Source organism: Peribacillus sp. NPDC006672 (genome assembly GCF_050274955.1).
Taxonomy (GTDB): Bacteria; Bacillota; Bacilli; order Bacillales; family DSM-1321; genus Peribacillus.
In genome coordinates, this window is record NZ_JBNNOR010000004.1 from 171512 (window position 1) to 286854 (window position 115343).

Annotated in this window: 119 protein-coding genes, 2 pseudogenes and 2 riboswitches (2 of these 123 running past the window's edge); of the genes and pseudogenes, 30 read left to right on the top strand and 91 right to left on the bottom strand. The window is 39.5% G+C overall.

Annotated features, from left to right (window positions below; genetic code table 11):
* The 7 genes from ACQKKK_RS08660 to ACQKKK_RS08690 all read right to left on the bottom strand — a co-directional run.
* Nucleotides 1-397 carry the 5' portion of an ABC transporter ATP-binding protein gene (locus ACQKKK_RS08660; protein ID WP_427615586.1) on the bottom strand. 365 nt of this gene lie to the left of the window's left edge, so 397 of the gene's 762 nt are visible here — the first part of the coding sequence; it begins with the start codon at nucleotides 395-397; the stop codon falls past the left edge of the window.
* 111 nt (nucleotides 398-508) lie between these two features.
* Complete coding sequence (locus tag ACQKKK_RS08665; RefSeq protein WP_427615588.1) at nucleotides 509-1507, bottom strand: sensor histidine kinase; 999 nt, start codon at nucleotides 1505-1507, stop codon at nucleotides 509-511.
* Nucleotides 1504-2196, bottom strand: coding sequence for a response regulator transcription factor (locus tag ACQKKK_RS08670; RefSeq protein ID WP_427615590.1), 693 nt, complete (start codon nucleotides 2194-2196; stop codon nucleotides 1504-1506). The genes ACQKKK_RS08665 and ACQKKK_RS08670 overlap by 4 nt, the downstream gene beginning before the upstream one ends.
* 621 nt (nucleotides 2197-2817) lie before the next feature.
* Nucleotides 2818-3273, bottom strand: a complete 456-nt coding sequence (locus ACQKKK_RS08675) for an SMI1/KNR4 family protein (protein ID WP_427615592.1) — start codon at nucleotides 3271-3273, stop codon at nucleotides 2818-2820.
* An 80-nt stretch (nucleotides 3274-3353) separates the two neighbouring features.
* Nucleotides 3354-3803: an SMI1/KNR4 family protein gene (locus ACQKKK_RS08680; RefSeq protein WP_427615593.1), complete on the bottom strand. Its 450-nt coding sequence runs from the start codon at nucleotides 3801-3803 to the stop codon at nucleotides 3354-3356.
* Nucleotides 3804-4022: 219 nt separating this feature from the next.
* Nucleotides 4023-4574 carry an SUKH-4 family immunity protein gene (locus tag ACQKKK_RS08685; RefSeq protein WP_427615595.1) on the bottom strand — a complete coding sequence of 184 codons (552 nt, stop codon included), beginning with the start codon at nucleotides 4572-4574 and terminating at the stop codon, nucleotides 4023-4025.
* 354 nt (nucleotides 4575-4928) lie between these two features.
* Complete coding sequence (locus tag ACQKKK_RS08690; RefSeq protein WP_427615596.1) at nucleotides 4929-5204, bottom strand: hypothetical protein; 276 nt, start codon at nucleotides 5202-5204, stop codon at nucleotides 4929-4931.
* A gap of 257 nt (nucleotides 5205-5461) precedes the next feature.
* On the opposite strand from ACQKKK_RS08690, the gene ACQKKK_RS08695 reads away from it, so the two are divergent.
* The 5 genes and pseudogenes from ACQKKK_RS08695 to ACQKKK_RS08715 all read left to right on the top strand — a co-directional run bounded on the left by ACQKKK_RS08695 (nucleotide 5462) and on the right by ACQKKK_RS08715 (nucleotide 9694).
* Nucleotides 5462-6730 carry an ATP-binding protein gene (locus ACQKKK_RS08695; protein WP_427615598.1) on the top strand — a complete coding sequence of 423 codons (1269 nt, stop codon included), beginning with the start codon at nucleotides 5462-5464 and terminating at the stop codon, nucleotides 6728-6730.
* Between the two features lie 39 nt (nucleotides 6731-6769).
* Nucleotides 6770-7509: pseudogene (locus tag ACQKKK_RS08700) on the top strand (NADP-dependent phosphogluconate dehydrogenase); the annotation flags it as partial.
* A gap of 355 nt (nucleotides 7510-7864) precedes the next feature.
* The gene (locus tag ACQKKK_RS08705; protein ID WP_427615600.1) at nucleotides 7865-8524 is read left to right on the top strand and encodes a GntR family transcriptional regulator; all 660 of its coding nucleotides are present in this window, start codon (nucleotides 7865-7867) and stop codon (nucleotides 8522-8524) included.
* A gap of 103 nt (nucleotides 8525-8627) precedes the next feature.
* Nucleotides 8628-9032 (top strand): CidA/LrgA family protein, encoded by a 405-nt coding sequence (locus tag ACQKKK_RS08710; protein ID WP_427615842.1) that lies wholly within the window; start codon nucleotides 8628-8630, stop codon nucleotides 9030-9032.
* Nucleotides 9002-9694 carry an LrgB family protein gene (locus ACQKKK_RS08715; protein ID WP_427615602.1) on the top strand — a complete coding sequence of 231 codons (693 nt, stop codon included), beginning with the start codon at nucleotides 9002-9004 and terminating at the stop codon, nucleotides 9692-9694. Before ACQKKK_RS08710 ends, ACQKKK_RS08715 begins: the two co-directional genes overlap by 31 nt.
* A 369-nt stretch (nucleotides 9695-10063) precedes the next feature.
* On the opposite strand, the gene ACQKKK_RS08720 is transcribed toward ACQKKK_RS08715, so the two are convergent.
* Together ACQKKK_RS08720 and sspL are read right to left on the bottom strand one after the other, a co-directional pair.
* The gene (locus tag ACQKKK_RS08720) at nucleotides 10064-10699 is read right to left on the bottom strand and encodes a YczE/YyaS/YitT family protein (RefSeq protein ID WP_427615603.1); all 636 of its coding nucleotides are present in this window, start codon (nucleotides 10697-10699) and stop codon (nucleotides 10064-10066) included.
* Between the two features lie 660 nt (nucleotides 10700-11359).
* Nucleotides 11360-11494, bottom strand: coding sequence for a small, acid-soluble spore protein L (gene sspL / locus ACQKKK_RS08725; protein ID WP_309558098.1), 135 nt, complete (start codon nucleotides 11492-11494; stop codon nucleotides 11360-11362).
* A gap of 238 nt (nucleotides 11495-11732) precedes the next feature.
* Here sspL and ACQKKK_RS08730 point away from each other — a divergent pair, with 238 nt between their 5' ends.
* Nucleotides 11733-11948 (top strand): DUF3951 domain-containing protein, encoded by a 216-nt coding sequence (locus ACQKKK_RS08730; RefSeq protein WP_427615606.1) that lies wholly within the window; start codon nucleotides 11733-11735, stop codon nucleotides 11946-11948.
* A gap of 350 nt (nucleotides 11949-12298) precedes the next feature.
* Here the strand turns inward: ACQKKK_RS08730 and ACQKKK_RS08735 are convergent, their stop codons facing one another.
* Together ACQKKK_RS08735 and helD are read right to left on the bottom strand one after the other, a co-directional pair.
* On the bottom strand, nucleotides 12299-12535 hold the full coding sequence (locus tag ACQKKK_RS08735) for a hypothetical protein (protein ID WP_427615608.1): 237 nt from the start codon (nucleotides 12533-12535) through the stop codon (nucleotides 12299-12301).
* 81 nt (nucleotides 12536-12616) lie between these two features.
* Entirely contained in the window at nucleotides 12617-14950 is a 2334-nt protein-coding gene (gene helD, locus ACQKKK_RS08740) for an RNA polymerase recycling motor HelD (RefSeq protein ID WP_427615610.1), read from the bottom strand.
* A 666-nt stretch (nucleotides 14951-15616) separates the two neighbouring features.
* Between helD and ACQKKK_RS08745 the strand changes: the two genes are divergently transcribed.
* Complete coding sequence (locus ACQKKK_RS08745; RefSeq protein WP_427615612.1) at nucleotides 15617-15865, top strand: hypothetical protein; 249 nt, start codon at nucleotides 15617-15619, stop codon at nucleotides 15863-15865.
* Between the two features lie 233 nt (nucleotides 15866-16098).
* The gene (locus ACQKKK_RS08750) at nucleotides 16099-16953 is read left to right on the top strand and encodes a DUF1835 domain-containing protein (protein ID WP_427615614.1); all 855 of its coding nucleotides are present in this window, start codon (nucleotides 16099-16101) and stop codon (nucleotides 16951-16953) included.
* 259 nt (nucleotides 16954-17212) lie between these two features.
* On the opposite strand, the gene ACQKKK_RS08755 is transcribed toward ACQKKK_RS08750, so the two are convergent.
* From ACQKKK_RS08755 to ACQKKK_RS08805, 11 genes are all read right to left on the bottom strand, one after another.
* Nucleotides 17213-17473, bottom strand: a complete 261-nt coding sequence (locus ACQKKK_RS08755; protein WP_427615843.1) for an SDR family oxidoreductase — start codon at nucleotides 17471-17473, stop codon at nucleotides 17213-17215.
* Nucleotides 17474-17687: 214 nt separating this feature from the next.
* On the bottom strand, nucleotides 17688-17957 hold the full coding sequence (locus ACQKKK_RS08760; RefSeq protein ID WP_427615616.1) for an excalibur calcium-binding domain-containing protein: 270 nt from the start codon (nucleotides 17955-17957) through the stop codon (nucleotides 17688-17690).
* A gap of 206 nt (nucleotides 17958-18163) precedes the next feature.
* Entirely contained in the window at nucleotides 18164-19615 is a 1452-nt protein-coding gene (locus ACQKKK_RS08765; protein ID WP_427615618.1) for a carbon starvation CstA family protein, read from the bottom strand.
* A 150-nt stretch (nucleotides 19616-19765) separates the two neighbouring features.
* The gene (locus ACQKKK_RS08770; protein ID WP_427615619.1) at nucleotides 19766-20497 is read right to left on the bottom strand and encodes a LytR/AlgR family response regulator transcription factor; all 732 of its coding nucleotides are present in this window, start codon (nucleotides 20495-20497) and stop codon (nucleotides 19766-19768) included.
* A gap of 4 nt (nucleotides 20498-20501) precedes the next feature.
* A complete protein-coding gene (locus tag ACQKKK_RS08775) occupies nucleotides 20502-22250 on the bottom strand; it encodes a LytS/YhcK type 5TM receptor domain-containing protein (RefSeq protein ID WP_427615844.1) in 1749 nt (582 codons plus the stop codon).
* Between the two features lie 616 nt (nucleotides 22251-22866).
* Nucleotides 22867-23184 (bottom strand): competence protein ComK, encoded by a 318-nt coding sequence (locus tag ACQKKK_RS08780; protein ID WP_427615620.1) that lies wholly within the window; start codon nucleotides 23182-23184, stop codon nucleotides 22867-22869.
* Nucleotides 23185-23339: 155 nt separating this feature from the next.
* Complete coding sequence (locus tag ACQKKK_RS08785; protein WP_427615621.1) at nucleotides 23340-24371, bottom strand: DNA sulfur modification protein DndB; 1032 nt, start codon at nucleotides 24369-24371, stop codon at nucleotides 23340-23342.
* Nucleotides 24358-25050 (bottom strand): DNA sulfur modification protein DndB, encoded by a 693-nt coding sequence (locus ACQKKK_RS08790; RefSeq protein WP_427615623.1) that lies wholly within the window; start codon nucleotides 25048-25050, stop codon nucleotides 24358-24360. The genes ACQKKK_RS08785 and ACQKKK_RS08790 overlap by 14 nt, the downstream gene beginning before the upstream one ends.
* Nucleotides 25044-25478: a DNA sulfur modification protein DndB gene (locus tag ACQKKK_RS08795; RefSeq protein WP_427615624.1), complete on the bottom strand. Its 435-nt coding sequence runs from the start codon at nucleotides 25476-25478 to the stop codon at nucleotides 25044-25046. Before ACQKKK_RS08795 ends, ACQKKK_RS08790 begins: the two co-directional genes overlap by 7 nt.
* Before the next feature lie 335 nt (nucleotides 25479-25813).
* On the bottom strand, nucleotides 25814-26131 hold the full coding sequence (locus tag ACQKKK_RS08800; protein WP_427615625.1) for a protealysin inhibitor emfourin: 318 nt from the start codon (nucleotides 26129-26131) through the stop codon (nucleotides 25814-25816).
* A gap of 32 nt (nucleotides 26132-26163) precedes the next feature.
* A complete protein-coding gene (locus tag ACQKKK_RS08805) occupies nucleotides 26164-27222 on the bottom strand; it encodes a M4 family metallopeptidase (RefSeq protein ID WP_427615626.1) in 1059 nt (352 codons plus the stop codon).
* A 275-nt stretch (nucleotides 27223-27497) separates the two neighbouring features.
* Between ACQKKK_RS08805 and ACQKKK_RS08810 the strand changes: the two genes are divergently transcribed.
* Together ACQKKK_RS08810 and ACQKKK_RS08815 are read left to right on the top strand one after the other, a co-directional pair.
* Nucleotides 27498-27968 carry a hypothetical protein gene (locus ACQKKK_RS08810; RefSeq protein ID WP_427615628.1) on the top strand — a complete coding sequence of 157 codons (471 nt, stop codon included), beginning with the start codon at nucleotides 27498-27500 and terminating at the stop codon, nucleotides 27966-27968.
* Between the two features lie 303 nt (nucleotides 27969-28271).
* Complete coding sequence (locus ACQKKK_RS08815; protein WP_427615629.1) at nucleotides 28272-28439, top strand: hypothetical protein; 168 nt, start codon at nucleotides 28272-28274, stop codon at nucleotides 28437-28439.
* A 235-nt stretch (nucleotides 28440-28674) separates the two neighbouring features.
* On the opposite strand, the gene ACQKKK_RS08820 is transcribed toward ACQKKK_RS08815, so the two are convergent.
* The gene (locus ACQKKK_RS08820) at nucleotides 28675-29874 is read right to left on the bottom strand and encodes a phosphoglycerate dehydrogenase (protein ID WP_427615630.1); all 1200 of its coding nucleotides are present in this window, start codon (nucleotides 29872-29874) and stop codon (nucleotides 28675-28677) included.
* A gap of 138 nt (nucleotides 29875-30012) precedes the next feature.
* Nucleotides 30013-30091: riboswitch (ZMP/ZTP riboswitch) on the bottom strand.
* A 227-nt stretch (nucleotides 30092-30318) separates the two neighbouring features.
* Complete coding sequence (locus tag ACQKKK_RS08825) at nucleotides 30319-30765, bottom strand: ATP-dependent metallopeptidase FtsH/Yme1/Tma family protein (RefSeq protein WP_427615632.1); 447 nt, start codon at nucleotides 30763-30765, stop codon at nucleotides 30319-30321.
* A gap of 196 nt (nucleotides 30766-30961) precedes the next feature.
* Here ACQKKK_RS08825 and ACQKKK_RS08830 point away from each other — a divergent pair, with 196 nt between their 5' ends.
* From ACQKKK_RS08830 to ACQKKK_RS08840, 3 genes are all read left to right on the top strand, one after another.
* Complete coding sequence (locus ACQKKK_RS08830; protein ID WP_427615845.1) at nucleotides 30962-31741, top strand: glyoxalase/bleomycin resistance/dioxygenase family protein; 780 nt, start codon at nucleotides 30962-30964, stop codon at nucleotides 31739-31741.
* A 40-nt stretch (nucleotides 31742-31781) separates the two neighbouring features.
* Nucleotides 31782-32297, top strand: coding sequence for an N-acetyltransferase family protein (locus ACQKKK_RS08835; RefSeq protein WP_427615633.1), 516 nt, complete (start codon nucleotides 31782-31784; stop codon nucleotides 32295-32297).
* Between the two features lie 224 nt (nucleotides 32298-32521).
* Nucleotides 32522-33376 (top strand): SMI1/KNR4 family protein, encoded by an 855-nt coding sequence (locus tag ACQKKK_RS08840; protein WP_427615634.1) that lies wholly within the window; start codon nucleotides 32522-32524, stop codon nucleotides 33374-33376.
* A gap of 400 nt (nucleotides 33377-33776) precedes the next feature.
* On the opposite strand, the gene ACQKKK_RS08845 is transcribed toward ACQKKK_RS08840, so the two are convergent.
* The 3 genes from ACQKKK_RS08845 to ACQKKK_RS08855 form a co-directional block, all read right to left on the bottom strand.
* On the bottom strand, nucleotides 33777-34193 hold the full coding sequence (locus ACQKKK_RS08845; protein ID WP_427615636.1) for a VOC family protein: 417 nt from the start codon (nucleotides 34191-34193) through the stop codon (nucleotides 33777-33779).
* Nucleotides 34194-34442: 249 nt separating this feature from the next.
* On the bottom strand, nucleotides 34443-34934 hold the full coding sequence (locus tag ACQKKK_RS08850; RefSeq protein WP_427615638.1) for a PTS sugar transporter subunit IIA: 492 nt from the start codon (nucleotides 34932-34934) through the stop codon (nucleotides 34443-34445).
* 253 nt (nucleotides 34935-35187) lie between these two features.
* Complete coding sequence (locus ACQKKK_RS08855) at nucleotides 35188-35835, bottom strand: alpha/beta hydrolase (RefSeq protein ID WP_427615640.1); 648 nt, start codon at nucleotides 35833-35835, stop codon at nucleotides 35188-35190.
* A 244-nt stretch (nucleotides 35836-36079) separates the two neighbouring features.
* On the opposite strand from ACQKKK_RS08855, the gene ACQKKK_RS08860 reads away from it, so the two are divergent.
* Complete coding sequence (locus ACQKKK_RS08860) at nucleotides 36080-36574, top strand: transposase (RefSeq protein ID WP_427615642.1); 495 nt, start codon at nucleotides 36080-36082, stop codon at nucleotides 36572-36574.
* Nucleotides 36575-37193: 619 nt separating this feature from the next.
* Here the strand turns inward: ACQKKK_RS08860 and ACQKKK_RS08865 are convergent.
* The 3 genes from ACQKKK_RS08865 to ACQKKK_RS08875 form a co-directional block, all read right to left on the bottom strand.
* Nucleotides 37194-37397, bottom strand: coding sequence for a hypothetical protein (locus tag ACQKKK_RS08865; protein ID WP_427615643.1), 204 nt, complete (start codon nucleotides 37395-37397; stop codon nucleotides 37194-37196).
* Nucleotides 37398-37569: 172 nt separating this feature from the next.
* Nucleotides 37570-38136, bottom strand: a complete 567-nt coding sequence (locus ACQKKK_RS08870) for a hypothetical protein (protein WP_427615644.1) — start codon at nucleotides 38134-38136, stop codon at nucleotides 37570-37572.
* A 549-nt stretch (nucleotides 38137-38685) separates the two neighbouring features.
* Nucleotides 38686-39591 (bottom strand): DMT family transporter, encoded by a 906-nt coding sequence (locus ACQKKK_RS08875; protein ID WP_427615645.1) that lies wholly within the window; start codon nucleotides 39589-39591, stop codon nucleotides 38686-38688.
* Between the two features lie 225 nt (nucleotides 39592-39816).
* On the opposite strand from ACQKKK_RS08875, the gene ACQKKK_RS08880 reads away from it, so the two are divergent.
* Nucleotides 39817-41232 carry a PLP-dependent aminotransferase family protein gene (locus ACQKKK_RS08880; protein WP_427615647.1) on the top strand — a complete coding sequence of 472 codons (1416 nt, stop codon included), beginning with the start codon at nucleotides 39817-39819 and terminating at the stop codon, nucleotides 41230-41232.
* Nucleotides 41233-41554: 322 nt separating this feature from the next.
* Here the strand turns inward: ACQKKK_RS08880 and ACQKKK_RS08885 are convergent, their stop codons facing one another.
* The 6 genes from ACQKKK_RS08885 to ACQKKK_RS08910 all read right to left on the bottom strand — a co-directional run bounded on the left by ACQKKK_RS08885 (nucleotide 41555) and on the right by ACQKKK_RS08910 (nucleotide 48279).
* Nucleotides 41555-41737 (bottom strand): hypothetical protein, encoded by a 183-nt coding sequence (locus tag ACQKKK_RS08885; protein WP_427615649.1) that lies wholly within the window; start codon nucleotides 41735-41737, stop codon nucleotides 41555-41557.
* Between the two features lie 156 nt (nucleotides 41738-41893).
* Entirely contained in the window at nucleotides 41894-42124 is a 231-nt protein-coding gene (locus tag ACQKKK_RS08890; RefSeq protein WP_427615650.1) for a DUF3953 domain-containing protein, read from the bottom strand.
* Nucleotides 42125-42485: 361 nt separating this feature from the next.
* Nucleotides 42486-42806, bottom strand: coding sequence for an NUDIX hydrolase (locus ACQKKK_RS08895; RefSeq protein ID WP_427615651.1), 321 nt, complete (start codon nucleotides 42804-42806; stop codon nucleotides 42486-42488).
* 1047 nt (nucleotides 42807-43853) lie between these two features.
* On the bottom strand, nucleotides 43854-47021 hold the full coding sequence (locus ACQKKK_RS08900) for a bifunctional cytochrome P450/NADPH--P450 reductase (protein ID WP_427615652.1): 3168 nt from the start codon (nucleotides 47019-47021) through the stop codon (nucleotides 43854-43856).
* Between the two features lie 71 nt (nucleotides 47022-47092).
* Nucleotides 47093-47662, bottom strand: a complete 570-nt coding sequence (locus ACQKKK_RS08905; RefSeq protein ID WP_427615654.1) for a TetR/AcrR family transcriptional regulator — start codon at nucleotides 47660-47662, stop codon at nucleotides 47093-47095.
* Between the two features lie 296 nt (nucleotides 47663-47958).
* A complete protein-coding gene (locus ACQKKK_RS08910) occupies nucleotides 47959-48279 on the bottom strand; it encodes a MazG nucleotide pyrophosphohydrolase domain-containing protein (RefSeq protein ID WP_427615656.1) in 321 nt (106 codons plus the stop codon).
* A 97-nt stretch (nucleotides 48280-48376) separates the two neighbouring features.
* On the opposite strand from ACQKKK_RS08910, the gene ACQKKK_RS08915 reads away from it, so the two are divergent.
* Nucleotides 48377-48958, top strand: a complete 582-nt coding sequence (locus tag ACQKKK_RS08915; protein WP_427615657.1) for a TIGR00730 family Rossman fold protein — start codon at nucleotides 48377-48379, stop codon at nucleotides 48956-48958.
* A gap of 85 nt (nucleotides 48959-49043) precedes the next feature.
* Here the strand turns inward: ACQKKK_RS08915 and ACQKKK_RS08920 are convergent, their stop codons facing one another.
* The 6 genes from ACQKKK_RS08920 to ACQKKK_RS08945 form a co-directional block, all read right to left on the bottom strand.
* Nucleotides 49044-49463 (bottom strand): NUDIX hydrolase, encoded by a 420-nt coding sequence (locus ACQKKK_RS08920; RefSeq protein ID WP_427615658.1) that lies wholly within the window; start codon nucleotides 49461-49463, stop codon nucleotides 49044-49046.
* Nucleotides 49464-49502: 39 nt separating this feature from the next.
* Nucleotides 49503-49928 (bottom strand): 3-hydroxyacyl-ACP dehydratase FabZ, encoded by a 426-nt coding sequence (gene fabZ / locus ACQKKK_RS08925; protein ID WP_427615659.1) that lies wholly within the window; start codon nucleotides 49926-49928, stop codon nucleotides 49503-49505.
* A 140-nt stretch (nucleotides 49929-50068) separates the two neighbouring features.
* Entirely contained in the window at nucleotides 50069-50683 is a 615-nt protein-coding gene (locus ACQKKK_RS08930) for an undecaprenyl-diphosphatase (protein WP_427615661.1), read from the bottom strand.
* Between the two features lie 766 nt (nucleotides 50684-51449).
* Nucleotides 51450-52724 carry an FtsW/RodA/SpoVE family cell cycle protein gene (locus ACQKKK_RS08935; protein WP_427615662.1) on the bottom strand — a complete coding sequence of 425 codons (1275 nt, stop codon included), beginning with the start codon at nucleotides 52722-52724 and terminating at the stop codon, nucleotides 51450-51452.
* The gene (locus tag ACQKKK_RS08940) at nucleotides 52721-53140 is read right to left on the bottom strand and encodes a PadR family transcriptional regulator (protein ID WP_427615664.1); all 420 of its coding nucleotides are present in this window, start codon (nucleotides 53138-53140) and stop codon (nucleotides 52721-52723) included. The genes ACQKKK_RS08935 and ACQKKK_RS08940 overlap by 4 nt, the downstream gene beginning before the upstream one ends.
* Nucleotides 53130-53672, bottom strand: a complete 543-nt coding sequence (locus ACQKKK_RS08945) for a sigma-70 family RNA polymerase sigma factor (RefSeq protein ID WP_427615666.1) — start codon at nucleotides 53670-53672, stop codon at nucleotides 53130-53132. The genes ACQKKK_RS08940 and ACQKKK_RS08945 overlap by 11 nt, the downstream gene beginning before the upstream one ends.
* Nucleotides 53673-53923: 251 nt before the next feature.
* Between ACQKKK_RS08945 and ACQKKK_RS08950 the strand changes: the two genes are divergently transcribed.
* Nucleotides 53924-54517 (top strand): dienelactone hydrolase family protein, encoded by a 594-nt coding sequence (locus ACQKKK_RS08950; protein ID WP_427615667.1) that lies wholly within the window; start codon nucleotides 53924-53926, stop codon nucleotides 54515-54517.
* A 22-nt stretch (nucleotides 54518-54539) separates the two neighbouring features.
* On the opposite strand, the gene ACQKKK_RS08955 is transcribed toward ACQKKK_RS08950, so the two are convergent.
* The 9 genes from ACQKKK_RS08955 to ACQKKK_RS08995 all read right to left on the bottom strand — a co-directional run bounded on the left by ACQKKK_RS08955 (nucleotide 54540) and on the right by ACQKKK_RS08995 (nucleotide 60858).
* Nucleotides 54540-54734, bottom strand: a complete 195-nt coding sequence (locus tag ACQKKK_RS08955) for a Fur-regulated basic protein FbpA (protein WP_427615668.1) — start codon at nucleotides 54732-54734, stop codon at nucleotides 54540-54542.
* Between the two features lie 68 nt (nucleotides 54735-54802).
* On the bottom strand, nucleotides 54803-55018 hold the full coding sequence (locus ACQKKK_RS08960) for a Fur-regulated basic protein FbpA (protein WP_427615670.1): 216 nt from the start codon (nucleotides 55016-55018) through the stop codon (nucleotides 54803-54805).
* Nucleotides 55019-55291: 273 nt separating this feature from the next.
* On the bottom strand, nucleotides 55292-56500 hold the full coding sequence (locus ACQKKK_RS08965; protein WP_427615672.1) for a M20 family metallopeptidase: 1209 nt from the start codon (nucleotides 56498-56500) through the stop codon (nucleotides 55292-55294).
* A gap of 88 nt (nucleotides 56501-56588) precedes the next feature.
* Nucleotides 56589-57461: a MetQ/NlpA family ABC transporter substrate-binding protein gene (locus ACQKKK_RS08970; RefSeq protein ID WP_427615674.1), complete on the bottom strand. Its 873-nt coding sequence runs from the start codon at nucleotides 57459-57461 to the stop codon at nucleotides 56589-56591.
* 21 nt (nucleotides 57462-57482) lie between these two features.
* A complete protein-coding gene (locus ACQKKK_RS08975; RefSeq protein WP_427615846.1) occupies nucleotides 57483-58133 on the bottom strand; it encodes a methionine ABC transporter permease in 651 nt (216 codons plus the stop codon).
* Nucleotides 58134-58146: 13 nt separating this feature from the next.
* Entirely contained in the window at nucleotides 58147-59169 is a 1023-nt protein-coding gene (locus ACQKKK_RS08980; protein ID WP_427615676.1) for a methionine ABC transporter ATP-binding protein, read from the bottom strand.
* Nucleotides 59170-59231: 62 nt separating this feature from the next.
* Complete coding sequence (locus tag ACQKKK_RS08985; RefSeq protein WP_427615678.1) at nucleotides 59232-59453, bottom strand: hypothetical protein; 222 nt, start codon at nucleotides 59451-59453, stop codon at nucleotides 59232-59234.
* Between the two features lie 221 nt (nucleotides 59454-59674).
* Nucleotides 59675-59786: riboswitch (SAM riboswitch) on the bottom strand.
* Between the two features lie 140 nt (nucleotides 59787-59926).
* Nucleotides 59927-60394, bottom strand: a complete 468-nt coding sequence (locus tag ACQKKK_RS08990) for a GNAT family N-acetyltransferase (protein WP_427615680.1) — start codon at nucleotides 60392-60394, stop codon at nucleotides 59927-59929.
* 95 nt (nucleotides 60395-60489) lie between these two features.
* Nucleotides 60490-60858, bottom strand: coding sequence for a DUF4440 domain-containing protein (locus ACQKKK_RS08995; protein WP_427615682.1), 369 nt, complete (start codon nucleotides 60856-60858; stop codon nucleotides 60490-60492).
* Nucleotides 60859-61409: 551 nt separating this feature from the next.
* Here ACQKKK_RS08995 and ACQKKK_RS09000 point away from each other — a divergent pair.
* Nucleotides 61410-61700: a hypothetical protein gene (locus tag ACQKKK_RS09000; RefSeq protein WP_427615684.1), complete on the top strand. Its 291-nt coding sequence runs from the start codon at nucleotides 61410-61412 to the stop codon at nucleotides 61698-61700.
* Here ACQKKK_RS09000 and ACQKKK_RS09005 read toward each other — a convergent pair.
* The 14 genes from ACQKKK_RS09005 to ACQKKK_RS09070 all read right to left on the bottom strand — a co-directional run bounded on the left by ACQKKK_RS09005 (nucleotide 61692) and on the right by ACQKKK_RS09070 (nucleotide 76765).
* Nucleotides 61692-63002: an amidohydrolase family protein gene (locus ACQKKK_RS09005; RefSeq protein WP_427615685.1), complete on the bottom strand. Its 1311-nt coding sequence runs from the start codon at nucleotides 63000-63002 to the stop codon at nucleotides 61692-61694. The genes ACQKKK_RS09000 and ACQKKK_RS09005 overlap by 9 nt on opposite strands.
* Before the next feature lie 218 nt (nucleotides 63003-63220).
* Nucleotides 63221-64210, bottom strand: a complete 990-nt coding sequence (locus ACQKKK_RS09010) for a zinc-dependent alcohol dehydrogenase family protein (protein WP_427615687.1) — start codon at nucleotides 64208-64210, stop codon at nucleotides 63221-63223.
* 339 nt (nucleotides 64211-64549) lie between these two features.
* Nucleotides 64550-64954, bottom strand: coding sequence for a DUF1259 domain-containing protein (locus ACQKKK_RS09015; protein WP_427615688.1), 405 nt, complete (start codon nucleotides 64952-64954; stop codon nucleotides 64550-64552).
* Between the two features lie 169 nt (nucleotides 64955-65123).
* Nucleotides 65124-66647 carry a sodium:solute symporter family protein gene (locus ACQKKK_RS09020; protein WP_427615690.1) on the bottom strand — a complete coding sequence of 508 codons (1524 nt, stop codon included), beginning with the start codon at nucleotides 66645-66647 and terminating at the stop codon, nucleotides 65124-65126.
* On the bottom strand, nucleotides 66644-66844 hold the full coding sequence (locus ACQKKK_RS09025) for a DUF3311 domain-containing protein (protein ID WP_289319685.1): 201 nt from the start codon (nucleotides 66842-66844) through the stop codon (nucleotides 66644-66646). The genes ACQKKK_RS09020 and ACQKKK_RS09025 overlap by 4 nt, the downstream gene beginning before the upstream one ends.
* Before the next feature lie 12 nt (nucleotides 66845-66856).
* Nucleotides 66857-68029 carry a M20 family metallopeptidase gene (locus tag ACQKKK_RS09030; RefSeq protein WP_427615847.1) on the bottom strand — a complete coding sequence of 391 codons (1173 nt, stop codon included), beginning with the start codon at nucleotides 68027-68029 and terminating at the stop codon, nucleotides 66857-66859.
* 232 nt (nucleotides 68030-68261) lie between these two features.
* Nucleotides 68262-69560, bottom strand: a complete 1299-nt coding sequence (locus ACQKKK_RS09035) for a hypothetical protein (protein ID WP_427615692.1) — start codon at nucleotides 69558-69560, stop codon at nucleotides 68262-68264.
* A gap of 593 nt (nucleotides 69561-70153) precedes the next feature.
* On the bottom strand, nucleotides 70154-70999 hold the full coding sequence (locus tag ACQKKK_RS09040) for an HAD family hydrolase (RefSeq protein WP_427615694.1): 846 nt from the start codon (nucleotides 70997-70999) through the stop codon (nucleotides 70154-70156).
* Nucleotides 71000-71111: 112 nt separating this feature from the next.
* Complete coding sequence (locus ACQKKK_RS09045; RefSeq protein WP_427615695.1) at nucleotides 71112-72380, bottom strand: PTS ascorbate transporter subunit IIC; 1269 nt, start codon at nucleotides 72378-72380, stop codon at nucleotides 71112-71114.
* 30 nt (nucleotides 72381-72410) lie between these two features.
* Entirely contained in the window at nucleotides 72411-72677 is a 267-nt protein-coding gene (locus ACQKKK_RS09050) for a PTS sugar transporter subunit IIB (protein WP_048883161.1), read from the bottom strand.
* Nucleotides 72678-72694: 17 nt separating this feature from the next.
* Entirely contained in the window at nucleotides 72695-72961 is a 267-nt protein-coding gene (locus ACQKKK_RS09055; RefSeq protein ID WP_427615697.1) for a PTS sugar transporter subunit IIB, read from the bottom strand.
* Complete coding sequence (locus ACQKKK_RS09060) at nucleotides 72958-75024, bottom strand: BglG family transcription antiterminator (protein ID WP_427615699.1); 2067 nt, start codon at nucleotides 75022-75024, stop codon at nucleotides 72958-72960. The genes ACQKKK_RS09055 and ACQKKK_RS09060 overlap by 4 nt, the downstream gene beginning before the upstream one ends.
* 394 nt (nucleotides 75025-75418) lie before the next feature.
* Entirely contained in the window at nucleotides 75419-76057 is a 639-nt protein-coding gene (gene ycaC / locus ACQKKK_RS09065; RefSeq protein ID WP_427615701.1) for an isochorismate family cysteine hydrolase YcaC, read from the bottom strand.
* 147 nt (nucleotides 76058-76204) lie between these two features.
* A complete protein-coding gene (locus ACQKKK_RS09070) occupies nucleotides 76205-76765 on the bottom strand; it encodes an NADPH-dependent FMN reductase (protein ID WP_427615703.1) in 561 nt (186 codons plus the stop codon).
* 188 nt (nucleotides 76766-76953) lie between these two features.
* On the opposite strand from ACQKKK_RS09070, the gene ACQKKK_RS09075 reads away from it, so the two are divergent.
* The gene (locus ACQKKK_RS09075) at nucleotides 76954-78045 is read left to right on the top strand and encodes a low temperature requirement protein A (RefSeq protein WP_427615704.1); all 1092 of its coding nucleotides are present in this window, start codon (nucleotides 76954-76956) and stop codon (nucleotides 78043-78045) included.
* Between the two features lie 126 nt (nucleotides 78046-78171).
* Nucleotides 78172-78615: a MarR family winged helix-turn-helix transcriptional regulator gene (locus tag ACQKKK_RS09080; protein WP_427615705.1), complete on the top strand. Its 444-nt coding sequence runs from the start codon at nucleotides 78172-78174 to the stop codon at nucleotides 78613-78615.
* Between the two features lie 480 nt (nucleotides 78616-79095).
* Here the strand turns inward: ACQKKK_RS09080 and ACQKKK_RS09085 are convergent, their stop codons facing one another.
* The 3 genes from ACQKKK_RS09085 to ACQKKK_RS09095 all read right to left on the bottom strand — a co-directional run bounded on the left by ACQKKK_RS09085 (nucleotide 79096) and on the right by ACQKKK_RS09095 (nucleotide 80644).
* Complete coding sequence (locus tag ACQKKK_RS09085) at nucleotides 79096-79251, bottom strand: DUF1540 domain-containing protein (RefSeq protein WP_370016348.1); 156 nt, start codon at nucleotides 79249-79251, stop codon at nucleotides 79096-79098.
* A 27-nt stretch (nucleotides 79252-79278) separates the two neighbouring features.
* Nucleotides 79279-79605 (bottom strand): hypothetical protein, encoded by a 327-nt coding sequence (locus tag ACQKKK_RS09090; RefSeq protein WP_427615707.1) that lies wholly within the window; start codon nucleotides 79603-79605, stop codon nucleotides 79279-79281.
* A gap of 145 nt (nucleotides 79606-79750) precedes the next feature.
* On the bottom strand, nucleotides 79751-80644 hold the full coding sequence (locus tag ACQKKK_RS09095) for a LysR family transcriptional regulator (protein WP_427615708.1): 894 nt from the start codon (nucleotides 80642-80644) through the stop codon (nucleotides 79751-79753).
* Nucleotides 80645-80782: 138 nt separating this feature from the next.
* Between ACQKKK_RS09095 and ACQKKK_RS09100 the strand changes: the two genes are divergently transcribed.
* Together ACQKKK_RS09100 and ACQKKK_RS09105 are read left to right on the top strand one after the other, a co-directional pair.
* Entirely contained in the window at nucleotides 80783-81748 is a 966-nt protein-coding gene (locus ACQKKK_RS09100; RefSeq protein WP_427615710.1) for a DMT family transporter, read from the top strand.
* 33 nt (nucleotides 81749-81781) lie between these two features.
* The gene (locus ACQKKK_RS09105) at nucleotides 81782-81925 is read left to right on the top strand and encodes a YrzO family protein (RefSeq protein ID WP_427615711.1); all 144 of its coding nucleotides are present in this window, start codon (nucleotides 81782-81784) and stop codon (nucleotides 81923-81925) included.
* A 266-nt stretch (nucleotides 81926-82191) separates the two neighbouring features.
* Here ACQKKK_RS09105 and ACQKKK_RS09110 read toward each other — a convergent pair whose 3' ends face one another.
* The 4 genes from ACQKKK_RS09110 to ACQKKK_RS09125 form a co-directional block, all read right to left on the bottom strand.
* Nucleotides 82192-82824: a class I SAM-dependent methyltransferase gene (locus ACQKKK_RS09110; RefSeq protein WP_427615713.1), complete on the bottom strand. Its 633-nt coding sequence runs from the start codon at nucleotides 82822-82824 to the stop codon at nucleotides 82192-82194.
* A gap of 289 nt (nucleotides 82825-83113) precedes the next feature.
* The gene (locus tag ACQKKK_RS09115) at nucleotides 83114-84019 is read right to left on the bottom strand and encodes an NAD(P)/FAD-dependent oxidoreductase (RefSeq protein WP_427615715.1); all 906 of its coding nucleotides are present in this window, start codon (nucleotides 84017-84019) and stop codon (nucleotides 83114-83116) included.
* Between the two features lie 66 nt (nucleotides 84020-84085).
* Entirely contained in the window at nucleotides 84086-84514 is a 429-nt protein-coding gene (locus tag ACQKKK_RS09120; protein WP_260286951.1) for an Rrf2 family transcriptional regulator, read from the bottom strand.
* Nucleotides 84515-84752: 238 nt separating this feature from the next.
* Complete coding sequence (locus tag ACQKKK_RS09125; protein ID WP_427615716.1) at nucleotides 84753-86657, bottom strand: endonuclease MutS2; 1905 nt, start codon at nucleotides 86655-86657, stop codon at nucleotides 84753-84755.
* A gap of 856 nt (nucleotides 86658-87513) precedes the next feature.
* Here ACQKKK_RS09125 and ACQKKK_RS09130 point away from each other — a divergent pair.
* Nucleotides 87514-87912 carry a hypothetical protein gene (locus ACQKKK_RS09130; RefSeq protein WP_427615718.1) on the top strand — a complete coding sequence of 133 codons (399 nt, stop codon included), beginning with the start codon at nucleotides 87514-87516 and terminating at the stop codon, nucleotides 87910-87912.
* A 328-nt stretch (nucleotides 87913-88240) separates the two neighbouring features.
* On the opposite strand, the pseudogene ACQKKK_RS09135 reads toward ACQKKK_RS09130, so the two are convergent.
* The 8 genes and pseudogenes from ACQKKK_RS09135 to ACQKKK_RS09170 form a co-directional block, all read right to left on the bottom strand.
* A pseudogene (locus tag ACQKKK_RS09135) lies at nucleotides 88241-88454 on the bottom strand (adenosine deaminase); the annotation flags it as partial.
* A 16-nt stretch (nucleotides 88455-88470) separates the two neighbouring features.
* Nucleotides 88471-89535, bottom strand: a complete 1065-nt coding sequence (locus tag ACQKKK_RS09140) for an ABC transporter ATP-binding protein (RefSeq protein ID WP_427615720.1) — start codon at nucleotides 89533-89535, stop codon at nucleotides 88471-88473.
* Nucleotides 89536-90026: 491 nt separating this feature from the next.
* Nucleotides 90027-90476, bottom strand: a complete 450-nt coding sequence (locus ACQKKK_RS09145) for a YfmQ family protein (protein WP_427615722.1) — start codon at nucleotides 90474-90476, stop codon at nucleotides 90027-90029.
* A 350-nt stretch (nucleotides 90477-90826) separates the two neighbouring features.
* Entirely contained in the window at nucleotides 90827-91021 is a 195-nt protein-coding gene (locus ACQKKK_RS09150; protein WP_061464872.1) for a hypothetical protein, read from the bottom strand.
* 356 nt (nucleotides 91022-91377) lie between these two features.
* Nucleotides 91378-92808 (bottom strand): PLP-dependent aminotransferase family protein, encoded by a 1431-nt coding sequence (locus ACQKKK_RS09155; RefSeq protein ID WP_427615723.1) that lies wholly within the window; start codon nucleotides 92806-92808, stop codon nucleotides 91378-91380.
* A 246-nt stretch (nucleotides 92809-93054) separates the two neighbouring features.
* Nucleotides 93055-94626 (bottom strand): SagB family peptide dehydrogenase, encoded by a 1572-nt coding sequence (locus tag ACQKKK_RS09160; protein WP_427615724.1) that lies wholly within the window; start codon nucleotides 94624-94626, stop codon nucleotides 93055-93057.
* A 23-nt stretch (nucleotides 94627-94649) separates the two neighbouring features.
* Nucleotides 94650-96593 (bottom strand): TOMM precursor leader peptide-binding protein, encoded by a 1944-nt coding sequence (locus ACQKKK_RS09165; protein WP_427615726.1) that lies wholly within the window; start codon nucleotides 96591-96593, stop codon nucleotides 94650-94652.
* Nucleotides 96590-98536: a putative thiazole-containing bacteriocin maturation protein gene (locus ACQKKK_RS09170; protein ID WP_427615727.1), complete on the bottom strand. Its 1947-nt coding sequence runs from the start codon at nucleotides 98534-98536 to the stop codon at nucleotides 96590-96592. Before ACQKKK_RS09170 ends, ACQKKK_RS09165 begins: the two co-directional genes overlap by 4 nt.
* Nucleotides 98537-98653: 117 nt before the next feature.
* Here ACQKKK_RS09170 and ACQKKK_RS09175 point away from each other — a divergent pair, with 117 nt between their 5' ends.
* Nucleotides 98654-98998, top strand: coding sequence for a hypothetical protein (locus ACQKKK_RS09175; RefSeq protein WP_427615728.1), 345 nt, complete (start codon nucleotides 98654-98656; stop codon nucleotides 98996-98998).
* A 305-nt stretch (nucleotides 98999-99303) separates the two neighbouring features.
* On the opposite strand, the gene ACQKKK_RS09180 is transcribed toward ACQKKK_RS09175, so the two are convergent.
* A complete protein-coding gene (locus tag ACQKKK_RS09180) occupies nucleotides 99304-100599 on the bottom strand; it encodes a uracil/xanthine transporter (RefSeq protein WP_427615729.1) in 1296 nt (431 codons plus the stop codon).
* Between the two features lie 1042 nt (nucleotides 100600-101641).
* Nucleotides 101642-102229, bottom strand: a complete 588-nt coding sequence (locus tag ACQKKK_RS09185) for an NAD(P)H-dependent oxidoreductase (RefSeq protein ID WP_427615730.1) — start codon at nucleotides 102227-102229, stop codon at nucleotides 101642-101644.
* Between the two features lie 120 nt (nucleotides 102230-102349).
* Here ACQKKK_RS09185 and ACQKKK_RS09190 point away from each other — a divergent pair, with 120 nt between their 5' ends.
* Nucleotides 102350-102778 carry a MarR family winged helix-turn-helix transcriptional regulator gene (locus ACQKKK_RS09190; protein WP_427615731.1) on the top strand — a complete coding sequence of 143 codons (429 nt, stop codon included), beginning with the start codon at nucleotides 102350-102352 and terminating at the stop codon, nucleotides 102776-102778.
* Nucleotides 102779-102867: 89 nt separating this feature from the next.
* On the opposite strand, the gene ACQKKK_RS09195 is transcribed toward ACQKKK_RS09190, so the two are convergent.
* From ACQKKK_RS09195 to ACQKKK_RS09210, 4 genes are all read right to left on the bottom strand, one after another.
* The gene (locus ACQKKK_RS09195; RefSeq protein WP_427615732.1) at nucleotides 102868-104325 is read right to left on the bottom strand and encodes a protein adenylyltransferase SelO; all 1458 of its coding nucleotides are present in this window, start codon (nucleotides 104323-104325) and stop codon (nucleotides 102868-102870) included.
* A gap of 345 nt (nucleotides 104326-104670) precedes the next feature.
* Nucleotides 104671-105093, bottom strand: a complete 423-nt coding sequence (locus tag ACQKKK_RS09200; RefSeq protein ID WP_427615734.1) for a hypothetical protein — start codon at nucleotides 105091-105093, stop codon at nucleotides 104671-104673.
* Nucleotides 105094-105178: 85 nt separating this feature from the next.
* Complete coding sequence (locus ACQKKK_RS09205; RefSeq protein ID WP_427615735.1) at nucleotides 105179-105370, bottom strand: hypothetical protein; 192 nt, start codon at nucleotides 105368-105370, stop codon at nucleotides 105179-105181.
* Between the two features lie 398 nt (nucleotides 105371-105768).
* Nucleotides 105769-105921, bottom strand: a complete 153-nt coding sequence (locus tag ACQKKK_RS09210) for a hypothetical protein (protein WP_427615737.1) — start codon at nucleotides 105919-105921, stop codon at nucleotides 105769-105771.
* A gap of 182 nt (nucleotides 105922-106103) precedes the next feature.
* Here ACQKKK_RS09210 and ACQKKK_RS09215 point away from each other — a divergent pair, with 182 nt between their 5' ends.
* Nucleotides 106104-106796 (top strand): FHA domain-containing protein, encoded by a 693-nt coding sequence (locus tag ACQKKK_RS09215; protein ID WP_427615738.1) that lies wholly within the window; start codon nucleotides 106104-106106, stop codon nucleotides 106794-106796.
* 84 nt (nucleotides 106797-106880) lie between these two features.
* Here the strand turns inward: ACQKKK_RS09215 and ACQKKK_RS09220 are convergent, their stop codons facing one another.
* Nucleotides 106881-108683 (bottom strand): hypothetical protein, encoded by a 1803-nt coding sequence (locus tag ACQKKK_RS09220; RefSeq protein ID WP_427615739.1) that lies wholly within the window; start codon nucleotides 108681-108683, stop codon nucleotides 106881-106883.
* 243 nt (nucleotides 108684-108926) lie between these two features.
* Here ACQKKK_RS09220 and ACQKKK_RS09225 point away from each other — a divergent pair, with 243 nt between their 5' ends.
* Together ACQKKK_RS09225 and ACQKKK_RS09230 are read left to right on the top strand one after the other, a co-directional pair.
* The gene (locus ACQKKK_RS09225; protein ID WP_427615740.1) at nucleotides 108927-109226 is read left to right on the top strand and encodes a hypothetical protein; all 300 of its coding nucleotides are present in this window, start codon (nucleotides 108927-108929) and stop codon (nucleotides 109224-109226) included.
* 21 nt (nucleotides 109227-109247) lie between these two features.
* Entirely contained in the window at nucleotides 109248-110642 is a 1395-nt protein-coding gene (locus ACQKKK_RS09230; RefSeq protein WP_427615741.1) for a hypothetical protein, read from the top strand.
* Between the two features lie 425 nt (nucleotides 110643-111067).
* Here ACQKKK_RS09230 and ACQKKK_RS09235 read toward each other — a convergent pair whose 3' ends face one another.
* Nucleotides 111068-112033, bottom strand: coding sequence for a quinone oxidoreductase family protein (locus ACQKKK_RS09235; protein ID WP_427615848.1), 966 nt, complete (start codon nucleotides 112031-112033; stop codon nucleotides 111068-111070).
* A 120-nt stretch (nucleotides 112034-112153) separates the two neighbouring features.
* Nucleotides 112154-112300, bottom strand: coding sequence for a hypothetical protein (locus tag ACQKKK_RS09240; RefSeq protein WP_427615743.1), 147 nt, complete (start codon nucleotides 112298-112300; stop codon nucleotides 112154-112156).
* A gap of 163 nt (nucleotides 112301-112463) precedes the next feature.
* On the opposite strand from ACQKKK_RS09240, the gene ACQKKK_RS09245 reads away from it, so the two are divergent.
* Nucleotides 112464-112988, top strand: coding sequence for a GNAT family N-acetyltransferase (locus ACQKKK_RS09245; protein WP_427615744.1), 525 nt, complete (start codon nucleotides 112464-112466; stop codon nucleotides 112986-112988).
* A gap of 338 nt (nucleotides 112989-113326) precedes the next feature.
* Here the strand turns inward: ACQKKK_RS09245 and ACQKKK_RS09250 are convergent, their stop codons facing one another.
* A complete protein-coding gene (locus ACQKKK_RS09250) occupies nucleotides 113327-114154 on the bottom strand; it encodes an STAS domain-containing protein (protein WP_427615746.1) in 828 nt (275 codons plus the stop codon).
* A gap of 122 nt (nucleotides 114155-114276) precedes the next feature.
* Entirely contained in the window at nucleotides 114277-114708 is a 432-nt protein-coding gene (locus ACQKKK_RS09255) for an Lrp/AsnC family transcriptional regulator (protein WP_427615748.1), read from the bottom strand.
* Nucleotides 114709-114857: 149 nt separating this feature from the next.
* Here ACQKKK_RS09255 and ACQKKK_RS09260 point away from each other — a divergent pair, with 149 nt between their 5' ends.
* Nucleotides 114858-115343 carry the 5' portion of a DJ-1/PfpI family protein gene (locus ACQKKK_RS09260; protein WP_427615749.1) on the top strand. The gene runs 99 nt beyond the window's last position, so 486 of the gene's 585 nt are visible here — the first part of the coding sequence; its start codon is at nucleotides 114858-114860; the stop codon falls past the right edge of the window.

Sequence of the window (115343 nt, forward strand, 5' to 3'; positions counted from 1 at the left end):
CCAAAAAATCGATAATTTTCGTTAAACGCTGTTTCATTTCTTTCTCATCAATGGAATCAAGTGTCAATGGCAATAAAATATTTTCTTCTACTGTTAATGTATGAACCAGGTTAAAATCTTGAAAAACAAAACCAAGTTCTTTTCTTCGAAATTTCGCCAATTCATCGTCATTTAACTCATATGGATTTTTGGAATTGATGGTAATAATCCCATTGGTAGGCCGATCAATTGTGGAAATACAATTAAGGAATGTTGTTTTCCCACTTCCAGATGGTCCCATCACGGCAACAAATTCATTTTCAGCTAAATGAAAATCGATCCCTTTTAATGCCTTATATGTGATTTCTCCTGTGTATTCTTTTTGAAGTTGCTTTACGTCTAAAATCGTGTTTGCCATGTGCAATTCACTCCTTTGTATCTTTCGTTGCTTTTAGTATAACCTCCCCTCCTGCTCCCTAAAATCTTTGAACATGACAGCAAGATGACAAAATTGTCATATTTAAAACGGCTAACCTTTGGCAGCCGTTTCTATATTTTCCGAAAAATCAATGATAAAAGTTGTTTCATGATGGGCGGAAGATAACTTGTATGGATGATTTAATGTTGACAGAATTTTTTTCACTAAATAAAGCCCGATACCAGTCGCTTCAACCTTAGTACGGCCTTTCGTACCTGTGTAAAACAATTCAAAAACACGGTTTATTTCGTTTGCAGTTATCGTTTCCCCTTTGTTTTTGATCAATAGTTGACCATTGTCATAATGAATCACAACGGAAGATTGCTTCTCTCCATATTTGACAGCATTACTCAATAGCTGGTAAATCACAACCTTTGTCCATTTACGATCCGAATAGATCCATACGTCATCTTGTATCGTAATTTTTGGAAAGATTTCTTCCTCAATAAAATAATCCTTTAAATCATTAACCACTTCCTGTATGACACCTTTTAATGGAATCGGCTCTATCTTTAGATCTGCTAATAATTTCGTGGAGCGGCTATAAGTCAGCAGCTGATTTAAAGAGAAATTCAGTTTATCGCATTCTGCTTTAACTTTTAGCCATTCCACAAGCAAACCTGGTTCCTTCGACTGATTGGATTGTACTAGCAATTGAATGACAGAAAGGGGCGTTTTCATTTGATGAACAGCATGAGAAATCAACAATTGCTGTTCATCTAAGACATCTTTATGCTCGGCTTCTTTTGAAAGGAGGAGGGACTGTATAGATTGCATTTGTGCCGCATATTCCTTTTCAATTGGAGCAGCTGGCTGGTAAATCAAAAGGCTGTCTGCCGTCATATTCTTGCCATTTAAATGTAGATACATTTTTTTTCGACGTACATAACGAATGAACAGGAAAATGGCTAGGAATGTAAGGGATAAAAAGACAAAATATCCATAATGATTTTCCAAACCATCCAGCCGCTGAATAACAATTGGCAAGCTAATAAATGAAATAATATATAGGATAATAAAGCTTAAATGATCCCGTAAGAACAGCTTCATATGCTTTTCTCCCTTAACTGATAGCCTATTCCCCGGATTGTTATAATTTCAAGTGAAGAACGAATCGCTTCTAGCTTCTTTCTCAACCTTTTAATATTAACGGTAAGCGTATTTTCCTCTACAAACGCCTCTTCATCCCAAATAGATGTAAGCAACTGTTGCCTTGTGACAACATTAGGGAATGTTTCAAGAAGGATTCTACAAAGCTGAAGTTCCTTTACAGTCAATAGCTCCTCACCGTCAGATGTATATAATCGAACAGTATCCAAGTTTAAAGATGTGTCTCCCTTTTTTAAAATGTGAGTTTGCGATTCTTGTGCATATTCACCGTATACACGACGAATTTGGCCGTTTATTTTTGCCACGACAACATCCATTAAAAAAGGCTTTGTAATGAAATCATCTGCTCCATTTTCAATTCCATACACTTGATCCAGCTCACTCATCCTAGCTGAGAGAATTATGATAGGACAATTCGATACCTTTCTTATTTTGCGAGACCAATAATAGCCGTCAAAGTAAGGGAGGTTTATGTCCATTATGACAAGATGCGGTTGAAAATCTTGAAAAACATCGAGTACCTTCTCAAAATCCACTATAATCTGGCAGTCATAGCCGTATTTCCCAAAATGGTTTTTTAATGCATTGGCAATATGCATTTCATCTTCAACAATTAATACCTTATACATCAAATCCTCCTTCAAAAAGTTAACTAGGGTTTTTATTATTTTTGACTATCACTTTAATATATTTTCTATAAAGGTCTTTGTAAAGAGGAACAGCGTTTTGAAGTAATAAAAGAAGAGTGGAGAGGTTACTTATCTAGGCAGGAAGCTTTACCGAATTATTTTGAAAAAGAATTCCTAAGTTTATTAATTAGATACGCAGTCATTTCAAGATGTCCTTTCTTGACAGCTACATGTAACTACGACCAAATGAAGTCATTGTGCTCAAAATTTCTTTATCATCACCTATTAATTGTTTTACTTCATTAATATCAGTTTAATTGCATTCCTTATTGATTTGTTTACACTTTTTTTATCCAAAACATATCCTCCTTGCATTCAATTATTTCCTACTAGCTAGTTCACATAATTCTTCAAGAACTTCAACAGTCCTTAATCGATTCACAACATTCTCCAAAGCATCAATACTATGTTGTCATATTACGGCATTGGGTGCCCAAATAAATCTAAATGAATAAAAAAATAGATAGTTCCTTTGATTTTCGAAAGGCTCTATCCACTTCTTCTTTTATAAATATTTCTTACTTTATAACAAAGCAAGACAATAACTATTACCCTCAGCATTTACCAATCTTCTTCATCTTCATCCCAGTTTTCTTTTGCCTCTTCAAGACTTTCGATTAAATAGTCCAGGAAATTATCAGCTACCTTTCGTCCATAGCCTTCTTGATTATCCCACATAATAACTGGGCATTCACCATTCTTCATTTTGTTAGTATCGAGGCAATAGGCAAATTCATCAACACTTTCAATTACAACTATCCCGTCACTTAATTGATAATACTTCTGATAATCTTTAGTGGCATCTACTACTGCTGGACCAGCTAATCCATATCCAATTATTTCTACACCAAAAACACCACCATAACCATAGTTCCTTAAAAACCATTTGTAGCTATCCGGAAGCGGGACATGTAGTTTAATTTCAGTTTCTTTAATTTTTTCATCACTTACTCCACCTGTAAAATAAGCATCTCGTCGATTTTCCTTAATAAATTCTTGTAACTCAGAATATTTCACCTAAATCACCTTCTAGTTTTGAGTTTCGTATTGCTTTCCTCTCTCCTTCCAACTTAGAAATCCTTGATTAATAAACTGGATTATTCTTCAACGTCTTCATATAATTTTTCTAAAAATTCATTAATATCATTCGCTAGAAAATACATGTTGCTCATATCATCAGGGTTTTCAGGTTCTTGCTCATGATCCCAAAAATAAATATTATCCATATAAGGAACTTTAGTGCCTAAACATATAGCATTACCAGCAGGATCATCTGCTATTGGAATAAATCCATCTGGAAGTCTATACTCATATATGTCTATAACCTCTTCCAAGTTATCATACATGTCACCTATCCCATTAAATACATTCAAAACACTTTTTCCCTGCTCTTCAGATATATCAAAAATACTTGGCTCAGGAGTTCCCCCATTCCATTTAAGTAAAAATCCCTTATACTTTTCCGTTAATTTCACATTATTTTCTGTTTCAAACTGCTCTATCACTTCTAGAGAAAGTTTATTATGCGAGTTTTCAATTCTTACCATTGTTAAATCCTCCTCCTATCTATTTCCATTAATGGTTTATCCCCACACGAATCAAGCATAAAATCATTTCTCCATGAGGGATAGCCCATCATGAGCCATGAATTTCAGTAAAGCATCATTCATGTCGTCGAAAGAATAACTATCTCATAAAAAAACAAAAACACCTGTTACCTTAAAAGCAATCAAGTGCTTTAAAGTTCTATTTTAAAATGCTATCAGTTATTCATATAAATTCTCAATCTCAGTAAACCAAAAACATTCCTTTTCCATACACTTAGCATCAATTCTTTCTAATTCTTCTTTTAGCCAATTAATCACAGATTTCGGTATATCATTATCAATAAAGGCATCCTCACCATTCACCTCTATTGCCTTATCAATCATTTTTGAATATACTAATAAACATTCTGCAAATTGATTTAAAGAAGAATTAATAAATATCTCTTTATAATCATCACTATTATGAAGAAACACTACATTTTCTTGTTTCTCAATTATACATATCGGATCCCCGGAACCAGTAGATCCCAAAAACCAATATTTTTGAAACTCTTCTGGCATATTAAATACATACGTAATAGGCCTTAATAACGATTGTGACGAAGTAAATTCTAAATATGGTGGAGGAGTTTCAGGTAAGCCTCCTATTGACAAAAACCTCTTCACTTCATCAGAAAAATCTGTACTCATTAAATCTTGGTAATTAAATTTAATTAGCGGGCCATCTTTGTTAACATCCCATTTATCATTAAATTCCTCTGGTAGTATCATCTTCTCACCTTCCTGAATTTTTTATAAAAGTTTCTAATCTAGTCGCAATTTCATTATTTTAGAAGAGTTTCTATATTTATTCAAGAAATGAAGTGGGTTTCACTAAACAACTAACCACAAATACCCATAATTAACCAACCTCTGTATCTCTATTCGAAGCAACTCCCTTTTGCAGTAAGCATCAGCCAAAAACACCTCACACTCCAATATTTTACGACAAATTAAAAAGAATCTACCTTGAAAAAAGTTGGATCATTTTCTATCTGTGTTGTTGTGTCGATTGCGGAAGATTAACTAAATCATTACCTACCCGTTTCTGTTTCAGCTACATTCTTGACACGTGCTAAAATTCAACTACCACTTTATCGGGCGACTGGTGACTGTGTATGTAGAGGAAGTCTTATTATCATTGATTTTATTTAGTTCATAGAAAGCTGTAATTTCAAACATTTTAACAAGTGTAAAGCCTACTTTTAGCTTTTTCTCATTAGCTGCATTTAAATATTCTAATGTTTCTATATCATACTCTTCTGTACGTTTTCCTTCTCTATATTTTTGGAGATACACAACTACTTCTTCCGTTATGTTAATCGGCTTGTGTTCAACTACTTGAGGCATGATTTGTTGCATATCCAAACCTGTTCAATTGGGGCGTTAATTTCTATGTCTCTTGTCCATTTTTTCAATCACCTCTACTTTTATTATATGTAAAACCAAATTTACAACTGATAAATCTTAAATATAAGTAATAACTTTTTTACCCACATGCGCATTAATCAACTCTTTTTTAATTTAAATGTCTTTCTGTTAAAAAATTACTTTATTAAGATTCTCTTTTTTAGTGTTATTCTTGTATAATAGACCAAATTGTTTTTCAGGAGAATCCAATGAATTTTATTTATATTAATCAAAACATATTAGATAATCTTTTTTATATCTTAGTAAGTATTTTAATTTATTACACTTTTATAGATCATGGCAAAAGGTTAAGTCAGTATCGCAAGACCCTTATTACTGCTTCCATGAGCATTCCTATTATATTATGTATGAAGTTTCCTATTTATATAGATGAATACTGTGTCCATGATTTCAGGCAAATTCCTTTTATAATAGGGACACTTTATGGTGGTTGGCCTGTAGGGGCTGCCCTCTTTGTCATAATATTAACTTTTAGGTTTGCTTTTTATGGTTTCAATTTCCTTACGTTAATTGTTTATATTGTTATATTTATTATAACGGCTCTATTTTCTTCAAAATTCAATACTTTTAATAGAAAAAACAAGCTAATTAGCTCAATTCTATTAATTTTGTTTCTAGGAATCCTAACCAGCTTTATTTCACTCGTTATGTCTGATTATTTTCGAATAACGGAGGCGTATATATTTTACTTTATTATCCTCCCTCCTCTCATTATCGTTTTGGCTGTATATATCATGGAAATTTTAAAAGATGCCATTTTAATCCGAACACAAATGATAAGGCTTGAAAAAATGGAGGTAGTCAGTCAGCTTGCTGCCAGTATTTCACATGAAGTTAGAAATCCTTTAACAGTTGTGAAAGGATTTGTTCAACTGCTAAAGGCTCCTGACCTTACTCAAGAAGTAAGAGAACAATATATACAACATGTCGTTAGGGAGCTTAATAGTGCAGAATCCATCATTAGTGAATATTTAGCATTCGCAAAACCTGGAACCGAAAAAGTGGATCCTATTTTAATTAACCGTGAAATAGGATATGTAATTGAAATGATAAAGCCATTGGCTAGCATGAATTTAGTAACTATATCAGAGCAGTTGACTCCAGGCATTACCCGGGGGAATATTCAACATTTCAAGCAATGCTTCCTAAACCTAATTAAAAATGGTATAGAGGCAATGCCAAACGGTGGGGAACTTAGTATTGTTTCCTATGTAAATAATTACGACATCATTATCGAAATAAGTGACAATGGAATAGGAATGAACAAAGAACAAATAAGTCGTTTTGGCGAACCTTATTACAGTTCCAAAGAAAAAGGAACAGGGTTAGGATCAATGGTAGCTGTTAAGACCATCCAAACGATGAATGGAACACTTCATATAAATAGCCTTTTGAATAAGGGCACAACGATTTCAGTAACACTTCCCGTTTATCAAGAAGGTGATTCTGCAAAATAATAAAAAAGTCCGCCATTGAAGTGAACCCAAAAAGTTAGACAAGGCGAACTGAAAAGTTATTTAATCGAAATCACGGCAGAAATTTTACGAAAAAAGGATGAGATAACCGGCTTGCCACTGATCGATGTGATCTTGGATAAAGCTGGACAAAAAGGAACAGGGAAATGGACCAGCATCCAAGCCATTGATAACGGTGTCACAGCATCGATTATTACTGAGTCATTATTTGCCCGTTATACTTCTGCTTTAAAAGAGAAGCAGGTTAATGCAGAACAGATTCTAACAGGCCCTAAGAAAGTTCAACAAAAATTAGATAAAAATGAGTGGATTGACTATATTAGACAAGCATTATATATGGGAAAAGTTTGTGCATATGCACAAGGTTTTACGCAATATAAGATGACTTCTGAACTTTTTGACTGGGATTTACCTTTAAAGGATATTGCTCTGATTTTCCGTGGTGGTTGTATCATTCGTGCAGAATTTTTAAATGTAATAAGCGAAGCATATCAAACACAAATAAATCTAGCTAATTTATTAATCTCCCCATATTTTGCTGAAAAGGTTACTGATTACCAGATAGGATTGCGTAAGGTTGTCTGTGAGGGAATAAATTCTGGTATCTCGTTTCCATGCTTAAGCGCTTCACTTAATTATACGATAGCTATCATACAGGCATCTCAAATGCTAACCTTTTGCAAGCACAACGTGATTATTTTGGTGCTCATACCTATGAACGGCGTGATTTAACAGGTGTCTTTCACACAAAATGGCAGTGATTAAAAGAGACAAAAAATAAGTTAAACCGGTTATGAATTTCAAATTAATTTAAGCTGAAATATATACTGCCCATTCAATGTCTTTGTATATTTCAGCTTATTTTACTGCCTAATAAACCTCATTTACTTATGATGCAGTTCACCGTGATATGTCTAAATGAGGTTTATTAATTAGTTTTTTAGAATTTATGCCCTCTATCAAAGGTTGTAAAGAGACGAAACCAATGATATACTTTTTCATTGGTATCTGGTATACCAGATACCAACTGTTTTTCTTTTCCTTTTTTCGTAGATTATTAACAATACTGATAATCCCTTAAAATTTAACTACTATGCTTATAAAGGATGAAAATTGATGAGTTTCTTAAAGGTAGAACAACCCCAGTCATTTAAAGATCATGCTTATCATGAAATTAAGAAAGGCATTATTGAACATAAAGTCGAATCTGGATCCATGTTATATGAACGTTCACTTAGTGAAAGCCTTGGAATTAGCCGTACCCCATTAAAATTAGCTTTGCAACAGCTAGAACTAGAAGGGTGGATTCAGTCTATACCGAGAAAAGGTATTGTGGTCCAAACCATTAATAGACAAGATGTGGATGAAATTTTCCAACTGCGAAAGGCTAATGAAGTTTTGGCCATCGAGCTACTTATTCCTCTTCTTAATGACGAAACAATTGAAAAAATTGAGAAGATGGATAATCAACTATCCGACATTCAGAAAGACCCTATAAAATTTATGTATGCTGATTCAGCTTTTCACTTGTTCCTGGCTAGGCTAAGTCAAAATCATCGGCTGTATCAATTAATCCAAAACCTTACCGACCATGTTAATTGGTATGGATTCTTTGCATTAAAGGCTGGAAAAACCTTAGATGAGGTTTCATACGAACATCGATTAATTATTGAGGGTCTAAGAGCAAGGAATTTACGTCAAACAACGGAGGCTGTTTTAAACCATCTTGATATCACACATCGCACAATCATAACAAATCTTAAGGAGTGGGAGTGAAGAGGAACATCTACAATTTCACCCTCTAGCCGATGTACTAAATATTCATTTTTAAAAGAAAGAAGGGACGTTGTTTCCTAAAAGAGGAACAACACAACACAACATGAAAATCATCACCATTTCTTTACAAATTATTATTTTATATATCTTTTCCTTTATCGGAACCGCGATTCATAACTTTTTCCATCTCGCTATTCCGGGAAGTATCATAGCACTGTTATTACTTTTTATTTGTCTGTGTTTAAAAATTGTTCCAGTAAAGTTCATTGAAAGTGGAGCAGTTTTTTTGATAAGTATATTAATGTTATTGTTTATTCCAACAACCGTTGGAATCATGAACTATCCTTCGTTACTTTCTATTCATGGTGCGTTACTCGTTATAACGGTTTTATTAAGTACCATCATTTCCATTGCAATTGCAGGAACTGCAAGCCAATTTTTTGAGAAAAAAGCACAAAAAAGAAAGGATGATAAAGAATGCAACAAGTTTTCTTCGCATTCTGCATGATTCTATTAACCGTTGTTGTTTATTTAGCAATGTCTAAATTGTATAAACGATATACCTATCCTTTTTTACTTCCCATTTTAACTACGACGGCGGTCATCATCTTCATCCTTGTAATGCTTCATATTCCGTACAAAAATTATATGGTAGGCGGGCAATGGGTGAATTCCCTTTTAGGACCAGCAGTTGTAGCACTTGCTTATCCTTTGTATAAACAACGTCGTTTTTTAATGAATTATTTATTTACAATAGTAGGTGGAGTTTTAATCGCCGCTATTTCTGGAATGGTCAGTGTCGGCCTTCTAGCTAAGCTACTGGGAATAGATCATACATTAATTCTTTCCATTATCCCTAAGTCTCTTACTACTCCTGTTGCGATAGAAGTTGCTGAAGGGCTGGGGGGAAATGCCTCTATGGCAATTTTCAGTGTTATGATTGCGGGGATATTTGGTGCAATAATCGCTCCTACTATCTTTAAATTTATGAAAGTGCATAGTCCGATTGGAAGAGGGATTGCCCTCGGAAGTAACGCACATGCCATGGGAACTGCAAAAGCTGCCGAATACAGTGAACTCACATTTTCGATGAGTTCCGTTGCCATGACATTATGTGCAATCATCGGTACCTTTTTAGGACCAATTATTGTGTGGCTATTCCACTTTTAAGAAACTCTCTCACGAATAAAATAAAGTTTACTTATACATCTAAGTATTCGATTAACCAACTAAAAAGAAGTCCAATTTCCTTTATCTGCCCTTTGGAAATTGGACTTTTTATCTGGCAAGATTGTACTCACCTAATTGATAACACTGAAAGTCCTTCTTAAACAGAACTAAATTGCTTTATGTAATCACTCAATAATTACCCTTGTAACAAAACCTTGGTAAAAACCTCATTTACTTATGATACGGTTCTCCATAGCATATCTAAATGAGGTTTCTCAAATAAGCGGGGACTAGCAAATACTTTTGACCTGAAAGGGGCTCCCCCCATGAAGGGATACTCATACATCGTGTTTATTCATTTTTGATTTTCTACATATGCGTTAACAGGCGATCCTTTTGTTCAAGAAAATATGCCATCAGTTTCTTACATTGAGGAATAGAAAATCCTAAAATTGGACCCAATCCAAACGCAATAAACACCGTTCCAATTCCAACAGGCCCCCCTAGCATCCAACCAAGAAGAAAAATGAGTACTTCAATTCCATTTCTAACCAACGGGATGCTCCAACCCGTTCTTTCAACAATTAATAACATAAAGCTGTCTCTAGGACCTGCTCCAAAATCAGCAGAAACATATAATCCAATACCATACCCAATTAAAACAACACCTATGATAAAAGCAATTGTTGCTCCTACTAAACTATCAATGCTAGGTAAAATCCAATTAAAAAGATCAATAAATAAGCCTAGAAACAACATATTCAGAAAAGCCCCTATTTTTGGCCATGCCTTATTGAAAATTGAGCTGATCACCAAGAGTAAAAATCCACTTATTATCGACCAAGTTCCAATAGTAAAGCCAAATTTAGTAAATAGACCATAATGAAAAACATCCCATGGTCCAATCCCTAAATGCTTTCCTTCAATTGTTAAAGATATGCCCAATGCTAACACTATTAATCCAAAAATAAAAAAAGACCAGCGTAGAATCCATTCCTTTTTCATAACCGCTCCTCTATCTTATATCTTATTTTTTTATTAATATAACATTAAATTTGGACAGAAATCATAATCTATATTTTCTGAAATATAACAAAAAAAGCGTATCTTTAATTTTCTTATTAAAGGAGAATTATGGGATCTTATTCGTTTTACCAATGGGACAATTGACGAGGGCAATATCATATAGCCACGTCAGCTTTTTCCTTTTGAAGATAAAAAATTCCTCCATTTGTTATGGTTATCTAAAAAATCATCAAGAAGAAGAAGATATCTAAGTTTGGCTCTTGAATAGGTTTTACCTAAAATCAGGAGGAGAACATTAAATCAACTTATTTATCTTTAAGAAAAAACCTCATTTACTTATAATACGGTTCACCTTATCACATTTGAATTACCTTCTCTTTCCTCGTTGCTTTTTTACATGGCGAAGGTCAAGCACAACATGTGTCTGAAAGAGCATGAAACAGAACAACCGGATCCTTAACGTATAGGGAGTCGACTAATTTGTTTTCCACGAGTAAGTACCAAGCCAAATATTTAATACCTTTTGCCAGTAATTAGGAAGTACTTCCCTGACACAGTTAGTCTAGAATTTTACTTTTTAAAAGCCCCTCTCATTTAAGAGAAGGGCATTCTTTATGACCATATTTTTGCCCAATACGCTTATTTTGTATTGGACTTTTTTGCCTTGTTTTCAAGCTCGCTTTTTGGTTCAGTGGCGAATTCGACATCTTTTCCATGTCCTTGCGGGTTAACACTTGGTGCGATTCGGCCTCTTCCTGCTGTCTTTTTACTCATTTCCTTCACCTCCAAGTATATTATGTCCGAACTGTTGTAAATTAAAAACGAGCTCCTTCTTTGTAATCCGTAATTCTACTGCCTCCTTATCTGCTCATGCAATAAATGAAGTAAAAAGAAGCATTCAAGATACAGAGTAAAATTGGCCCTTTATCATATGGTATAATATGGTATATATACTTATCTTAATTACTGCATAGATAAGTTCAATTTTATGGTGATTTTAGGGGAGGCTTGTATGGTTTCGTATCTATTTACTATTATTGTAGTTGGCATTATCGGACTGATTTGCTACAGGATGCTTTTCAAAAAGAAAACGCCTTCTAACATGTATACACCTTACGATGACATGGTTATGGGAAAAAAAGATGATGTTAAAAGAAACTACCATGAACAAGATACAAAACACTTTATCGAATATGAAGAAAAAAGCGATAAAGACAAAACCATTTGAACGGATTATGTCTTTATCCAGCAATTTATTGTTCAGTTACATTTTCGTTGTTTAATGCAGGGAGTATCATTTCACCATCTGCCTCGCTTCCATAAACAACATCTGGATAAACTTTTTCAGTCTGGTTGCTTACTTTTTTTGCTTTTGTCCTATAGCTCAAGCATTTTCTTGCAGTCTAGGGAAGTCCGCGGAAAGCGAGTTCCCTACGTTCCAAGAACGTTCTAATTTTACAAACCCTCAAAAAAACCTGCATAGAACTAAAGTCTACACAGATTTCAAAAAAGCTGTTTCCATATTGTATAACCATAAACCAATGTAATACCTTTAACACCCTACTATATTGGAAGAACCTACTTTAAAATACGAGTGTAATTTATTGTGTCTTTGTTCTGAGGAATATCGCGATTTTCTTTCCCGTCAGGCTGTACTGCTCTTCCAGTATTTCCACTATACCCTTCTTCTATGGGCCCTGGATAATGATAATGCCCATCATTAACTGATTGAGTTGTTGATTCACCAGTCGGATGACTTTCTCCCGTTTCCACCTTATCAAGTCTTACCGATTTGTTTTCTTCCTCGTTAGGCAATTCATCTCCTCCTTTCTAAAGATACTTTTATAGTATTTGATAAAAGAACAATAAAATGAAAGGAGAAAAAAGGAAGCACTATTATGTCAGAAGGAAACTCTTCCTTACATCGTTTTGCAAGAAGGGACTGGGTTCGCCAACCGTATAAATCTGCAAGTCGTGCATAGCCCGGGTACATGCGGTGTAGAACAATCTTCGCAGGCTCTCATCCCCATAAGTTTTTACTGATGCATCATAAATGATGACAGCATCGAATTCGATGCCTTTGGCCAAATAAGCCGGAATAACAACAACACCCTGTTCATATTCATTTGTGCCTTTTTGTACGAGTTTAATTTCACCGATGATACTAAGGGCATCATATGCAGCGGCACTTTCGGCAGCAGATTTACAGATTATTGCGATGGTATTATACTTACGACTTTGAAAGTCTTTGACTTTAGACATGATTTTGCGGTGCAATTCATCACGGCTAGACACTTGAGTCAGTACAGGTTTTTCACCTTCACGGTCGAATGCCTTAATTCGATGGCCTTCAGGAACTAATTCACGTGTAAATTCTATAATCTGCTTTGTGGATCTGTAGCTTTGATCCAAGGTTATACTCTCGGTTTCAGTTACTCCGTATAAGCTGGTAAGAGTCTGGAAATCTATCCGTTCACTGGCATGAGCAAATATTGCCTGGTTAAAGTCACCAAGCACGGTCATCCTTGCAGAAGGAAACAACCGTTTCAAAAACTCGAATTGAAATGGAGAATAATCTTGTGCTTCGTCTACAAGCACGTATTTTATAGAGGTATTCGTCTGAAATCCTACAATTAGCTCCTTCAGCAGCAAAAATGGAGTCGCGTCTTCGTAATGCAGTTTACCTTCGTCCAGCATTTTTTGCGTTGATAAACATATGTCCCTTTCGCCAGGTGTTTCACCCTCATTCCACAGTTCATTCCGTATTTGTTCGTCAAAGAGTTGCTTGTATATTTGCTTAATATTGATAAAATGAAGTGCTTTTACCCGTTTGCGTAATGTCTTCAATTTCTTGCGAACAATCATACGCGCGAGCATTTTATGCTCTTTCTCATAATCGTCAAAGGAATCTTCAGTATGGCCGCGTTTTTTCTCTAAGTAGGTGTATACCTTTTGATAGTCCTCTTTGCTAAGATACTCGATTTCCTCCTGGACCCAGGTTTTTTTCAACTCAGACTTTTCCGTTTCATCAAGTAACTCACATAACCACTCCTTCAACTTTTCAACCCTATTGTGAAAACGTAAGGTGGTGTCTGTATTATAAAATCTTTCTGAGATTTGTTTGGCGGAGACGAGCGTTTCCCCCCGGAACTTTAACCCTCTAAAGATCATTCCAGAACGTTCCAGTGATTGTCTGTATGTTTTGATGATCTCAAAGAAGCGAGTTGAGGCCTTAAATTGAATGCTCGCTGTCCTAGTGCTATAGGAAGGATCATCCGCTGCAGTCAACAAAAATTCTAATTGCTCATAAGGATCCTCAACTTGAAACGAGTCAGTCAAACGATGATCCAAGTATTCTTGGAATGTTACCTGCTGCATATTCTCTTCGCCAAGTTCGGGTAACACACTGGATACGTAGTTATTAAACATTGAGTTAGGAGAGAATAGAATGATTTGATCGGCTTTTAGCCATTCCCGATTCTTGTAGAGCAAATAAGCGATCCGTTGGAGGGCAGCTGATGTCTTGCCGCTACCGGCGGCTCCTTGAACAATGAGCAGACGTCCGCGATCGTTCCGGATAATCCTATTTTGCTCCCGTTGAATGGTGGACACAATACTGTGCATATGCTTATCCGTCCCCTTACCAAGCACCTGCTGCAGTATCTCATCTCCAATGGTGAGACTCGTATCGAACATTGATTCGATAACCCCTCCCTTGATGATATATTGCCACTTTTTCTCCAACATCCCTTGAATTATGCCTCCGGGAGTAGAGTATTCTACAGGGCCGGGAGGATAGTCATAATAGACACTCGAAATCGGAGCCCTCCAATCGTAGACAATGAAGTTTTCTCCTGTTGTATCAGTAAGGGTGGAGGTCCCAATATAAATATGTTCCGTAAGGGAAGACCCTTCTTCAGTGATATCGATCCGGCCGAAATAAGGTGCCTCCTGCATGCGGTGCAGTGTTGACAACCTCTTGAAGGAATATCTATGTGCGCCTTCGCTTTGTGACAAGTCTTGAGCCTGCTGCCTTAAGCCAATGATGGTCTCGAGGTAATCATCGAAAGTATCCATATTAACCTTGAGGTCATCCCAAAAGTGTTTACGGATATTAACAACTTCATTTCTGCGCCGGGAAGTTTCTCCTTCTATTTTGCTGATTTGTTTCGTAATTGTTTCTATCACCTCATCCAAACGTTCTTGCTCATGCCGAATTTCATTATTCATATCAGACACTCCTTCAAAAAATAAAAATAGGGGTTGACTAGAGGTGAGTTTTACCTTATACTTATAGTAAGGGGCAAACTGCTTTTATTTATAATTAAATGTGTTTCTATACTAATTTATCACAATTTCTGAATTATTTCAATGTATATTGCACATCAGTTGCCATAATAAATAAATCGTCATTTTCAACTCTAATTTAACATTTAAAGTCATAACCAGTTGAGCAAATAGCTTAACTGGTTATTTTTATGACTATTTACATTTTGAAGCCTAAATGTTTCGCTAGCCCTGTTTTCATAATAGCTGCAACACTCACATCAACGGTTGATTCGTATTCCACCAATAATGCTCCATGAACGCTAGTATCACTTGGAATGCTAATGATTTACCCAACATCCGGTGTTGCTTGAATGGTTGATTAACATGGAATTAGGGTCGATAATCCCTCTCCCGCTCCTTAATCATATATGCAATAAAAAGATGACCCATGAAATAATTCATAACCAAACATGAAGTAACCGAAAAATGGGTGTATACGGCCATACAGATGAAGTCACCAGATCCCCGGATCATAAGATGTTTTCGTCACTATACGGATAGGGATTAGTATGACGTGCGAATAGATTAATGCCATCAGCAAATAATATAAGCGAAGGAGTGAAATACATGCCACAAGATAATAACAAAGATCCATTTAATAATGCAGGGAACCTTGATACCCGAAGAGACCCAATGCACCCCGGATTTCAAAGAGAAGAACGTCCTAGCCCTAATCGTGATATCCCAACAATAGAGGGATTTGCAAACATTAGAGAACGTTTTCCTTCGGACCATGAAAGACTTATGAGCAGAATCAATCTTGGTGATGCACTTATAAATCGAGAAAATACACATTTTGGACGGTTTGAAAGATAAAAAAGCTGAACTCTTATCGAAGTAAATGGGTATTAGCGGAGGGTAAACCACGAGAAAAAGGCTAAAAACCTGTATGGCTTTAGCTACAGTTTGTAGATAAAAAGGGTTCGGAATGGTTTTATTCCGAAACCTTTTAGACTTTTTATTGGCGCTAATCGTAGCTCCAATAAAGCTTATTAGATTATTTACCGTACATGAGTTAAACTTGTATAAAAAAAGTTGGTGCAAGTGCTGTGATAAATAAGAGTGAAGTTTTACACATTGTTTTTGGACAATCAACTTCCGGATCGCTGAAAATGAGTCTAAGAGAACTAGGTATTGAAAATGAAGAGCACGTGCTATGTTTTTCGGACATCTTTTCAGTCGGACCTATTTGGAAATTACATGATGAAGTTGGAGTGAAACAGAGGATAGATTGGTTTAGAACACGGTTTTTATCAGAAGATGATTACTATGAAATGGACTATGGGAAAGATTTCAATAAAACAAAGGATATGGTTTGCCATGTTCCAGAAGAAACCACCATCTTTCTTTGGGCAGGCGATAGTTCCCATGAACAAACAGGAGTTAGATATGTTTTGTATTTATTGAATAATAAGCGAAATAACATCATTTTAATTAATACGACTAAAGCCTATCATGAACAATTCAAAGATTCAGATAGAGTATACTCCCCTCTAACTACCGGTGGAATTCCTCCAGAAAAACTGAAGTCGATCTACGAGAAAAATAAAACGAATAACCCTATTTCCATCGAGGATAGAAGAAAATTCCATCGAGAATGGGAGCTTTTAGCTGAGGCACAAGATGTATTGCGTATTTGGGATAATGGTGAAGTGCATGGGGTTGATGAAGATTTTTATGACCTATTCATCATCAACAAGGCCCGAAAGGTACATAGCCAACAAAAGAATAGGGATTTTATGAAAAGTGCAGTATTAGTAGGCGAAGTAATTGGTCATCTAGAACAATATTTAGGAGACGAATTTATTCAATACCGAGTTAGGCATCTAATAAATAACGGAACTTTTGACATAGAGGGTGTCCCTACAGCAATGAGATTCTATAGCATAAAACTACGGACTTAACGTTTTTAAATGAATCGTTATTCGACCTATTTTATAAATGAATAATCCAATTAAATATTATGAGGGCATGTTTTGATTAATCTAAAACATGCCCTTTCTATTTATTCATTTAACCTTCTCCATTGAAAAAGACCACTGGTGCCAATACACCAAACGGTCAAGCTATAGAAGGTTCTCCGTTAAGGGCCATCAGTTATACATATTTTTACAGCCTGGCATTACGCATGCCCGTTTATTTATGTGTAACAGAATTACAGGATTATATTCCGCCTGTAACGCCGATTTCTTCACCAGTGATGGCTGCACCTTCTGAAGCTAGGAATACGGCCGTTGCACCAATTTCTGATGGTTCGAATAAACGTTTGATCCATCGTTTGCCCAGGATATGGTGGTTTAGAGCTTCTTCTACTGTTATACCATCTTGTTCTGCCAGGATTGGCAATTGTTTTTCGATTAATTCTGTACGTACTGGTCCGGGCATGATCGTATTGCATGTAATGCCATTCAATGCATTTTCCAGTGCGGTTACCTAAAGCCAACTTGACCAAATTTTGCGGCACAATAGGCGGACTTGTATGCATCCGAGATTCGGCAGACGAAATATTGATGATGCGTCCTTTTTTCTGTTTTTGCATGGCTTGCAGTGCATTTTTGATCAAAGGAAGGTTCCTTTTAGGATTACATCATAACTAAAAAGAGACCTTCTTTTTTTAAAAGGTCTCTTAAAATAATCGTTATTTTTCACAAGCGATCAAGTCTTTGTCACGATCGCTTTTTTTATTGGCATCATATAGCTCCTTTGAAACATGGGGCTTGTATTTCGTTTTTCCTCCTTTATTTTTTACAGAAGATGTACGAGCTACGCCTCCTTTGTAGTCTTTATTCAATGCTGTACAGTTTTTATACGTCTTCGCCTTTGTTTTGGCACCGGCAACATCATTCGCACCAAACGAGAGACCCAAAACTAGTCCTAAAGATAGTAAAATAGTAAATAATTTTTTCAATATATATACTCCCCTTCCTAAAAATTACTTTTTTACTAATCATAATGTATCATTTCATTTTTTACAATAACAATGTTTCCATATTTTTTTATATTTTTATGTATGTACTATTTCACTTCAAATGCTATTCCTCAGCTTTAAAGTTCATTGCTATATCATCCGCCAGACCAAACGAAAAAGCCACCGATCCCCCGGTGGCTTCTCCCTTAAGCTGGTTTCTTATAATGCCCTATATCTACTTCAAGCGGAATATTCGCTGCCCGTTGCTTCTTGGCTGCTACGAAGAAGACGGCGACTAGCGCGACGCTGATGATGGCTCCGATGATATAGGAGATGTCCATCGATAGTCTGAATCCGATTTGTGCGTTTAGGATGTAGACAAGTACTGTGTAGAGCATGAATATCCCTGGCAGTAAGGATACCCAGTAGTTTTTCTTGGCGATATATAGGTACATGGCTCCAACGAATAGGGCTATGACAGCTGTTGATTGGTTGGCCCATGAGAAGTAGCGCCATAGGATGTTGAAGTCGATTTGTGTTAGGGCAATTGAGATGATGAACAGCGGGATGGCGATGATTAGGCGGCTGCTCATTTTCAGTTGCGGGAATTTAACGTAATCGGCAATGATCATTCGCGCACTTCGGAAAGCGGTGTCTCCTGAAGTGATTGGCAGGACTATAACACCAAGTACTGCAATGGTTCCGACTACGGCTCCAAGTGTTACTGTTGCTGCTTCACTTACGATTAGTCCAGTTCCGCCTGTTGCAAGAAGTTCGTTCAGACCAACTGGTCCATCAAATAAGCTCATGGCAGCTGCGGCCCAGATCATGGCGATGATTCCTTCAGCAATCATCATTCCATAGAAAATTTTCCGGCCTTGTTGTTCATTTTGAGTCGTACGTGAGATGATTGGCGATTGCGTCGCATGAAAGCCCGATAGTGCTCCACATGAGATCGTTAGAAATAATAGTGGGAAGATGGGAATATTGTCAGGATGCAAGTTGGATAATGTTAGTTCTGGAATTGGTGCTTGTTGAAAAATTAACGCTGCACCCACTCCAACTGAACTGATTAAAAGTAAGGCACCGAAAATTGGATAAAATCTACCGATGATTTTATCGATCGGCAATAGTGTCGCTAAAATATAATAGAGGAAAATAGCAACCGTGATCAGTGTTAAGCTGACCGTTCCGTTCATTAAGTTATGAAGCAATGCTGCTGGTGACGTGACGAAAACGGTACCCACCAGAACCAATAATAGAATAGCGAATGCATTTACGACGTGCTTCATCACTTTTCCTAAGAACTTTCCTGCAAGTTCTGGTAAATGTGCTCCACGATTCCTGATGGAAATCATCCCTGTAAGATAATCGTGAACCGCTCCAGCAAAGATACAGCCAATAACGATCCAGATAAAGGCGACAGGACCGTATAAGGCACCCATGATCGGACCGAAGATTGGTCCAACGCCTGCGATGTTCAATAATTGAATCAATGAATTTTTACTTGTGCTCATAGGCAAGTAATCGACACCATCCTGATTCGCATAAGCTGGTGTCGGCCTTTCCGATTTGACCCCAAACATTTTTTCGATGAATTTACCATATGTGAAATATCCGAGTATTAATAGAATAACTCCGGCTATAAATGTATACATCTATATAACCTCCTTTGTAATCGCTTACAAGTAGTATAAAGGAGGAATAGACAGAAAAGAGCGAATTCTTTGTATCATGTCGATTTAGCAAGTTAAGATGTTCATTTTACTAATTAAGATGTAAAAAGTTCAAAAATTAGTCACATTTACTTATAGTTCTAATGTAGCTCGGAAAGCTTTCGCATAGTTTCTGCTTACGGGAAGCAACTCATCGCGTCCATTCAGCTCCAGCTGATAAGCACCGTTAAACCATGGAGTAAGACGCTTTACATAGTCTAAATGCACCAAGTGGCTTTTATGAATCCGGAAAAATGGAAATTCTCTCAACCTTTCTTCAAGTTCTTTAACCGTCGTTTTCACTTCATATTCTTGTTCTGTCGTAACGATTTTCGAAACTTTATCTTCGCGTGAAATGTAAATGATGTCATTTGGATGGAGGTATAGAATTTCTCCCTCCACCTCGACTGCCAGCCTCCCTGCTGATTTGACCGGCTTGTTATCCTCTGGCTTAAGACATAATTTCTCAAGACGGCTTATCGTTTCTGCTAGTTGATCTTCATCATAAGGCTTTAATAAATAGTCTACTGCATCCAACCGAAAAGCCTCTACTCCAAACTGAGGATATGCGGTTGTAAAGACTAGTTTCGGGACATTTTTCAGTTCGCGTAAAGCTTTCGCTGCATCCATGCCATTCATGATCGGCATTTCAACATCGAGGAAGATCGCGTCAGGCTGCATTTGCATTGTCTTTAGGATTGCTTGTTCTCCCGATTCCCCCTCACCAATTACGTCAATGGACGGATGTTGCTTCAATAGATGAATCAGTTCCTCCCGGCTATAGCGTTCATCATCGATGACCAGTGTTCGAATGGCTGCATTCATATTCTCACCTGCTTTCTTCCATTATTCCCTTTGGAATCATAAAGGATATTTCCGTTCCCTTTTCATGCTCACTTTTTATATGTAAAGCGGAGTCCTGACCCAACATCATCGTAAGGCGTTTATTAACATTATAAAGCGCTATGCCTGTACCGCTTTTCGATACAATCATTTCATGACCTAGCTTCTGTAATCGTTCAGGATCGATTCCGGTACCATTATCTTTGATGACAATCCGAACATGTGAAGCAGATTCATTTTTTGCTTTAACAGTGATTAAGCAATCCTCCGTTTTGTTCTTAAATCCATGGTGTATGGCATTTTCGATTAATGGCTGCAGCGTAAGTGGGGGAATTTTGGCCGACAACACTTCTTCATCAACACTATACGTAATCTGTAATTTATCGACGAACCGCATTTTTTCAATATTCGCATAAGACTGGACATGCTGAATCTCTTCTGATAATGTAGTCCATTCCTTCGTTGTTCCTGCAAGGTTCTGTCTGAAATACTGAGATAAACTCAGCAGCATTTTCCTGGCTTTGTTTTGATCAATTCTCGTTAATGATATGACAGTATTCAAGGCATTGAAAAGGAAATGCGGATTGATTTGAGCTTGAAGGGCCCTAATTTCGGCCTCCTTCGCCAGTTCATGTGCTTCATCAAGCTGTGAAACTTCCAATTGATAACTAAGCAGCATGCTAAGTCCTGACATTAGCTCTATATCTACATTATTAATTTCTTTTTCATTACGAAAATATAATTTTAATGTACCGACTGTCTTGTTCCCTTGTTTAAGTGGCCCTATAATTACAGCTTGAAGCGGACAATTCGATTCTTGGCAATGAATATCCCGCTTACCTACAACAATTAAGTCTCCACCTTCAATCACTTGGCGTGTAATCTCTGTCTGCAGCGGACGGCCCGGAGAGTGATGGTCGCCCCCTAACCCGATATGGGCGAGGATTTTCGTTTCATTGGTAATGGCAATCGCACTTGCTTTCACTTCTTCGAATAGAATCCTGCACACGGCTATCGCAGACTGTTCATTCATTCCTTGGCGCATATAACCGAGTGTTTTCCTCGCAATTCTCAACGATTTCTGTGCCTGCAATGCGGCTGCCTTTTCCTCTTCGTTTACGACACTTTTTATGATTAATAAAAATAAAGCACTGCCTAAGCCGTTTGCAATGATCATCGGAATGCCAATATGCTCTACAATGGAGAGTGCCTTATCGAATGGCTTGGACATTAGAACGATAATGATCATCTGAATCGCCTCTGCCGCTGCCCCAATCATGAAAGCCGTTAAAAGCTTGACATGCTTATTTACTTTGAAGAAAAGTCCAGCAAGCAGCCCCGCCACGATTGTTGCAAACCCGCATGATAACGCCGTGAATCCACCTAACGTAAATCGGTGGATACCCGCCACCAAACCGGCCCCCAATCCAATGGGCCAGCCGCCGAATAAACCGGCAAGAACAACACCGATGACACGAGAATTGGCAATGGCTTCATCTTCCCCGACCGTATTGACCCATCGACCCGTTTCAAGTGAATCGAAGTTTATTGTTATGCCTGTATAGGTGCCTATAATCCCAAATACACCAAAAAACAGGATCGCCTTAACGCGCTGTTTTCTATTTAAATTATCTTCATTTAACATTTGCCGAAAAAAGCGAAAACGTGTCACGATAAAAGCGATCGTCACGATAATACCGAGCCGCTCTGTCATGATGATCAATAATTCAAAGATGCTTTCACCCCCAATAACTCTATATAATTCTATTGTCTGGTAGCTTGTACTCTGCGCAATGCACTTCTTTATTATACTCCGGATGCATCTGTTCACCACATCTCTTTTCACATGCACGTTGGAAACCAGTGTGATTTTTATCACAATAAATCCAGAGTAGAATGAAGCTAAGATCGTTAAAAGGATGATAACATGTTGATGCCCTTGAAGAAATACTTTATTCTACCAACTGAGAAGCCATTGAAGAATCCGTTCAAAACAAAAAGGAAATGATCCAATATTCGCATTATGCAGACGGAATAATTCCTTCTGTTTGATTACAGTAGACACCTTTAAGAGCATGATTTCAGAAGAAATCATGCTCTTACATTACACTTATTATTCCTTCCCTTTCACTCTGTATTGAACCTCCCCAGGTTCTTTGCAAAAGGTAATTCCGCTTCCCGGCTCGTAGTAAAAGCTTTTTTTGCCCAAAGAGCGTCCATGGAAGGTCGTATGCAGATAGGCTGCTTGGTCCCTTTTGAAGGCAAGCTGATTTTTGCTTAAGGATACAGGAAGGCAATGGCCATAGTTTGTGTGGACCAATGTTTCTTTTTCGTTCATTTCCTCGAAGTCACTAATGTGAATAGGAAAACCAGACCCCTCCTCTTTTCCGGAAAGAGCGGGAGGAGAACCAGACAATTCCCAGCTGTGCGTTTATGCAGACGGGAAGCCTGTATTTACCGCCAAGTACGGATTTGGCTGCTGCAAGCCCGCCATCCAGATCCAAGCCAAAGTGGTTTAGCGTGCTATTCAGGATTTCCTGGCGCGGTTGTGCAACATGGAATGTGTTCTCTCCTTCCACTACCGTGGTCATCTCGACACCATCGGAATCGTAACACTCCATCATTCCCACCGTTTCCATATTCAATAAATAGTTTTTTCGAATGTTCATTCCATTCACTCTCCATTTCACTATTCATTTTTTAGGAGTATACTGGTTATAGAGGCAGGTATACTCCTGCTCGCATGCCCTTAGGTGATTGTCTGTGCGGACGTACTCACCTAGGGGTTTTTTACTGTTTTCAAAATCACATTTCCCTCACCTCCTCAACAGCTATACAGCCAACGTACTAGCTCTTCGATATTGTTTTTATCTTTGCTTAGGTGAAATAATGGCGGCCGTCCTTTGTACGTTCCTTTAAACTCCTTCCAAATGGGATTGGCAGGGCTCCAGTCCACCTCTTTCAATTTTGACATTCTCGTCGAAATGAGCTGTTGTCTTTGTTTGATATGCTGGTTTTCCATTTTGTCATTGGCATAAAGTGCAACAGCAACGAAAAGCGGGTAGCTGGCAAGCATGCATTTTGTGTAATCTCCCATCTGTTCTGCCGGGTATATGTCGAATAGTTCATTAAGATATAAATGAATGAGTGTGATGTATTCACTGTTAGAAAGCGGACTTGATGATACTTTCTCTTCGATGTTTACGTGTGCCTTCCCAGTCATGAAGATGCCGATGACCTGCCTCAATTGCGATAGCGATAGCAGGTTTTTATTGGCTGGACGGTTGATGGAACGCTTTTCAAGTTCGACACCGGCTGTTTTTAACGATTGATGGGTATGAAGCACCTGATTGGTAATGACGTTGAGATTGTTTCGCGAGTCGAATGAAATCCGTTTGGAAAGGGCCACTTTCTTGCCTTTTAGATTAAGATCCAGATAGAGCTGGGATTCTTCCGCTTGTGTAAGCCCTTCAAATACTTGGATGGCAATCGAGCTGTCCTTCATGAGTGAATCCAGTTCGTAAGCTTGTTTTACTTTTTCTTCATCCTTCTTTAACGCTTTAAGGATACTGTCCTCCAATTGTGCGAAGGCCGCAATTCGTTGGGTTCCATCGATGATCGATAGTTCGAACGCTTCTCCATTAAGGATGGTTCCTTCCCTGCTGTTAGCAACGAGTGGCGGGAGATAGATATTTTTCGTTAAAGCATTATCCAACAGATAGTTCTTGATCGACCGGACCCGCAGTTGGTTGATTTCCCTAGTGGCGATTTTTCCATTGCGATACATGTGGACCAGTTCCATGATTGAGCAGGAAACCATTCTCCTTCTTTTCCGGTCCAATTCACCTAGAATCATGGAGCCATCCTCCTTCCTGTTCTATTTTTCGTTTGAACTCTAGAGCCGTTTTCTGGATGGCATTTGTAGTCGAATGGTTTTTGACTCTTTTTTTAAAGGGATCGTAGATGTGTGAAAACAAGGCATCCTCATGCTTCCAAGTGCAGGATTTTTTCAACGGCAGCATGTGATTGATTGCTTCTTCATAGGGGATTTCATGATGTTTGTGGAGTTGGTGGATCGTTTGGGCAAGGGCTATTTGTATGCCGGAATAGCCGGATGTGAATGTTTTCCGGTCTGCCATCTTCTTCGGAAAGATTTCCAGCCATGATTCGAAAAATGCGGTTGCAATGCTGATGATTTCGTCTTTGGTTACATCACCATAATTGGCTTTACCCGTCTTCACAGAGACGTTTCCTTCAAATAAAGCGATAAGACAACGCCGCATGATCGTCAGCGAAGTCAATGCCGTACAGTCCACGGTTATCCTCGAAAGGGTGGCTTCTATCTCCATCTTACTTTCTAGTATCCTGGCAATATCCCGTGTCAGTTCTGCATATTCATCCCGCTGATCGTACTTCATCACCAATCCTATATGCGGTTCCTTTCGCTTCGTATTAATATCATTGAATAGCTGTCTTTCTTCATGTGTTTCCAGATTTAAATAGATTTGAATGGTGACGGGATAGGTCTTTAACAATAGGTCTTTAACTTATCAATTTGATTTTGAAGCTTTTCCGCTTGCTTAAAGTTACCGATTTCTTCTTCCGTTTCCTTCCGCGCCCTTAAGTGACTGATGGCTGAAATGAGGGCAAAAGTCCTATGCTGTCCATCAAGTATGTATATTTTGCTTCCTGGCGGCAGTTCCCCGCCATCAGTCACTTCTTTGATCGCGCCCCTGCTCGAAAAGATGAACGGGGAAAAATAAAAGTCCCCTTCCGATACAGAATCGATGATGAACTCCCTGATTTCAGTCCTTCTATTAAGATCAAGCTTTCTTTGAACCGCCTCATCGACTTCGAATATTGCCTCCAATGTGGAGAATTGGATTTGCGAGATCAATATTCTCTTTCCGAATTGGGTATAGCTGTTTCCGGGTATCGTCACTTTCATTTCTTGATAAATCATTCACTTCACCTCTCTGCGACCATTATCCTATTTTATGCATTTTTTGTAAAACTGCTCTGTTTGTACCTCTTTCAAAATTCGTTCACTATTGTGACTCAATTACCTGTTTGACTGGCTAACTCTTTACAAGTTTTCATAAAAGAGCTATAATTTCCAATTTCCTTTTCAAATCTACAACTCTAGATCGATAATTTCTTATTATTTTGTGTCCATTTTGAGAACTAACAGCCAAAATCCATGTAAAAAGTGAAATGAAATGACATTTTTGTGAAGTTTTAAGACCACGTAAAAAAGTCTATCTGGATGATAGACTTTTTTACGTGATTAAAGTTATTCTATTCTGCCATCTTTATTTCAATGGCTAAGTTACGTAAGTAATCCAATAACGGCCGTACTTCCTCCGGGGCTGTTGTGTCAGTAAATGAGAAGGACTGTTTCTGCTTTTCATCGGCTATATCCAGCTTGTATGAAAACGAGTCCGCTCCTTGGCCTTTGGCTCCAGCCATTTTACTTAGGTGAGCATTAGGAAGGTCAGCTGTCTTCATTAAATTCTGTAATTCCTCATTTTTCCCATCTGGCAATTCATCTGTGTCTATCTGAAAGTTCAAGTCGAGGTTGGCAAATCCCCCTATGCAGCTAAATTGGATATGCATGTTAAATGAAGCCTCCTATTCATTGAATATGACTACTCAGGCAGTCCAACCGCTTTAAAAGCATTTTCAATTGCCTCTACAGCTGATTTCGTAACTTCTCCACTATCAACAAGTTTTTGCGCTGCCTTGATGACAATTTGTACGAATTGATTGAAGTTTGCCGTTGCAAATAAATTCTGCATCGCATTGAACCAGATCAAAGCCGCTTTGTCCGTTCCGATCTCCATCGATACTAGATAAAAGGCCTTGTTTGGTATGCCGCTATTGATATGGACACCATGATTATCTTGATCTCCTTTATAGAAGTTCCTCATGTGATCAGGCTGCAAATCTTTCCCCATTAACTTATTGTCAAATGCAGTACCTGGTGCTTTCATCGAACGGAGGGCCTGTCCTTTCAATGTTGGTCCCATTATATCAGCACCGATTAGCCAATCTGCATCTCCCGCTGTTTGCTTTAAATGAAATTGTTTTATGGCAATTCCAAACACGTCCGAAAGATGTTCATTCAAAGCCCCAGACTGACCATCATACTCCAATCCACTGGTGAACTGCGTAACCCCATGTGTAAGTTCGTGTCCAATAACATCGAGTGAATTGGCAAAATTGCTAAAGATGACCCCATCGCCGTCACCAAATACCATTTCATCCCCGTCCCAATAGGCATTCGTGAATTTATTCCCATAATGAACGTTCAGAATGAGATCAAGTCCTTGGTCATCAATTGAATTACGGTGCAAGACATCCTTGAAGTAGTCACGCACAACTCCGCTATAATCATATGCAGCGTTAACTACTGGGTCTGCACTTGATCGATCCCCTTCTTTCCTGACCTCATTCTCCCGGAGTTTCGTTCCTCCCTTGCAATCATAAACATGGCGGGCAGATTCTCCACGAGGTCCAGCTCCTGCATCAGTTAAAGCGATAACACCGTCAATATCATATTCTTTTAAGATTCTGCGCCTGCGCATATGACGGCTTTTTGCTAAACTGATCCGTGCTTCTTCCACATCATTTTGTGCCAAATTCTCAAGAATATAGTTAGGTACGATGAAACACTGACACTTTTTGGAACAATCCTTATTATGCATATTCGTCACTCCTTTAAAGTTTTTTACGATCTATACCATTTCTTTTAAGAGTGCTGCTTTTCTTCAACACATTTCTATAGATTACTTTCGCCGTATTCACCTCATTTCCCTTCATTCCATTCCTTGCGACCCGTTCAAATCCTTTTTTTCAGGCAGGGATATAATACTTCACCTTTGTTTATTGGATTATTCTGCCCGTGCTGCATATACTGGATTGTATCTTTAAACAAGGAAGCTTCCTCAGAACATAACAACATTTAAAGGAGGGCATAGCATTGGTAACTTCACAGGGTACTGCTTCGGTTAGCTTTCCATTCCCATCAGTATGGGGTATCCACGCTTCAATAGCTGGCAGAACGATCATTTTGGGTACACTTTCCATTAACTCTATTACGGATAACAGGGTAATGGGTACAATTAATTTTCGGGGTACACCTATTCCGATAAATGGATTTTGGAATGAGGGCACTAAACAAATTTCATTTGATTCACCTTATGCCACATTCTCTGGCAATTTAACCATGATTGATGATAACCAGATTAGGATTCGGCATTTTATTCTACAAGGACGTTTTCTCATGAAGCCTCCTTCTCTGCAAGCAGGTGAGTCTGGGTCTTGGATTGCCACTACTGATTTACCTTTGAATCAATTTCCTGCTAGCGGTAGCGCCTATACCGAGCAATTACCTCCTGTTGGAGCTTTTTTAACATCGACTACCCTTCATCAGAATTTGATGGGAAGTTGATATAGGGTAATCATTCTGTGTAGAAATGGTGTTTAACTTAAGGAATCGTCTCTGTATCTCATTGGGACGATTCTTTTACGATAGCAAATTACCCAACGCCTTATTGAACTGACAGGATGGCAGAGCATTTAGGGATTTCGCACCAAGTGACTCCTTATCATTTTCACTTGCAATTCAACTGACCAGATGTTATTAAGGAAAATAATTGTACAAGTTTAGTGAACGCAATAGCAGAAAATGATTTTCAAGTGGCTTAACTGCTTGATGTATTATTATTCGAGGATAGACTTGGGAGGATGACCTATGACTACGCTGAGAATCCTTTTAACCATTCCAATTTTGCTATATGGTATTTACATATTTGTTGTCGTTCAAAACGATAAGAATATTCCACTTTATTTGCATCTTCTATTCGCAATCTACTTGATGTTGTTTGTACATTATGAAGAAAATCCGGATGTGAAACCATAACAGGTTTTTGATTGAAGAATTTCCATGCTTAGCATTCGTGATTTGAGGAAGTTGACCTAACTGAATCTATTGTGCTACCAGGATATGTTCCGTTTTAAACCCTAGATTCTCAACACGCAATAACTTGGCATTTTTATCACAAAAATCATGAACAAGGCCTAAAAAAAAGCCCCAGCTCCGTAAAGGAATTGGGGCTTTCACTTATTATTTGAGCAAGAAAGTCTTCCTGTTCAAATTAGATAATACGGGTTGTAACGATGCCTTCGATTTGTTTGATTTTTTCTTCCAAGCCAGGAATGATATCGCCGTTTACTTCACCATCAATGTCGATGATCGTATATGCATACCCTCCACGGCTTCTATTAACCATGTCAGCGATGTTCAAATTAAAGCTTGATACAGCCAGTGTGATTTGCCCAACCATGTTCGGAACGTTTTCATGGAATGCTGCCACACGACGATTTCCTGTATATGGAATGGAAGTATTCGGGAAATTCACTGAGTTCTTGATGTTCCCCGTTTCTAAAAATCCCTTCACCTGACGAGCTGCCATGATGGCACAGTTTTCCTCTGATTCTTGCGTAGAGGCACCAAGGTGCGGAATTGGAACGACATTTTTCATTTTCAGCACGTTTTCATTCGGGAAGTCTGTAATGAACTTGCCAACTTTCCCGCTTTCAAGTGCAGCTTCCATATCACTTTCATTCACTAGCTCACCACGAGAGAAGTTCAAAATATGAACGCCTGGCTTCATGATGCCAAATGTTTCTTGGTTAAACATTCCTCGTGTGTCATCCGTTAATGGAACGTGTACAGTGATGTAATCAGATTCTGCAAACAATTCTTCAATCGTCATGGCGCGCTGTACATTGCGAGATAAATTCCAGGCTGTATCGACAGAGATGAACGGGTCAAACCCAATTACATCCATGTCTAAATCCAGGGCATCATTCGCCACAAGCGCACCGATCGCACCTAAACCGATTACCCCCAGAGTTTTTCCCTTGATTTCTTTTCCAACAAATTGTTTCTTTCCTGCTTCTACAAGCTTTGGAATTTGTTCTCCTTCGCCTTCTAAAGTTTTTGTCCAGGCCACACCTGCAAAAAGGTTACGGGATGAAGCCATTAATGTTGTCAGTACCATTTCTTTTACAGCGTTAGCGTTAGCACCAGGTGTATTAAAAACAACGATTCCTTGCTCGGTACATTTGTCGACCGGAATATTATTGACTCCTGCCCCTGCCCTTGCGATTGCTTTTAATTGATCGCCGAATTCCATTGTATGCATGTTAAAGCTGCGAACAACGATCGCATCAGGGTTTTCACTGTCATTGTCGACCGTAAAGTCACCTTTATTGAATACATTTAGCCCGCTTTCAGCAATATTATTTAACGTTTTGATCGTTTTCACTTTTTCTAAAAGAATTGTGCTCATCTTGTTTGTCCCCTTTTGGTTATGATAGTTTTTAAATATCGAAATATTGACAATATTTTTCGCCCATGGAAATCTGCATTCTTTAAAACTTCACTATCCTCTGTTAATAAACAGAAAGAGGCAAGGGATAAAATCCCTTACCTCTGCCCAGGCGAACGGCTACGACACTATGTGTTCCCTCACGGTTATCCGTGTTTCGCCAGTTGCACATAGTCTTTTGATTTATTTTATTCTATCAAACTATTCAGCAAACTTCAATATCAATTTAAAGGTTAATCTCTTTTCATTTCTTGAAGTGAATATTTGGCCTTTGTGAATGGCCAACTTAAACCGTTTTAATAGCTTTTGCCAAATTTTGTTCACACCAGTTTTCTTCGATTTCCTTTAATGATTTTCATTTCAATGAACACACAAACCATCCAATTGGAAAAGCGAGTTTTTGCATCATTTAAAATGGTTCATTCTTTTTATAACAAAGACCAATAGTAAAATAGCGGAAAACAGGATGAAAATGATCATGATCGGAATGGCCGTTGTAAAAAGGGTGACCCATCTGCTTGTCTCTGTGTCTTGTGGCATGACCACAATTTTTTCTATATTATGTTCTTCTGCAGCGTTATTCATTCTATTCATCGAAATTTCACTATTTGGGACAGTCGCGATAAAATATTGATCCTTTTCATAACCTTTCAGCTGCCCGCTTATTTCAAAAACTCTTTTTTGGGGCTCCAACTTCAAAAATGTCACTTTGCCATCCTCTAAAATTGTGAAGAATTCATCTTCAGTTAATTCCTCAGTCGGTTCATTGTCATTATTAAAAATAAACACAATCCCCAAGATAACCAAGAAGATTAATAAATAAAATATTTTATTACGGAAAATCCGCTTCATCCTACACCTTCCCTCACGTTAAACGAACTAGGGCAATAGTATCATATAATAGTAATCATTAACAATTATTCCATATTAGGCTCTGTCGAAAGAAGTGTTTATTTTCTTGGACTATCCCGGGCAGATTAGTTGTAAAATGGATAATATTAGTAAAAAATAGAAGGTAGAGCTAACTAGAAGAAAAGGAGTGAAAATACTGATTACTCATTTTGCAGATTTAGAATTACTGACAGTATCTATTGAGGGTGTAAAGCAATGCTACGCTATCCGTCTGCAGCTCCCCATTTTATCAGAATCTAAAGAGTTCATTCAGTTTCAGCTGACGCCCTTTACTACGTTGAGTTTTAAAGAAACGTTTGAACCCATTTCTCCAGCACACTTTGCATTTCAAGTCCCATATTCCCAATTTGATGAAGCGGCATCATTTATCCAACAATCCGGATTATTGGTCCTAAGACAAGAACAGGGTCAGTATATCGACGAAACGAACGGAAGAAAAAATCTATATTTTCGTGATGGAGATGGTCACCTTCTCGAAATCATTGCCCATGATTATGTAAATGAGGATGAACTGAAGGCATCCGGAAAGTTAAGAACACTTTATTTAAGAGAGATTGGCTTCCCTGTGGATTCGGTACCAAACTTACGCGATTGGCTGAAAAGTACCTTTGGTATGAAAACGGAACAAGATCAAGATATATTTAATTTCGTAATTAGCGGCACAGCACATGCAATAGTGGTTTCAAAACAAAGGCCTTGGATCCCTATTGCCATGAAGGCCTTACCGCCAAAAATGGCGGTGACGTTCGGCACACCCGATAAACGGTTTTTTGATGAGCTAACCAAACAAATGGATCACACTTTTTTAAATGACTCTAAGAAACTATTTATACTTAGGGATAGTTATCCTTTTTATATGGAACATACTCCTGAATTCAGTGCGTCAATGTTGGAAAAGTTGAATTTACCTATTTGAACCACGTTTTTTCATTTAACCAATAAAGGGGGAGATTAATTTGTTAGTAAGAAAGGCAACGGTTGCTGATGCTGAAGGTATAGCAATAGTCCATGTGGATTGCTGGCGAACCACATATAAAAATATAATGCCTAGTGATTTTTTAGATAAACTGTCTTATGGGAAAAGGAAAGACTTATGGATAAAGAATATATCTAATGATGGAAACCATGTTTATGTGGCAGAAAATACCGAGGGAAAAATAGTCGGATTTATAAGTGGCGGAAAAAGGGAAACGAATAAAGTTGAAGATTCGGGTGATTTAACTGCGATATATATCCTCGAAAATTTTCAAAGAATGGGGATAGGAAAGAAACTCATCAAAGAATTATTTTTTAAATTTGAAGAACTGGACTTCCAGACAATTTTCGTTGAGGTGCTTGAAGATAATAACTCTCAATTTTTCTATGAGGCTTTTGGTGCTGAATTGCTTAAAACCGAAAAAATCAAAATGGCTGGTGCTGAATTAAATCTATTGGTTTATGAGTGGAAAGATATTAGCCCTGTATTGTTATGAATAAACTTCATTTAAGATGACTGCTACGGAATGCGAAGGGTCCTTTTATTAAAGACAGTTTTCTATGACATCCTTCTGAACTAAACCGATAGAATAATAGTGCAAAGTTTTTTGCCCATAAACTAGCAATCCCTTCTCACATTTTTTGTTAATTGGTTTAATGTTAGGAAGGTAAATATATCCCTTATTGAGGTATAAAAAAAATTTAAAGAAGGAGTGTTGGAATGTTTCAACATATATGGACTCATTATGTGTTAGATGAACATGAATTAGATGAATTGACAGATGAAGAAATAAAAAGAGTTGAGCATTTATTTAAATTTAAATTACCAACATCTTATATTGAGTTGATGAAAATAAAGAACGGGGGAGAATTAGAATATAGAATTTTTCCATGTGACTCAACTATTGAAGATGGAGAGCTTATTGTTGATTTTTTATATGGAATCTCTGAAAAAGATGGGATAGGACAAACATTTTATTTTGTTAAAGAATGGGGATTACCTAATGACTTAATCTTGTTGAGTGGAGATGGTCATTCCTGGTTTGCTTTAGATTACCGTGGTGCAGAAAAAATAGATCCACCTGTTGTATATATTGATACAGAACAAAATTTAGATGTGAAAATCGCACAAAATTTCACAGAGTTTGTTGATAAGTTAAGCAAGCCAGAATTTGAAGAAGTGGATGACGATAAAGAAGATGTATATAGACTTAATGTTGTTTATACAAAGAAAGATGTTGAAAATGCTACAACATCAGTAGATGTTAGTGATGGTTTATCGTTTTTTTCGGATAATCCTTGTGATATAAATTGGTTTTTACAACAAGTTGAACGGGGTGTTAGCTTTATAGAAGAGGATGATGAAATCAATGTTTATGAAATTTTAACTTCCTTGATGAAAAAATTAAATCTTACTATGGTGGAAGATATTCCTTATTTAGAAGTAAAGCGTGTTTTAGATAGGTTTAAGGAGTATCAAGGTTTAGATTTTGATAAAACGGTTCAAAAAGCAGCGTATAAAATTGAAAAGTATTTGGATAAAAAAATAGGTTTACAAGGAAAAGGAGAAAAATAATTCTTAACAATTTATTCAACTTATTAAAAGTTCCTGTTTCTGTTTTGTTAGCACTATTATTAGTCTTTACTGGACTACCCTTACAGGATCTTGTTTCTGCTCAATCTTCTTAAGACGATTCTTTAAGTACAGAAGAATATTATCGTTTATTAGAGGAATATGAAAATGCAGAAGAATACGAAGTAGTTTTTTTAGATGAAGAATTGAATTCAGATGAATTTAAGTGGGAAGGGTTTTAATATTGTTCATCCTTCATCATCAGTACCGATTTTTGTTGGGAACTTTATTTCTTCTCACCTTCCCCTGCTTTGTCTTACTTGGTTCCTACTTCTAGCAGGCAATCATTTTGACTTCAAAAAAAGACACAGCCCAAAGTGAAGGAGTGTGCCTTGCATTTGATTTAATTTTGATTAAATCCGCTTTCGTCCATGTAAAAAACTTCCCAAGAATGCCCATCGATATCCAGAAAACTCCAACCGTACATGAAACCATGATCGATGGCTTCATTAAAAGGCTTTCCGCCAGCATCGAGTGCCCTATTCACGACCTCATCCACATCTTCCTTACTTTTAACCGATAGGGCCACGATGGCTTCCGTACTTGCTGCTGGATCCGGAATTTCCTTCTTGGTAAACGTTTTAAAGTAATCTTTAACCAATAACATGATATATATAGACTCACTGATAACCATGCATGTTGCATTTTCATTGGTCATTTGCTCGTTAAACTCAAAGCCCACCTTTGTGAAAAATTCTATTGAGGCATCCAAATCTTTAACAGGCAAGTTTACAAAGATCTTTTCTGCTTGAACTCCCATCAAATTCACCCTTACTTGATTTATTTTATGTTCATTCACCTACTATTCGCTGCACTTTCCGATAATCCTGCCCGCAACAGAAAAAGGATAGATCACTGCTGGTATCCACAACAAAACCAATTCAAGAACCATCGCCGAACGTAAGCACCCGTGAAGCTAAACTTGTAGAATCAATGAATGAATTGGGTTTAATGCCTTATCATTCTCAATCTACTATACATTTCCATGCTAAATTAGGCACCTATTACCTTACTTCAAATGAACACTCATAATCGCTGTTTCGTTACTATTTGCTTGGGTGATATTTGTTTTTTCCAGTTTTTCAACTAGCTCGCCATTCGTGATAATAATCGGAGTTATGATGCTTGGAACTTTGGATTTTAGAAGTTCGATATCAAATGTAACAAGTTTGTCTCCTGCTTTTACATTTTTCCCTTCTGCGACATGGACTTCAAATCCCTCACCTTTAAGATTAACTGTATCTAAACCAATATGAATTAACAATTCTATGCCATGCTTTGTGCGGAGGCCTAAAGCATGCTTAGTAGGAAAAACCTGGATCACCTCTGCATCAATAGGAGATACAACCACCCCCTCCTCAGGAAGAATCGCTATTCCGTCCCCCATTAACTTCCCGGAAAACACCGGATCGGGAACATTTTCAATATTTATAACTTGTCCATTTATAGGAGCAAGCAGTTGTTCAACCTTTTCTTTTTTACCGAATAATTTTTTGAACATACTATCTCCCTCACTTTCTCTTTCCAGTGATTTTATCTTGAATCCTTGTTACCGCACTGAAAAAGTTTCATTACTTTTTCTGGATCTCCTTCGACAAAAACGGTTAATATTCACTATATTCTAATAATAATCGAAATTATTTTTTCTTTTTCAATTCGCCTGTAGTTTGATTGCGGGCTGAATTATGAATGATCAAAACCATGCATTCAGATTCAACATAACTGGCTATCCGCTCAAGGTTCGTTAGTTCTTTCTATCCTATCTTTAAGAACTCTTCCATTCTTTTCATTACACCTTCTAGCATCGTAATCGACCTTGAAGCATGCAAAGGTTCAATATCCAAAGAATGATTAGCATTAGGGACTTGATCCATGCTTATATTCGTTTTATTCTCTATCATTTGAATTTTACCTGGAATATAATGATGATCTTTTTCTCCTATTACTATATGTGCTGAATGATTGCTGCTCAATAGCTCTTCAAAAATAGAATCGAACTTCAATAGCGGTGTAAGCAAAATCATTTTGGAATTCATGAACTGCTCACTTTTCATAATTCCGTTGATGATGGGTATGGTGCCAAGTGATTTGCCCAGAAACACAGTTTCTTGATATTCATTATTTCGAAGTACTTCAGTAAGGACGGGATTGATATCATTAACGATCACTTTTGTGATATCCACCAAAGGATGCTTGAATATATCCTGGTCGTAAGAGTAATGAATATGCACGACATCAAACTGATTTTGAAGCATGAGCATTGTCGAATAATAAAATAACGGCTTCTCATACGTATAGCCCGCACCTGAAAACATAAAACAAACGGCTCGACTCCCATTTTCAATATGTGTGTATGAAACTTCTTTTTCATTATTATTTATTTTTCTTTGATTAACCTTCATGATAGACTCCTCCCATTGAATCGTTTGCTATATATATTCATTAGCTACCCGCTGCAATCCTCCTTGTGTGTAGTAATAATAAAGTTGTTTAAATCTGCACGGCTACGTCCAAAAATGAACTACTTGAAAAATAAAATTGTTTAAATTTGAATAAAAAACAACCATTATGTAATAAAAAAAGCCTGCTTATTTGAACTGCACCCCAATTGTTAGACAACATCTAACAATTGGAGGTGCAGTTTTTTTGACTAAATATACGAAGGACGAAAAATCACATGCAGTTTTAGAGTACTTGGAAGGGAAAAAAACCTATAAATCCATTGCACAAGAAAGAAATGTAAGTTTATCCCCTCTGAAAGGATGGGTCGCTCGCTATCTTGAACATGGGATGGAAGGACTTGCTTCATCCTATACAAATTACACTCTTCCCTTTAAACTAGAGGTACTTACATATATGAACGAAAATGGGGCATCGATCAGCGCTACCGCTGTACACTATAATCTTCCTTCCGATTCTACACTTTTGAATTGGGCAAATCAGTTGAAGGAAGGAGGTATAGACGCCCTTAAACCAAAGAAAAAGGGGCGTCTATCCATGAAAAAAGAAACCAAGAAAACATCGCCAGCTAAAGGCTCTCAAGAAGCACTTCTTGCAGAATTAGAATACTTACGTGCAGAGAATGCCTATCCAGCTTTCTTCAGATTCCGCGTCACCACGGACACCCTTGCTCTTGGCTAACCTCTACTTCTGTCTTCGGGGTTCGGGACTTGCACCCTATAGTTCATGCGCATGCCGGGCGCACATTAAAAGGCATGAGCCCGGTAGATTACCGGGTTCATGCCCTCAAGGCTGGCTAATTAAATAAAGTGTCTAACTTTTTGGGTTCACTTCAATTCAGCAGACTTTTCGTCGAGTATAGCTTTGTATTTTTTTAGCTTGTTTTAGTGTCCAAATAGGCGTTGAAAGGGTTCGGGTTAAGGGTCTCACTTTCTTCCCATCTCGTTACCGAGAGTACGTTGTGCTTAAACAGTCTTTATCCCCACCAAGTAACTCTGCATATTCTTTTCAACCAACGATAAGGGGAACGACTCCCCCATTACGATTATTTGTTGGTTTGAAATAAAGTTTGATCAGAAATATCTTGTAAACCCGTATTTTATGAGATTAAAAAGGATACGATGATATCCATTTCCTTAATATCCCTATCCAAAAAAGCCTTTTTACTATCCATTTTGAGTTAATATCTATCCAACGTGGCATCTTCTAACAAATAACTATGACTGTAAAACGTGCAACTTTTTTATAAACGATTCGACTTTTTTCAAAACGGTTTAACTTTTTTATAAACGGTACAACTTTATTTCAAACCTACAAATAGGGCGAACATGAAGAATAAAAGACTGGCTAAAAGAAAAGCCGGTACGATCCCTATGCTGGCTCGTATCAAATAGAGTTTGACGGGTTGGTCGGTATAACTGTCCAATTTAATCTTGGTCACATAATGAGCCACAATCAGAATCGTCGACACCACTATAAAAAAGACAACCGTGCTATGAACCATCGTGAATCACGCTCCTTATTTTATTTTGTCTTTAGCATATAGGGATATAATTATTGAAACAAGGGACAGCGCGATAAATAAGCCATTTGTACGGAATCCCGTTTCGTTAAAACAGAGAGTGTTCCTGGACACTCTCTGTCTTTTTTATTCTATTCCGTTACATGCTCATTCATCACTGGCTCCAGACCGACTTCAATCCCCAACTCTTGCTAAATCTAAATACTTTCCCATTTTTGATATTCGCACCCAAATGCGCGGACATGGATCCTAAAACGGCTCCCGCAATAGTCCAACCGATACCCGGTATAAGAGCCACCAATACACCAATGGCAGCGGCTCCGCCGACAGCTAACGTTTGGCAAACTAGTTTGGATAGATACACGTCATACCCGCCAAGACTATTTTTCTTGATTTTCGTTACACCCGCGGCATATAGTTCCAATCCACCCTCATCTTTGACTTGCGTGAGGATGTCGTCCTGCCCGGTTAGACTTAAATAATCGATAAATTGAGCGTCATCCAGAGTCAATTCCATTTCGCCATCTTCTGCGACACCCTCAACCCAATCGAAATCCGGTGAATTCTTAATGCTTTCCATTTGTTCATCTGTGAGACTGACCGATTGATCCATTGATACGGTTATGTCGTCGTTCGCGCTGGCTTTTGAAGCGAATGGGGAAAACCCCGTTACGATTAATGCGGAGGCTAACGTAATGGCTATCATTTTTTTCATCATCATACCCCTTTTCCTGTTTTTTATTCGACTTAGTCGAAACTTTTTGTAAACACATCCAATACAGGCCGATTCAGACAGACCGATTCTTCATTCGAACGGGTTATGCGTATGCCGGAGTTTGTATATTTGTATGTAGATTCTTTTCTTTGCGGGTATCTGTCACTCTTGTTTGAGAAGGAGCGTCGAGTGTTCTCTTCGATGGGGATAATGGGATGCGAGATATAAGTGAAAAGGCTGTGGTTGTTCCTGTGGATTGGTACTCATTATGGGTCCATGGTAAGACCTCCTTTTCCAATAATTATCTATATTATAACTCGAATGTCACAGTTTTTATAGGACTTTGTACTTAATCATCTTTATTATTTGTAGACACCTTGATTGATAGTATCCATTTTGCCTATTTACTGAATCCCCAAATAAGGCTTTGTTTCTAACCGGAAACTTTCATGTCTAAAAGGAGGTAACACATCTCTCATTCTTAGATTCAAAAAAAAAAGCTGCAAGAAGCAACTCTCATGTTCAAAGTCTTATATCCATTGGACCTTATTTCACTTATAAATCAACATAGCCCTTTCTTTTATTTCTCACATTCGTTTTTGATTTTATATTTAGGTTCGATAAACTCACACCAACTAAAGTTAATCCCCCTCCTAATAAAGCTAACAAGGTTGGAATTTCCCCTAACAAAATCCATGAAATAATAAGTGCTACAGCAGGTGTCAAATACAGCGAACTTGTTGCTTCTGATGCCCCAACTTTTGAAGTAACATAAGCAAGAGCGAAATACGGAATCACCGTTGGAAAAAGACCTAAATAAATCACAGCATATGTCGATGAAACCGAAGCATTTGAAATTTCCGCACCGATTCCAGGAATGAAAAACAGCATAAATAAAGCTCCACCTATAATCGTGTAAACGGTAAATGGAAGAACCCCATATTTTTTTAGATAATTAGTCTGAAACACAAAGTAAAAACTTTCACCTAATGCAGCTATTAAAATCAATAATGCTCCCAATGCAAAAGCCGCTACTGAACCTCCCATTCCAAAGGAAATCATCGCCACTCCTAAAAATGCAGTAATTGAACCTATCCATCCTACCATTGAAAAATTTTCCTTCAAAAAAACGGATGCTAAAATTGCTGAAAAAATAGGGGTAGTCGAAACTAGTAAACTGGCAGTTCCTGCATTAACAGATGTTTCTCCAAAACTTAATGCCGTATGATAAACGGCAAATCCTAAAAAACCTAACAATAAAATAATCGGTACATCTTTTAAATCCGGTAATCTTATTTTTTTTATGGCAGCAAAAATAATTAAGCCAAATGCGCCTATAAGTAAACGCAATACTGAAAGATGCTCAGGACTGTATGATTGAAGCCCCACTTTTATTCCAGGAAACGCAGATCCCCATAGAATGATTGTCACACTATAAGCTAAAAATACTTTCCATTTCATAATAAACCTCCATTCTATAATGGACTTCTTTATGCTTTAAACCATTACCATTTGTTTGACATTGGGTTTATCTTTACTTTCATCAACTTCGCCCACTTCTATATTCTCCCTGTATTAGGATTACTTTCAAATGTTATAATAAAACAATTGAGTCTCTAAATCTCCGACCAATTAACTTATAAAAAATCCAACCAATCAGGAACACTAAGATAGGAGGCACAATTGATGCGTAAAACACCTCTATATCTTCAAATAGTAGATTTAATCAGGGGAAAAATCTTAAGAGGGGAATGGCCCGTTGGCAGTAAACTCCCGACTCAACGAGAAATGGCTAAGCAATTTAACGTGAATAGAAGTACTGTGATTACAGCTATTGAAATATTAAAATCCGAGAACTTACTCGAAGGAAAAACTGGAAGTGGAGTGTACATTGTCAATAATCAATGGTCTTTACTGACTGCTAATTCACCACACAACTGGAATGATCTTTCGGAATGGGCGTTATATCCCCCTAGCGATAATATTGTGCAAAAGATTAATGAAATGGAAAATAGAAAGGATATTATCCATTTAAGTAAAGGAGAATTAGGAATAGATTTATTTCCACATTCAGAAATTGCCCAGGCAGCAGAAAAAGTCTCTGGTCAATTACATGAATTTGGTTACGGGGTTGGACTTGGGGATATAAATTTAAGAATAGAAATCAGCAAACATCTACTGAAACACGGTATTCATGCTTCCCCCACATCCATTCTTATTGTTTCTGGAGCTCTACAAGCACTAAAACTAATTTCAGTCGGCACACTGAAAAGAGGGTCAACGGTTTTTATAGAAAACCCCTCTTACCTTTACTCCATTTACTTATTCCGAGCTGCCGGAATGACCCTAAAACCGATTTCTATCAATGAAAATGGTCTAAATATAGAGGAATTATTTCAACAGAAAATTAAAAAAAGTCTTTCTGCTCTTTATGTGAATCCAACCTTTCAAAACCCGACAACGACCATTATGTCATCACAGAATAGGCAACTACTTATAGAAAAATGCCAATACTCCCAGTTGCCTATCATTGAAGATGACATTTACAGGGACTTATGGATTGATGAACCTGCCCCTGCACCATTAAAGACATTTGATAAACAAGGACAAGTTTTGTATATTGGTAGCTTTTCAAAAACAATTGCAGCAGGTCTTCGGATAGGTTGGTTGGTTGGTCCTGAAGATGTTATACACCGCCTTAGTGATTTAAGAATGCAAAATGATTACGGTTCTAGTTATGTATCACAGATGCTGGTTAAAGAACTACTGTCTTCCGGATTATACGAGCAACATTTAAACAGAACCAGAACCGGACTTAAACAAAAAAGAGCCTTTTTACTTCATCTCCTAAATCAACATTTCAGGGATTATGCAACATGGTCAATTCCAACTGGCGGCTTTTTTATATGGGTTACTTTTCATAAAAAAATCAATACGCGGATACTGTTCAAGCAATGTTTAAGCAACGGTGTATTGATAAATCCTGGATTTATATATAACGATAATAAACCTACTATTCGATTTTCCTTTGCTTATCCAAGCTTTGACGAAATGGAAAAAGGAATCTCAAAAATTAAGGAATTACTCATTACTCATGTATAAAAAAATCCCTGCAAAATTCCAGGGATTTTTTTCTTGAATATTATAAGGACTACTAATCCGCATCATTCAAACTTGTACTTAATTTGATTAATTATAATTCAGTTATGTGGATTTAGATGTTCACGTCCAAAGAGGGTGGTTTCAAAGGATATGGAGTCCATTGAATACTACATACAAATACTATCCTTATCTTTTTGCTTAGTGGAGGGTCATCGTTATATATTCGTTAGCAGCCATATTGTCTCCCCAAACATCATGCCCCATCATCCTATATAAAAAAATCCTAAATTATACATAATTACTAACCCTAACAAGATCTGAACTAGTGTAATGACATGAAAGTACATAAATAAATGGATGCAATGATGGCTCTCCCCCACCGATCCACATTCTTACCAGAGGTTTCGGCTAGCTTTTTCTTTCCTACACCAAACCATTTCCTTAAAAATTTATCTATGAAGAGAGAAAAACTAATAAAAATAATGATGATCCACGCGATTCCCACTAAAAAACATCCTTTCACAACCATTTTATCTATATTTCACCATAATATTTAAGCGCATAAGAAAAAGAGCTGCCAGAGCAACTCCCTTGTTAAGTCTAAATCCCCAATGATGAACAAAGACCATATTAAAATCAATTTCATAAAAACAATAGAATTCTATATTAAGAAACCCTGGATGGCCACATAGAAAACAAATAACGATACAGCAAGACACATATACCCCGCAAATCCTTTTCGATCCTTTTGAAGTTCGATAAACCCTATCACCAGCATCATTAACCCCAGGAACAACATGGTATACGGTAATAACTCAGAATTCCCAGTAATTAACTGAGATGTTGATAAAGCAATTACAATGATTCCTAAGATGATTCTAACTATTTTCAAGAATATCCCCCCCTTATCCCAATCTACCAATTATACCATTTTATACAAAGTCAGCTTTTAGACTTTCGTTCGTTACAGGGAATCTTTTAATATGTTCACGCAATTGATCTTAGCTGCGATTTCGGTCAATATTATTCCGCCAAACTATGTCATTACTTCACGTTCGAGTTCGAGTTCGAGTTTTAATTTGATTCAATCAACATTCAATTGTCAGATCAAAAAGGGATACTAGTCATGAATTATACGTTTGACCATTTTTGTAAGTGAATCTGTAGTTTCCTTCTTTTTTCAATAAAACCGGCAAGTACTGTGCAACCATTTCAGCAATTCCAAGGTTATGTGGATGGAGTATCCAATCAATCTATTTCCATTCCAGAATGCCTTCCCGCGTTTTTTTCGGTGTTTCATATATTAAATCTTCATCCGTTTCATACAAATATACATATATTCCATCCAGTTCACCTTCCGGGGTCTCCCATGTTACCGTTCCTTTAGAAAAAAAGGTCTCTACCTCTATGCCCGTTTCCTCCAATACCTCACGCAGTGCACCTATATCAGGGGTTTCACCTTTCTCGATTTTGCCCCCCACTCCGTTCCAAACACCCATAATTGGAGCCTTCTCCCGATTAAGCATGAGTATTTCATTATTTTTCTTAACAAAACAAACTGTATACTTAAACATTTTATAAAGTGACCCCTTTATCGTTAGTTTAACCCCACCACTATTAAAACATTGGCTTGTCTTCTGCCTCAAACAATACATCATTAACACACTCTCAAATTTTAATTATGAATGAACCCGTAAACGTCCTCCGTCAAAGAATGAATGAACTCCCCCATTAGATATAAGTTTCATAGCTTCTATTTTGTGCAAAATAGTTATTTCACTTGTGTATTTTGCTATTTAATCCTATATTTCGCTGTTTACTCGTGAGGTGGCGCTGTTTACTCGTGAATTCGCACTTTACTAGTGAATTTCCTCTGTTTACTCGTGAGTTTTACTGTTTTACTCGTGAATTCCCGCTATTTACTCGTGAGTTTTGCTGTTTTACTCGTGAATTTCTGCTATTTACTCGTGAGTTCGTACTTTACTCGTTAGTTTCCGTTGTTTACTCGTGAATTCGGACTTTACTCATGAAATTTGCTGTTTACTCGTGAGTTTTGCTCTTTACTCGTGAGTTCGTACTTTACTCGTGAAATTTACTGTTTTACTCGTGAATTTCGTTCTTTACTCGTGAGTTTTGCTGTTTTACTCGTGAATTCGTACTTTACTCATGAAATTTGCTCTTTACTCGTGAGTTTTGCTCTTTACTCGTGAGTTCGTACTTTACTAGTGAATTTCCGCTGTTTACTCATGAAATTTGCTCTTTACTAGTGAGATTACGCAGTTTACTCTTGAATTTCCGCTGTTTACTCGTGAAATTTGCTATTTTACTCTTGAATTCGTACTTTACTCGTGAATTTTGCTGTTTTACTCGTGAATTTGCGCTATTTACTCGCGAGTTCGTATTTTACTCGTTAGTTTGCGCCCTTTACTCGTGAATTTCCGCTGTTTACTCGTGAATTATTGCTCTTTACTCGTGAATTTTACTGTTTTACTCGTGAATTATTGCTTTTTACTCGTGAATTCCCGCTATTTACTCGTGAATTAATGCTCTATACTCGTGAATTCGTATTTTTACGTGTACAAAAAAGCAGCGATCCCCTTGGAATCGCTGCTCCCTGCTATTTATGCTCCTGCCCAAACATCCTTGGCATATCTGCCATTTTCCTCTAATGATTGCAGCCATTCTGTGGCTTCTTCTTTAGTTGTTTGATAGAGATGCATATAGCTGTCGATTAATGTTTGTTCAACATCGGGCGCCATTTTGCTTCCGTCTCCGCAGATGTATAGGTGTCCTCCTTCTTTTAATAAAGGAAGAATGTCTCGAGCGTTTTCCGCTAACCGGTTTTGGACATATGTTTTTTCTTGACCGGGACATCTTGAGAAAGCGGTGTGCAGTGTTACAAGCCCCTCTTGTTCGGCTTGCACGAGTTCTTCTTGATAGAGGAAATCGTGTTCAGGATTACGGCATCCAAAGTAAAGGTGGGCCGCTCCTAGGGTTTTACCTTTTTTCTTAAGAGCGCGACGAGCCTGAATGAAGCCTCTGAATGGTGCAATTCCTGTTCCAGGGCCAATCATGATGATTGGTTTCTCTGTTTGTTCTGGAAGCTGGAAATTGGATTGCGGCGTATTGATAAAGCAGGCTACCTTGTCGCCCTCAGAGCGTTTTGCCAAATAATTCGATGCAATTCCTTTGTATTCCCCGTTGCCGCTTAAAGCATTCCCACGGACGACGCTGACCGTGATGCTTGCTTCTCCTTCCTTGTGGAGTGGTGAGCTTGAAATAGAGTAGTATCTTGCTTTTAAAGGTGGCAGTAAAGCCAGGAAACGCTCAAATGGGATTTCACATGCAAGGTACGTTTCTGTCAGATCAAGCATGGTCATGCGCTTGTTCAGGATTTCTCGTTTATAGGTACTGTCCTCGAGAAGATTTTCAAGTTCTTTTACATGGGGAGGACATACCGTGTAAGTGGCAAGCGCCCGAATCTGAGACCGGGTGGCGGGTTCTTGGAACTCCACATGATTGGATAGTAACTCCTCGAGTTTTATAGGTTTTCCTGTAGGAAGATGGGTAGCTTTTCCCGAATCCCCAGTTAGATTGACATAATCCTGGCCATTCAGGTTGAATCGACTGAGCACTCGCTCGACAAGTTCGGATGGATTTTGAGGTAGAACCCCAAGATGGTCGCCTTCCTGATAATGAATGCCCTCTGGCAGAGTTAGCTCTATATGCCGTGTACTTCTTCCGCTTTCTACATGTTGTAATTCGAAATTCCTTTTTACAATCGATGTAAATGCATGATGGGTGCGGGCGAGTGGCGTGCCGCTCACATTACTTACGAAGTTCATTGTAATCGAGCTGCTTTCCCGTTCATTCGTATTCACTTCGATGTTCAGGGTTTCGGCAAGATTTGGCCAAAGGGCTTCTGTCCATTTCTCGTAATCCCCTTCCAAATCATCGCTTGCATCTCCATAGCCTGTTTCTGACAGCCTCACTGCTCCTTTTTGTTCCAGTTGTTCATCAATGAAAACCGGAATACGTTGGTACGTATTGGCCCAATTACGGTCTCCGCAGCCAAAGACCGCATAGTGAACACCATCCAAAGTGTCATCATTACTTTCCTTCAGCCAGGAAACAAAGTCATCCGCATTATCCGTGGGATTTCCATTATAAGATGCCGAAACTATGAGAACGGCCCCTTCTTGAGGAAGTCGATTGGTGTAATCATTCAAAGGGGCAGCCTTGGCATTGAAGCCTTGTCGTTTCCCTGTTTCAGCAAGATCACGAGCAATCCCTTCAGCTGTTCCCATGTTTGATCCAAACAGGACGAGTAATGGTGTGCCATGTGCAGATTCGATAGAAGATGCCGTGGCTCCTTTGTCCGCAGACTTTTGTTCTGAAGAAGCAACGGTAAACGATATCTCCGGCTTTCTAGGTGAAACGCGCATGGTCAATCCGTCCGGTTTGAGAGTCAAGGTTTCTTTAACATCCAATTGATAATCTTTATGATCAATCAAGTCAAAGTGCTGTAAAACCATTCCGAGCACCAATGTCGCTTCATGAAGGGCAAACTGCTGTCCGATACAGGCTCGCTGCCCGTTTCCAAACGGTTTATAAGCATGATAAGGGATAGAATCCAAGTTCTCGAACCGCTCAGGAATGAACGATTCAACGTCATCACCCCATACGGATGGATCACGGTGAAGCTCAGGAATAAGCAGCGTGAACACATCACCTTTCTTCACATTGTATTTTTCATCCAAAATGGTATCTTCTTTCGCATAAACGGAAAACGCCGGAGCTGTCGGCCACAGACGAAGCACTTCATTAAGCACCATACGGACATATTTCAGCTTTTTCACTTGTTTGTAATCAGGAACATCGTCACCCAGCACTTCATCGACTTCCTTCTGTGCTTTTTTTAACTTGTCTCTGTTATTCATGAGGAAATAGATTGCAAACGATAGGAGGCCGCTTGTCGTTTCATGCCCAGCAATTAAAAAGGTAATGATTTGAAAACGGATATTTTCATCATCCAGTGATACGCCTGTTTCAGGATCGACTCCTTTCAACATATGGGAAAGAAGGTCATCTTCTCCCTGATCACCATTTTGTTTTCGTTCAGCAATCAATTCATCCACTAAAGAGAACATATATTGAATGTCTTCCCTGAATTGTTTTTTAGACTTGACCATCAGTTTATCTTGAATGCCAAGTCGCTGCGTTTGGCTCATCGCTTCATCCAACGCACGTACCATACTGTTGACAAAAGGATGGGTGGTCTCCCGATAAAAACTGTTAAAGCGGAAATTGAACCCGCAAAGACCAATCGTATCCAGGGTCAAACGTGTCATATCTTCAGGAACATCAATCTCATCAGCCGGATTCAAGCGAGCCCATTTTTGAATGAGTTGGGTTGCAAGATCCACCATTTTAGCATGATAGCCCTTCATTGCCTGCTGGCTAAAGCTGGGCAGCAGAATGTTATGCGCCTTTTTCCAGTTCGGCTCCGACGTTTCACTGGTGAAGAGACCATCGCCACCAAATGCGCTCACTTTTTGCAGTGCAGGGCCGACTTTCTTATCAAACCTTGTTTCATCACAAATTTCTTTAGCAAGGGCAGCACTGGATACGAACGTAGAAATACGACCCGGAAATTGAAATTGAAAAACCGGTCCAAGTTCTCGTGCCAGCTTCATATAAGACTGAAGCGGTTTATCCTTATCTATAATAGGCAGGCTGCCTAGGGGGCCGTATGTCTTCGGCTGTGGAAACTGTGTTGTATTTTCCATTTTATTAGCACCTCTTTTATTAGATTAAATTACAGAATGAACGTTCATTCCGATTAATTATTGAAAATGTCTCAAATGTGCAATCGGACAGCATCCCAAAAACTTTCTTCCACATCTGTCAAAAGTTTTGATTCAGGTTCTAGCTCCCCAATGCGGACAAGCTCAAGAAATGCTCCGTAAATGATGGCAATCAAAACTGAGGAAGGCAGCTCCTTAATTACATGTTTCTCTTTTCCTGAATCAAAGAAAGTTTTAAATATATTCAATAGCCTTTGAAAGCTCGCATGACTATCTTCATTTAAAAAATGGGCTCTACTATGCATCTTAATAAAATAAAGAGCTTGATCCTGCCCTCTCGTAAAATGAACCATTGATTTGAAAATATGGTGGAACTGAGTGCGAATCGAATCATCATAGGGAAATCCATTCTTGATCGTTTCAGTTAAAATATCCAAGTACTCTTGAAAAATCTTGTTGCCCAGCACTTCCTTATTCTCAAAGTAACGATAGATGGTACCCGCTCCAACCCCTGCCGAAGTAGCAATCATCGGAATCGTCGTCGCATCATATCCCCTTTCGGCAAATAGTACCAAAGCGCTGGCCACTATACTGTCTCGTTTATTTATTGCAGTTATCATCATGGTTCACCCCTTTTTTACAAGATGCGGAATGAATGTTCATTCCTAATAATGTAAGTGTATACTCAATAAAATTCCATCTCAATCACGCATATTACCCATATTTTGTGAATCATTTATTAATGGTGTTAGGTTAAAAGTACTATGTATTTCATTTTATCCTGTTAATTTAAACAAAAACCAATCTTTTGGCCCATAAAAAAAAGAGCTGCTCGTCACAGCTCTTGCACTGGTTAGCCAAAGTAAGGCTGCATACTCTATTAAGTTAAAACTTCATGATATCCCATTAAACGGGAAATTTACGCATGATTATAGCGTTCAGATAGTTTCTTTTTATGTGCATTAAACACTTCTTCCAATGGGATATCGTACTTATTCGCAATCACAATCAAGTTACCTAGCACATCTCCCAATTCTTCTGTTAACTCCTGTTTATTCTCTTCAAACGTACCGCTTACTTCATCAGGTCTATCCCTGCCAATCTCAAGGGAGCGAATGGCGCGTGCAACCTCGCCAGTTTCTTCTGCCAAAAAGCCAATACGAATGAAAATGTCTAATTCAAACCATCCTCTTGCTTCATAATAATCTCTTACCCATTGTTGAAATTCAGTGACGTCCATATTGATCCACCTTTCATTTTATACACTTAAGTTTAACAAATCTCCCTAAATTTTGTATGATATAAAAGGAAGATTACGAAATGGGAGATGTTATATATTGAAAACTCTTGCTGTATTTTGTGGATCAAGTAATGGCGCATCCACTGTCTATTTAGAAGCTGCTAAAAACCTGGGTGCAGAACTGGCTAAACGTAATATTACACTTGTATATGGGGGAGCAAGTGTAGGGGTCATGGGTGCAGTTGCAGACTCCGTTTTAGAAGCTGGAGGAAATGTAATTGGAGTCATGCCAAGTTTTCTAGAAAAAAAAGAAATAGCCCATAAGAGCCTGACCGAACTGATTGTCGTGGAATCCATGCATGAAAGAAAAGCAAAAATGGCAGAGCTTGCAGATGGGTTTATGGCATTGCCAGGTGGACCGGGAACATTAGAAGAATTCTTTGAGATTTTCACTTGGGCTCAGCTTGGACTTCATCAAAAACCTTGCGGGCTCTTAAATATTAATCATTATTATGATCCTTTGGTCGCTTTATTCAATCATATGTCCGATGAACAGTTCCTGCATGAAAAATTTCGTTCTATGGCGCTGGTAGATGTTGAACCAAATGGACTTCTTGATCAATTTGATACATATGAACCCCCAGCCGTAAAAACTTTCATCACTGAAAAACAGACTTGATCATTCAAAAGCAACAGGCCAAGGTCATTAGTGACCTTGGCTTTTCTGACCAGCTTCAAACCTAATATTTACTTTCACTGCTTAATTAGGTAAAAATCAGGTTTAAATAATCACCATGCCCCTTAATAAGTTGAACTTCATGTTCAGAAGAAATCCAGAAGAAATGGAATCTCAGCCCTTCTTCATCCCCCCCACCTGTTGGCTGATAGTCCCATTCATCAGGAACATTCGATGCACAAATCTTATAAAAAAATCTGTTATGTATGGCACCATCAGCGTTCTCCCAAAAATCTTCTGCAATTAAATCCTCCACATTAAAATTCTCAAGGCCTGTTTCTTCTTTCATTTCCCTTACCACTGCTTGATATGTATCTTCATGAGGCTCCACTGTACCTTTGGGTATCTGTATACCCGCTTCACTAATGGGATGTTGAAAAACCAATACCTGTATTCTTCCATTATTGATTCTTGTCACATACCCGTAGGCTTTTCTTATCGGTATCACTTTCATTCCTCCGTTGTTGAAATGAACCCTATTGAGAGATCAATCGCCAAAAGCAAATATGAGCTCTGTCTCGCATACAGTTTCTCCATCAACAGTAGCCCTTCCCGTTCCTTTGCCGATAGGACCTTTTAAGCGAGTAATCTCTACTTCTAAACGTAATTGGTCACCTGGTCTTACTTGCCTTTTAAAGCGACAATTATCGATCCCAGCTAAAAGCCCCATACGCCCTTGATTTTCTTCTTTTGTAAGCATAACAACAGCACTTACTTGTGCTAAAGCCTCAACGATCAATACACCTGGCATCACTGGGTGATTTGGAAAATGCCCATTAAAAAACTCTTCATTTGCTGTTACATTTTTAATGGCCACCGCTCTCTTTCCTTCTTCCAATTCCATAACCCGATCAACTAAAAGAAGTGGATAGCGATGCATGATAATATCTTTGATTTTTTGTATTTCAATCAATAGTAAGTCCCCCATTGCAATGAATTGTTTTCACTTTATTTTACCATCAGTATCATCATATGGATATTTTTGTATTTACCACACTGCACTTCGTTCAACAAAAAAAAGGCTGCCTCAGCAACCCTGTTTGTTGATTTCTCTTACAAATCCTTTGATTTTTTTTCCTTCGATTTAGTTAACGGGGATAGAACCAATTGTTCACACCTCTCATAACCACCTAATAATTTATGAATCAAGCTTATTTTCGGAACAACAAGGTAAACCATCAAGCCTGAAATGGTGCTTATAATAGCTCCTGCCAACACATCCGCCGGAAAGTGGACACCTACCCAAATCCGGGAAATGCCAACAAGGAAAGCCAGCATGATCCATAACAACCACCATCCTCTTTTGAAAAGCCAAAAGGATACACAAAACGAGAAAAACAAAATGGTATGATCGCTTGGAAATGAATTATCGACTGCTTTTTCAATTAACTTATTAACATTTGTCAATTCAGCAAACGGTTGATTATTCGAATGCAATCCCCCTGCCATTTTCCCTATCACTTCAGCAATTACAAACGTAATCATCCCACAAACAACCATCATTCTACTCTGTTCATTTCGAGTGAACCAAATTACGATGACTCCTAAAGCCAAAAAAAATACCATGTACTCGGCAATGAAAATGGCAGAAGGATTTAAATAAGCGTACTGTTTCCCTAAGTCATTTATCATTCTAAATACATGAATATTCAGTTCAAAAAAACTCATTTCATACCCGCCTTTCCTCTTTTTCTTTCATATTAAAAGAGAAAGGGGCTAAATCGCCATCGATTTTCCTAACAGTTTAAGCTGCCGTCTTACATTTTTGTCACCTGGTCTCACTAGCAGATCAAGAAACTCTATCGCACGTTAGTTCCAAATAGCGGTTTTCTATCATTCGATGAAACTTAAAAGTGATTACAACGTAACAATAATAGACGTAAAAGGAGGAATACAGATGGCACATTGTACTAACTGCAACTACAAATGGAAAACTAAAGAAATTTGGTCGCTCGGATTTTCAAAGAAGGGGAAAAACTGTCCTGACTGCGGAAATAAACAATATATTTCATCCAAGACTCAACGATTATTTACTTTAGGTTATTTAAGTCTTGTATTTATTATGATTTTTCCATTTTTCATCAAATTGAGTGATAAAGATGAGCCTTTATGGTAGATTTTAAAAAAGATAAAAGGTATTTCCATAGGAAAGCAAATGCTATCCTATCCTTAATTGTCTCACGTTATGCCCCTTAAAACATTGACGGTTGTTTGGTTAGATTTTTGGGGAAAGCAACAATCTATACGAAAACAGCCTTTCATTTACGCTAATATGGGGGGCAGGAGGAAATTTTGATTTCAAATATAGCGCTTAATTAGTTATATATTTGAAATCTGTTCCCTTGTATTATATTTCCAGGATTATTTTCTACCTGATAATATTCTCCTCAAGATTTATTGCAACTAACAAAGCTTCATCCCTTTACCAGTACTCTCATATTTTCTTCAACCGTATAATATCTTTTTTGTGATACACACTTAAAATCAAACCAAACAAGCAGGCGTTAATCATCGCTGATAAAGCGCCATAACTCATAAATGGCAGGGATACGCTTATAATTGGTAAGAGGCCGATAGACATACCGATGCTAATAGTTACCTGTGCAGTGAATATGGCAAGACTGCCGGAAACAAGCATTTTCCCAAATGGGTCTTTCACAGTTTGGAATATACGGGAAATCCGCCAGATCATCCATAAAAACAGCAGACCAATGAGCAAGGCCCCGGCCCAGCCAAGCGTATAGGTAATCGTTACAAAGATAAAGTCCGTCATCATTTCATTTGAATAATCAAACTCCCCGAGGGAACCAAAATGGCCAAACCATCCGGCATCCTCAATTAGCTTTTCCATTTTCAAATACGTATACCCCAATGTCCCACTGAATTTTTCAGGCGTAACGAACGCAAGAAGTCTTTCAAATTGATAGGCCTTAATATCTTTCAAAGATATTAACAGAAGTGAAACACATGTAGTAAGCAGGACAGCTGCAGTAATAAGGATTTTCCTTTTATTTAGGCTGCTCTTCCAGACCATTACCGCAACCATCAATGAATAAAGTGCAACCGCCTGCAAGTTGGTTGTAAGCATAAACAAAAAGGCAGAACCAACGTATAAAATGACAGCCAAATAAACATTCATCTTTTTTGATTGCAGCATTCCGGCCCAGGCAATCAGAAAAAGTGGCAGAACCACAGTAGAATCGACCGACAATAACCTCATAATATTAATTCGAGGACTGCCATTCACTAATTCAGTGGAATATTGGAACTGAATAAGAATCAGACATCCAACCGTAAAGAAAACCCAGCCCCATCTCTGGAATTGCCGATAATCGAAAAAAAGAAGGCCACAGACCAAAATTACACTTCCTGTTACAGAATATCCCTGTCTCAGCACTGAAAATGAATAACCATCCTTAAATAAGCACCAAAACAAAAACAGGCCGGCAGCTGACATGAACAGAAACATGCTTATTAGCTTCCAATCAATCTTCGGCCTGTGCAGCTTGTCCATCTTCCTCCCAATGTGAGAGGGGCTTCCCATATTCCGGACAGCCAGTTCCTCTGCTTCATCCTCTTTATATCCTTTTTTGACCAGGTCAGTTTTAGCTTGATGCAGATGGGCTTTTAATTCAGCTTCTATATATTTTTTTGCTTCTTTTGATCGGATATAAGACGTAACTTCATCTAAAAAATGATCGCTTCTCAATCGGTTCTTCCTCCTTCAAACGCTGTCCGCCAACTAGCAGAGGCGGAACCACTTTTAGCTTCCTTTTTCTTTAGCCACTTTTTCGCATGTTCATCCAAGGAATAGAGCTTTCTGTCGTCCGTTTCCCAAACAGACTGAAGCCAGCCTTCCTGCTCAAGCTCATGCAGGGTAGCATACAAGGAGCCTTCGTTATCTTCAAACTTCCGGATGCCTTTCTGGTAAAGAGATTCGTTAATTTGATAACCACTTTTCTCCTTATCCAATGATCTGAAAATGGCAATCATGATGTCTTCCTTGCTTGCATCCTGCTTTTCGATAGCAGTATGGATGAAGCTTCTATGGTTTTCCGTGAATTTCAATTCAGGAAATGTGTGCTTTTTCATAGCTGATTTCAAGCGTGTTAATCTATCTTCCATCTGTTGATTCCTCCCAATAGGTTTTTAGCCTTCTTTTTGCCTGGCGCATCCGGGTCTTCACCGTCCCAAGTTTGACCCCGGTAACTTCAGAAATCTCCTTGAGCTTCATTTCCTGAAAATAATGAAGATAAATGACCTCGCGATACTGGACAGGCAGCTCCATGACAGCATCAGCAAGCTGCCTATCTTCATCCTGTTGAATGACCTCTTCTTCCACATTATCGGTAGAAGTCCATTCCTGCTCCTCTTCCGCAGGCGAAACCTTTCGAAAGTACCAGCTTTTCCAATAATCCTTACAATGGTTAATAGCAATTCTCCAAAGCCAAGTCCTTATATTTGATTGTTGGTTATACGCTGGCAGCGCCCTATAGCATTTGATGAAAATCTCCTGTGTAAGATCCTCTGCCACAACTGTGTCTTTTACATAGGAATAGACCAATTGCAGAATATCCTGGCCATAAAGGGACATTATTTCATCAAGTAATGATTCTTCATCTTTCGTTTGAGACCATTTCAACACAAACTCCTCCAAAACAGTTCACACTTCCTTCCTAGATACATAGACGATTGTACTTATAAGAAGGTTTTCTATTTTTTAAATTTCTTCCTTTGTCACTGAAGTGCAGCAAAAAATATGGTACCACAAACCATAATATTATCACCTAAATAATGTTGAATTCATTGAACTAAGAAGTTTTACTAACTAATAAAATAAGAAGAAACGATATATTAACAGGTTATTAATTTGTATAATGGTAGCATTCGTATAAGGGGGGGTTAAAAATGCTGCACAAACAGAACAATTCAGATACAGTAATCATGGTCATTCACGAAATTTATGGACTGAACGAACATATGCAGGGCTTTTGTGAGGCATTATCAAAACAGGATTTTGATGTCATCTGTCCGAACTTGTTAGGTTGCGAAACGCCTTTTGATTATTCCCGAGAGGAAGCTGCTTATCGTCATTTTATGGAGAACGTAGGCTTTGAAGAAGCTGTACAAAAAATAAAGGATATATTATCGGATCTTAAAGATGAATACAAAAAAATATTCATCATTGGATTTAGTGCAGGGGCAACTGTAGCTTGGCTGTGCAGTGAGGAAGAATGCGTCGATGGAATAGTTGGATACTACGGTTCCCGTATTAGGAATTATGTAGAATTAACGCCACAATGCCCTGCACTGCTATTCTTTCCGCAAGACGAGCCATCGTTTGATGTGGACGGGTTAATTTCAGCTTTAGGAATAAAGAATATCGAAGTGCATAAATTCAACGGAAAACATGGATTCAGTGACCCTTACAGTTCAAAATATGATGTAGAATCAGCACAAATAGCATTTAACAAAATGATGAAATTCATTATGGAACATTAAATGAGTGAACTGAACGTTCAACCTAACATCGTTTTGTATTGATCCAATGTATCGAACCCGCATCACTATGGGGATGACAGTCCGTTTGAACCTTTTTGTACTCTATTTCCAATTCTTTTAAAGATAACTTCATGAGCTGTTCCACACTTTTATTTACATGATGGATCATAAGCTTATGGATTAATTCCTTCTGCCTTTCTTCCACACACTTCATCATTTTCGCCCTCTCCTTTTAATTATTTGATGGTATTAGAGGAATAACCGCCTCATCCGCATTTTCTGAAGTTAACTGAAATGATGTATCGTCAGACAGGGGGAATTGTCATCGGAATAGGATTCCTTTTCTTCAATTTTACGTATTTTAATATATTCTTCCTCTAAATCGGTTAAGGTTAATTCAAATAGATGTATGTCATTCTTTTTATAGACACCCCCGTTAATCAACTTGTTGATTAGGAAGTTTCTTTTCTTCTCAATTGCGTTACGTAATAATATCCCCATAATAAATCCTCCTTTATTATATGAACTACTACGGATTGGAACAGCCATGGAATCATTCAATCAATCTGCCGGCTAACTCATTCAAAAAAAACCGGTGACATCTCTTTACATTAAAGAAAGGTCTCCGGTTTTCCGGTCAATTAATCTAATCCCTATTGAATTACTCGGTATTATTGTTTCCTATATAACAAACTCTGTGCTCCGTAGTCAACAAAAAGTTTTGATTTTTATAAAATTTATATTTTTTGATTCTGCTTTTGGGTATGCACTTTTTTATTTTTCCGTTTGTTTCGCTTCATCAAATGCAGTTTTCACCTTATCCAACAGATCCTTATCCGAAATCAATCGATAACCAGTAAGTGCAAGTGCTTTTGCACCGGTAAGGATGGCTTTGTCCCCATCTTCTGATTTAGCACAGTCGCGGAATTCATTCGTATGGGCAATCAACTCATCAGATCCAATTTTTATATAAGGATGGGCTGTCGGCACTACATGGCTTACATTACCCGCATCCGTCGAGCCAAAACCACTCTCTTTTCGAGGAGCCACCGTTTCCCCCAATTGAGCCAGTTCTTCTTTTAACAGTTCATCCAGGACTGGATTAATGACAAGATCAAGTACTTCATTTTGGAAACGCTCGACTTTAACCTTACTTCCTGTGGCAAGTGCTGCCCCTTCAGCAACGGCACGTATTTTACGGGATACTTCTTGACATAGTTTCCATGTTGTTGCTCTAATGTAAAATCTGGCAGATGCATATTCAGGAATGATGTTAGGCGCTTTCCCGCCATTGGTGATTATTCCGTGGATTTTGACCTCGGTTGGAAGCTGCTGACGCAAAGCATTAATGCCATTGAACAGCTGAATCACCCCGTCAAGAGCATTCACGCCTTGTTCAGGAGCAGCAGCTGCATGTGCTGATTTTCCGTAAAAATGAAAATCAAGGGGATCGACAGCCAAAAATGGACTGGTTACACCGGTTTGCCCGGCAGGATGGATGATGATGGCTGCATCCACCCCATCAAATAGACCGTGCTTCACAAAGCTGCCTTTTGCGCTTCCATTCGGTCCTCCCTCTTCAGCCGGTGTACCGAAAACAATCACCTCTCCGCCTGTTTCCTCCAGCACTTGAGCAAGGGATATGCCTGCTGCAACACTCGTCGTGCCGATGATATTGTGGCCGCAAGCATGACCTAAACCCGGCAATGCATCATACTCGGCTAAAAAGGCAATTGTGGGTCCTTCCTTTGAAGAGGTTTTTTTGGCGATGAATCCTGTTTCATGCCCAGCTATATTGCGGGTCACTTCAAATCCTTCATGTTGGAGTATTCCGGTTAACGTGTCGGAAGCGAAGAACTCTTGATTCCCAATTTCGGGTTTGGAATGAATGGCTTGACTAATTCCGATATATAATTCGGCATGAAGGTCGATGTGATCTTCAATGATTTTCTGATGCTGCTTCCGCACTAATTCTCTCGCCATATTCTTATCTCCCTTTTCATTTATTGGTTTAAAGAGCCGGATAGGTATCCTTGAATCCATCCGGCATTCCTTCACTTTGTTCTCATCGTCATTTTTCAACGGCTGGTTTTGTCCAAGCATCCTGGTAATTCAATAATTCATCTACAGAAACATATGCAGGAATGGTGTTTCCTTTAAACGTTTTTTCAATGAATGCCTCCACTTCTTTCGAGTGATAAAGTTCCACTAATTTTTGCAGCTCAGGACGATCGGTATTTCCCTTTTTAACTGCAATGATATTAATATATGGTTTCGCCGTTTTACTTTCATGGAATAATGCATCTTTTAAAGAAAGTCCTGCCTCAACGGCAAAGTTATTATTAATGGTTGAAGCATCGGCATCATCCAATAGACGTGGCGTATTGCCGGCAGCAACAGGTTTGATTTTCAATTTTTTCGGATTATCCTGAATGATTTCCAATGATCCCGAACCATTGAATTCCTCTTTCAATGTAATCAATCCAGCTTCTTGAAGAAGGAGTAAGGAACGGCCAAAGTTTGTTGCTTCATTCGGAACGGCTATAGTCGCGCCATCAGGAAGACTTTTAAGACTTTTATGTTTTTTCGAATAAAGGCCCATTGGTGCAATGACAGTCGACCCGATGGCCTCTAATTTCAAATTTTGATCTTGGATGAATTCATCGAAGTAGGCGACCGTTTGGAATGAATTTGCATCAATTTCACCTTCATTTAACGCAAGGTTCGGTTGGATATAATCATTAAAAGTGACCAGTTCGATATTCAGCCCCTTCTTTTTCGCTAAGCCGACAATGTATTCCCACGTTCTCGTATCCCCGTTGCTGACACCCACTTTCACTGTTTTCACATCATCCGTACCGCCTGCTGCACCCTCTTCGTTCCCACATGCTGCTGACACGATGGCCAATGTCAATACTATGATCGTTAATAAGATTTTCTTCATTTCCCCAACCTCCTGTTATTTTTATCTTCTTCTGATTTTTTTTGAAACGAAATTCCCGGTGGATTGCAATAATTGAACGATGATCACGAGTGCCGCCACTGTGACGACCATCGTCATCGTATCGAACCTTTGATAACCGTAAGCCAAGGCTAAATCTCCTACCCCGCCTGCACCGACGGCACCTGCCATGGCTGTAGAACCAACCAGCCCGATTGTCGCTGTTGTAAATGTAAGGATCAACGAACTAAGCCCCTCGGGAATCAAAAAGCGATAAATGATTTGCCATGTCGTCGCCCCCATTGCCTGAGCTGCCTCGATGATCCCTTTGTCCACTTCCAACAGGGAGTTCTCCACAAGGCGGGCAATATAAGGAGCCGCGTAAAAGATAAGCGGAACAATGGCTGCATTCGTTCCGATCGCACTGCCTACAATCATTCTAGTAAACGGAATCAGTGCTACAAGCAAGATGATGAAAGGAACCGACCGTAATATATTGATGATCGGATTCAATACATTAAAGATCCATTTATTCTCCAGGATGTGACCCTTTCTAGTAATGACAAGCAGGATACCTAGCGGGAGCCCGATTAATCCAGAAAACACCAATGAGATGGCTACCATATAAAGTGTGTCACCGAAAGCGGTCGACAGCTGGTCTGCCGTTATTTCCATTCCCCAAAGCGTATTACCCATTTACTTGCACCTCCTGTACGAGAATCCCCTCATCTTTAATATATTGATAAGCTTTGCCTACCTCTTTTTGGTCACCTGTTACCTCGATGATCAAATTCCCAAAAGGCGTTTCTTGAATTTCAGAAATATTGGCTGATAATACACTTAAATGAACATCATATTTCTTCGAGATGGTTGAAAGTAAAGGAGTACCCGAAGTAGTCCCAATAAAATTAATTTTCCAAATAATCGGGATATGGGACCCTATACTTTTCAGGAAACTTTGTGGAATCTCGTCATGTATGACCGTTCTCACGAAGTTTTTTGCAATATCAGTTTGCGGCTTGGCAAAAACTTCGAAAACTGAGCCTTGTTCAACCACGCATCCGCCCTCCATGACCGCCACTTTATTGCAAATTTCCCTGATCACTGACATTTCATGAGTGATTAGCAGAATGGTAATATTGTATTCTTTATTAATTTTTTTTAAGAGCTGCAGTACTGCACTCGTTGTTTGTGGATCCAATGCCGATGTAGCTTCATCACACAATAGGATTGATGGATTGGTAGCCAATGCCCTTGCGATGCCGATCCGCTGCTTTTGACCGCCGGATAATTGTTCCGGATAACTCTTTGCCTTGCTTGATAAGCCAACGAACTCTAACAGCTCGCCTACCCGCTTTTTGATTTCTTTACCCGGAGTTCCCGATAAAACGAGCGGCATGGCGATATTATCAAAAACGGTCTTTGAGTTAAGCAAGTTGAAATGCTGAAAGATCATCCCGATTTTTTTCTTCTCTGCCCGTAATTCCTTTGGGTTCAATGAAGTTAACTCCTTCCCCCCAACAATCACCTGACCATCTGAAGGGTGTTCCAGCAGATTGACCAGCCTGATCAACGTACTTTTCCCGGCCCCGCTATAACCGACTACACCGAATATATCCCCCTTTTCAACGGTCAAATTAATTCCTTTTAACGCTTCAACCGTCTGTTTCTTTGTTTGATAAACCTTTTTAACATTTTGAAACTCAATCATCCAATCTCCCCCCATGTTGTTTATTTGTACAAATTCTTTATCAGAGAAGAGCTTCCAATGTTTCATAATGATCGGGTTAAATTTTCGAAAGTCACGAGTAAATGCGCGAAATTCACGAGTAAATCTTCGAAACTCACGAGTAAATGCGTGAAACTCACGAGTAAATGCATGAAACTCACGAGTAAATGCGCGAAAGTCACGAGTAAATGTGCGAAACTCTCGAGTAAATGTGCGAAACTCTCGAGTAAGTGTGCGAAACTCTCGAGTAAATGCGCGAAATTCACGAGTAAATGTGCGAAACTCTCGAGTTAATGCTCACAACTCATGATTAATGATCGAAACTCTCGAGTAATGCGTGAAACTCTCGAGTAAATGCACCAATTCTCCAAATAACCATATCCATTCTGAATAAACAAAAGAGGCCCCTTCCGTCATCAGACAGAAGAGGCCTCTTTTAGACATAAAAAAGAGTAAACTCTTAAATTAATTATCTAAGAAAAGCTCCTTCTTATCTTTCAAACTTTCGTCCGTTGGAATTAGCACAGTATTTTTACAAAAGTAAAAACCCGCTGCCGAGGTATCATAGGGCCAAGTCCCTCCACATCTCTTGATAAGAATTAACGTTATATTTAATTATGTCCTTCACTATATATTCAATTTTCTCTAAAGTCAACTATATTTTTTATCGCTCTAAACATTTTCATAGTATAGTGAATTGACAGTTTTTTTATTATATTAATATAATTCCACTTCTACTTTATAATGATTTGCTCATTCTCCAGACAAGGTATTTTTCATTTTCTTCCCTTATCTTCATCATGCCTGAATTCGTATATAAACGAATCGCCCTTTGATTGTCCGGAGACACCCTTAAATGATATTCGGATACATTAAATTGCCTGAAAAAGTTTTCTGCGTAGCGTACCAATTCCTTGCCAAGGCCTTTACTGCGGTATTCGGGAATAAGATAAAATAAATTCACATAGCCAATCTCAGTCCCTTCATACTCCCGAATTTGAAGTTCCATTTGTCCAATCGGTTCTTGATCCTTTTCAATGATCACCTGTCCATCCGGAAATTTGCGGACCCTTTCTTTCATTTGTTTCAGATAAGAATTTTCATCTCCAAAACCATCTTCAGATCCAAAACTTACAACAAAGGAATCTTTCCTGAATTTAATGATAATGTCCTTATCCTTGTCCGTATCAATGGTACGAAAGATCAACTTTATCCACCTCATCATTTTATTGGAATAGTTTCAAAGCAGGCAAAACTCATTTTACTTACGATCTTTTATGATATTTTTTATTATTAAAAGGCTCAAAGGGGCCCTTTCGTTTTTGTGCCTTGATGAAAAAACATTTGCCATCTGCCATTCGCATATTTCCAGATTGAACTTCTTAAGGTATGCTCCTCTCTACCTTCATCAAAAATCCGGAACGTAGTTAATACGGTATCTTCGGACAATTGGTGCATGTCAAAATCGCTTAAGATCATGTTCACCGCTTCTATTCCTTCTTCTCCGATACAATCGCTTTTAGTCCATATTCGACCTGAACTGCCGAACTCAAAGAAATCATCTTTCAATAATCGTGAAAGTTCCTCTGGTGATGTACGGATCTCAGATTTTAATAATTTCTCCTCCAGCTGCTTCACGTGCGCTATTAACGAAGACCATTCGTTTTCCATTCATTCCATCCCCTTTTACACTTATATGTGCATGAACTATGAACTACTTCCCAAGCTAATTGTAAAATCATATATAATACATACTAACAATATATCCCAGATGGTGGTGAAATTAATGATCGATGCTATCAAAGATTTTTTATCCAGTTCATTGTTAATTATTAGCTGGCTTATATTTGCGGTCAGCAGTATTTTTTTCATTTTTTCTTTTTTAACCATCTTTGCCATACCTATATTTCTCTTGTTATTTTTAACAGGCTTACTTTGCTTCTCTATTTCCAAAAAACTGGACTGGAGACAGACCTCAAACTGAAAGAGATTAGGCTACTTTACGTTAAGTTGTTAAGCCTAAAGTCTTTTTACTATGTATTCAGTGGTGTTAGATCATGGTTGGCCGAATTAAACAGGACTAGGTCGAAACTGGAGGTCGAATTAATTTTAATTTGGTCGAAGCGAGCGCCTGTAGCGGAAGGGAACGATCAATGCACAAACCTCCACAAAAACGGCAGGCAATGCGGTTTCCATCCTAGTTTTATGCAGAGTGGAGTGGAGTGGAACGGAAGGCGCGAGACTCCTGCGGGAAATACGTGTCCAAGGGAGACCCCACAGGCGCTAAAGGCGCCGAGGAGGCTCCCGGACCGCCCGCGGAAAGCGAGCGCCTGCAGTGGAAAGGAACGGTCGTAGTACAAACCCTCCAAAACGGTGGGCAAATTCCGTTTTCATGCAAAGTGAATTGGAACCGTCAAAATTTAAAACCTAAAAAAACTGAAGACAAACTCCATTTTATCGAGTTTGTCTTCAGTCTGAAAGAAGCTGCAAGTTTCGTGTCGTATTTATTGTGATAGTGTGCCCTGCAGACGATTCGTTTCGGCAATCACTTTTTCTTCATCGATCGTTAAGCATTCGCCATTTTTCACCATCATCTTGCCATCAATGTATACATCACATACATCATTTCCGCGTGCTGCATAAAGCAAATGCGAATATGCTTCACTCAGCGGCTGCAGATGCTCTTTGTTATAAGGGTAAATGGTGATGAAATCTGCTTTTTTACCTGCTTCCAGTGATCCCGTATGACCCATGCCGATTGCTTCGGCACCCATTCTCGTGGCCATGGCCAGTGCCGTTTGAGCAGGGAATTTAGTGGCATCCTTATAGATGCCTTTTTGCAATAATGCCGCCGTTCGCATTTCCTCGAACATATCGAAGTTGTTGTTGGAAGCAACACCATCTGTTGCAACCCCAACTTTAATGCCTGCATCAAGAAGGCTGACGATATCAGCAATTCCCGATCCCAGCTTCAGATTACTGATTGGATTATGGGCAACCCGAACATCATGCTGTTTTAGTATCGCCCGTTCTTCATCATTGAGTACCACACCGTGGGCCATCACGGTAGGCTGATCGAACAGCCCTAAACGGCGAAGGTGCTCGACAGGACGGAATCCGAAACGCTTTTCGATGTCAACGATTTCAAAGTCCGTTTCCGAAACGTGAATATGCACCATCAAATCATTCTCTTTAGCAATCCGTGCACTTTCCATAATCGCTTCAGGTGTACAAGCATAAGGGCTGTGTGGCGCAACCATGGTAGTCAGACGGCCATCGGCAAACGTCTTATAGTTTTTTGAAAACTGTTCAGCCCCCATGAGGTTCGCTTTTTGTTCTTTTTCCGTACCTAAGCTGAAAATCGTGTAGGAAAAGGCTCCGCGCATTCCGGTTTCGCCTATCGTCTCCATGACAGCACCCGCATCTATTCCATTAGGATTAAACATATCTGAAAATGTCGTTGTTCCTGATTTCAGCATTTCCATAATGCCAAGCTGAGAACTTACAGAGGCTATTTCCGTTGTAAACTGGCTTTCAATCGGCCATATTTTCGTTTCAAGCCATGGCTTTAGCAGCATATCGTCCCCGATTCCGCGTAAAAGGGTCATCACAATATGCGAATGGACATTCACTAGACCTGGCATGATCCATTTTCCGCCAAGGTCGACCACTTGATCGGCATCCGCCAATTGTTCTTCAGAATGTTGGCCGATGTAGGATATGGTTTGATCTTGTACAATCATCATGCCCTTTTCAAAGATTTGATTTTCCTTGTCCATAGTAAAAAAGGTAGCATTCATATATATCGTTTTCATGTAATTATTTCCTCCAAAGTCATTTCGTATCATTGAACAACAAATCATGTTACTATTCCGCATTCTAAACTAGCTTCTTACTGATAATCAAGTAATTCCATATTATCAGGGAGCATTTCCATTTACCTTAGGAACCTATTGGAAGGTCTCCATGATGAATGCTTCCTTCAATATATCCATTTAATCAGTAAACCACCATTGCAATTCAGGATGCAAAATCAGTTGCTTAAAAAAATCTTCCCCCTATTGCTCCTAGGGGTTTCCGTGACACGAATGGCTTCTTGTACATCCTGAAGACCGTAGTAAGAATCCGGCATCATGAAACTCAATCTTTTATCGTTAATGAATCCCATCAAAAGGTTAAACGTTTCTTGCCAAGTCTGAACGGACGCCTGTTGATTCCAGTGCCGTAGATGAAACATTTTAACATTTACTTTTGTCCTTTGTGAAATTTTCGCCCAATTTACAGACTTTCCTGATAAAAGACCAATCGTTAATAAGATGCCTTCAGGCCGAACACAAAAGGCTAACTCGGAACCATCTGTACCTCCGACCGAATCTATGGCCGCATTCGCTCCGCGTCCATTCGTCAACTCCATCACGGTATCATGCAATGGTGATTCAGACGTATCGATTACATATGCAGCACCAAGTTTAAGCAGTTCTTCTGTATAGGTATTGTTTCTGGTTACAGCAATCAGCTTAAACCCAAGAATCTTGGATAACTGGGTAAAGATGCGGCCAATGGACGATCCGCAAGCATTCACGAGTAATACATCATCCGGTTTCAATGCCAATACTTCTGTGATTGTTAACCAAGCGGTTATTGGATTTATATATAATTGCGCTGCGATATGGTCCTCAATGGAATCAGGAATGACAATTGCCAAATCCGCAGATGTTTTAACATAATCCTGCCAGGTACCTTCACCGCGCAAAGGCAGAACACGCTTACCAATCAGCTCTTGCGAAACCGAAGAACCCACCTCTTCCACTATGCCGACGCCTTCATAACCAGGAATGGAAGGCAAGGGAATTCGGTGGGAATATGCGCCCCGAATGGGCAGCAAGTCAGATGGATTGATAGGACGTGCAGTCATCCGTACAAGGACTTCCCCGTCCACAGGCATTTGAATACATTTATTTTCCACTTTTATAACTTTTTGCGGTTGCCCAAACTCATAAAATTTAGCACATTTAGCTTCCAAAATATTCAGTCTCCTTTAATATATAGTTCTATCTATTTTATCATTTATACAGAACCAGCCTATCCTGTATTTTTACAAGATTTGTTATTCACCTTTTAAACAACAAATCTTCAAAACTTAAAGAGCTTTTTCACTTTTCTTCTGTTTCTTTATTATAATCCCTTTTCATCTTCAATTGATCTGCCCCTTTCGTCCCATAAGAAAAAAGGCTGCCGCAGCACCCCCCTGTTTTTGAAAGTAAAACATCCTTTTTGTTAAATAAGAATTTAATAAAAAATACCTTTTTATAACCCCCTCAACGCCTTGTTCTATATTTATTTGATACGAACAAATATCAATTTATCGAACTGGATAGCTGTTTAAAGTTGAAAAAGAATGCGCCAATTTTTTCGCGAAATTTAATGGGGGTTCGACTGATTGAATATGAATATACAAAATCGAAGGTTCCATATATAGCCAATGATTATGCAAGGCACTTACAATAAGCCCCTGTTGGACAACTGATTGCATAAATCCTGGAACTTCTTCTTGAAGAATTGCTATTTCAGCCAAATTTAATGCAAGACCGTTTTGGTCCAATGATTCAAATAAAACACCTACTGGGACAACGGAGCTACTCGGCCGCCCTTGGACAAACACCTCAATATTACGATGCAAGGACACAGAACAAACACCTTTATTCATGTCGCTTTTCCCATTTAGAATTTTGGCAAATTGTTCACAAAGAGAGTTATAGTCATTCATAATTAATCCTCCTTTTAATTGGGATATTATGATGTATAATCCAATTTAATGATGAATCATTAAATAAAGGAGGGAAAAAATACCCTCCAGATCATTTAACTGGAGGGCATTCGAATTAAAATAATCTTATCGGAGTGAATTACTTGGAGCAGCAAATATTCATATTGTGTTAGCTATTTGATTCTTTTTGTATTAAAACCTTGTGCTCTACTGTTGTTGTCTCCAAAACATCATTATCTTTATGAGTATTAGTAATGTTTTTTGTCATCACACTGACAACCACTAAAACTACGATATTCACAAAAAGAGCGATAATTCCTACATTCAAGTCTTTAATTGCTTGAGGAAGATAAGGAAATAGATGACCAATTTTTATGTTCCCTAGTTCCATAATTGAGACTAGCACGCCTCCTGTTATAATCCCGGCAAATGCTCCATGTTTGGTTACAAAATTCTTTCTCATCAAGCTTGCGAAAAAGGCAGGAGCTAGTTGTGTGATAAAATTATAGGCGATTAAAGCAAGACTAAAGAGGGAATTTCCACCTTTAAAGGTCAAGTAAATCCCTACGAGAGAAATAAGGGGAACCAAGTATTTTACCAGTTTTGCAATCTGATTTTCCGTTGCCGATGGAGTGAATACTTTATATACATTTTTTGCAAGCAATGTTGATATTGACATCAACAGCATAGAACTTGGTACTAAAGCGGCTAACACGCCAGTGCCACCAATTAAGCCCACAAACCATGGATCAAAATTCTGTTTAGAAAGCTGTAGCAAGATTTGATCCGCTTCGCCGCCTTTTAATCCAGGCGTCTGTAAGATCGCTGCAAATCCGACAAAAAAGGCAAACAACAAAATCAATTGGTACATTGGCATTAGGATTGCATTTTTTCGTAAAGCTTTTTCGCTAGAGGCAGCATAAATAGGAGAAAATCCGTGCGGCCACATATAAAATCCAATGGAGCTTAATATAACGGTCGATATATACCACGAAACGCTCATTCCTTGATCCGGAAGTATGGTATAGTTCGGCTTTACATTTTCAATTGCCTCATACATAGGTTGAAGACCGCCATAATAATGAAGAGGGAAATAAACTCCTAAAAATATGACAATGCCAAGAATCAGAATATCCTTCAAAATAGCTGTCCTGGCAGATCCGTGAATACCGGACACCATTACGAAAATGGTTACACCAAATGCTCCAACCCAAATGGCAGCTGTAGAAGAAATGGCCCCATAGGATGTTGCAGAAACGATATATCCTAACCCCTTCAATTGCAGGACTAAGTAGCAAGTACAAGCTATAACACCTATTACAGCAACAAGCACACCAAGATAAGGACTTTGATATTTTTTCACAAAAAAATCTGATTGGGAAACTAATTGGTGTTTCTTTGCGTACCTCCAGATAGCAGGAAATGTCCAGTAGGAGATGACTGTTGCCAGACAGCCGTAGGATACGATACTAAAGATGGAGCCGCCTTCCCCATAAGCCGATCCACTTGCACCTAAAAAGGTGAAGGTCGTATACATTTCACCTGCGGACAAGAGGAAAATCAAAAGGGTTCCCATTCCGCGTCCCCCGACTGACCATTGTTCTAAGTTCATTTCTTTCCCTTTTTTAGCCTGGATACCAATCAAAACAGAAATGACGAAAAAAAACAGGATGAATAACACGGCAATATTCATCTTGAATCTCCCTTCTGATTAGCAGGATCCAGTAGATATATTATCCCCATAATACCTGTGGTTAGCACAGACCAGAGTACAATCCAAAAATGAAAAAATGGCATTCCCAGAACATATGGAGTCACTTTATTTGTAAACAAAGCGCCTACAATAATGCCAAGAAACGGGATTATTCCGAGCCAATATATTTTTTTCATCCTCTTAACCCCCTAGTAAGTTAGATTTAACATTTTAAAAGTCGCGTGAACAAATAACTTCACCCCATTTTGTAAAGCCTGTTCATCGATAGTGAATTTCGGATGATGGTGAGGATATATAATCCCTTTTTCTTCATTACGAGCCCCTATTACAATATAAGATCCCGGAACTACTTTTTGAAAAGCAGAGAAGTCCTCACTTCCCATAATCGGCTTTAAAATCTCTCGGCTTTCTTCACCAAATACTTCACAGACGGTTTCGTCCATCAATCGGGTAACTTCTTCATCATTAATGGTCGGAGCATAACCGAACTGATAATCGAATTCGTAAGTAGCTCCATGCGCTTCAGTAATTCCTTTTATAATGCGTTCGATAAAACTTGGTATTTTTTCCCTCAACTCCGGATTAAAGCTTCGAACGGAACCACCAATGCTTACCTTACTTGGAATAACATTAATCGCATTTCCCGCATGGAACTGAGTCACTGAAATCACAAGAGCTTCCTGAGCATCTAAATATCTCGAAACAATGTGTTGGAAATTTGATACAATCTGAGTTCCAATTGCAATGGGATCAACGGTAAGTTCAGGCTGTGAGGCGTGCCCCCCCTTACCCACCACGGTAATTGCAAATGTATCAGCTCCAGCCATCGTTGGACCGTAACTCAAACCAATTTTCCCTAAAGGAAGAGTCGACAAGAGATGGGTGCCAATGACCATATCCACTCCATCAAGCACACCGGCTTTCACCATCTCTTGGGCTCCACCGGGCGGCAGTTCCTCTGCATGTTGAAATAAAAAGCGCACCTCCCCTTTAATATGATCCTTTAACTGTGTAAGAATCTTCGCCGCACCAAGCAGCATCGCCGTATGCCCGTCATGTCCGCATGCATGCATCGCGCCTGAATTCTGTGAAACAAAGTCAAAATCATTCTCTTCTTTAATTGGAAGCGCATCCATATCTGCCCGCAGTGCAATAACCTTCCCAGGCTCCTGACCAATCAAACGAGCCATTATACTCGTTTTTGTCGGACGTGAAATTTCCAAATCACCAAAAGTTTGTAGCGTTTCATAAACAAATTGTGCTGTTTTTTCTTCCTGAAAAGACAGCTCCGGATACTTATGTAAATATCTTCTCCACCCAATCACTTCATCTTTAACAGCCTCGATTAAATCATGAATCATTATCGTTTGAGACACCCAATACATCCCCTTTTCATTCAATTTACATGGTAATTTTTATTTTCGGTTAGTTTAAGGAATAAATTCCTTAAATAGAGTATAATATCCCATGTTCTTTATTTCAATGTTTTTTGAAAATTCTAAACTATTTTATTTGATTACTAGATTTTAATGGTGGAAGTTCTCCTTTTAATGCTTTAACATGCAAAATAAAAAAGCACCCAATTTTGGGTGCTTATGATAATCGATAAATTTTACTCGGCCTTCCACGTGTGGCGTGAGCCTCTTCACCAACGCATTGTGCCAAATCAACTTCGCACATATCCGCAATAATACGCCGTACATTACGTTCTGTCATCTCAAGATGTTTCGCTAATTCCTTTGTTGTAAAATTACCCCAGCCCATTCTTTGTACAAGGGCTGATATCTTCTTATATGTTTTTACACTGATATTCCCCTTTTTCAACTTTTCGATAAGGAGTTCATTGTGGGACCGGGTAGCATATTGTAATTCTTTCTTTTTGCCTGGTGATTCAATAATCTTTCCATCATCTTGAATAATCACAATTTCACGCTTCTTCATCTCTTTTGAATGTTGAATAGCCCGAAAAGCATTGATTTCCGCCGAATAGGCAGTTTCGCCGAAGCCAATTCCAACGGAAACGGTTGTATCTGCTTCAAAAGCCAATTTTTGAATGGTATCTTCGAGCGTAATAATTTCCCGTTCAATTGCGCCGCGAGAACTAAAAATCATGTACCTTCCATTCCCTTTCTCTGAAAAGGAACCATTTATCTTTTCACCAAGTTGAATTAACATTTCTTTTAGCCGAAGCTCCAAATACTGTAAATGATAAGGAGTTTTCATTTCCTCTGCCACTCTGTTGAAATATTCAACTTCAATGATTTCAACTCCAATTTGTGTATCTTTAAAGTAGGAAGTCTTTACTTTTTCAGAAAGAATCCGAAGCGTTTGCCGGACTTCCATCTTACTCATCGACATCCGATAGGTTGGAATTCCATACTCTCTTAAAGCTTCGCAGACGGACGGAAAACAAGATAAAGCGCCTTCTGTCCTTCCCTTATTCCATAAATCCAAGTGAAAATGAAACAATTCATTAGTGTCGACATCTGACTCAAACACTTTCGTATAAATCTTTGGGGTTTTTATATTCAACTGTGACAAAGCTTCTTCACTAATATTATTTGAGATCATGGTATCAATACTTAGCTGCTCAATAATTTTCCCTTGTTCGTAAATCAACTCTAAAAAAGATCTATAAAAACCTGATTCCGTAGCAGGAACATGGACCATTATTTTATCTGTGCCTAGTGTTTTTTTCGCAATTTCATAGGGAAGTGGACCGGAAAAAAGCCATGCATGTACGTGAGAATGATGTTCTTTTACAATATTCTCTACCTCTTCAGTCTTTACATAGGGCAAAGAAATGAATTCCAATTCATGTTTATATTCTTCTGCCAAGTCTAAAATCTGTTCTACAGAAGTCTTTAGACCGACTAGTCCGATTTTATACATCCTGTATTCTACTTCCTTTATCATCAGTAATATAATCAATATCCTTGTTTAACGTAAGTCATGTTATCGTAAATTTAAATTTCCTGCTCAGTTCTATTTACCTTTTGTACTATTTTATCATGTGGCATGTAGGAAAAATACGTTGTATACGTTATTCATGTTAGGTTTTCATGACAGCTTTGTTATACCTCTTAGATAATCATCCATTATCTTTGTGTTTTCCAAAAGTTCTTTTTACTTTTTGACATGACATTACCAATTTTCTAGTTAAGCCAAAAAACCACCTCTTTAGGTGGTTTCAGACTGTACAATTTGGTAGTTGATTTCCGCTCAAGAAACTCGCTCTAATCAACTTTGTTATAAAATTTAGATATAAACCATACCTGAGGAGTGATGGTATTGCTTTGGGTCAGTTGGTTCGGGAACGTCATTTGATCAAAGTTACGTTTTTCGAAGCCCTTTTGTCTACAAACTGAAACCTCCCCTTTAGGTGGTTTTTTCATATTTTCAATAGGTTCTCCTAAACTAGAATTAGCCTGAACTTACATCTCTGATTTCTAACAGAAAGTTATAAATTTCCCTTTTTTTATTGATCATTGAAATATACCCTTCAAAAAGCGATACAGTCCATCTTCTCTATATGAATGCTCCGTCACTTCATCGGCTTGTTCTTTGACCAGGTCTGTGGCGTTTTTCATGGCAACGGAGTGCCCAGCGAGTTTAAATAGTGGGAGGTCATTTTCGCCATCGCCTACTGCCAGGATATTTTCCGGTCCTAGCTGGAAATGCTTTAGTAATAGATGAACGCCTGTTGCTTTTGAGACGCCTTCCACGGTCACTTCTACATTGTGATGAGTGGAGGAGGCTGTTGTGAAGGCATTGTACTGCTTGATTCTCCCCAAATCCGCTTTCCATTTTCGGATGGTATGCATTTCATTGCTGAAAAAGTAGATTTTGGCTACGCTGCTTATATCCAGTTGTTCTGACCATCTTATTTTATCTTCCACTGCATCCTGCCTTGATAGCCATTCATTTTCATCGACTGTCTCTGGCTTTGGCACCAAACCTTGTTTAACCATATAGTCTTTATCTTTAAGTAATGCCATCCGTGTCCCATCATTCGGATGAACTTCGTAAAAAATCTCACCCGCTCCTGCTTTGGCGACCAATTCTTCCACAAGTTCCGGCGGCAGGGCATGTTCGACGATCTGTTTCTTTCCGATGAAGGCGGACATTCCATTGGCAGTCACCATTCCATCGACTTCCATGCCGGACGGCAATACGTCCCTCACTTCTTCCAGTGTTCTTCCTGTTGCAATGAAAATCAGCTTTCCGCTTTCCCTAAGTTCGCCTATGTACTGTTCCAGCGTTTCATTCACCGTATTCATTTCGTTCAATGTCGTGCCATCCAAATCCAGCACAATTGCCTTGTTAGTCATACAAATCACCTCCAAAATCCAAATGATAATGAAAATGCCAACAGCCCATTATCTAAAAGATCTTAGGCTGCTGGTTTCATTCTTTTTTCCATGTACTTATCAGTATAACAGTTTAGGATAATCCTAAAAGCTTCATGACGCTTAGAATTAGGAGACCGACCACACCGAAGTCCGAATCACCAAATGTGGTACCTTCAAACCCTACATCCCCTAAGAAGACCAGGAGTATCGCCGGCAGGAAACTAATGATGAGTCCGTTGGCAAAGGACCCAAGCATCGCTCCGCGTCTGCCGCCTGTGGCATTTCCAAATACACCTGCTGCAGCTCCGGTGAAGAAATGCGGTACCAGTCCTGGAACGATTACTTTCAATCCAAGTACCGGAAGGAGGAACATGGATAATAGTCCAGCCAAGAAACTGAATAGGAACCCGATGATCACTGCATTTGGAGCGAATGGAAAGATGGTCGGACAGTCTAGCGCAGGCTTCGTGTCAGGAGCGACTTTATCGGCAATCCCTTTGAATGCAGGGACGATTTCAGCAATTAACATCCGTACCCCTGCAAGGATGATGTAGACTCCTGCCGCAAATGTTATCGCCTGGATGAAAGAAAATACGATGAAGTTCGAACCGCCGGATAATTCCGTTTCAATATAGTTCTGTCCGGCAAACAATGCGACGATCACGAAGAACATCGTCATCGTAAGCGATACAGCGACTGATGTGTCCCTTAGGAATCCTAAAGATTTAGGAACCTTGATTTGCTCTGTCGTTTTTTCCTTATTTCCAAACCATTTTCCAACAGTCGCGGATACAAAATATCCGATTGTCCCGAAATGGCCGATGGCAAAATCATCGCTTCCGGTAATCTTCCGTACATATGGCTGAAGGAGGGCAGGGAACATCACCATGCATACCCCTAATAGAATGGAACCGACCAAGATGAGCGGAAAACCGTTAAGCCCGCCGACCGATAGGGTGACTGCAAGTAAACAAGCCATGAATAAGGTATGGTGTCCCGTTAAGAATATATATTTAAATGGCGTGAAACGAGCTAGCAAAACATTGACAACCATACCAAAAACCATGATAAGTGCAGTCGACGTCCCAAAATCACTTTGGGCAGCTGCGACAATGGCTTCATTATTCGGTATGACGCCTTGTACATTGAATGCGTGATCGAACATTTTACTGAATATATCAAGGGCGCCAATGAGCACTGCCGCTCCAGCTCCAATGATAATGAAGCCCATGACGGTTTTTAGCGTTCCAGATACAACATCCGCACTGGATTTCCGCTGTAACAGAAGTCCAATGAGAGCAAACAGCCCCACAAGTATGGAAGGTGTACCCAAGATGTCATTCATGATAAGTTCCAGCATTGCCTTTCCCCCTCTTCTATATGTTTCTTATTATAGATGTGACGCTAATTTCGATGTGATTTCGGGAATGCTCATCATGTTTTCCAGCGTGACGATCGTCCGGGTTCCATCATCCAGCTGACCGACAATATCTGCCGCTCCCAGGAAAATATCCGCCTGAACCGTTTTTGCAGATGCAAGATCCGTATGATCCACCTCGGCTGTCTTACCCATTTCCGTCAACGCTTTCTTCACATTCATCTCCATGATGAAGCTGCTTCCCAATCCGTTTCCGCATACTACCATGATTTTCTTCATATCAATCTCTCCTTTTTTTATCCTACATGCATTTCCAATTTAGATTTGATTTCAGGGATGCTCATCATGTTCTCCAGTGTGATGATCGTTCGGGTTCCATCATCCAGCTGACCGACAATATCCGCCGCTCCCAGGAAAATATCCGCCTGAACCGTTTTTGCGGATGCAAGATCCGTATGATCCACCTCGGCTGTCTTACCCATTTCCGTCAATGCTTTCTTCACATTCATCTCCATGATGAAGCTGCTTCCCAATCCGTTCCCGCATACTACCATGATTTTCATTCCGCTTCCTCCTTCGAATATTTATGAACGTACTCCATAAGGACCGATTTATCTGAAGTGCGTAAGATTTCTTCTATATTGGCTGGTTCATTCAATAATTGAATGAGCTGGATCAATGCCCGCAGATGCGAATCGTTATCTACGGCCGCCAAAATGATAATCAGGCGAACCGGTTTATCTGGCGCAAAGTCCACGGCTTCATCCAATTTCAGCAAACTCATGGATAAAGACCTGACCCCCTGCTCTGGACGTGCATGGGGAATCGCCACTCCAGGCGTAATCACTACATATGGTCCATTCGTTTCTATCGCCTCAATCATCGCATCCACATATCGTTCCTCGACGGTTCCTAAGTCCACGAGAGGCTTGGCCGCGACTTTAATGCCTTCTTTCCAATCGGAAACATGTTGCTGTAATTGAATCGTTTGCATATTGAGCAGTTCTTCTAACACAGGCTTCTCTGCCTCCTTTAATGAAAATTGGGTGATTTTTGGTATTTGGGTATACATATTCGACTTCAAAGCCTTTTCAAGCTGATCCAGTTCATGGATGGTTGCATACTTGGATATGACTTTTAATAATGCTGAAACATCTACACTTTCCGTCGTATACCCATACAATTCCTGCATGACCTGCTGTCGCAATTTATGTTTGTCCTGCATTTCCAAAATGGGCGGTACAACGAATAAAGCCGCTTTTGTTCTCATATGCACCGTTGAAAAAACAAGATCGTACGACAGTGGGTATTCAGCAGCATTTCTAACGGACAGAACATCCAGGAACAAAATATCCGGAAATAATTCCCTCAATGTATATATGAGAATATTGCTGATGCCAATACCATTCGGGCATACGACAATCGCCCGTTTTCGATCATCTAATGTGGTCCCTTGCCTGCGCAGCCATCCGCCAAAATAGATCGTGAAGTATGCGACTTCCTCTTCGGATACTGGACAGCCAATCTCTTTCTCCAACACCCACAGGGATTTTTTGGTCAAATGATGCAGTTCAGGATAGACCTTCTGCACCCGTCCCGTCATCGGGTTCATTTGCGGGAGACCATACCGCAGGCGATGATATGCCGGTTTAAAATGAACGTATAATTGTTGGTATAGCTGTTCTTTGTCTTTCAGGTGAACAAATGCCAGCCTCTCGAACTCTTCCACGATTTCCTGCAAAAGGTGTTGAATGACTTCATCATCCTTTAGAGGGGAAATGTCCTTCGTTCGGTTCATGCTCAATAAATGTAATGTTGCGTATAAGTTTTCCATTTCGCTCCATACTGATTGAAAGGCATTCGTTCTGGTCATTTCCTCAACCATTTTATACTCTTCCGTCGCAACAAACGGAGCCCAGCTCTGGTCGGCTTGTAACTCTTCCCCTTTACCTATGAGCTGATCTGTACATAAAAATAAATAGCTCAGTTCATGAAGCCGTTCATCTGTAAAGGTGATGCCTAAATCACGTTCGATCCTTTCAAGCTGTAACCGGATCGAGCTGATTTGCGTTTCATGATTTCCCCATATGCACTCCATGATCAATTCACTATTGGGACTATTCAGAACATCATTCACGAGACGTTCAATAATATATCTCTTTACTCGGCTTTCCCCAATCACCACGTAACCATCTAGTTTGGAATACTGGATTTTGAGCGATATGTCACTGCTTTTCTCCTTAAGCCTTTTCAAATCCTTCAACACCGTATTTCGTGAAAGCCCGGTGACCGTCTGGAAATGATAGACTGACAATTCTTCTTGGCTTAACAAGATCATGAGGTAAAAAACTTTTTCCCTATCTGTCTCTGAAAATATATAATTCCGTTTTGTCAGTTTTACGTTCAATTCTTCATCCTTGATTGTTTCAGAAAAGGAGTAGCCCATTTCACGATTATATTGAATCGGCTGATATCCATGAAATTGGAGCCAGTCATTCGCTTTGCTCAGGCCATATTGTATTTGCCTTCTCGTCAGACCTGTTTGGGCTTCTAGTTCTTTCATTTTTGAAATAGGCGAATGCTGTAATAGTTTTAGTAAATTGGCGCTTCTTTCATCTAAAAACATTCTCAATTCCTCTCCCTGCCTATACGATATCTTACTTCTTATTAGAAATGTAGCGTTTCTAAGTCCGAATGTTGTCGTAAGTACTGCACAATAATATACTCTTTAAACATTTGTGCACAATACTGCATCTTTGCTTAAGACAATATTCGTTCAGTAATCCGTTTTCAATACAGACTATAATTAGAAGAGAATATTATGTACAATCTGAGGTTTTTTCATACATACAAATGCATGATATAGAACTTATGTTTTTTAGTGTGGATGCCAATGAGGTCATGAGATCGAGCTATAAAAGGGGGGCGGGGTGAAGCTGAGGGTGATAAAAATGCAGGTGTTCATAAAAAAAATAAGAGGGGACAAATGTCCCCTCCCTTATTCAATCAGTGTGTTATCTTTATATCTTGCTGAAATCGCGCTGTGCTCCCGTATAGCTTCCGATTATATTTTGATAACCAGGAAGCTGTCTGGAAAGCAGTGCACCAAAACCTTCGACATCGTTGCGCCAATCACGCTGTAATTCGCATGCTACGCTAAACCAGTTCATAAGCTGCACACCTCCATGGGCCATACGCGCTAAAGCAGCATCAGCTACCTGTTTGCTGACTGTTCCAGAAGCATCAGTGACAGCGAATACTTCATAACCAGCGTTCAAAGCGGAAAGTGCCGGGAAAGCAACGCAGACATCTGTAACCACACCCGCGATGATAAGTTGTTTTTTTCCAGTTTCTTCGATTGCTTTAACAAAATCATCATTATCCCATGCGTTGATTTGTCCAGGCCGAGCTATTTTTGGCGCATTAGGAAAAAGTCCTTCCAATTCTTGCATGAGCGGTCCGTTTGGTCCGTTTTCAAAACTTGTTGTTAAAATAACTGGTAAATCAAAAAACTTAGCGGTGTTAGCAAGAGCCATAACATTGTTCTTGAATTCATCAACACCATAATCACGCACTAGACCGGAAATAAGACCGCTTTGATGATCCACTAGAAGAACGGCAGCATCATCTTTGGAAAGACGAGAATAGAGATCAGACATTTTTAAAATCCCCCTTTTATTAAAGCTATCGAAGAAAGTTCATATGTAGGGAAATCCCCCCAACTCCTTCGTTGGTACCAATCAGTTTATAACTATACTGACTGCTGTTATAATTTTATCTATATACTAATATTATGTCTTCTTATATTAATCTAGAACTGGAGTGTGATCGATCCAATGGATGAATTGTTGTAAATAACGCTCAAGATAACGTTTTGTTTGATCGTCAGTAAGCACTTTCCGATCAGAATCAATCTTTTTATGTACTTGCGAAATCAGCATTTTTTGAAATGGAAGAACATGAACTTGCATGGCTTCTAGTATTTGCCTGATTTGCATTTGAGCAAATGCAGTACCCATTCCACCAGGAGTAGCTCCAATCAAGCCAACTGGTTTTCTGGTAAGAACAGCGGACTCCCGAGGTCTTGATGCCCAGTCCAATGCATTCTTTAATACGCCTGGTATTCCAGAATTGTACTCTGGACTTACGATAATGATACCGTCAACGTCCTGAATGGCGGATTTAAATGACGTCACTGTTTCTGGAACCCCGCTTATTTCTAAGTCTTCGTTATACAAAGGAAGGTCATTAATTTCGATCCAGCGAAATTGATAAGAATCAACCATATCTGTCAATGATTGAGCAATGATTCGATTATAAGAATTTTCACGTAAACTGCCACAAATAAGGCCGATGGTTCTGGTCATCTACTTCCCTCCTCGTTTGAAATCATCTCCTATAATACCATAATATACCAACAGTAAAAAAGTGACGTTATTCCTAATTACATGGCTAACATAGCTAGTAAAAGAACTTCCTTATATTGAACCCTCTTCCATTTTCTGAATATTTCCAACATACTATAAACTAAAAGGTAATTGGGAGGCGTGCAGAAATGGATGAAAAGAAAGTTACATGGTTAGAGCTCTTTTATGATTTGTTATTTGTGGCGGCCGTTGCGGGCGCAACTCATGTTTTACTGCATGTTGAAGATGGATATATCCATCCAGAGTTTTTATTAAAGTTCGTGTTGATTTTTATTCCTATCTGGTGGGCTTGGGTAGGGCAAACCATATTTATTAACCGGTTTGGAAAGGATTTATTTCATCAACGGCTATTTTTGATATTGCAAATGTTTTTTGTCCTAATTATGACATCAAGCATATCAGTTGATTTTGATCCTTATTATCTTTCTTTTTTAATTGGATATATTGGCTTAAGAGCCGTGACGGCTATCCAATATCTTGTTGTACAGCGGATAGAAGAGGGATTTCGAAAAAAAGCAGCACTCTATTTGGGAAGGTATTTTTGGATTGGAATCGTCATTTCATTATTCTCCGTCCTTTTTGATTCCTGGCTGCGATATGCTGTATTGTATTTGGGCATCCTGATCGATATCATTGTCCCGATCCTTGGAAGAAAGTGTTTAGAAAAGGTTCCTACAAATACCGGCCACTTGTTAGAGCGCTTCGGTCTATTTACCATCATTCTCTTTGGGGAAGCTCTTGTGAGCACTCTTGCGGTAATCCAACCTAAACAAGGAAATTGGGATTCGATAGCCTTTTCCATCATTTCATTTGTCCTGATAATAGCTATGTGGTGGCAATATTTCGATAACATGGAGAAGAAAGTCGACAAATCTGTACAATCTTCCGGCCAAATCATCATTTACGGTCATCTGTTTATTTTAATGTCTATAAGCATGATTGCAGCCGCGATCAGATTATTGTATTTACACGAAGTCCATTATTCATTTATCCTATATTTTGTTTTTGGTTCCGTATTGCTCTATTTCATTTCAACCACTTTTGTTTTCCACCAATATAGACATAAGCACCAGCGCTTGCAAATATATCATTTAGCGTTATTCCTAGGGATTTTAGCAGTCTTTTTTATTTTTAATTTGATTGTCCCGGCACCAAATATTGTGATAATAGGCGAATTAACACTGTTTTTTATCATTTTTGCCAAACTAACGACTACATAATAAAGGAATAAAAGAAACCAGTATCAAACGATAATACTGGTTTCTTTGTATGGAAGTTTTTCCATTTGACATCAAATTAGTTTATTCATAAACTGATTGTGACAATAAAAGAATGAGGTGACATTCATGAAAGAAAACACAACGAATCCCTCCACATCTAACAATGAGGAACGACTGGGTTTAATGTTATGGTTCAGAATAACACGAATATATAACCAAAGTATCCGGGAATCCAATCAACATTTAAAGAAATGGAATCTATCGGCAGCCCAATTCGATATCTTGGTTCAAGTGGGTTCCCATGAACGATTGTCTCAGCAAGAACTTGCAAACAAGCTCTTTGTGACGAAAGGCAATATCACTCAACTATTGAGGAAAATAGAAGAATTGGGATTGATTAAACGGGAACAGGAATGGAAAACAAAATACCTTTCATTGACTGAGGAAGGAAAAGAGGTTTTTCATGAAGTGGTTCCAAAACAAGAGCTTTTTCAGGCATCACAGTTTGCCAACTTGAGTGAGACGGAAAAACAACAGCTTTTAGATCTACTTAGTAAAGTTCAGAAATAAAAACAGATCACCTGCTTGAATGGTGATCTGTTTTTCTATCTTTGTTACTTCGGTTTTTTCATGAATAAATTTACAAGTGATGATCCTAAGGCAGCAGCTGCCGGTTATTGCAATTTCACGAGTAAAACAACTAAATTCACGAGTATATTGCTCAAACTCACGAGTAAAATGGCTAAATTCACGAGTATATTGCTCAAACTCACGAGTAAAACAGCTAAACTCACGTATATATCGCCCAAACTCTCGTGTAAAGCGCAATTTCACGAGTAAAATAGCCAAATTCACGAGTATATTGCTCAAACTCACGAATAAAACAGCTAGATTCACGAATATATCGCCCAACTCACGAGTAAACGCCTAAATTCACGAAGTCATGAAGAAAAAATAAACTGAATTTCTATAATCTTGAATGAAAATGATTTTTATTATCAATAATAAAATGGAAGAAGGTAACCAAGTTTGATGGTTACCTCCGATGATTTAAATTTCTGGATCAAATGTTTTGCAATCCGTTTCTTTGCTATTCGATGCTTGCTTCCCTTTATGACTGACAACATAAATAGCATCTGCACTGCATTTGTTTCCAGAATCCCAGTATTTACAATTATCCACTTCACATAGAACATCTTTTGCCATCGTATCACACCTCCTCATTTGCTATCATTAACAAAGTTCGGGTTCTTGATACTTTCCTTTTTCAGGTTCAGGTTCCTTGATTTTAATGCAAACGGAATTGATGGCCTTTTCGAAAGATACACGGAACCTAAGGACCCGTACAGCTTCCTTCCTGATTGTTACGATCATGCCGATTTTTCCAATAGTTCTGCTGGGATGTACCAAAGCTCCCGCCATTTTTTCAAGTCCGATATATGAATGACCAAGCCTAGGCATAACATGGTGATCGATAATACTCCGTTCAAGATGCTGAATCCTGCAAAGTACTACGTTTTTCACCATCCAGTACCCAGCTGGCGCCAATCCTCTGTGCACACATTAAACTCCTGCCAGTATTTTTGGATTGGAAAGGCGATCTTAAACAAATCCAAGAGAATCTGTTTGATATTATTCAAACCATGTTCGGGACAGGCCCAAGTTTCAGCGTTCTTCTATGTAAAGATATACGATTCATATTGGCTCAGGAATGTTTCAGGCTTGCTTTAGTCGGATTGACCGTACATTCATGATTGGCTTCGATTGTTTGTAAGAAGCTTTGCATGGAGTTTGTCATATAAGCATCTTTACGGTGAATGAAGACAGTCGAAATATTGCCGTACTCTTCTGGAATTGCATGAACATGCACATTTTCATTGGCTGCAAGGTGATTTACCGCTGATTGTGGTACGAGGGTAATGCCAAGGCCGAGTGTTACGCTGGTTAAGATGGTTTCCAATACATTGAACTCCATAATCCTTTTAGGCATCACTTCTTCCTCTTTCAACCATTGTTCTAGTTTAGATCGATATCCACACCCCTGACTGAATACTAAAATTGGTTCTGTTAAAAATTCTTCAAGGTTTAATGTTTCATTCCTTGTAACTAAAACCAGCTTTTCTGTACACACATCGTATTGCTGAATGAGTGGATGTTTAATCGGTCCTGTAACAAAAGCGCCATCTAGCCTATGTTCAATAACATCTTTAATTAAATCCTCCGTTAACCCAGCCTTTATGGATAAATCGACATTTGGATACTGTTTATGATAAGAGGCTAGAATCTTAGGAAGGCCGATGACCGTTTCAACAGTACCGATGTTCAATATCCCCGTAGGTGTTTCACTATCCAGGAATACTTGTTTGAGTTCTTCCATATCAAGCAAAATTTTGTTTACATACACGAGCATTTTTCGGGCCTCTGCGGTTAAAGACATACCACGTTTATGCCTATTGAATAAAGGCGTCCGTAACTCATGCTCTAAATGCTTAATCCTCGCCGTTACATTGGATTGGACATAATTCAGCTCAACAGCAGCCTTACTTATGCTTCCATATTTAGCGACGCACTGGAATATTTGCAAATCCCGCATTTCCATAAAAGTGACCCCCTTTTCCAAATATCATTAATAATGATGGTTATATTCACTTTAAGTCATTTTACATGATAATGACTTTATCATAAGGTGTGTATAGGAATTTAATCAATCATTATTTTTTTGAGGGGAAGCTTTAAATTGAAAAAAAATCAAGTTTTAATCGGTGCACTTTTATGTTTGACAGCCAGCATTTCTTGGGGAGCTATGTTTCCGGTTGCAGAAAGGGCACTCATGTATATAGATCCTTTTTATTTCTCTTTTCTGCGATATTTAGCAGTTAGCATAATTTTAGGGATATTGCTTTTAATTAAAGAGGGAACGAAGTCTTTTCGCTTGGAAGGGAAAGGAAAGAAATTATTGTTTTTTGGAACGATGGCGTTTACAGTATACAACTTTCTCATTTTCACAGGTCAAGACTTACTGGACCATAACGGGGTAATCGTTGCTTCCATCATGGAATCATTAATGCCTATGATTTCAATTGTGATAATGTGGGTTTTCAAAAATGTCAGACCTATGAAATATACCATCGCCAGTATGTTCCTTGCCTTAATCGGGGCCATTCTTGTGATTACCAATGGCAATTTATCATTCCTATTTTTATTGAAAGATAGCATCATTCCTATACTTTTCATTCTTATTGGGGTTATAGGATGGGTTATATATACGATGGGCGGCAACCAATTTAATGGGTGGTCAACACTCCGCTATTCGACTTTAACGTGTATTTTGGGAACAACAGTATCTGCAATCGTAACATTCCTTGCAACTTTAATGGGCCTGCCTGTCCCCACAGCAGAGGTTATTGAATCCATTTATGGCGAGATGATTTTCATGATTATTTTCCCGGGTGCCATTGCACTTTTAAGCTGGAATTTAGGTATTAAACTTTTAACGCCCATTAATGGCATTCTATTTATCAATTTAGTTCCAATAACCACGTTAGCCATTGTTTTTATCCAAGGGGGATCACTTACATCATTCGAATTACTGGGAACTTTTTTAGTGATATATGCTTTAATTCAAAACAATTATTATCAAAGAAAAAACTTGCCTTCCCATGTTGAAGAATTGAATCCAAGGAAAGAAAAAAAAATCAGTTAATTTATGGTACAAAACATCAATGGGAGGACAATAATGGATTACTTAACACTTATAATAATTTTTGGATTGGCTGTACTATGGGAATTGGCAACGATTAATAAGAATGTGAAAAAAATGAATGAGCAAAATGCAGAATTAATTAATCTATATAATGATAGAAGTAAAAGAAATCAGTAAAATGGACTTTTGGCGTTACAACGCAAAAAAGCCTGTCATTTAGATAGGCTTTTTTGTACTAACCAGAACCACGACATCGTCTATGAATCCTTTTTCTTATAAACGATTGCATGTCCACAGTTCGCCTACCTTCATTTTGTCGGCGGCAGCGAGCAAATAGAAAAGAGCATGCGTTGAAAAATGATTGATCAAACATGCCCTTTTTATGGATAATCCGTAAGCACTTCATAAGCCTTAACAATTAACAATTCACTATTTTTGATTTTTTATGATAGTTCTTTTTGACATTTTACCATTATAAATTTAAATGGAGGTTTATTTTCCATATTCTTATGCGGCTCGACAATTTCCGAAGATTCTATCAATCCATATTTTCCAAATTCTTGTTTTATCGAATCGGAATCATAAAAAAACATTTTTACCCCTTCCATTATCTCGAAATAGTCTTTATCCAGTTGTTTGCCCTTTCCAAACATTGGCGCTTCTTTTGAAATAGTAGTAAAAATCATATATCCGTTTGGCTTTAACTGCTTATAGCAATCTTTAATAAACTTATCTCTCTCACGATTATTCAATAAGTGAATAAGCGCATAACAAAATATACCATCATAACGTTTGTTATCAAAAGGCATATCGGTTACTGAACCATGAAAAATTCTAAAATTAATCCCATTTTGCCTTGCCAAATCAATCGCTGTTTTTGAAATCTCAATACCTGTTATATTTATTCCATTATCAATAAAAACCTTTGCGTTTCTGCCATATCCAATACCAGGAATCAAAATATCCTTAACTTTATTCTCAAGGAAAAAGTCCTTTGTCAAGATTGCTGAGTCTGAAGGTTCAAATCCCCACATCATTTGATTTTCTATAAAACTTGATTCCCAGAATTCTGTCATGCCTCAATCTCCTTTACAAATATTAGCTCTTTTTCTTTGGCTGTTTTCGCATACTTTGTTGCTATTCACCAAGTAATGCGGTGTGGTTGATTTCTCCTCCATCGCTCGCTTTCCGCGGGGCGGGCGGTGAGCCTCCTCAGCGTGAACGTGTGGTCTCACCTGTCCCGCTGCTCCCGCAGGAGTCTCATACTTCCGCTTTAATCAACCTTAAATAGTTTCGTTTTAAAAACAACAATCTTTACGAAAAGATCTTTTTCTTTTGAAAAATACTCTTATGCAATCAAGGATTTTATGCCTCCAAAAGAAATGCAGCTTCAACTAAATCCATGATGAGTCCAGCAGCCGCTTTATTGCCCTCCGCCGCCGCAATCACCAGCTGAGAAGGCGTGCTGAGTGATGTATCTCCGCATGCATATACTCCTTCAACCGTTGTTCGTCCAAATGAATCCACTTTAATCCCGCCGTTTGGAGTGATCTCGCAGCCGAGCTGTTCCGCAAAAGGAGCAGACTGCACCAAGTCTGTCACCACAATCCCTGCCTCCCTTTTGATTTCCTGTCCGTTTTGCAGCCGGATCGATGTCAGCTGCCCTCCTCTAGTTTCAAGACCTTCAATCTTCTCTTCCACGACAGTCACGTTCTGCCTAGCTAAGATATCCTTCTCCTCATCAAGCATCCGATAGCCATTTGTAAACACAATTACATCACCGCTCCAGTTTGACAGCAGTTTTCCCATATGAAAAGCCCGCTCATTTTCTGCAATCACCGCCAATGCTTGGTCCCGCATTTCCCAGCCGTCACAAAACGGACAGCTGAAAACACTCGTTCCGTATACATCCTTTATGCTTGGAATCTCCGGCAAAACATCCCGAAGACCTGTTGCGAGAAGCACTTTTTTCGCCATGTAATCCGTTCCGCCTTTCGTTTGAATCCGGAACACACCACTGGCTTTTTCAATAATCTCCACACGCTCCTCCTTAATGGAGACGGACGGATATTTCTGGACATCCGTTCTTGCCCGCTTCTTGAACTCTGACGGCTTCACCGCATCCTGTGTGATAAATCCGTGCGACTCCTGTGTCACCCGGTTACGGGGTTTATCCTCATCAAACAAAATTGTTTTCCGTCCAGCACGCCCCATGACCAATGCGGCATTCAGTCCTGCAGGTCCTCCGCCAATAATTACACAATCCAACATATGAAACACTCCTTCTTTATAAAATCTATTAAAGACCCTTAATATCCTTAATTTGTGTAAAAAAATTTATTTTTCTTTTTTTGTCTCATGACCATGTTTTTTTTCTATCTGCTCCGCAATGCTTTGAATCGTTCGTCCAGCCAGTTCTTTCTTCATGTTGCCTTCCGCCTCGACCATCACGCGCTCAATTAAACACTCGCTTTCTTCATGGTCAAACGCACAGTTGAACAATACCGACTGACCCTCCACCGCTTCAATAACATCCAGAAACGAAATGTCCTGCGCGCGGCGTGAAATGCTGTAGCCGCCTTTTGCCCCTGGCACTGATTCAATCAATCCAGCCTTCACAAGCTTCGTCAAAATCTTCGACAAGTACGTCGGAGACAAATCCTGCATGTACGCCAGCTGATCCACGCTTACCGCCTGACCTTTTGGTTCCATCGTTAAATGCACCATTGTATGTAGTGCATAATTGGTTGCCTTTGAATACTTCATAGATGCACCTCATAATTAAAACTATTACAGACTTTTAATATCCGTAATTGATTGTAACTCAAGCTACGAAAAACCGCAAACTTTTTTCACCTCACCTAACGATTGATCATCCTGCTAAAATCTTTTCTTCTAATATTTTGACTTGTTACAATCCACACGGGAAAGGAAGGCAAAAAAAGCATGAGCCCTGTAAATATACAGAACTCATACCCTGCCGATGTTGGTTTTTTACATCAGGTTATTCACCAAGTTTCTTCCGGATATCCGCCGCTACATTCTTTAAAGCCTTTTTTGATCCCCTTTCAATGTCACGGTTCAATTTCCTTTCTTTATAACTGACAAATAAAGAACTCAGATCATAGCCTTCCGGATATAAATCAACGGCTTTTATTTCAAGCTCGAGCCTGTTGGCATGAACCTCCTTGAAGGTATCCTCAAAAAGAACGACGACATTATTATATGAATCCTTTTTCTTATAAACGATCGCATAATCATCCAGTTCACTTACCTTCACCTTGTCGCCGACTTCAAATTCATACAATGCTTCCTTTGGAACCGGCGATACCTTCGCTTTTTTGATTTTACCTTCCTGGACACGCTCCAAGTCATAGTCTTTATTGCCGATATAAAGCTTTGCCTTTTGCAAAACCTTTTCACGGACATTCATTTTTTTCGCTATCCACAGGGCATTACTTTCCCCGGATTGACCGATTAACAGCTTATACTTTGGCTCAAGTGTTTCACTATTGAATTGCATGGCCGCATTCATGAAATCACTGTGTATTTCCGAATAGCGCTTGATTTCACCATAATGGGTCGTCGCGACGGTTATGCAGCCCCTCTGATAAAATTCCTCAAGGATGGCAATCGCTAAAGCGGCGCCTTCATTCGGTTCCGTTCCGCTCCCAATTTCATCAAATAGCAGCAATGAGTTATTGGTTAATGCCCCCATGATTTCCGAGATGTTTTTCATATGCGATGAAAACGTGCTCAGCGCATTTTCAATACTTTGATTATCGCCGATATCAACAAACACTTGATCAAAGACTGCCAGTTCCGTCCCCTCCTTTCCGGCAACATGCAGCCCTGACATGACGGCCAACGTTAGGATGCCGATTGTTTTCAGGACGACAGTCTTTCCACCGGCATTAGGGCCTGTAATGATCAAGCTGCGATAATCATTACCGATTTCAAAATCCAAAGGTACACTGTTTTGTGGCAAAAGGGGATGTTTACAGCCTTTTAACTTAATATAACCATGATCATTGATTTTCGGTTCTATCGCATCCATGCTTTTACTGAACTTGGCTTTTGCGAAGATCATGTCATATTGACTGATTAGTTCTATATTTATTTTGATTGGTTTCAGTTCCTCGTAAATCGTGCCGGATAGAGTGGCTAAAAGTTGATACACTTCCATCGATTCTTCAGCTTTTAAACTCGCTAATTCTACATTCAATTTCGTCACCGAGGCAGGTTCGATGAACACGGTAGCCCCTTTTGCAGATACTTCCACGATCGTTCCGGCCACCTGATTTTTATAGGAGGCTTTGATCGGGATGGTGTAGCGGTCATCCTTTTTACTGATGAAGAATTCCTGAATGAACTCTTTATTGGCTCCGCTCTTCAAGAACTTATTCAGACGTTCCTCTATTTTGCTTTCTGTCTGGATGATTTGGTTCCTAATCCGTTTCAGGTTCCTGCTTGCTTCGGAAACAACAGCATTTCCTTTAATGGTGAATTGGATTTCTTCTTCAATGCTCCTGAATTCAGTCATGGAGCGAGCGTAGGAATGCAGTGTTGGTGCAAAGAACTCTTTATCGGTCATGAATTTCTTGATATTCCTGCAGCCTCTTAAGAAGTCTGCTATCGCCACTAACTCTGACGGCTCCAAAATCATTCCTTTTTCCAGTTTGTCGATATGGAGGCCAATATGTGAAATGCCTTTTAAGGGAATATGACTTTCCGCATTCAGTAAGTTCCTTGCCTCCGTGGTCTCGTTCAAACGACTTTTAACGACTTTCAAAGTGCTGCTCGGCTTAAGTTGATCCAATAACGCTTTTCCCAATCCGCTTACGCAATGATTTTTTACCATTTCCTTGAGTTGGATATATTGTAATTTTTCATAAGTCATTGTATTCATCTAATGTTCCTCCTTGAATGAATGAGTGAATAAAATTCCCAAATCCAAAAAATGCCCGCAATGGTCCCCCTACCTTTACAAATGAACAAGCCATTTGAGTAGAAAGCTCCTGCGGGCATCGGCCTTATCTATAAATAAGGACCTAAAATCGTTAACAAATAAGGCAGCTCAAATTGACCTGCGTACACAAAAAAGCATGATAGGACAAATCCCACCATGCTTTTCGTCGTAACACCTACATGTTACACGATTTATGGAAAAGGAAGCAGTCTTAAGGTAGGTATTCACAATGCAGGATTGCACTGTGAAAAAAGGCATACTTAATCCACTGACCAATCAGTGATCAAATACCTTATTCAACTAAATTAGTTGATACCTACTCCCGACATAAAACACCACACCTTTTCTTAGATTGGAATTAACATACCATATAAGTAAGAAAGAGTCAATTCATTTTTTTGCCTTTCTTTTTTAAATAAAAGGGATATTTTGTATAATTAATAAATTATTCTATTCAAGAAAATTGCAGCCAAGCCCATGATTTAACGATTGCCCCTCTATTCCTAAATGCCAAAGTTTTAACTTCCTCAACGAAGCATTTCCAGGGCTGCTTCAGTAACCCCCTTTTCAATGTCATTCTTGTTTTAACAAAAACCGGAAATTACTTTTGCTTTCTAGACCGTATTTTGGGGTTATTTCCCAGACTAAAAATCGCTGAATTCGGCTCATTTTGCCCGAATTCAGCGATTGACACGAAAAACAACTTCCTTATTTTTAAAATAAACTATTATTAAAAATTCAAATTAATCCCATTTAAATACATTTAAGTTTATAATTGAGATTAGAGGTGGAAATATTGAAAAAATTAATAAGCTTATTAATCTTGGTTTTAAGTATATTTTTTATTATGATGGGTTGTTCCTCTAAAAATGCGGTATCCAGCAATATGTATTCATTTACTCTTGAGGAACAAAATCAATTAATAATTTCAGCTTATGAGTCTCTAGAAGATTCCTTACAGAACGACATAATTGATTCTAAAAAAGGAGAAATTACTGGATTTAAAAGTAGTGGTGAGTTTAAAGTTTTTACTGACAAAAATAAAAAAACAAAAGATATTAACAATATCGAAACGATATTAGTAACCTTTGCTGTAAAAAAAGACTCTAAATTAAAGCCTATTCAAGTTTATTTAAATCATAATGGAGAAGTATTAGGATTTATTACAAAGAGCAAAAAAGAATCTTCTTCTTGAAGATCTTTTTTTGCTATTTAAAAAGTGCTTTAAAAAATGATCCTGCAAAAACCGCCACTGGCTCAAACAACACCCTGCAACCACTATGAATCACCATATTAGGATTTGGAATGATTCTATCTCCCTCCATCAAATCAACATTTCCCAGCACCCAAAATGGAATTTCAGAACTGTAAGAATAGGGGATTAGGTGTATAGGTGCATGCATAAATGGCTTTTTCAGGAGTCATCCCCATTTGAATGGCTTTCTTTAAAAGGACATTCAGATGTCCTCTGTTTTGGAAAGAGTCGGTCATGACATCATCGGTGACAAAGCAGAAATACCAAGTGTCACCATCGTACTTTCAATATGGAGATGGATATCGATCAGACCTGGAACCATATACTTCCCCGGCCCATCGACGATTCTATCCGGCTCGAAGGCATCCAATTCCCGTTCTCCGATATAATAGAACCTTCCATTCTTGATGGCAGCATTTAATAAATCTTTTAAAATAGCTGTTAAACACGTTGATATCTCTTACAAGCATATCCATTCGCATAACTTCCCCTCCTAAGCTAGTCAACAAGCACCATCTGGTTTTTTGGAATTTCAAGGATGATTTCCTGACCCGTCCGATAGGATTCCGCCATTTCCTTGTTCACAGTGAAATCCCCTATTGGAGTTTCAACGACATATTGATAGCTCTTTCCCAGATAGGTACTCACCTTGACTCTGCCAGATAAACTATTTTCCAGAACCGCTCCAGCGTTATCTTTTTCCCTGATTAACAGATTGTCGGGCCTGATAGCACCTATTTTTCCAGTTGAATTGGTCATCTGTGCATCCTTGTGCAGGACAAATGAGTAGCCAGACTTGTTCAGTTCAATTGTACCTTCATGATCCGTCCGCTTATCGAAGTCAATGAAGTTCTTAAAGCCGATGAAGTCTGCGACAAATTTGGTTTCAGGATATTTGTAAATGGTCGCAGGATCACTATGCTGCTCGATGATCCCTTTATTCATGATCGCTACCTGGTCGGATATCGAAAAGCATTCTTCCTGGTCATGGGAAACATATACCGTTGTAATCCCCAGCTCTTGTTGGATACGGCGAATCTCGACTTTCATATTCACCCTTAAGTTCGCATCAAGATTACTCAATGGCTCGTCAAATAATAGGATGTCCGGTTCAATCACCAGCGCCCTGGCAATCGCAACCCGTTGCTTTTGGCCTCCTGAAAGCTCTTTGGGGTATCTCTTTTCAAATCCTTTTAAATTGACAATTTCGAGTACATTCATTACTTTCTTTTCGATTTCACTTTTAGAATTCTTTCTCAGCCGTAGACCGAATGCAATATTATCGAATATCGACAAATGCGGAAATAATGCATAGTTTTGGAACACAAAGCCAAAATTCCGCTTGTTGACGGGCACTTTCGTATAGTCCTTTTCCTTGAATAAAAACTTCCCTTCGTTCGCTTTTAAAAGCCCGGCAATTATACGCAGGGTCGTCGTTTTCCCACAGCCGCTCGGTCCAAGAAGGGATACCAGTTTCCCTTTTTCAATCTCAAGGTTGAAATCCTCTAATATATTCTGTTTGTTATAAGCTACAGATATATCTTGTAAAGTGAATAAAGCCATCCATCATTACCTCCTTTATCGTTTTGTGAAATAAGGCAAGCCCATGAGGCGTTCTGGTAGCGCTGAGGTAAGTACGTTTCCGATTCAGATGCTGACACTGCTTCGATCCTCCAAGGCTCTCAGCAGCTTCTTCAATGAAAAAGTCAAAATTTGATCCGCTTGAAAAATCACACGGATGATGAACGGCAGAATGATAATAGTATGTCCTACAAACAGAGCTCATAAATCCGTTTTTACCGATTATCACCATCAGCTGAATGAGCGAACCACAGGGCTAGTGGAGAAATCGTCATCAAATGCATGATGGCTTTTTTTCATTGTTTCAATTTTGAAATATAATAAGCTGTTGAAAATCCTAATTTGATTTTTTTGATGAACGTTTTAGATCAAATGAATACTTTGCCATAAAAAAACTGCACTCCAATTGTTAGATCGTGTCTAACAATTGGGGTGCAGTTCATTTTTAGAAACAGTCTTTTTTTATGTTCCTTTTAAACTATATCCCTTATTACTGGCATAGAACGTTCTTGGAGGCTCTCGGAAAGAAGACTATACGCAACTACTTTATTCTTGTACTGTTTGACTACATCTATATGGTCGTTGTAAATGTACACAAATAACCTAACATCCTTTTTGCCTCTTTTAGTATCAATGACTAATGGAGTCCCACTGTTCTCTGGCTTCAAAAACAAATGCTCGTTCCCTGGGAATATATGATTTTTTTTCAAAAATATCGCTTTGTTGAAATAATTAATAACTTGAATTTTGTCTTCACCTTCCAAGCGTTTTCCGTCAATGGTTATGTTGGCATTCGCGTCACTAAGTTCTGAATGAAGTTTAAATTTACTGATAATCCAATTCACTGTATCGGTTGGAAGACAGGTAACTAATAGTTTTACCAAGCCTAAGAGAATTGTCAAAATCAAAACAGGCAATGTCATATTTCATCATCTCCGCTACGTTATTAAATGAAACGGTCAGTTTTTCTTTGAAGTGACCGTTTCATTTTTTGTACTTGAAGGAACACAAAGCATAATCAGACTCTATTAATATATTTTATTGTTTTAATTTATCCATAAATGTCAAAAGCCTCATTTGATTGTTCACTCAGCTTACAAAGGTGATTTTTTTCAGGTATCTTTCAGATTCTTTTCGTTCACATTTTCGCCAAATATGTGAACAAATTCACAAATAGAGATATGTCTTGTAAATCACTCGTAACAAAACATGACCTTTATACAATTAAGCCTCTATTTCTATACATTTTTATAATAATCATTCACGTGGTATCTTAAGCTAATTTTATTACGAAGTAGATGATGCCTACAGTTAATACTAGGGCAAGACCAATATAAATATAACTAAGGTTCAACAAATTCCCTCTCGTTGCTGCAGAATAATCACTATCACTCTTCCCCGTTAATGAAAGGGTACCAACCAGAGCAACTAAACTAATGGCTACCACTAATATTACACTTATCGTCATGATTCAACGCCTCCCAATATTATTATCCATTTCCTTGAACCATTTCAAATTATTCCGATTTTTATCGTATATCGTAGTATAACTACATAAAAAATCGTTCTTAATTTGCAGATTAAAATTAAATGGTCAGGTAGATCGCTCTTCGTGTTTACTGAGTAAATATATTAGAAAAAGCCTTCTTCTCTATAATAAAAGAACAACCAATTTTAGGACCATCCAATCAAGTGAAATTTCCACCATCCACTTGTTGAATTCTTTCGATAATATATAAAGAAAAGTGCAGTGTCCTAACTTGCAGACAAAAAAAAAGAATCATGACTTTGTCATGATTCATTCAAGAGTAATTGAGCACACAGCTATAAACTCCTTACAGCATCTGCAAATCTTTTGATTCCTTCGTGGATAGACTCCTCGTTTTCTCTCGCAAAGGTAAAGCGAATATATTCCTTGTTTGTTCCCAATGTTGACCCGGGAACGTAAATGACTCCTCTTTTGATAGACTCCTCTAGTAATTGTATTTCGTTTAATCGTACTTTCAACTTACACCACAAATGAATACCACCATTTGGCGAGTAATACTCAACTTTGTTATTTAGAAATTGTTGAAGACTTGATACCATTGCATCCCTTCTTTTTTCTAGCTGCCCTCTTAAGTAGGTAATATGAGTAGGGAAATGCTCTGATTCAAGAAAATCGTTTGCTATCCATTGAGTGAATGAGCCATGACCGAAGTCAACCTGTTGCTTAGCATCAGACAGTCGCTCTATAACTAGTTTCGGTCCTATTATCCAGCCAATTCTTAAGCCAGAAGCAACAATTTTTGATAAAGAGCTTATATATAAAACATTTCCGTTGTTGTCCATCGATTTAAGAGTAGAGATTTTTTCACCAGAAAAAGAAGTTAAACTATAAGGATCGTCTTCTACAACCGGTATTCCATATTCGGATGAAAGTTCTAGAATCCTTTTACGACGGTTGATATGAAGTACAGTTCCTGTTGGGTTTTGAAAAACAGGGTTCAAAAATATCATCCTGATTCGATGTTTTTTATGTAGTGCCAGTAAATCCTCTGGGTTGATGCCATCCTTATCAACTGGTAAAAGAAAAGTTCTTAGTCCTGCGGATTGAAAAATGGGAAGGTTGTAACTGTAGGATGGATCTTCCAATGCAACGGCATCGCCTGGCTTCAACAAGCATTGGACAACGAGGTGTATGGCTTGTTGTGCACCAGAGGTAATTAGTATGGAAGATGGATGAGTATCAATTTTTCTATACTGTTTAACATGATTAGTAATTGTGTCCCTTAGAACTGCATTGCCCTGGGGGTGATCATAACCTAAACTACCAATAAAGGACCTATTCGAAATGATTTCACGTAAGGATTGGACCGGAAATAAGTCTTCTGATACCTCCCCACTAGCTAAGTTTATAAGATTATTCCCTTCCGTTTCTTTCCGTATTCTTTGGGTTACCGGCAAATTAGGTAAAAATGAACCAGCTTCGATATATCTATTCCAACTAGGCATACGTTTTCTGTTGATTCCCCATATATCCTTGCTGATCATCGTTCCGCTTCCTTTTTTTCGTTCAATTAACCCATTTGCTTCCAATTCATCATAAGCTGCTACAACTGTACTTCTGTTAACCCCCAGTTCATGTGCCAAGAAGCGCTCAGAAGGTAACGGCTTATCTAGTAAAAATGTTCCATCAGCAATACCACTCTCAATATAACCAGCTATTTGTTTATATAAAGGCTCCTTGGATTTTCTATCCGTTTTCCATTCCATAAGCTACATCCTTTAAATTGGTTTTGTTAAAAGCGTTTCAAATTATTAGCTTTATTATTTACTTATTCATTCCCTTATATGGTAAAACCTTTAATATCAGTATAATCCTCGGCCGGGATTATTGCACTCTTAGGATGGAAGCTGTACCATTTTTCAAGTTCCAGGTTTTTTATTAATATTCGTTTTTCCTCATTAATAGAAACGGCCTCCATTCTTTAAAAGGAATGAAGGCCATAGTTACATTTTTTAACTATGCAAACTTCCCTTCAGCCAGGGACGATTCCGATAATGGCCGATCGGGATTTGGATCAGGCTCGTTTTTCCTTGAGGACCACCACTGATCTTGTATAGTTCATCACTCATTTTTACATTAAAACCGAGCAGCGGGTGCCCGTTCATTCCAAGGGCTGACGACGCTATTAGTAATCTCTGGACGAGCATCCCCGCCTCCATGTGCTGGATGCGATATCCTCTATATCCAAGTTGCGTTTTTGAATGATCCTGATCGCCAACTACATGTATGCAAATTGGCACTTGCTGAAAATTCATGGTATCCAAGGACATTCCGTACTGCAATCGGAGCCGATGATCTCCTGGTTGTATCTGTCGTAATGAATGTGTCGTGCTGTCATAATGGTAAGCACCATCTTGAATGTCTTCCACATTATACAAACAAGCGTATAGGGAAACGCGATGTTCGTTATTCTCATTTGTTCCATCCAAATCATTTCGATAAGAGAACGAAGCGCTTGCCTCCTGCAGGAGTGCCGCCAGTTGCAGTTGACTGACTTTCCCTAGAACGAAGTCCATTTCAGGGGAAAATCGATTTCGGCAAACTGATGCTAAATCATAGGACAACCGCTTTACGATTGGAAGTGCTATCACTTTTCCTTCGCATTCCGCCCCATCCTTTGGATTGATTTGCTGGAATGATTGGGTGGACTCGATCATGGATGCTTCATTCAGTTTAGTTAACATCGGAAATTCTCTGATCCTCTGCGACCGAACATAGTGTTCAGGCTGAATGCCCGTCAACTCCCTGCATAATTCTGTAGAAGTGACAGGTCCGTTACTATTCCTTTTATCAGCACACCAAAATTTGGTGTCTGCCGATAAGGGGATCACCGCATATGTGCTTTCCTCCTCATCCGAAAGCCCAAGAAGGTGATTGATGGCCCGATCAAGGAATTGGAAGCACACTCCAGTTGCGATTCCAAACCGTTTCGCCACTTCGAGCAACTGTCCAATGAGAACGCCCGCATCAAGCCCTTGCAGACGGTATGAAAAATTATTATATTTGTAGAAGTTTTTCCAAAACATAGTCGATACAAAAACCGTTCCAAAACTTGCAGACATATCAAAGGTTTCACCAAGAGCCTTAGTTAAATATGAATCAAAATTCCCTTCCCGCAACAATACCAACCGGTGGTGTGCCACATCATAATGGTATATGCCAGCAGGCAATTCATCCATCTTCAAGTACACGTACAATTCACTTGGATACAAAGCTCCCCCTGATGGAGGAAAACGCCGGAATGACTGCATGAGGTCCTCAGACCCTAAGGAACTCAGTGACTGACTGACTTGAGTCAGGCCATATGCATACCAGAGAAAATGACCGATTCCTTTGGGGTCCTGCTTGGATGGCCCGTTGCACCCCTCAAGCGTTAGCGGCACCTCCAGCGATAGTGGAAAAACAGGCAAGTCACGATAAAGCTTATACTTTAGCGGTGCATCATCCCAATCCACTTCCCAATCCGGCGGACTTGCCTTTTCGATATCAAAATGCAAATTGTACAGAAACGCTTCTAGACTCATCCTTCTACCTCCTAAGTCACCGCTTATGGAAAAGGATGCGGATGCGGATTGAGCTGTTCGAATTCAAGCGGCCGGTCAGCATATCCAAGTTCCATCGGAACCCTCAGTATTCTTTCAATTCCTGTTATCCGTGTAAGATGATGCCCAAATGTCATCGGCAGCATCCCCGGGATCAGCACTTTCACACAATGTAATCCATTCCGTTCAATTTCCGGTGTCGTCTGATCCACCACGATCACCTCTAGTTTCAATCGCCGAAACTCCTGAAGAATGTCCTGCAGATCATCGGTCAAGTCCGCATGCTTTGGCATTTGCTTGAATTCTTCATCAAACGTCCGCATTGGACGGTCACCATCCAACAGAAACTGCAGTCGCTCTTCCGCTTGCGGCAAACCGTACAGCATGCCATGATCCTCCATTTGCCGTACCAGTGAGGAATCATATAGCATTTTCTCAAACTCCTCCTGGTTCTCTTCCAATTTATCATCAAGGGTCAGCATCATGCCTGCTAACTCGAAGACCGCGCTTTTTACCGCCCGGACCGGGTCCAGATGAGCCCCTGCCGCACATATGATATTCAATCCTTTTCGTTTCCTATTTTTTGCCAATGCCCATATGCTTGGTATACCGTGTTCCATGGTCGAATTAAACAAGTGGATATCATATCCACCTGCCGCCCTTGCCCTCTCAAGCATCAATTCCAGTTCTTTGTCATTTGCAGAATAAGGGTCAAGACGTGTGAGAGGCAACTGCGCATACCAGGTCAGCAAAAACGAATCACGTTCCACCACTTCCATAATGCCGTAGAAAATGGCCTCCTCCAAACTTCCCCCTAAAGCACAGCCATTGGAAGTTTCATAAACAAATCCATCTCCGCAGCCCAAACTGTAATAAGAAAGCAATTCCGGAACCAAGATCGGCCGCTCTTGCAAAAATGAATGGCCCCATACCCAACGAATCGAGCGGTCAGGATCAAACGGTTGAAACGGGAAATCCCGCTGTGCATAATGTTCCTTCGAGTGTACTCCTATCTTGATGGGATCGAGCGCATGCTCTTTCAAGTTGTTATAGCTGTCATGCATGACTGTCCGTTTGCCACGGGGCTCCAATCCGCAGTATCTTTCCAAGCCCTCCAATATGGCAGTCATCTCACTGACGGCGTATGAGAGAGTCCGGCCTGCCGCCCCCTCATCTCCTATGAACAAAGGCAAATTAACACTTACATCGGCAAAAGGCGGCACAAGGTCAATCATTTTATTATTCAAGAATCCTATGCGGTGGTCCAAGTAATCCTTGGCCAGAACTTCATTCAGATCTTCCGTTGAACGGGTTCGGTAACTGTCGGGACTTACTTTCGGACTTGGCTGTAACGTAATCCTCGCACGATCCTCCGAGTCATCAGGTAATTGGCTGCAAACCATACACAATGGATCAGGTAAAAACGAGTGCCACGAACCATTCAGGGTTTTCATGTTGATTATTGAGACACGTCCTTCCGAACGGGCGTGCTCTCCTTTCATCACCTTCTTTACCTCTGCCCCAATCAGGTGTGCCATCTGCAAAAGGCCTGTGCGGGATGCAGCCGCATCACGCTGTATCCCTCCATTCTCTAGCAGTTGCTTGCGGATTCCCCACATTTCATTACGATCACGCCCAGCTATGAGATGCCTTTGGTCTGCACACTGTGAGCATCCCGGAATACCCGGGCGTACCAGCGGACCTACCACTCCCTCTCCAAATGATACGAAACCCCGCAGCCATGGAATGCCCGCTGCCCTTATCACCTCTTCCGCCATTTGATGGACAGCGGGATTCCAAGCATCTTGCAGCACAAGGACTATGGCCGTCGTTTTCGGTATTCCTAATTCGAAATCGGTTTGGCGATTGACTTGATATTGGCCGGACAGGTCCCCATGAACATGGTCGGCCAACACTCCTTCCCCGACAACCAATACGTCAGTTCTCACCCTGATTCCTCCTCTCGCAAAAACACCCCAAACACACCTGCCAGTTCTTCCTTCAAGAAAGGTTCCTGTTCTAATTCGAAAACGAAGATTCGCTTCTTATTCTTCTTCAAGACTTGAAGGGCGGACTTTAATATCTCGGAATTCCCCGTTACCTCGCACGAAGGAATCACAAGATTCAAGGGTATTTCTTCCTTAAGAACAGGCGTTGCCACTAAATCTGGAGCTGTGAGGCAAACGGTCTGATTTTGGACTTTCATAACTGCCTTTTGCAACGCGTTCCGTATTGCGATCGTTACATTCAAACCGACAGCGCCGGACCAGCCGTCGCTCGTTCCTGCCCAAACTACAGGGAAACCGGACACATCCTCACCCAACGCGATGATTGGATCTCCTTGCAGCCGGGTCAATGCTTGTAAATAATACCGGCAGCGTTCATCATCCACCTCTGCCAACTGCACTGCCACAAGATTCTCCTCGTTGAACTCCTTATTTCCAAGCTCTGCATCCAAACTGCTTTGCAACCCGCGGCAGACACATTCAGCAAATGTTTCCCCTGCTCCGACACCGATGGATTCCTTTATTTCCGCTGCTCCTTTAAGCGGAGATAGAGTCGATACGAGCTGGCTGAGTGTTCGGGATACATATGCTTCAACCCCCGCTAGGCCGGTTTCCCTCCTCGCTTCCTCATGCGTCAGATCTGAACGGATAATATCAGGCAGAAGTTCGGCCGGACCGGACGACAACGGATCAACAACCTGAACGCGGCATTGAGCCAAGGGCAGCTGTTTTAAATCTCCCTCCTCCCAACTATGAAAGATTCCGGATTCCGCCGATGTCAACCGGCTGAAATGCATAAACACTTTTCCAGGCTCACCCCTGCCCGATTTCTGTTCGAGCCGCTGATCAAAATCTTCAATCCATTTAGCGGCCCCTTTTCCCATCACCACCGGATGTGGAATGAATGGATGCCATTTTCCCTCCAACGTTTCCATATCCAACAGATAGAATTGATTGGCTTGTTCTGCTGTAGTAACACCTGTAGCCTCTTTAAACCACTCGAACACCATTATATTGGCTAACATCGCTCCGGCTGTGGAGGAAAAAGAAGAAGACGCCTGATTCTTTTCCAGCACAGTTTGATGTAAACGATGCCACGCTGACTCCCAACACCCCTTGGAATCAGGATGGACAAGCGGACCAGCCAGGCCTACTTGATTGATGACCAATGCAGGGAACAGAACCTTTTTCCCTTGCCTGCAAACTGAATGAAGTTCTCTTAATTCCCCTATATCACCCTCCTGTGACACATATAATATCGAGTCAAAAGGCCGGGTGATCTCCTGCCATTCATTCCCCGCTCTCTTCTCCAGCACGACCTCCTCTATGGCCGCCTCTTCGTCCCTTTTACGCGCATGTTCAACGATTTCCTTCAATCTTCGTCTATTGGTCGGTACCGTGTCCGTAATGAGGATATGGAATGTGGGCAATCCGGATTCGACCAGCGAGGACACCAATGAAAGGAACAATGGGCCAGATCCTATAGCCAACGCCTTTCCCTCTCGATAAGTTTGAAAACGGTAAGCCCCGGAATCGCCGCAACTGTCCAGGAACTCGATTTGGGAAGCATATCTATCAAGAACCTGATCACTTAAATGATGAGGAATATCCTGACTCACATCCCGAGCAAACCCATTCGTGTATAAAACCTTGGCAATTTCCATCACACGATTCCGATATGGGTCAGGCAATCCATTCGTTAATTCACTTAATGTATGATGCCCATTGAACATCGGTAATAGCTTTTCAACCCACTGAACAATTGAACTGCCCTCCATACGGAACGAACTTATGTTGTTCCTGAAATATACACCTCTGTTTGGTCCAGGGAGAAAAAACGTGTCCCTTTTCACTTTCAGACGCATAGATGGGGTCATATTTTCCATTCCGGTCCTCCTAACCCGAAGCTTTTCTGGGTTCTCCTTCAGCACTTCACTTTTATCCTATGTATGACAATTTGTCTCTTATGTCTAATACCTCAAAGAACAGTCCCTGCAGCATCAATGCAGGGACATCTCCTTCTCTTTAGAAAACCTGAACTCTTAACGGCAACGACCGCAGCGACCGCAACCACCGCAACGACCACAACCTCCACAACGACCGAACCCACAGCCCCCAATAAAGCAACCAAGGCAACCAAAACAACCAAAACCGAAACCAATGAGTCGGGAATCGTCAGCAGAATACCCTGGCTGGAACTGGCTTTGATCCCAATGAATTGGCTGGCTTACCTGAAAATCGTCTACATTCAACATTTGAAGTTGATTTTGAAACTCATACATTTATATAACCTCCGTATATTCATTGAGGGAATACTTATTACAGAAAAGGAAATAGGATCAAGATAATTTGGGAACCCATACCACATTAAGTACTCCCTTCAACAAAATATGTAAGGGGAGTGGGTATTGCCACTGAAGAAAAAGCCTATTTTCACCAAATACCGGTTCACGACAAATACCTGATTACCATTAAAAGACAAATAAAAAAACAGAAAACCAGAAGGTTACATTCTTCCGGCTTTCATGCACACCTCTTAAATTAAGATTCTTAAAAGTCACTCGGCATTTTCCTTTTCCTTATTTCAATGGAGGATCATTTATGTATAGCCATATCGATCGGTCGTCACGATATGCTTAAATGGAAAGTCACCTTAATTCTGCAGTTGTTCATAGCGCTTCCAGTTTACTGATTTTTCCAGAACTATAGATATCAATACACCCATTATGAGCCCATTAGTCAAAAAGGGCTGTAAAAGCGTCGGAACGCTCGAAAATGCATTAGGCAAGATATTCATCAAACTCACACCGACCAATACTGGTACGGCAAGCCTGAATATCGTGTCTGAAGTAAAATGCTGGCCCTTAACGCTGTTGAAAGCCGTGCCAAACAGTTGAAGGTAAGCGACGAACAATACAGCATTCCCGACTGTTATGGGCATGGTGGCCAGGAAAGAGATAAAAGGAGGAATGAGTCCAATTATGGTCAACAGCATGCCTCCAAATAAGAACGGCCTCCGCTCATAGATTTGAGTACTTTGCAAAAATCCAATGGATGAAGTAAAAGGTGTATATGGAACAAGGCCAAACACCGGAGCGAAAATGGTAAAACCGCCAGTCATGAATAAAGAATTTCGATACTGCTTGTGGTCAGCTTCATCCCCCATTAGCTCGGATGCGGCTTGAATGGAAGCAAACGTATTACACAAATTCAGTAATCCTGCAAAAAAAGAAATCGCTATTATCCCGAATTCAAGGTTTGGAACACCTAATGGGAACAGTGAAAAAGAGGCACTTGTTGACCCTACACCAGTACCAGCATTTGGGAATATCAACGAATAAAAAATCCAACCCACGATAATTCCTATCAAAATAGAGAAATTGCTAATATTTCTGGATCCTTTTAACTTTAAAATACTTACTAAAAGGACAATCCCCAATGACAGGAAACTGACCGGGATGTTAATTTCCCCATCCTCCGTGATCCCCAGCATCCCCTTAAAAAAGACAAAAATGAGCTGGAACGTCAGAAGGAATAAGTAAACGGTCATGACCATAGGAGTGAAAATCTTCTGGACATAAGAAATCAGGTTGAAGGCAGAAATAATGAGGGTCACGACACCAGCTGCAATGAGGCCAGTCGCTATTCCCCCTCCTATTTCAGCATAACCGAGCCCTATGGATGGTGCAGATAACCCTAAATTCAACATCACTCCCCACAGTAGTCCGGAGTGCCCTTCCATAATTGGATACTTATGTCCCTTCCACCCCTGAATCACGCAAGCGATCCCAGTGAAAATGAGCGAGCTTCTCATGGTCATTTCCGTAACATTTGGAGGAAGATCAAAAGCTGCGCCAATCGATATTGGCACTACTACCGTATTGGCAAAAATAAAAAACAACCATTGAAAAGAAGAAAATAGAGTCACAGAAGATCTCCAACTTTTCATAGATTCCATCTCCTTTGAACATGATACTTTTTAAAGATCATGGTAAATACATGGTTCCATTGCCTTTCCCTTGAACAAAGGCGAAAGGACAACACCCATGTTAATGACTGCCGTCCATCATGCCGGAATAAAGGTGCAGATCCCACGCAAAGTAACAGAGCTACCATTAATATAACAAACGCTGCAGATCCCTGCTAATTTGTTGGCTGGACTCGATTACCAGGCAAATGGAAAAAGCGGAAGCCAACCCCTTTGTATAAGGAGCATTGTTAACCAGTCCTTTTTTGAATCGAATTAATTACATTTAAAGTATATAGGGCAAAAACGATAATGACATGGGAGGGAAGTCCTTAAAAGATGATAGCAAAAAAATTACTTCCTCAGCAAATAACACCAGTAAGTAAAAGTATACGGGAGCGGACACGGCTGACAGCCTGTTTTTACTAGCCTTTCAAAACCCAAAGAAAAAGGAAATCCGGTTTCGCGTCAAGTCCACCGTAAACAAGATTTCCATTGACCATGACTGCAGCGCGCGTGGATCTCCTGGCAACTGCCTCGGCAGCTTGATGCATCCACAAATACCATATTTTCATTATGGAATAAATGTATAGGATTATATGGATTATTTTGAAATGTTTTCATCATCATTTGATATTCAGAAGTGACCTCTGCGTGTATTTGGCTCGGCAGGTCTTGAGAGGAGTCCATATCACAACAAATAAAAAAAGCTTAATCTTTATAGATCAAGACAGTTTGTAGAAAAAAGAGGTTTTATCTATACTTCAAAGCAAAGTTAATTGAACGGAAGGTGCGAGACTCCTGCGGGAAAAGCGCGTCCAAGGGAGACCCCTCGGCGCAAGAGCGCCGAGGGGGGACCGCCCGCGGAAAGCGAGTGCCTGGAGTGGAAATCAAAAAGCAAAATCAATTATCATCTAGTTTGTATGGAGTTTTAATCTTGATCAATCAAGACTACTCTTACCCTTTAAATCAAGGTTCATCGTAAAATATCCAAATCAAGTACCTCTATCAATCACGCAATAACTTAGCTTGCCACCTTTCTGAAATACCGATAAACCTTTTCTAGCTTTTGGGTTTGTTTCCCCTTTGGGCTTTCCATATTACCGAATTCGAAAAACTTCACTTTTTTGATTCCAACAAAATTGAATAAGGCTCTTTTCATCAATATTTTATGTGCATCATTCAACCAGAGAAGCGGATACTTTGCAGGTCCCTTCATCGTGGACACACATACGACCGACTTTCCCTCTAGAAGACCCTCTGGGAACAATCCCTTTTTATCCCTGTAGGCAAAATTCGCAGAAAATAATTGATCAATATATCCCATAAGCATTGCGGGAGGTCTTCCCCACCAGATTGGATAGACAAAGACAATCTTGTCAGCCCAAGTAATTTGATTTCTATATTTTTCAAGGTGAGGATCACGGTGCATATCACGCCTTCGTTTATGCTCATTGAACTCCAAGAGCGGATTAAAGCCCTCTTCATATAAATCCAAGACCTGCAGTTCCTTTATGTTGGTGTTCTCCTTACTTCCCTTGATGACTTTTTGCAAAAAGGCATAGCTTAAGCTTTCATGATTTGGATATGTGTAAATGACCAGCATGTTCATGACGCACCCCCTATTTACTTATCATTTGATAACAATAATATACCACTCTCCCTTTTGTTGTCAAATGATAATTGTATTTTGACAACACTTTTGTTATCTTCTCAGTAAGAGGTGAAAGTTATGGACAAAAAAGCTCTTTTTGATAAATGGGTCACATTTACAACTTCCGTTCATCAAGTGACACATGAACTAACACAAAATGCTAAATCCGATTCCATCACACCGGTTCAATATCATATTCTTGAATATATAACAGTCAGTCAGCCTGTCACTCCAAGTGAAATCAGTGACTGTCAGCATATGTCCATGCCTAACACGAGCCGTGAACTGAAAAAATTAAGCGAAAAGAATTTCATTGAAAAAATAAGTGATTCGGAAGATAGACGGAAACAATACATCCGCCTATCCAATGAGGGGGAAATGATGATGAACGAGGCTTTTGCAATCGTGGAATCCCGATTCCAAAGCCGGCTGCAGCATGCATCAAAAGAAGATTTAGCGGATATTGAGCGTGCCCTGGACATTCTTCAAACAAAACTTTTTTACTAAATAAACAAAAATGGCTCCCGGGATGAAGTTGACAAAGAATCAACTTCAATCCCGGGAGCTCCTTCATAATCTCCATGCATGTTTTATCATCACGTACCGCAAAAGGTCCGGTATGGTTTTGTTGACTCAGGCAGTGCGGCGTATTCAGCTTGTTCCTCGCAGTGTGCATAAGGGTTTGCAAGAACAGCCAAAAGCCTTTCCATCACGCTGTAGTCCCCTTGTTCCACTGCCGCTTCCAAAGCCTCTTCCACCCGGTGATTCCGTGGGATCACTGCAGGATTGCTTTTCTGCATCAACTGATTCGAAGCTTCTTTCGATTCCTTCTGCCTGCCCAGTCTCGCCTGCCAAAGCTCTTGCCACTGAGCGAATTCCGGTGTCCCGAAAAGGACCGTATCCTCCACTTTATCAAAGGTCAAAGCACGGAACGTATTGGTATAGTCGGCACCATGCTTCTTCATCATACCGAGGATTCCATTAATAAGGGCTTCATCCTGAGTCTCTTCGTTGAATAACCCCAGTTTTGCTCTCATTCCCGCTAACCAATTAGTGTGATACAGATCATTAAAAGCAGAAATCTTATCTTGGGCCAGTGTAACGGCTTGATCCTGGTCATCATGCAACAGCGGCAATAAGGATTCAGCGAATCGCGCAAGATTCCAACCCCCAATTACCGGCTGGTTACCATAGGCATAGCGGCCTTGAGTATCAATTGAACTGAATACTGTTGCAGGGTCATAGGCATCCATGAAGGCGCAAGGGCCATAATCGATGGTTTCTCCACTAATCGTCATGTTGTCGGTGTTCATCACCCCATGAATGAAACCAACCAGCTGCCATTGGGCAATGAGCTCAGCCTGACGCTTGACCACTTCCTCTAGCAGCGAGAGATAACGGCTTTCATCGGCTTCAATTTTTGGAAAATGACGCTTAATTGCATAGTCGGCAAGAGTCCGAAGTTCCTCGACCGTCCCCCATTTTGCAGCGAATTGAAAGGTTCCGACACGAAGATGACTCGAAGCGACCCGGGTCATGATGGCACCAGGCAGCCCGGTTTCACGGATTACCGTTTCACCGGTCGTCACCACTGCAAGACTTCGGGTGGTAGGAATGCCGAGCCCGTGCATCGCTTCGCTGATGATGTATTCGCGCAGCATCGGTCCAAGTGCAGCCCGGCCATCGCCCCCGCGGGAATACGGCGTTCTTCCTGGACCCTTCAGCTGGATATCGACCCTCTCGCCTTCAGATAAGACCTGCTCGCCAAGCAATATCGCCCGGCCGTCCCCCAACATGTTAAAATGCCCGAATTGATGCCCAGCATATGCTTGTGCAAGAGGCGAAGCACCTTCAGGAACCTCGTTTCCGGCAAACACCGCCACGCCATCTTCGCCTTGTAGCTTTTTCACGTCCAAACCAAGAGTTCCAGCCAAACTCTCATTGAGAATGACCAACTCCGGTGAACGTACAGGAGTCGGGTTTGTGCTCGTGAAAAATTTCTCCGGAAGACGGGCATAACTATTGTCTAAATTCCATCCTGTTTCATTAGTCATGGTTTCTCCTTTTCTTATTTTGACTTTTGTATAAAGGTTCGTTCTCTCAAGATTCAGTTAAAACACGGTATAAAACTCGGTTGCAGTCCATATTAATGTCTACTTCTGCCAATTTATTATACCGTTTCCAATTAAAAATCGCTCTTTTAAAGTCATGTTAAATCCATGAAGTCCCGAGATTTCATAAAACGGATTGCGGTCCCTTAGAATGAATCAAAGCAGGTCCCCTTATAGGTTCCTGCTTCTTTTCTTAATAATATCTTTGTCAATCACAGTTCCGCTTTTGCAAGGGTGATACGGTTTACGCTCCCTGCCGGAATTAGTTCATGGTTTTAAAGTTCTGCTCTATTCATTTTTACGTTCAGCTTCATTTATCCTAATCTTTGCATCATGGTTCCCACTATTTAGTACTATTTTGATGATTCCTTCTCCGGATATTGATTCAAATGAACGAGTTGTATCTCCTATTATTTTTTCAGAGATTACCTTTTCTCCCGTTGAATCAATTACTATATATTCTAATTCACTACCAGTTTGCTCTATGGAAATTGTATTTTTTTCTTTTAAAATAGTTTTCATTTCTAGCGTTTTCTTTTTATGAATATAGCCAGAGATACTCATATCAGCCACTAATTCTTTTGAGTTTTTTAAATATGTTGAATTAATTTGAATCCCATCACGTGCCATTGTTCCTGAATCAGGATAAACATTCATTAAGATTAGTACAAACAGCAAGGACCCTATTAGCACTATTAATTTTTTCATCATTATAATCTCCTACTTATTTTAAATCATGAAGAATACTCACTTTAGTGGCCTCCATCATGGGAATGGAAAGATAAAAAAGCCCCTTTTAACGGAAATATAACGACAGGCTTTGAAAAAGCGTAATGGTTATAACTAATGCAGATAAAGAAACAGCAGACAGTAATGTTAACATTTTCCGCCAGTTTATTTCTTCTGAAGGTTTTACAGCCTCTCTAGACACCGTAACCGATATAGCCATAGACACTATAACTAAAATAAAAATAACTTCTTTAGACACATTTGACACCTCCATAATTTATATCAATCTGTGTAATATGTATGAATTAGGAAAATTGCATCTCGGTCGGAACTCCATCTCCCCCTCAAGCAATATTACTACAATTATGGGTAATATAGGTATGTGTTATCATAAAAAATATTTTCATAAGCTAAGGGACATAATCATTTTGCATCAAAAACAAGCCTGCCATTGATTCGGCAGGCTTGTTTCATCTCTTCTGTTCCGTCCTCCACCCATTCAAGGGTAGTCTTAATTCAGTAAAGTCAGGCTAATAAAGGCAATGCCAAATATACAGTACAGAATGAGGGTAAAGGGCTGGGGAAAAATAATATATACTATCATACTAATGATCATCAGCAGGATGCTGAAGGCATTTATCCTATCTCTCCACATACTCACCTTTGGTCAACTCCTTTTCCACAAGCGTAAGGTACATTTTCATCGCATACTTCTTCCGGTGCTGCCTGGCCGGCTTTGAGGAAACGCCTTAAAAGCACTCCTCCGACAGTCAAAGCAATTATCAGCAAAAATAGAGTTACTTTCTTCATCCGTCATTCCTCTAAGTTATAATGGCTGTGTGCCTAATTTGTATTTTTTTATTTTTCGTTAGTAAGTAAGCGTATGATAATTTATAATTATATGATTGAACTCATTAAACAGCCATGTAACCAAAATGATAAATCTATAAAAACAATCTAAATATTCAGACTTTTAAGGGGATATAAAGTGAATGATCTATAAAACTTTCAAGGTTGTATTGAGAACCTTGCACAAAGGCCAAACCGAGGAATTCGCCTATGTTTTTGAAGGGAAAAGCCTGCTGATTGGCCGTGCAAGCCAGCACTCCAAAGCTGATTTCAAGCTTTACAATGACTTCGTTTCCAGGGAACATTGCCGGATTTATATGGAGGAAGGACAGCTTCTCATTGAGGATTTGGCAAGCAAACACGGTACCTCGGTGAATCAGATGCCGCTCGTTCCAGGCCATCCCTGTCTCATCGAACCGGGGGATTCCATTACTTTGATTAATGGATTGATTGAATTCATGATTTCCATCGACAACGATTTAACGCGGGATTTCACTCCGGTTAACCCTGAGATCCAGCAAACCGTGGTTATCAATGAGCACCTTCAGACCGTAATCATCAATGAAAAAGCACCCATTAAAATGCCTACTAAGGAATTCGTTTGCTTTAAGTTGCTTTATGAGAATTTGGACAACCTTATCTCAAAAGAAGAGATTGTCCAGCATGTATGGCCCGAGAGAATCGGTGATCCCGAGCAAATTGTGACGGCAGAAGAAATCGCTTCATTGCTGTACCGGGTGCGGAAACGGATAAATGGGCACTTCGTAATAAAAGCCGTCATTCAAAAGGGATATTATATGAAGTCCATCCTTTCATTCAAACTATCGGACCTGTAATGTTAATCAATCGAACTCTAAATCCAGGCATGAAAAAAAGCATTGCTGATACCCAATGCTTTTTTTCATGCTTCAATCATGCTTTTATTTCTTTGGTAAGTCCAGATTAGTGAATTGATCGACTGGAACGACGTCTTCTTCCATATCCATCACTTTCAGCACAACCCGGTCTCCTACATTCGTCAATACAACATCGGATAGTTCATTGACTCCGGGGTCCACTGAGAATCTCTTGCCATTGCCTTCTACAATCAAATAGAATAAGTATCCATTTGAAAGATTGGCATCGTTGATCCTTGTCACTTTCCCCTTTATTTCTTTCATCTCAAATCCTTTTTGAGGCGTTACACCGCTGACTTTCCCTAAAGATGCAATCAGCTTTTTATAATTCCGGAAAGCTTCGTCTTTCGTTTTCCCAAAGACCACTTGGGGGTTATCGCTATTGGCATACACGATCGCCACACCTTGAAACTTGCTGCCCTTTGTAACCGGAATCACATAAGTGGGAGCACCGTAAATCGTATAGAAAATTCCATTAGTGGCTTTCCACCCTGGATATTTAGACAAAAACTCACTCGCATTTGCGTTGGATTTTGCCTCCTTACCAGTCAGAACGGACGTGACGCCTTTATAGTACGTCATTTCACCGGTTTTGGCATTGAAAACACCATAACCTACAAGGGTTTTGGAGTTGCCTTTTGATTTAGCCCTGGTGAAGTCCACTACATAAATCAATTCGCCCTTTTCGTTAAACGTAACTTGCATATTATCCTCATTAGGAATCAGGACATCTTTCTTCGGCCCAATCAAGGACTGGTTCTTCCACCCGTGAACATATTTTCCCCAGTAGGTCCAATATTCCAGGGCTGTTTCCAATGTGTATGTCCGATCTACCCATTTAGGTTCTTTTCCTTTAGGATAGTATTTCGTGTCCCCCGTTTCCGGATTTACTACTACCACCCCGTCCACTACGGGACCGCTGCGATATTTCAAATAATGTCCGACTGAAGCTACGAAGAAAGGCTTTCCATCTTCGTTCGGTTCCAAATATGAATCATGGATGACTTTATTCGGATAGGCCTTGCGGATCGTTCTTTCCAAATCATGATCGAGGTACTGTGAGGGAGCATACAGCATCTTCCCTTTGACAGTACTTGCCCCTTTATCCGTCGATACGGCGGAAATCAGATTATAACCTGGTGTGTATTCCGCTTTCCCTGCTTTCAAAAACCCGTCCATTTCAATGGGCGATGTATAAGTCAATTCACCATTGATATTGGTTAGACGGTATTCGCCTTCAGTGAAATATGATGCATTTTCTATTTTATTAATCGCTGCATCGCCTTTTGCGTCAGCCATTTTCACTGTAACAAGCGGCATGGTTTTTATATCTTGAACTTCTTCCAGCTCTTTTTTCTTATCAACTTTCGCCAATCCATGCAGATCAGCGGAAAAAGTGATGGGGTAAAACAGCATGATGACCCATGCTGCTATCAAAACGACACCTAGCAAACTGTTGAAATGTACGTTCCAAGGTGTTTTTGGTTGCTTCGCAGCTTCGTTTCCCTTCCGATTTCGTCGGGTTATTGAAGATTCCCTGGCACTGTACACATACATTCTGGAATCAATAATGAGAATGATCCCAAGAATGATGGCAAAACTCGAAAAGAATGCAGTGGCAGTAAGATCCAGTAGCATAATATCGATAACGAAAAACAATACGGCAGCAGAAACTAAAAGTCTCAGCACCTGTTCAATGAAAAAAGGTATATCCTTTTTGGTGATTGCGTTTGTCCATCTCTGCGGAATCAAGGAAAGTCCCAATATGGCAAATGGTATTTTCAATAAGATTCCTTTTAAGATGAAAACGAGTAGTGAAAGTATCATGGTTTTAAATATCTCTCCTTGTCATGTATGTTTCCATTTAACCATTTTATCACTTTTGTACAACTAATTTACTATTTTCTAAATATATCGAAATAATATTACATCCATATCATAAAACTTCCAAAATTTTTTTTCCCAACGATGCTATTTTTTTCGTTCTAATGTTTATATAGACGGTGAAGATTGGCCTTTTCTATGTAGATATACCAGTGGGTCGATCCAAACCATTCGGAAGGGGCGAAAATGGAATTGGATACGATACTCGATCAAGAATATGAGGATCAACCCCGATTTGGCGAAAACGATTTGCTTGCAAAAAGCCCTGTTGCTGGTACACCTTCACTCCTTGATCGAAGCTTACGGTGTGGAGTGGGACAGGAGAGAGGATTTGCCATACTTATGAACAGTTGCGAAAGCAGATGCCGTTTTGGACAATGGGCACCATTAAACGGACGATCTAAGATGGATACCTCGTTTCATGAAACGATATCAATAAAACGAAATGTGACAGCATCCGTTACGAAAAATCCAGAAAAAGGCTGATGCCAAAGGGGACGAAACCGTATGATTTATGAAGAAACTTACCAATACCTATTAAGAAATGTGTCTTCCACTGAATTCGATACGTGTTTGTACGCCTTGCTCCACAGTGATTGGGATGGGGTCATTCAAAGCCCGCTTCATATGATGGCCTGCGGAGTCGGAACAACAGAAAAGTACTTAAGGCAGATCATCAATAAATTTACCGCACCTCAAGGACCACTACAAAAAGTGTTCGTTCCTGTTTATCAAGGTGAAGATATTTTATATAAGTTTAACCTTGGACCTGCAAGCAATCTTGGTTTTGACTGGAAAACGGACCGTTATTGCAAGAAATACCGTTTCTTTTATAGCGATGCCTTCAAAACCTTATCGATTCATGGAAAACGGCTGCTTCTTATGGGTGCTTTTCGAATGTCCGTTTTGAAGTCTGAGTCAGTACTATTTGATTATAGTGAAATCGTTCCTGATTCCAGCTCACTATTCACAAGGCAGCGCTTATTGGATGCAATCGATGCAGTCCATGACGCATTAGGCCATTTAGTGACGATTTCTTTTGCAAGCAGGGCTTTTTCAAAGAAAGAAGTCCTGGTGTTCACCTTTAACGAAGGCGTATTGGGGCAGTATATGGAAAATAGGGCGGAACGGACATTGTTGCGGAGAACGGTTTTTAACTCTGGATTCCTTGGGCATATCAATGATTCTGTATGCAGGGAATTGGAACGGGTCGGCAAATACATTTTCCGCTCATTTCTACAAGAAGCAGCAAACCCAAGCATTTCCAATGGCGTCCAACAGGAACTGCTGAAGTTAGCCCGTTTCGTCTATAGTCATTCGCTTAAGAAATTTGGCCAGGCCCTTCCTGCCAATAAGCAGTTACTGCTTGCACCAAAACAAGCCTCTGCTTATTTAAGCAAGATTATTTACAATGAAACATTGGAACAGATGGTAAAGTATGCCCACCAGGCAGAATCTATCAAAAGCTTGCTTGATCGCGTTCATTTTCATAGGAACATCTCTGAGAAAGCTCTCGGCCGGGAAGTGAATGATTTGGAATTGGCTGAACATATCGAACCCATTCTCCATAAGTACCATCAAGCGGACTTCATCCGCCATGTGCTGAATGACTGGTGCGAGTCATGGCTCATTTCCCGTGTAAAGACAGTGACCGAAGAATTCAGGGCAGAAGGAAAAAAGAAAAGTGCTCAAGATGGAAGCGCTGCTGAATATATGACACGCATTAGAAACGATACCTATGGCCAGTTGGACAGGCTGTTGACCTTGACACTTAAATTCGGCAATCATGCAGTGGCCCCGGCTATCCGGAACTTTTCTCTTACAAAGAAAAAGGAAACCCTCCAATCCTATTTCGCGATCCAAAAGAAGCGTCTGGATGTTCTCTCAATTGCCTCTTGTTAAAATTCACACGGACTAATTAATTTCAGTTCAGTCTAATTCCCCATGCCTTTTAATATGACTAATCGAATGTTTTCCAAGAGAACGGATCCGTTCTCTTTTTTTTGTCTTCTTTGGGGACGAAGGCCAACTGTGAATTGCAGAATGATGATTGTGGTTTTGGGATCGCCAACTGTGGATTTCTCCTCTGAATTCGTGTGTTGTATATAGGTCTTGTGGATAGGGGAACTTGGTCAGCAGGTTGTTTTAATAACAGGCCTTAACCCCTTTAATGGCAAGGGTTTTAATGCATAAGCTATCAAAGGGTCTAAGAATGGGCCTATATAAAGGAACTGAAAAAGTTACTGATCATCAGTATGAATAAGGTGTTGAGTGCAGCAGGCCATTATAAAAGGCCTACCATATAGAATGGAAAGCCCTTATATCTTTTATGGTATTAATAATATTTTCCCCGTACTTTTCCTGCTTTCAAGAAGTCTATGTGCATCAGCCCCATTTTCCAGCGAAAAAAGAGTCGGTTCTTCGATGAAGATTTTTCCTGCCATGATCCATTCAAACAATTCTGCTGTTCTTCTTTTCCTTTCTTCATGGGAAGTCAAGACGTTCCAGAGGTCTCCACCTATTAAAGCTTTGGAAGTATCCATTAACATTCTTGGATCGATTTTCTCCGGATCGCCGCCTGCCATTCCAAAGAAAACGACAGTTCCTCCAGTCTTTGTCGCCTCGAAACTATTCAGCAAGGTTTTGCCTACAGATTCATAAACGACATCAACGCCCTTCCCGCCGGTTACTTCCTTAATGGAATTCATCCAGTCCGAACCGTAAAGGAAAACATGATCGGCACCCTTTTGTTTGGCAACATCCGCTTTATCCTTTGTTGAGGTCAAGCCAATGACCTGACCGCCCTTCATCCTGATTATCTGTGTCAGTAATTGGCCGACTCCACCTGCAGCGGCATGGACCAGAATGGTTTCTCCGTCTTTAACTGGATAGCTGTCATGTGTTAAATATTGGGCAGTCAATCCTTGTAGTAAAATGGAAGCGGCCGTTTCAAAGGAAATGCCCTCAGGCAACGGTAGCAGTTTATCGGCTGGAACTGAAACCAGCTCCGCATTGGCATGGGGAACATCAGCAAACCCGACACGATCACCTGCTTTCACATGATGAACATCTTCCCCGACATATTCGATGACCCCCGCGCCTTCATAACCTAAAATAAATGGGGGATCACCCACCAAATGATAATTCCCTTTCCTTCTATATACATCAGCAAAATTTAAGCCGATTGCTTTCATTCGAACGATCACTGCTGATTTCGAATGTTCAGGTTCTTCACTTTCCCTTATAGAAAGAACTTCCGGCCCGCCGAAATTATCAAAGACAAGTGCTTTCATCATCCTATCTCCTTTCAATGGTTATTCATTCTTTAAGATATAGGATGAACCCCTTTATGGCAAGAAATACAAGTAACCGCCCTGCCCCTAAAGGCTAAGCGGTCACTAAGATTACTTTCATCAATCGGTATTGGAACCTGGGCCATTCTTACGTTTATTCGCAGAGTTTTCTTTACCATGCGCTTCATGTTCTGCAATAATGTCCGCTTTCGGAATATGGTTATTCTTTTTCGGTGAACCGGTACGGTTGCGATGTTTTTTTCCCATGATGTATCTCCCCTTCATTCAATGCTATTTAGGTTAAACTGTTTATCTAATGTTAGCTTGTCCGATTATTCACGAAAATACCGGCAAAATAGGCACTTCATAATAAAGGAAAAACCATTAAAGAGACCGAATATATATATAACTGATATAAGGAGGGAACAATATGTTTCCTGTATTGAACACGGAAAGGTTACACTTAAGGGAAATTCGAGAAAGTGATGCGGAAGCTCTTTTCCAATGTTTATCAAAAGATGAAGTAACCCGCTTTTACGGTCAGGATTCATTGGAAAATGTCGGACAGGCGAAGGAAATTGTAGCTTCTTTTGCGAAAAACTATCTTGAAAAACGGGCGGTTCGATGGGGAATTGAACGAAAGGATACACGAGAATTAATCGGTACAATCGGTTATCATGCCCACAGTCCCAAATACAGACGGGCGGAAATAGGGTATGAAATCAGTCCAGCACATTGGCGCAAAGGTTATGCGTCAGAGGCCGTTAAAGAAATTATCGCTTACGGTTTCAACACCCTTGATTTAACCCGCATCGGCGCGGTTGTTTTTCTGGAAAACCAGCCATCAAGTGATCTTTTGGTTAAGCTGGGCTTCATCCAGGAAGGAATATTAAGAAGTTATATTTATCAAAACGGCATGCCTCATGATACATATGTCTATTCACTCCTGAAGTGAAACCCTCTTTGGAAGAAATTTGCGACAGTCCTGCCGAATAACTTGCTTGCCAAGACCCCACAGACGCTTCTTTGAGGAGGCTTGGCAGGCAGTCGGCGGAAAGGAAGCGGATTTCTGAAATCAAACTGGAGTTTTTTGCAACTTCTTCTATAGCCGAACCCTCATTCATATTGATATTAATACCAACCTCAATTCGGTTCATCAACCTTCAACTGCATCTGGGCATCCGTTTTTGATTCCATCTACTTATCCGAATCTAAAAAAACAGCAAATAAATTTCCTTATTTCCAAAATTACCCATAAAAAAGTCACCAAAACATGGCGACTTCACTTCACGATTAGGTGACTACAAGATAGTCCTTCAAGGCCTGCTGCAGCGTACCCTTTGTTTCTGCTCTATTCTCGATCTGAACCCCTGAACGGATCATTTTCGTTACCACTTCAGGGCGTAATCCAGTCACTACAGCTTTACACCCCATCATTGCCGTTCCATCGAGGATTTTCAATAAATCATTAATGATTTCAACATCCATTTCTATGATACCGGATAAATCCAAGATCAAGGTCTGTATCCGCAGTTTACCTATCTCCTGCAATACTTTTTCCTCGATTATCAGTATACGTGAATTATCAATAGTCCCAATTAATGGAAGGACACAGGTGCTGGAAGTGACTGGAATGATCGGGACGGATAGATTTTCCACCAAGTTTTGCTGAGCCAGAATCAATTTGTCTTTGTAATCGGAGTAGCTGACGAAAAAGGATTTTAGAAATACATCAACCTTTTCATTCACTTTTTTCTCTAATTCAAAAAAGGTTTTGGATTCACTAAACACTACTTTTGCACTTTCGAACTTATAAAGAAATGTCCAAAGCGTTCTGCGGATCGCCTGAATCCATTCCAGCTTGAATGAAAGCGTCAAGGAGTGGGTCGCCCACGTAACTCCCTCTTTTTCGGCAAAGGTGATCATATCCGTTTCATTCTGTTCTACTATATAACGGATGAGCTTATGTGCATTATTCAAAAGGTCGACATTTCCAATCAGCAGAATTTCTTCGATTTTATCCCTGACATTGACAGCTTCTGATAAAAGATATTCTTCAAACTCACTTTTATTCTGCAAAAGGAATTCCATTATTTTTTCTTCCTCATAAACAAAACTCACTCTTCCCCACTCCCTTTTTGAACTCCAACTGTGATTTTTGTTACTATTTACTTTCTATATGGGTGGAGTTTTTTCCTGCTAATTGCTCCTATATTAAAAAATAGTAAATGGGTAACAACCGGTTACATCTCCTCGCTAGAAAAAACATTTTTCGATGCGGAAGAAAATATCAGGTGGGTGGACGATTTCCCATATTTAATGGCTTCATCAACGAAGTCCTCCAGTGTTTCCATGGAAAATGTACTTATTTTAATAAGATAACTGTATTGACCGGCTAGCCGGTGGCATTCGAGTACTTCCGGATGGTTCAAGCTAAATTGATAAAAGTCTTTACATCTATCCGTTTCGAATAATATGAATGCTGTTATGCTCCTATCAAGTTTTTCAAGGGATATTTCCGTTTTATATCCTTTTATCACTCCGCTTTCCTCTAATTTATTCACACGTTCTTTCGTTGCTGGGGCTGTTAAGGAAACTTCATGTGCCAGTTCTTTCATTGACATGCGCCCATTATTCTCCAGCAAGGAAAGTATCTTTTTATCCGTTCGATCCAATTCAATCACCCTCACTTTTCATTATTAATAAAATTCACCTAAATACATTATAAAATAAATAGAAATGGGATGATTACATAATTTATCGTATGTATTAGGGAACTCGCTTTTTATATAATAAATACAAATATAAATAAGGGGGATGCACGATGAAAAAAGTATTGATGCTGCTTTCCAATGGATTCGAAGCGGTTGAAGCAAGCGTGTTTACAGATGTATTGGGCTGGAATAAATTAGAGGGTGACGGTACGACTGATCTGGTTACAGTGGGACTTCATGAACAATTGAAATGCACATGGAATTTCATCGTGCAGCCGGAATTGACCCTCGATCAAGTGAACCTTGATGACTTCGATGCTTTGGCCATTCCAGGAGGTTTTGAAGAAGCAGGTTTCTATGAGGATGCTTATGATCAGCGGTTTCTTGATGTGATCAAGTATTTTCATGATAAGAACAAAATCATTGCAACCATTTGTGTAGGTTCTCTTCCACTTGGAAAAAGCGGGATATTGCATGGAAGAAAAGCAACTACATACAACCATCCAACCAGTAAGAGACAGGGGCAGCTAAAAGATTTTGGTGCGATTGTCGTTAATGAACCGATTGTCGTCACGGACAATATCATTACTTCCTAC

Bases quoted from the DNA above. Each gene is read 5' to 3' on its own strand.
- ACQKKK_RS09215 (WP_427615738.1), top strand. From the start codon at position 106,104: ATGATCTATAAAACTTTCAAGGTTGTATTGAGAACCTTGCACAAAGGC.
- ACQKKK_RS09070 (WP_427615703.1), bottom strand. From the start codon at position 76,765: ATGACCAGAACCATCGGCCTTATTTGTGGCAGTTTACGTGAAAATTCT.
- ACQKKK_RS08680 (WP_427615593.1), bottom strand. From the start codon at position 3,803: ATGGTAAGAATTGAAAACTCGCATAATAAACTTTCTCTAGAAGTGATA.
- ACQKKK_RS09175 (WP_427615728.1), top strand. From the start codon at position 98,654: ATGCAGGGACATCTCCTTCTCTTTAGAAAACCTGAACTCTTAACGGCA.
- ACQKKK_RS09180 (WP_427615729.1), bottom strand. From the start codon at position 100,599: ATGAAAAGTTGGAGATCTTCTGTGACTCTATTTTCTTCTTTTCAATGG.
- ACQKKK_RS08840 (WP_427615634.1), top strand. From the start codon at position 32,522: ATGTTTCAACATATATGGACTCATTATGTGTTAGATGAACATGAATTA.
- ACQKKK_RS08975 (WP_427615846.1), bottom strand. From the start codon at position 58,133: ATGGAAATAACGGCAGACCAGCTGTCGACCGCTTTCGGTGACACACTT.
- ACQKKK_RS09015 (WP_427615688.1), bottom strand. From the start codon at position 64,954: ATGAATGACTATAACTCTCTTTGTGAACAATTTGCCAAAATTCTAAAT.
- ACQKKK_RS08870 (WP_427615644.1), bottom strand. From the start codon at position 38,136: ATGATGATGAAAAAAATGATAGCCATTACGTTAGCCTCCGCATTAATC.
- ACQKKK_RS08825 (WP_427615632.1), bottom strand. From the start codon at position 30,765: ATGAAGCGGATTTTCCGTAATAAAATATTTTATTTATTAATCTTCTTG.
- ACQKKK_RS09095 (WP_427615708.1), bottom strand. From the start codon at position 80,644: ATGGAAATGCGGGATTTGCAAATATTCCAGTGCGTCGCTAAATATGGA.
- sspL (WP_309558098.1), bottom strand. From the start codon at position 11,494: ATGAGTAAAAAGACAGCAGGAAGAGGCCGAATCGCACCAAGTGTTAAC.
- ACQKKK_RS08845 (WP_427615636.1), bottom strand. From the start codon at position 34,193: ATGGGAGTTCAAGCAGAAAAGATCTTTGTAAACTTGCCTGTTAAAGAT.
- ACQKKK_RS08780 (WP_427615620.1), bottom strand. From the start codon at position 23,184: ATGAACATTCGAAAAAACTATTTATTGAATATGGAAACGGTGGGAATG.
- ACQKKK_RS09230 (WP_427615741.1), top strand. From the start codon at position 109,248: ATGATTTATGAAGAAACTTACCAATACCTATTAAGAAATGTGTCTTCC.
- ACQKKK_RS08710 (WP_427615842.1), top strand. From the start codon at position 8,628: ATGAAAATCATCACCATTTCTTTACAAATTATTATTTTATATATCTTT.
- ACQKKK_RS08850 (WP_427615638.1), bottom strand. From the start codon at position 34,934: ATGTTCAAAAAATTATTCGGTAAAAAAGAAAAGGTTGAACAACTGCTT.
- ACQKKK_RS09055 (WP_427615697.1), bottom strand. From the start codon at position 72,961: ATGAAAATCATGGTAGTATGCGGGAACGGATTGGGAAGCAGCTTCATC.
- ACQKKK_RS09080 (WP_427615705.1), top strand. From the start codon at position 78,172: ATGAAAGAAAACACAACGAATCCCTCCACATCTAACAATGAGGAACGA.
- ACQKKK_RS08685 (WP_427615595.1), bottom strand. From the start codon at position 4,574: ATGATACTACCAGAGGAATTTAATGATAAATGGGATGTTAACAAAGAT.
- ACQKKK_RS09005 (WP_427615685.1), bottom strand. From the start codon at position 63,002: ATGAAAACGATATATATGAATGCTACCTTTTTTACTATGGACAAGGAA.
- ACQKKK_RS08930 (WP_427615661.1), bottom strand. From the start codon at position 50,683: ATGAGTTTTTTTGAACTGAATATTCATGTATTTAGAATGATAAATGAC.
- ACQKKK_RS08950 (WP_427615667.1), top strand. From the start codon at position 53,924: ATGCTGCACAAACAGAACAATTCAGATACAGTAATCATGGTCATTCAC.
- ACQKKK_RS08800 (WP_427615625.1), bottom strand. From the start codon at position 26,131: ATGCATATCCAATTTAGCTGCATAGGGGGATTTGCCAACCTCGACTTG.
- ACQKKK_RS08865 (WP_427615643.1), bottom strand. From the start codon at position 37,397: ATGGTTCATAGCACGGTTGTCTTTTTTATAGTGGTGTCGACGATTCTG.
- ACQKKK_RS09225 (WP_427615740.1), top strand. From the start codon at position 108,927: ATGGAATTGGATACGATACTCGATCAAGAATATGAGGATCAACCCCGA.
- ACQKKK_RS09150 (WP_061464872.1), bottom strand. From the start codon at position 91,021: ATGACGATAAGTGTAATATTAGTGGTAGCCATTAGTTTAGTTGCTCTG.
- helD (WP_427615610.1), bottom strand. From the start codon at position 14,950: ATGAATAATGAAATTCGGCATGAGCAAGAACGTTTGGATGAGGTGATA.
- ACQKKK_RS09185 (WP_427615730.1), bottom strand. From the start codon at position 102,229: ATGAACATGCTGGTCATTTACACATATCCAAATCATGAAAGCTTAAGC.
- ACQKKK_RS08940 (WP_427615664.1), bottom strand. From the start codon at position 53,140: ATGGAAGATAGATTAACACGCTTGAAATCAGCTATGAAAAAGCACACA.
- ACQKKK_RS09195 (WP_427615732.1), bottom strand. From the start codon at position 104,325: ATGACTAATGAAACAGGATGGAATTTAGACAATAGTTATGCCCGTCTT.
- ACQKKK_RS08880 (WP_427615647.1), top strand. From the start codon at position 39,817: ATGCGTAAAACACCTCTATATCTTCAAATAGTAGATTTAATCAGGGGA.
- ACQKKK_RS09245 (WP_427615744.1), top strand. From the start codon at position 112,464: ATGTTTCCTGTATTGAACACGGAAAGGTTACACTTAAGGGAAATTCGA.
- ACQKKK_RS09140 (WP_427615720.1), bottom strand. From the start codon at position 89,535: ATGGCTTTATTCACTTTACAAGATATATCTGTAGCTTATAACAAACAG.
- ACQKKK_RS09190 (WP_427615731.1), top strand. From the start codon at position 102,350: ATGGACAAAAAAGCTCTTTTTGATAAATGGGTCACATTTACAACTTCC.
- ACQKKK_RS08745 (WP_427615612.1), top strand. From the start codon at position 15,617: ATGCCACAAGATAATAACAAAGATCCATTTAATAATGCAGGGAACCTT.
- ACQKKK_RS09025 (WP_289319685.1), bottom strand. From the start codon at position 66,844: ATGAAAAAAATATATTGGCTCGGAATAATCCCGTTTCTTGGCATTATT.
- ACQKKK_RS08795 (WP_427615624.1), bottom strand. From the start codon at position 25,478: ATGATTTATCAAGAAATGAAAGTGACGATACCCGGAAACAGCTATACC.
- ACQKKK_RS09035 (WP_427615692.1), bottom strand. From the start codon at position 69,560: ATGTATAAAATCGGACTAGTCGGTCTAAAGACTTCTGTAGAACAGATT.
- ACQKKK_RS08820 (WP_427615630.1), bottom strand. From the start codon at position 29,874: ATGAGCACAATTCTTTTAGAAAAAGTGAAAACGATCAAAACGTTAAAT.
- ACQKKK_RS08695 (WP_427615598.1), top strand. From the start codon at position 5,462: ATGAATTTTATTTATATTAATCAAAACATATTAGATAATCTTTTTTAT.
- ACQKKK_RS08730 (WP_427615606.1), top strand. From the start codon at position 11,733: ATGGTTTCGTATCTATTTACTATTATTGTAGTTGGCATTATCGGACTG.
- ACQKKK_RS08720 (WP_427615603.1), bottom strand. From the start codon at position 10,699: ATGAAAAAGGAATGGATTCTACGCTGGTCTTTTTTTATTTTTGGATTA.
- ACQKKK_RS08785 (WP_427615621.1), bottom strand. From the start codon at position 24,371: ATGATTCTAGGTGAATTGGACCGGAAAAGAAGGAGAATGGTTTCCTGC.
- ACQKKK_RS08770 (WP_427615619.1), bottom strand. From the start codon at position 20,497: ATGAATGCAGCCATTCGAACACTGGTCATCGATGATGAACGCTATAGC.
- ACQKKK_RS08910 (WP_427615656.1), bottom strand. From the start codon at position 48,279: ATGGACGTCACTGAATTTCAACAATGGGTAAGAGATTATTATGAAGCA.
- ycaC (WP_427615701.1), bottom strand. From the start codon at position 76,057: ATGTCTGATCTCTATTCTCGTCTTTCCAAAGATGATGCTGCCGTTCTT.
- ACQKKK_RS09075 (WP_427615704.1), top strand. From the start codon at position 76,954: ATGGATGAAAAGAAAGTTACATGGTTAGAGCTCTTTTATGATTTGTTA.
- ACQKKK_RS09155 (WP_427615723.1), bottom strand. From the start codon at position 92,808: ATGGAATGGAAAACGGATAGAAAATCCAAGGAGCCTTTATATAAACAA.
- ACQKKK_RS09170 (WP_427615727.1), bottom strand. From the start codon at position 98,536: ATGGAAAATATGACCCCATCTATGCGTCTGAAAGTGAAAAGGGACACG.
- ACQKKK_RS09045 (WP_427615695.1), bottom strand. From the start codon at position 72,380: ATGCTGGAACTTATCATGAATGACATCTTGGGTACACCTTCCATACTT.
- ACQKKK_RS08955 (WP_427615668.1), bottom strand. From the start codon at position 54,734: ATGATGAAGTGTGTGGAAGAAAGGCAGAAGGAATTAATCCATAAGCTT.
- ACQKKK_RS08995 (WP_427615682.1), bottom strand. From the start codon at position 60,858: ATGGAAAACGAATGGTCTTCGTTAATAGCGCACGTGAAGCAGCTGGAG.
- ACQKKK_RS09040 (WP_427615694.1), bottom strand. From the start codon at position 70,999: ATGACTAACAAGGCAATTGTGCTGGATTTGGATGGCACGACATTGAAC.
- ACQKKK_RS09030 (WP_427615847.1), bottom strand. From the start codon at position 68,029: ATGATTCATGATTTAATCGAGGCTGTTAAAGATGAAGTGATTGGGTGG.
- ACQKKK_RS08965 (WP_427615672.1), bottom strand. From the start codon at position 56,500: ATGGCGAGAGAATTAGTGCGGAAGCAGCATCAGAAAATCATTGAAGAT.
- ACQKKK_RS09210 (WP_427615737.1), bottom strand. From the start codon at position 105,921: ATGAAGAAAGTAACTCTATTTTTGCTGATAATTGCTTTGACTGTCGGA.
- ACQKKK_RS09240 (WP_427615743.1), bottom strand. From the start codon at position 112,300: ATGGGAAAAAAACATCGCAACCGTACCGGTTCACCGAAAAAGAATAAC.
- ACQKKK_RS09220 (WP_427615739.1), bottom strand. From the start codon at position 108,683: ATGATACTTTCACTACTCGTTTTCATCTTAAAAGGAATCTTATTGAAA.
- ACQKKK_RS09105 (WP_427615711.1), top strand. From the start codon at position 81,782: ATGGATTACTTAACACTTATAATAATTTTTGGATTGGCTGTACTATGG.
- ACQKKK_RS08765 (WP_427615618.1), bottom strand. From the start codon at position 19,615: ATGTATACATTTATAGCCGGAGTTATTCTATTAATACTCGGATATTTC.
- ACQKKK_RS08690 (WP_427615596.1), bottom strand. From the start codon at position 5,204: ATGCAACAAATCATGCCTCAAGTAGTTGAACACAAGCCGATTAACATA.
- ACQKKK_RS08960 (WP_427615670.1), bottom strand. From the start codon at position 55,018: ATGGGGATATTATTACGTAACGCAATTGAGAAGAAAAGAAACTTCCTA.
- ACQKKK_RS08815 (WP_427615629.1), top strand. From the start codon at position 28,272: ATGACTACGCTGAGAATCCTTTTAACCATTCCAATTTTGCTATATGGT.
- ACQKKK_RS09200 (WP_427615734.1), bottom strand. From the start codon at position 105,093: ATGATGAAAAAATTAATAGTGCTAATAGGGTCCTTGCTGTTTGTACTA.
- ACQKKK_RS08970 (WP_427615674.1), bottom strand. From the start codon at position 57,461: ATGAAGAAAATCTTATTAACGATCATAGTATTGACATTGGCCATCGTG.
- ACQKKK_RS09060 (WP_427615699.1), bottom strand. From the start codon at position 75,024: ATGTTTTTAGATGAAAGAAGCGCCAATTTACTAAAACTATTACAGCAT.
- ACQKKK_RS09160 (WP_427615724.1), bottom strand. From the start codon at position 94,626: ATGAGTCTAGAAGCGTTTCTGTACAATTTGCATTTTGATATCGAAAAG.
- ACQKKK_RS09115 (WP_427615715.1), bottom strand. From the start codon at position 84,019: ATGTTGGATTGTGTAATTATTGGCGGAGGACCTGCAGGACTGAATGCC.
- ACQKKK_RS09235 (WP_427615848.1), bottom strand. From the start codon at position 112,033: ATGAAAGCACTTGTCTTTGATAATTTCGGCGGGCCGGAAGTTCTTTCT.
- ACQKKK_RS08900 (WP_427615652.1), bottom strand. From the start codon at position 47,021: ATGGAAAATACAACACAGTTTCCACAGCCGAAGACATACGGCCCCCTA.
- ACQKKK_RS09050 (WP_048883161.1), bottom strand. From the start codon at position 72,677: ATGAAGAAAATCATGGTAGTATGCGGAAACGGATTGGGAAGCAGCTTC.
- ACQKKK_RS08980 (WP_427615676.1), bottom strand. From the start codon at position 59,169: ATGATTGAGTTTCAAAATGTTAAAAAGGTTTATCAAACAAAGAAACAG.
- ACQKKK_RS08665 (WP_427615588.1), bottom strand. From the start codon at position 1,507: ATGAAGCTGTTCTTACGGGATCATTTAAGCTTTATTATCCTATATATT.
- ACQKKK_RS08805 (WP_427615626.1), bottom strand. From the start codon at position 27,222: ATGCATAATAAGGATTGTTCCAAAAAGTGTCAGTGTTTCATCGTACCT.
- ACQKKK_RS08715 (WP_427615602.1), top strand. From the start codon at position 9,002: ATGCAACAAGTTTTCTTCGCATTCTGCATGATTCTATTAACCGTTGTT.
- ACQKKK_RS09110 (WP_427615713.1), bottom strand. From the start codon at position 82,824: ATGACAGAATTCTGGGAATCAAGTTTTATAGAAAATCAAATGATGTGG.
- ACQKKK_RS08705 (WP_427615600.1), top strand. From the start codon at position 7,865: ATGAGTTTCTTAAAGGTAGAACAACCCCAGTCATTTAAAGATCATGCT.
- ACQKKK_RS08875 (WP_427615645.1), bottom strand. From the start codon at position 39,591: ATGAAATGGAAAGTATTTTTAGCTTATAGTGTGACAATCATTCTATGG.
- ACQKKK_RS09020 (WP_427615690.1), bottom strand. From the start codon at position 66,647: ATGAATATTGCCGTGTTATTCATCCTGTTTTTTTTCGTCATTTCTGTT.
- ACQKKK_RS08905 (WP_427615654.1), bottom strand. From the start codon at position 47,662: ATGATGATAACTGCAATAAATAAACGAGACAGTATAGTGGCCAGCGCT.
- ACQKKK_RS09085 (WP_370016348.1), bottom strand. From the start codon at position 79,251: ATGGCAAAAGATGTTCTATGTGAAGTGGATAATTGTAAATACTGGGAT.
- ACQKKK_RS09145 (WP_427615722.1), bottom strand. From the start codon at position 90,476: ATGACATTGCCTGTTTTGATTTTGACAATTCTCTTAGGCTTGGTAAAA.
- ACQKKK_RS08670 (WP_427615590.1), bottom strand. From the start codon at position 2,196: ATGTATAAGGTATTAATTGTTGAAGATGAAATGCATATTGCCAATGCA.
- ACQKKK_RS09120 (WP_260286951.1), bottom strand. From the start codon at position 84,514: ATGAAGTATTCAAAGGCAACCAATTATGCACTACATACAATGGTGCAT.
- ACQKKK_RS09125 (WP_427615716.1), bottom strand. From the start codon at position 86,657: ATGAATACAATGACTTATGAAAAATTACAATATATCCAACTCAAGGAA.
- ACQKKK_RS08895 (WP_427615651.1), bottom strand. From the start codon at position 42,806: ATGTTTAAGTATACAGTTTGTTTTGTTAAGAAAAATAATGAAATACTC.
- ACQKKK_RS08855 (WP_427615640.1), bottom strand. From the start codon at position 35,835: ATGAAGGTTAATCAAAGAAAAATAAATAATAATGAAAAAGAAGTTTCA.